Below are 114,213 nucleotides of genomic sequence, written 5' to 3'. Positions count from 1 at the left end.
CACCATCATCAGATTTTCCAGCGCCGTCATGTTGGCGAACTCATGGGCGATCTGAAAGGTGCGCAGCAGGCCCTTGTGGAAGAGCTCATTGGCGGGGCGGTTGGTGATGTCCTCACCGTCGAGTCGTACCTGACCGCTGTCCAGCGGCAGGGCGCCGGCGATGATGTTGAACAGGGTCGACTTGCCGGCCCCGTTGGGGCCGATCAGGCCGGTGACCGAGCCCTGCTCGACCTGGATCGAGCAGTCGTCGATGACCTGCAGGCCACCGAAGGCCTTGTGAACATGCTGTACGTCGATGATGGCAGACATGGTGGTTCCGTCGATGTTGTTCGTTGTTGTCATTCGTTGTTGTCATTCGTTGTTGCCATTCGAGGGTGTCATCCTCGCCTTCAGGGATTCCGGTGCTTCTCCGTCAGGAAGGTACGGCTGGCGGCAAAGGCGCCCACGATCACCACCGCACCGATCAGCGGGAGCAGGTAGCCTTCCACCTGCGGGATGGCCCGCAGAAACACGAAGGCCACCGCCGCCGGCGAGACGAAACGTACCAGGAAGCGCCAGGTGTGGAACCAGCCTTCGCTGGTGCGCAACTCCTTCATGACTTCGCCGTGGGTCAGTGCCCAGCCGGCGAACAGCGAGATCATCAGCCCGCCAAGGGGCATGAGGATATGGGTCAATAGCTCCAGCAGGCCGAAGGCGCTGAGTCCCAGGAAATCGTGGAAAGGGCTGTTCTCGGCCCAGACATTGAAACTGAATACGCTGAGCAGGCCGAGTGCCCAGCTGGCGATGACCATCGCGGCCACCGCCTGGGCGCGGTTGAGGTCGAAGCGCTCCACCAGGAAGGCGGCGACCGGCTCGATCATCGAGATCGCCGAACTGATGGCCGCGCCGAGTACCAGGATGAAGAAAGCGCAACCCACCAAGGCGCCGCCGGGCATCTCGGCGAAGGCCAGCGGCAGGGTGACGAACATCAGCCCCGGCCCCTCGTCCGGCGCGAGATCGGCGCCGAAGACCAGCGCGAAAATCGCCAGCCCGGCGATCAGTGCCACGGCGGTGTCGACCACGACAATGGCCAGGGCGGTACGGGTCAGCGAGGCTTCGCTGGGCATGTAGGCGCCATAGGCCATGATCGCGCCCATGCCGAGGCTCAGGGTGAAGAAGGACTGGCCCATGGCGGCCAGCCAACCCTCGACGCTGAGTTCGCTGAGCTGGAAGGTGAGCAGGAAGTTTCCTGCTGCGTTCATGTCGCCATGCATGGTGCTGTAGGCCAGGATGACCAGCAGAATCACCAGCAGAGCCGGCATCAGCACGCGCAGGCCGTTCTCGATGCCGCGATGAATGCCGAGCCCGACGATCAGGCCCGAGGCCGCGATGAAGAGCGTGTGGTAGAGCGTCAGCAGGGCCGGCGAGGCGAGCAGGGCGTCGAAGCTGCTGGCGATGGTGGCGGCATCGGCGCCGGCCAGCGAGCCGGTGATCATGCGCCAGCTGTAGTGCAGGGCCCAGCCGGCGATCACCGAATAGAAACTGAGAATGATGAGCGCCGAGGCGGCACCCAGCCAGCCGATCGACTCCCAGGCGCGTGAGGTGCCGTGGGTGCGGCTCAGAAAGCGCATACCCATGATCGGGCTGCGTCGGCTGCTGCGGCCGAGCAGGATCTCGGCGATCAGGATGGGGACGCCGACGGCGAAGAGCGTCACGGCATAGATCAGCAGGAAGGCACCACCGCCGTTCTCGCCCGCCAGGTAAGGAAAACGCCAGAGATTGCCGAGCCCTACCGCCGAACCCACTGCAGCCAACAGGAAGGTTCCCTTGTGCGTCCAGATATTGTTCGTACTCATCGAGGTCCCGCGATTGCTCGGGGCAGGAAGCATTCCACCCCGGGGTTGCCGGCCGAATCGTCTTCAACTTTGCGACATCCGGACGGTGCTTGGCTAGTGGGCGAGCGTTTAGGCGTCGTTGGCGGCGGTGGATGGTAACTACGCGCGGAATCAGTCCTGTTCTTCTTCCTCGTCATCCTTCTCGTGGGGGTGGTTTGGTTCCAGAGCGCGATCGGTGTCGGCGAGGCGCACGGTGTCGCCCAGCTCGAGTTCACCGACGCTTTGCTGGCGGCGGCCATTGTCCGGTGCGATCAGCGCTACTACGTCACCGATATTGGTATCCTCGACGCGCGCCTCGACCCGCACACGCACCGAGAAGCCTCGGTACAGGGCCGTGATGATGCTGCCGACTTGCGGCTCCGATGCGTCGTTGGGATGGTCGGCATAGAAACGCAGAACGCTGTTGGCGCCGGGGTCGTCCCAGTCGATGTGCTTGTGCATGGCCTGGTCTCGCGCTGCGGGAGTGTTCTCCTAGCCTAGCCGTTGTTGGGCGGAGGGCAAAAGAGCTTTGTCCTGATGGCAAGGAAGAGTCCTGATGGCAAGGTGGGGAGGCAGCGATGGACGTTTCGGCTTGGCCACCATACGCTGGACGGAAAGCTGGTTATCACGGAAAGGAGCCAAAATGCTGCATCGAACTCTCACCGCCACGGCTGCGGCCATCATGCTCACGAGCCTGCTCGCGGGCTGCGCAGGATCGGCGTCGACATCGAGTGCCCCGCCCCGGGATGAGGCGCCCAAGCCGCCGACCATGAGCCAGACGAATGATGCCTGTGGGGCTCAGCAGGTGCAGGGCCATATCGGCGACTCCTACACGGAGGCTCTGGGCGAGCGTCTGGAACGGGACAGCGGCGCGGCGACCGTTCGGGTGAAGCGGCCGGGGCAGGCCGTCACCATGGAGTTTCGCGCGGATCGCCTCGATGTGAGCCTGGACGACGCTGGCGTGATTCAGGCCATCCGTTGCGGATGAGGCCTGTCATCATTGGCCCGATGAGTGAAACGAGCCGGAGGAGGCATTGCTCCCCCTCCGCTCATGCGGGCTGCACCAGGCGTTGCGCCGTTACTTCTTCTTGGCGCGCTTGCGCTCGTTTTCGCTGAGCAGCTTCTTGCGCAGACGAATGTGGTTGGGAGTGACTTCCACCAGTTCGTCGTCATCGAGGAATTCGATGGCCTGCTCCAGGGTGAAGCGTATCGGCGGTGTCAGGATCAAGGCTTCATCGCTGCCCGAGGAGCGCATGTTGTCGAGCTTCTTGGCCTTGGTGGGGTTGACCACCATGTCTTCGGCGCGGTTGTTGATGCCGACCAACATGCCTTCGTAGACCTCGGTGCCGTGCTCGATGATCAGCTTGCCGCGATCCTGCAGGGCGAACAGCGCATAGGCCAGGGCCTTGCCGCTGACCATGGAAACCAGCACGCCGTTGCGCCGCTCGATGGAGGCGTCGGGCTTGAGCGGACCATAGTGGTCGAAGCGGCTGGTCAGGATGCCGGTACCTGACGTCAGGGTCAGGAACTGGCCACGGAAGCCGATCAGGCCGCGCGCGGGGATGATGAAGTCCAGGCGCACCCGGCCTTTGCCGTCGGGGTTCATGTTCTTGAGCTCGCCCTTGCGGTAGCCGAGCTCTTCCATGATGGCGCCCTGGTGCTCCTCCTCGCAGTCGATGATGACTTCTTCGTAGGGCTCCTGCGAAACGCCGTCGATCTCGCGGATGATGACCTCGGGGCGACCCACTGCCAGCTCGAAGCCTTCGCGGCGCATGCTCTCGATCAGCACCGAAAGGTGCAGCTCGCCACGACCGGAAACCTTGAACTTCTCGGGGCTGTCGCCCTGCTCGACGCGCAGCGCTACGTTGTGGATCAGCTCCTGCTCGAGACGGTCCCGGATGTTGCGGCTGGTGACGAACTTGCCGTCCCTGCCGGCGAAGGGCGAGTCATTGACCTGGAAGGTCATGGACACCGTGGGCTCGTCGACGGTCAGCGCCGGCAGGGCCTCGACGTCGGCCGGGTCGCACAGCGTATCGGAGATGGCCAGGTTCTCGATGCCGGTGATGCAGACGATATCGCCGGCGGTGGCCTCTTCGGTCTGTACGCGTTCCAGGCCGAGGTGGGTCATTACCTGGCCGATCTTGCCGCGCCGGGTGTTGCCCTCCTTGGAGACGATCGTGACCTGCTGGTTCGGCTTGACGCTGCCGCGGGTGATGCGGCCCAGGCCGATGACGCCGACATAGCTGTTGTAGTCCAGCGCCGAGATCTGCATCTGGAAGGGCGCTTCCAGTTCGACCTTGGGCGGCTCGACGATGTCGACGATGGCCTGGAACATCGGCGTCATGTCATCGGTGAGCTGGTCCGGCTCGGGACCGGCCACGCCGTTGAGCGCCGAGCAGTAGATGATCGGGAAGTCGAGCTGCTCGTCGCTGGCGCCGAGGTTGTCGAACAAGTCGAAGATCTGGTCGATGACCCAGTCCGGGCGCGCGCCCGGGCGGTCGATCTTGTTGACCACCACGATCGGCTTGAGGCCTTGGTCGAAGGCCTTCTGGGTCACGAAGCGGGTCTGCGGCATGGGGCCATCGACGGCGTCCACCATCAGCAGGACCGAGTCGACCATCGACATCACGCGCTCGACCTCGCCGCCGAAATCGGCGTGTCCGGGCGTGTCGACGATGTTGATGTGGTAGTCGCGTTCGTCGGGCCCCTGCCAGCGAATCGCCGTGTTCTTGGCCAGGATGGTGATGCCGCGCTCCTTCTCCTGGTCGTTGGAGTCCATGATGCGTTCCTGGCCCTCAGCCTTGCGGTCCAGGGTGCCGGACTGCTGGAGGAGCTTGTCGACCAGGGTGGTCTTGCCGTGGTCGACGTGAGCGATGATGGCAATGTTGCGAAGATTCTCGATCACGACGGGATCCTGCTGGGAAAAGTGGGGCAGCATTATAGGGTCAGGGCCGTGACGCTACCAGCCTTGTGTCCGGAAATCCGCTTCCCGAGTGAAGTTGATGCGGTTGTGAGGCGCTTCTGCCGCCGCGGAAAGGGAATACCAGCATCAATGCACTGAATTGGTGCTTTGTGCTGAATACCGCTCCATTTTGGTTCATCGAAAGGCGTCTATGTCGCATCGATACAGGGCGGTGGGCAGGCCAGCTCGGCTCGGGAGAAGTAGGGAGGAAAATTTTACTTCGCAAGATCAGGGTGCTACGAGAGCCGGGTGAGTGAATGCGCCATTTTGGCACGCTTTCTGCTTCATCATCGCAAATGCCGTGGTCGCCTCGGCGGTCATGGGCAACCGGTTAACGGCATGCTACAACGTTGGCTGCCGACCAGCGATCAAGACGCTTTGAATACGACGTTTCAGAGTTAACGAGCCAAGCTCATTGTGGAGGATCTCATGTCTGACAAGACGCTCGCCCTGATTGAAGAACATGATGTGAAGTGGGTCGATCTGCGCTTCACCGACACCAAAGGCAAGGAACAGCACGTCTCCATTCCGGCTCGCGATGTGGACGAGGAGTTCTTCGAGAACGGCCAGATGTTCGATGGTTCCTCCATCGAAGGCTGGAAGGGCATCAACGAATCGGACATGATCCTGCGTCCGGAAGACGGTACCGGCTTCCTCGACCCCTTCACCGAAGACGCCACCCTGGTGCTGCGCTGCGATATCATCGAACCGGCCACCATGCAGGGCTATGAGCGTGATCCGCGCTCCATCGCCAAGCGCGCCGAGGCATATCTGCAGTCTTCCGGCCTGGGCGATACCGCCTTCTTCGGCCCGGAGCCCGAGTTCTTCATCTTCGACGAGGTGCACTGGAAGGCCGATGCCGAAGGCGCCATGTACAAGATCACCTCCGAAGAAGGTGCCTGGGCCACCGACCGCCAGGTCGAGGGCGGCAACATGGGGCACCGCCCGCGGGTCAAGGGTGGCTACTTCCCGGTACCGCCGGTGGACAGCTTCCACGATATCCGTGGCGTGATGTGCAACACCCTGGAGGCCATCGGCCAGACGGTCGAAGTGCACCACCACGAGGTGTCCAACGCCGGCCAGAACGAGATCGGCGTCAAGTTCAACACCCTGGTGAAGAAGGCCGACGAGCTGCAGGAAATGAAGTACGTGGTGCACAACGTGGCCCACGCCTACGGCAAGACCGCAACCTTCATGCCCAAGCCGGTGGTCGGAGACAACGGTTCCGGCATGCACGTCCACCAGTCCTTCTGGAAGGATGGCCAGAACCAGTTCGCCGGTGACGAGTATGCTGGCCTCTCCGAGATGGCGCTGTACTACATCGGCGGCATCATCAAGCACGCCCGTGCCCTGAACGCCTTCACCAACGCGTCGACCAACTCCTACAAGCGTCTGGTGCCGGGTTTCGAGGCGCCGGTAATGCTGGCCTACAGTGCGCGTAACCGCTCTGCGTCCATCCGCATTCCCTACACCGCGAGCCCGAAGGGCAAGCGCGTCGAGGCCCGTTTCCCGGACCCGACTGCCAACCCCTACCTGTGCTTCGCGGCGATGCTGATGGCCGGTATCGACGGCATCAAGAACAAGATTCACCCCGGCGATGCCATGGACAAGAACCTCTATGACCTGCCGCCGGAAGAGGGCAAGGCCATCCCGACCGTGGCCGAAAGCCTCGACCAGGCGCTGGACGCGCTGGACGCGGATCGCAGCTTCCTCACCGAGGGCGGCGTCTTCACCGACGAGACGATCGATGCCTACATCGAACTCAAGTCCGAAGATATCGAGCGTCTGCGCATGGCGACTCACCCGATTGAGTTCGACATGTACTACAGCTGCTGATCGCCGGCGCTTTAGCGCCGCGTTACAGTGAGAAGAAGCACGCCCACCGGGCGTGCTTTTTTGTGCAAACCCAGTTTTTGTGCAAACCGCTCCGCAGCAAGCCGACTCATGCGACGCGGCATCGTCGGGCGTATCGGGGCTCGCTACCTGCTCGGACAGCGCCTAGTCTTCAGTCCGAGGGCAGGGTGCTCGATGATGGGGAAGGGCTCATGGATAGGCCGACAATCACGATGTTGCTGTGCCTCGTGATGGTGAATCAGGCAATGGGCGGTCAGGCCCTCTACCGCACCATCGATGCGCGGGGTCATGTGTCCTTCTCCGATGACCCCTCGCGTGGCGGCGAGCCGGTCGAGCTCGCGCCGATCAGTGTGGTGCCGGCACTGCCGGCCTCGTCAACGGTGACTCGTGCAGCATCGAGCGACGCCGACGGCGATGCACCCTCCCGGACGTATGACGTCTTCACCATCGCCGCACCCGACGATGACACGACCTTGCCCACGGGATTTGCCGGTAATGTGCGGGTACGGCTCGCACTGCGGCCGGCGCTGCGTGAAGGGCACAAACTTCGTCTGCTGCTCGATGGCGAAATCGTGAGGCCCGCAGCGCGTGAGCCGGTCATCGAACTCGTCAATCTGGTGCGTGGCGAGCACCGGCTGCGGGCAGAATTGCTCGATGCGCGGGGTCAGGTGCTGCGGCGCACGCCCGCGGTGACGCTTCATGTGCAGCGGGCCAGCGTGAACCTGCCGCAAAATCCCCATCGACCCGATTCCCATGGCCAGGCCGACCGCTGAAGGTGCATCGATCGACCAGGATCGTGCATGCACCATAGTAGTGCACTAGGATGGTGCACAGTCTCGGTGTCTGTTGCCCGCCAGTGCCCGTATCTCGGTCGTGCCCGAAGTGGCGCGCTTCTTGCACCAGACTTCTCCAGTTGGAAACTTCTTCGTGTACGGCGGGAACGCTCATGTATCAACGCCTGATGGAACATCTCACCACCGCCGTGCTGCTGCTGGATGGCCAACTGCGGCTGGAGTGGATGAATCCGGCGGCCGAGGCGCTGCTGGCGCTGAGCCGTTCGCGGGTGACGGGCCAGCCTCTGCCGGAACTGGTCGTGAGCGAGGAGGATATCGGTGAGCTACTGACCAAGGCGAGGGACGAGTTTCACCCCTTCACCCAGCGCGAGGCGCGCTTGACGCTGCACACCGGGGATCTGCTGACCGTGGACTACACTGTCACGCCGCTGTCCCGGGATGAGCTGCTGCTGGAAGTGGAGCCCCGCGACCGCCTGCTGCGCATTTCCCGGGAGGAGGCGCTGCAGACGCGCCAGGAAACCATCAAGGTGCTGGCGCGCGGCCTGGCCCATGAAGTCAAGAATCCCCTCGGCGGCATTCGCGGCGCGGCCCAGTTGCTGGAGCGCGACCTGGAAAGTCCGCAGCTCACCGAATTCACTCGGATCATCATCGAAGAGGTCGATCGCCTGCGCGACATGGTGGACGCAATGCTCGGCCCCAATCAGGTCGAACGCCATGAACCGCTGAATATCCACAAGGTGCTGGAACGGGTGCGTTCGCTGCTCACCGTCGAGCATCCGAGCGTGACGATCATCCGCGATTACGACCCCAGCCTGCCGGATCTCTTCGGCGACGAGTCGCAGATGATCCAGGCCATGCTCAACGTGGCGCGCAATGCCGTCGAGGCGATGACGGAGTCTGATGTGCCGGCCCCCAGCCTGATGCTGAAAACGCGTGCCCGGCGACAGTTCACCCTGGGCGCCGAGCGCCATCGGCTGGTCTGCGAGGTGTCGATCATCGACAACGGTCCGGGCATTCCCGAGCGACTGCGCGAAACCCTGTTCTATCCGATGGTCTCGGGGCGTGCCGAGGGCAGTGGGCTGGGCCTGTCCATCGCCCAGTCGATTCTCCATCAGCACCAGGGGCTGATCGAGTGCGACTCCGCGCCCGGCCACACCGAATTCCGCCTGCTGATACCGCTGGAGAAACCCCATGAGTGAAGCCGCTCGCGTCATGATCGTCGATGACGACCGTGCCATCCGCTGGGTGCTGGAGCGTGCCCTGGCCCAGCCCGACCTGGAGGTCGAATGCGTCGAACGTGCCGATCGGGTGCTGCCACGGCTGCTCGAGGAGCCGCCCGACGTGCTGGTCACCGACATTCGCATGCCGGGGATCGACGGTTTGGATCTGATGGCCCGGGTGCGGGAGGCGCATCCCGACCTGCCGGTGATCGTGATGACCGCGCATTCGGATCTCGACAGCGCCGTGGCCTCCTATCAGGGCGGCGCCTTCGAATATCTGCCCAAGCCCTTCGACGTCGACGAGGCGCTGGTCCTGGTACGTCGCGCCGTGGCCCATGCCCGGGAACGCCAGCGGCCGGTCACGCCTCCGGAGGGTCTCGAGACCGAGATCATCGGCGAGGCGCCGGCCATGCAGGAGGTGTTTCGCGCCATCGGTCGGCTCGCTCAGTCACACATCACGGTGCTGATCAACGGCGAGTCGGGTACCGGCAAGGAGCGCGTGGCCCAGGCGCTGCATCAGCACAGCCCCCGGGGCAGCCGGCCCTTCATCGCCCTGAACATGGCGGCGATTCCTCGCGATCTGATCGAATCCGAGCTGTTCGGTCATGAAAAGGGCGCCTTCACCGGCGCCACGGCCCAGCGGCAGGGGCGTTTCGAGCAGGCTGATGGCGGTACCCTATTCCTCGACGAGATCGGCGACATGCCCGCCGAGACCCAGACCCGCTTGCTGCGGGTGCTGGCCGATGGCGAGTTCTATCGGGTCGGCGGCCATACGCCGGTCAAGGTAGATGTCCGCATCATCGCCGCCACCCACCAGCATCTCGAGGAGTTGGTCGACGAGGGGCGCTTTCGCGAGGATCTCTTCCATCGCCTCAACGTGATTCGCATTCACCTGCCGAAACTCGCCGATCGGCGCGAGGACATTCCCCGCCTGGCGCGTCATTTCCTCGCCGAGGCCGCCAAAGAACTGGCCACCGACGTCAAGGTGCTGACCGAGGAAGCCGAGGAGCACCTGACTCGTCTGGCCTGGCCGGGCAACGTGCGTCAGCTCGAGAATACCTGCCGTTGGCTGACGGTGATGGCCTCCGGGCGTGAGGTGCTGGTGGAAGACCTGCCGCCCGAGCTGCGCGATGGGGAAAGTGGCGGCGCCTCCGGCGATTGGCGACTGTCCTTCCGTGATTGGGCGGACCGAGCCCTGGCCGCCGGCCATACCCACCTGCTGGAAGAGGCGGTCCCGGATTTCGAAAAGATCCTCATCGAGACCGCGCTCAAGCATACCGGCGGACGCAAGGGCGAAGCCGCCGAGCTGCTGGGCTGGGGGCGCAACACCCTGACCCGCAAGCTCAAGACGCTGATGCCGGAAATGGCGGAGGACTGAGCTACGAGCTACGAGCCACGAGCTACGAGCTACGAGCTACGAGCTACGAGCTACGAGCTACGAGCTACGAGCTACGAGCGAGGGGCGCCGACCGAGTCGGCGCCCCTCTCTGATATTGGCTTTAGCTTAATGGTAACGCGACACCCCGATCAGCCGCGGGCGAGCGGTTGAGTGCGCTTCTCGAGCCAGGCCAGCGCCTCGCCCTCGAGCTTGGGCGCGAGACGCTCGCGCACGTCGGCGTGGTAGGCGTCGAGCCAGTCGATCTCGCTTTCGTCGAGCAGGGAGGGCTCGATGCAGCGGGTGTCGATGGGGCACAGCGTCAGGGTCTCGAAACGCAGGAAGTCGCCGAACTCGCTCTCGGCAGCGGGACGGTTGGCCACCAGGTTCTCGATGCGGATGCCCCACTTGCCGGGACGGTACACGCCGGGCTCGATAGAGGTGATCATACCGGGCTGCATGGCGGTATGTGGTGCCACCGGGGCGTGCCAGGCGATGACCTGCGGGCCTTCGTGGACATTGAGGAAGTAGCCCACGCCATGGCCGGTGCCGTGGCCGTAGTCGCGGCCGCTGGTCCACAGCGGCGCACGGGCGATGGCATCGAGCTGCGCCGAGGGAATGCCGCGCGGAAAGTGCGCCCGGGACAGCGCGATGGTGCCCTTGAGCACCAGGGTGTAGTCCTCGCGATGCGCGTCATCGATCTCGCCTACCGGGACCACGCGGGTGATGTCGGTGGTGCCGCCCGGGTACTGGCCGCCGGAGTCGATCAGCAGCAGGCCGTTGCCTTCGATGGTGGCATGGGCCTCCGGCGTGGCGTGGTAGTGCGGCAGGGCGCCGTTGTCATTGAAGGCGGCGATGGTGGAGAAGCTGCGGCTGACGAAGCCCGGGCGTGCCGCGCGGGCAGCGGTCAGCTTGTCGTCGACGGTCAGCTCGGTGACGGTCTCACCCTGGGCCAGGGCGTCTTCCAGCCAGGCGAAGAACTCGCAGAGTGCCGCGCCGTCCTCCTCCATGGCCTGGCGAACGTGCTCCAGGTCGCCGTCGCTCTTGCGGCCCTTGGCCAGGGTGCTGGGCTGGAAGGCCTCGACCAGGGTCGCGCCGTCCGGCAGGGCCTGGCGGGTGCCGAGGGTAAGGCGTGCCGGGTCGATCAGCACGCGTGACCCTTCGGGTAACTCGGCCAGCTGCGAGGCCCAGTCGGTATAGGGCGCGATCTGGATGCCATCGGCGGTAAGCGATTCGCGCAGGGTGGCGTCGAGCTTGCCGGGGGCGACGAACAGGGTGGCCGTCTCGCGACCGATCAACAGATGGGCGAGGAAGACCGGATTGAAGTCCACATCGGCACCGCGCAGCTGGGTCAGCCAGGCGATGTCGTCCAGGGTCGAGATCGGGTGCCAGTCGGCCTCGTGCTCGGCCATGGCCTCACGCACCCGGGCCAGACGCTCGGCGCGGCTCTCGTCCAGGTAGGTGCTGTCGTGGGCGTAGAGTGGTGCCTCGGGCAGCGAGGGGCGATCCGGCCAGATGCTGTCGAGCAGGTCCAGATCGCCGCGCAGTTGAATGCCGGCCGGCGACAGGGCCTCTTCCAGGCGCCGGGCGCTGGCCAGGGCGACGACATTGGCGTCGAAGCCCAGGGTAGCGCCGGATTCGAGGTTTTCGGCCAGCCATTGCATGGGCGCATCGCCCTGGCCGGGGTGCAGCTTCATCAGCTCGATGCCGCTGCCGGCCAGTTGCTCCTCGGCCTGCACCCAGTAGCGGCTGTCGACCCAGACGCCGGCGGCGTGCTGGGTAATCACCAGGGTGCCCACCGAGCCGTCGAAGCCGGACAACCAAGCCCGGCCGGCCCAGTGCTCCGGCAGGTATTCGGAATTGTGCGGATCGGAGGAGGGCAGCCACCAGGCGTCAATGTCGTGCTCGCGCATGGCATCGCGCAGGGCGGTCAGGCGCTCTGCCGGGGAAGTAGGGGCTTCACGGGACATGGATCAGGCTCCGGTTGAGTGAGTGGGCTGTGTCGGCTCGGCGTTCGTTCCACCCTTGAGCATACGCTTGATGAGCGGTGTCAGCAGCGCCAGGACGAGAGCGCACAGCACCAGGGCGAGGGCCGAGCGGCCGAACAGGTTGGGCAATTGCTGGAGCTCCTCGGCGTTGACGTGGCCGCCGATCAGGCCGGCCACCAGGTTGCCGAGCGCCAGTGAGGTGAACCACAGGCCCATCAACTGGCCGCGAATGCGCACCGGCGCCAGCTCGCTCATGGTCGAGAGACCCACCGGGCTCAGGCACATCTCGCCGAGTGTCAGCAGCAGGAGGCTGGCGGTGATCCACAATGGCGAGACCTGGGCATCGCCGCTGATCACCTGCTGGGCGGCCAGCATCATCAGGCCGAAGCCGGCGGCGGCGAACAGCAGGCCAAGCGTGAACTTGGTGGCACTGCTCGGCTCCAGGCCACGGCGCCCCAAGGCGGGCCACATCCAGCCGAACAGCGGGCCGAGCAGGACGATGAAGATCGAATTGAACGACTGGAACCAGACGGTGGGGATCTCCCAGCCGAACAGCGCGCGGTCGGTATAGTCGTGGGCGAACAGGTTGTAGGAGGTGGGTTGCTGCTCGAAGGAGGCCCAGAAGAAGGCCGAGGCCACGATCAGCAGGAAGGCTACCACCACACGGGTGCGCTCGCGGTTGTCGAGGCCGGCGAAACACAGCAGGTAGATGAAAAAGGTCAGCGCACAGACGATGATCACGCTGGTCATGCCTGCGGCGATGGCAACAGGATCCAGGACGATCACGCCGGTGGCCACCAGCGCCACGAATAGCGCCGTCAGAGAGGATAATACGGAGACGACCAGGCCCACACCGCGCCGACGTACGGCCGGTGCGTCCCAGCTGGCCTCGCGGCCGCGCAGGCTGTCGGAGCGTCGCATGGCGGGGATCGCCCACAGCCGGAAGATCAGCAGTGCTGCCAGCATGCCGAGTCCGCCCATGCCGAAGCCCCAGTGCCAGCCGTGTTCGCGCATCAGCAGGCCGGTGAACAGTGGCGCGAGCAGCCCGCCGATGTTGATGCCCATGTAGAAGATCGCGAAACCGCCGTCGCGACGCGCATCGCCCGTGTCATAGAGACTACCGACCATCACCGTGATGCAGGTCTTGAACAACCCCGAGCCGATCACGATCAACAGCAGGCCGATGAAGAACAGGGTGGTGCCCCACAGGGCGGAGAGGGCGATGGCCAGGTGCCCCAGGGCGATCAGAATGGAGCCGTACCAGACGGCACGCCGCTGACCGAGCCAGTTGTCGGCCAGCCAGCCACCGGGCAGCGCCGAGAGATAGATCGCCCCGGCGTAGATGCCGACGATGGCGGAGGCATCCGCGCGACTGAAGCCCAGACCGCCGTCGTAGAGGCTGGCCGCCATGAACAGCACCAGCAGCGGGCGGATGCCGTAGTAGGAGAAACGCTCCCACATCTCGGTGAAGAAGAGCGATCCCAGGGCTCTGGGATGGCCGAAGAAGCCGTTGTCGCGTCGGGACGCGCTGTCCGGCGTCGGGGAGGTTGAATGCATGAGACCGTGCCTTGTGATGATGAGCGAACCGTTCCAGGTGCCGGGCGCAGGAAGCCGTGCGGCGATGCGTTGATCGCCGCCGCTAGCGGAGAACGGCGCTCGCTTAGATAAGGAAACGTCGATGGGCGCACGACATTGATGATTTATTCTGTCGATATCGCCTTTGGCAGGGAATTCTATGGCAGATGCTTAGCGAGCGAAATGCTCAGGTGGCGATACGTCAGAAGGTGGCGCGATCCTGTAAGGCAGGCGCCGCTTAAATGTCTGCGCGTGTAAATCGCGGCGTTACTCGGTGCTCGAAAGCTCGCCTAACATTGTGTTATGCCTCGCTTCCTGTGCTCCGGGCGCCTTGCGCTATACGACGCTCGCCGATTTATGCAGCGCTTCCTGCTCCTGAGTCCAGACGGTTCATCAACAAAAGGCGAATGTGAGCCGGCCGATCCGGTGCCTATAGTGGGGGCGTTGAGCCCCGCGGGGCATTCGCCGACAGGAGCCCGCCATGTTTGCCACCGCCAGCACCGAGCGCTTGCCGCGACGGGTGCAGGTCACCGAGGTCGGGCCACGCGATGGGCTGCAGAACGAGCCGGTGATCTTGAGCACCGCCGAGAAGCTCGAGCTGATCCATGCCTTGCTGGATGCCGGCGTGACGGCCTTCGAGCTGACCTCCTTCGTCAGCCCCAGGGCGGTGCCGGCGCTGGCCGATGCCGATGAATTGGCGGCCGCACTGCGCGATCGCCGGGACGTGCATCTCTCGGCGCTGGTGCCCAATCCGCGTGGTGCCGAGCGGGCATTGGCCGCCGGTGTCGATGCCGTGGTGCTTTTCGTCTCGGCCTCGGAGACGCACAACGCCAAGAACGTCAATCGCTCGGTGGCGGCGTCGCTGGAAGGTTTCGAGGCGGTGGCCAGAACGCTGGAAGGCAGCGGCATCGAGCTGCGCGGCGCGATCGCCACCAGCTTCGGTTGTCCCTTCGAGGGCGACGTGACGGTGAGCGATGTCGGGCGCATCACCCAGCGCTTCGCCTCGCTCGGTGTTCGTCATGTCTCGCTCGGCGACACCACCGGCATGGCCACGCCGCCGTTGGTTACCGAGCGCATACGGCATCTGCGCGAGGTGGCGCCGGAGATCGTGCCGACCCTGCATTTTCACAATACCCGGGGCATCGGGCTGGCCAATGTCATGCAAGGGCTGGCGCTGGGCGTGGATCGCTATGAAAGCGCCATCGGCGGGCTGGGCGGCTGCCCCTTCGCGCCCGGCGCCTCGGGCAATATCGCCAGCGAGGACCTGGTCTATCTGCTCGACGAGATGGGCATCGACACCGGCCTCGATCTCGAGGGCATGATCGAGGCCGCCAGGGTTGCCACGCGCCTGATGGGGCGCTCCTTGCCGGCCCAGGTGTCCAGGGCCGGACCACGCCTGGCACTCAGTGACTGTGCCGCCGTTCCCACCGCGAGAGGATGAAGATGCCGGATACGCCGCCCCACGCCGAGGGCGCCCTGCAGGGCATTCGCGTCATCGACCTGACCCGGGTGATCTCCGGGCCGTTCTGCACCCAGATGCTCGGCGACCACGGGGCCGAGGTGATCAAGATCGAGCCGCCCGGGCGCGGCGATATCGTGCGTTCCCAGGGCAACATGGTGAACGGCTTCAGCTGGTATTTCGCCCAGTTCAATCGCAACAAGCGCTCGCTGACGCTGGACCTGCGCCAGGAGGAGGGCAAAGCGATTCTGATACGCCTGCTGGAAGATGCCGACGTGCTGGTGGAAAACTTCCGTCCTGGCGTCATGGGCAAGATGGGCCTCGATGACGCCACGCTGCGCGAACGCTTCCCGCACCTGGTGGTCGGGCGCATCAACGGCTTCGGCTCCACGGGACCCTATCGAGACCGACCCGCCTACGATTTCATCGCCCAGGCGATGAGCGGCTTCATGGGCGTCAACGGTCCGGCCGATGGCGAGCCAATGCGTGCCGCGCCGCCAATCAGCGACATGGTGGCCAGCCAGAACCTGGCCTTCGGCATCAGCGCGGCGCTGGTGCGACGCGAGCGCACCGGGCAGGGCGAGATCGTCGAGACGGCGCTGACCAACGGCCTGATCAGCATGATGGGCTACCTGGCGGCGGAGTACTTCGCCACCGGCGAGGTGCCCCAGCGCACCGGCAATGATCACCCCATGCTCTATCCTTACGGCCTGTTCCAGGCCAGCGACGGCGAGGTGGCCATCGCGCCCAGCAACGACATCATGGTCGAGCGTTTCCTCGGCGCCCTGGACATGCGCTCGCTGCTGGATGACGAACGCTTCGCCGACAATCGACGCCGAATGGCCAACCGCGAGGCGTTGCGCGAGAGCCTGAACCGGGTGATCGAGCGGCACAGCGTGGCGGAATGGATCGCCCACCTCAACGAGGCCGGCGTGCCCTGCGGTCGTGTCCAGAACCTGCGCGAAACCTTCGAGGATCCCCAGGTCCAGGCCCAGCAGATGGCGCTGGAGCTCGACCAGGGCGAGCATGGCAAGGTGCCCACCACCGGTTTTCCGGTGAAGATGAGCGAAGCGCCCGCGGCGCTGCATCATCCCGTGCCAGGGCTTGGCGAGCATAGCGAGGCCATACTCGCTGAGCTGGGGCTGAGCGACGCGGAACTCGCGGAGTTACGGAAAAAGGGCGTCACCTAGCAGTCAAGTCACGATCGATACAACAAGACGGAGCGACGATATGCCGATTTCGACCCACAAGACGTTACGAAGCCTTGGCGCTTCGGCTTTGCTGGGCCTTGGACTGGCGGTCAGCCTGCCGAGCCAGGCGCTGCCCATCGACGAATGCATCGCGCCTGCCGATCCCGGGGGCGGCTGGGACTTCACCTGCCGTTCGGTGGGCAAGCTGATGCGCGAACTGGAGCTGGTGGATGGCAGCGTCCAGGTCACCAACATGCCAGGTGGCGTCGGCGCCGTGGCGTTTTCCAACGTGGCCGGCAAGCGGGCCGACGACAGCAATCTGATGGTGGCTACCAGCACGGTCGGAGTGACCCAGATCGCCCAGGGGCGGTATCCGGGCGGCGCCGATACCATGCGCTGGCTGGCTATGCTGGGCACCGACGTGGGCGTCATCCTGGTCGATGACGAGAGCCCCTACGAGACCCTCGACCAGTTGCTCGAGGCCATCGTCGACGATCCGGCCTCGGTGGCCATGGCCGGCTCCAGCGGTGCCGGTGGCTGGGACCATATTCGCGCCCTGCGGCTGGCCAAGGCGGCCGGGCTGCCCGGAAACCAGATCGGAGCGCTGCGCTGGGTACAGTTCGATGGCGGAGGGCCCGCCGTGACCCAGATGATGGGCGGACACGTAGATGCAGTGTCCACTGACCTCGGCGAGATCGCCGGCTTTATCGAGTCTGGTGATGTCCGCGTCCTGGCCGTGCTTTCCGAGGAGCCGTTGCCCGAGCCGTTCGAGGACCTGCCGACGGCCGTATCCCAGGGCTATGACGTGACCGGCTACAACTGGCGCGGCTTCTATACCGGCGGCGAGGTGTCGGACGAAGATTACGCCACCATGGTCGATACCTTGAAGACTCTCTACGAGAGCGACGAATGGAAGGACGTCGCGGCGCAGAACGGCCTGGTGCCGCTGTGGCGGGGTGGCGAGGAATTCAACGACTTCGTGCGTGAATCGATCGATGACGTCGAGGCCATTTCCCGGGAGATCGGAGTCATTCAGTGAGTGCAGAGGCATTGAGCGACCATGCCGCTCTCGGTGACCGCATCGCCGGGGCGGTACTCGCTGCGCTGGCGCTGGGGGCCTGGTGGCATGCAGGCAGCTTCGTTACCGGCTTCATGCAGCCGGTGGGGCCGGGCGTCTTCCCGCGGCTGGTCAGCGTGCCGCTGGGGCTCCTGGCGCTCTACCTGATCGTTCGCCCCGGCCTCAATCATCGCTGGCCGGGTGCGGCGGCGCTGTGTCGCCAGCTCGGCGTGCTGCTATTGCTGGGGGCCTATGCCGCCTTTCTCGAACCCTGGGGCTTCGTGCCTTCGACCCTGGTGGCAACCGTGGTGCTGATGCGCCTGTTCGGAGCGCGCTGGCGCCAGGCCTTGCCGTACGGTGTGCTGCTGGGGCTGTCGCTCTACGTGCTGTTCGAGTTCGCCCTGGGCATCCCCTTGCCCGACATGCCCGGCCTGAGTGTGTAGCGTTCCGATATGGAAATTCTCGATTTTCTCGCCCATGGCTTCGCGGTGGCGTTGCAGCCCGAGCATCTGCTGCTGGCGCTGATCGGTTGCACTATCGGCACCCTGATTGGCGCCCTGCCGGGACTCGGGCCGGTCAACGGCGTGGCACTGCTGATTCCGCTAGCCTTCAACTTCGGCCTGGCGCCCACCGCGGCGCTGATTCTGCTGGTCAGTGTCTATTACGGCTGCATGTACGGCGGGCGGATCAGTTCCATCGTGCTCAATATCCCCGGTGACGAGCCGGCGATGATGACGACCCTGGATGGCTATCCGATGGCTCGCGCCGGCCGTGGCGGCGAGGCCCTGGGGCTCTCCGCCGTGGCATCTTTCGTCGGTGCGACTGTGGCCACCATCGGTCTGACGCTGTTCGCGCCCCTGCTGGTGCAGGTGGCGATCCGCTTTGGCCCCGCCGAGTACTTTGCGCTGTTCGTGCTGGCCTTCGCCACCATCGGCGGGGTGACCAGCGGCAGCTTCACCAAGAGCTTCATCGCTGCCTGCCTGGGCCTGCTGCTGGGCACTGTGGGGATCGATCCGGTGTCGAGCGTGGCGCGCTATACCTTCGGCTGGTACGAGCTTTACGATGGGATCGATTACATCGTTGCCCTGGTCGGCCTGTTCGCGGTCTCCGAGTGCCTGCTGTTTCTCGAGCGCGACCGTGACAAGGCCACCGCCTCGCTGCGCATCGGCTCGGCGATTCCGGGCATGCGGAGATCGCTCGCGTGCGCCTCGACCATCGGGCGGGGCTCGGTGATCGGCTTCATCTCCGGCGTGCTGCCTGGTGCCGGGGCCTCGCTCGGCAGCTTTCTTTCCTATGTGCTGGAGAAGCGCTGGTGGGGTGCCAAGGGCAAGTTCGGCGAGGGCGACCCGCGTGGCGTGGCGGCGCCGGAAGCGGGCAACAACGCCGCCGCCGGCGGTGCCTTGATTCCCATGCTCTCGCTGGGCATTCCCGGCAGCGGTACCACGGCGATTCTGCTGGCGCTGTTGCTGTCGATGAACATCACGCCGGGCCCGCTGCTCTTCGAGCAACAGCCGGACATGGTCTGGGGGCTGGTGGCGGCGCTGTTCATCGGCAACGTCATGTTGCTGGTGTTGAACATCCCGCTGGTGGGCCTGTTCGCCAAGGTGCTCCAGGCGCCGTCATGGTTTTTGATGCCGGTAGTGACGCTGGTGGCGTTCGTCGGCATCTATTCGCTCAACAACAGTCCCTTCGACCTGTACATGATGCTGGCCTTCGGGGTGCTCGGCTATGTGCTGCGCAAACTCGATATTCCCACGGTGCCGGTGGTGCTCGGCTTGCTGCTGGGTGGTCAGATGGAGTTCAACCTGCGGCGCGCCATGTCTATCTCCAGCGGCGACTGGAGCATTCTGTGGAGCAGCGGCATCTCGATCGGCATCTATCTGTTCGCCGTCACCTTGCTGATCGCCGGGCTGGTTTATGCGCTGCTGATCAGCAAACGGCTGAAATAAGCGAAAAAGCGCGGTGGATGGCTGGGCGAGCCGGGGTCCCGGTGCCAGAATGGAAACCTCAAGGAGGTCGCCCATGACGCAGATGACCTGGGAACGCCTGCTCGATCCGGCCCGCCTGCACGATGAGCGCGGTGTGGCACGGGGCGAGATCGGCCGCAGCCCGTTTCACAAGGACCACGACCGGATCGTCTTCTCCGGTTCCTTTCGCCGCCTGGGCCGCAAGACCCAGGTGCATCCCCTGACTGACAACGACCATATCCACACCCGCCTGACACACTCCCTGGAGGTCGGCTGCGTGGGTCGCTCGCTCGGCATGAGCGTCGGTGAGGAGCTGCGACATCGCCTGCCGGCTGATATCACGCCGGCGGATCTTGGCGTGATCGTCCAGGCCGCCTGCCTGGGCCACGATATCGGCAACCCGCCCTTCGGGCATGCCGGCGAATATGCCATCCGCGACTGGTTCAAGCGCGCCGAGGCCGATGGCAGCGGCCTGCTCGATGGCCTCTCGGATATGGAACGCGAAGACCTGCTGACCTACGAGGGCAACGCCCAAGGGTTTCGTATCGTCACCCAGATCGAGTACAACCAGTTCCGCGGCGGCATGCGGCTGACCGGCGCGACCCTGGGCACGCTGCTCAAGTATCCCTGGACAGTGGCCCACGGCGGTACTGCCGGCAAGTTCGGCTGCTACCAGAGCGAGTTGGCGCTGTTGCAGGAGGTCGCCGAACGCCTGGGGCTGCTGCCCCAGGGCGAGAACCGTTGGTGCCGCCATCCGCTGGCCTGGCTGGTGGAGGCCGCCGACGACATCTGTTACGCCCTGCTCGATCTCGAGGACGGCCTGGAAATGGGTATCCTGCGTTTCGAGGAAGTGGCCGAGGTGCTGACCCAAATCGCCGGCGGCGAGCCCCCGGATTACGCCACCATGCAAAGCGAGGGCGTCTCCCAGCGTCGGCGCATCGCCGCCCTGCGTGGAGCGGCCATGGAACAGGCGGTCAACGAAGTGGCCAAGGTCTTCGTCCAGCACGAGAGCGAGTTGCTGAACGGTACCCTGCGTCATGACCTGCTGGAGCTCTGTCACCCGGATCTGGACTGGGGCGTCAAGTCGGCCAAGGATCTGGCGCGCAAGCGTATCTTCCGCAACGAGCGCAAGGCCAAGCTGGAGATCGGTGCCTACACGACGCTTGGCATCCTGCTCGAGGCCTTCATCGGCGCCGCCCACGAGCTGCACCATACCGGCCATTCCAACTTCAAGCACCAGCGGGTGCTGGCACTGATCGGCGAGAACACGCCTCTGCCGTCATGGACGCTCTACGACAGCTACCGGCGCATGCTCGATTTCATCGGCGGCATGACCGATCACTACGCCGTCGATCTGGCCCAGGAGATGGGCGGGCGCCTGCGGGGGGATTGAGTCGACGCGAGTTTATGCCGTGAGGCGTAACGGCGGTTCGCCATCCGGATCCCGGTCGTCGTCATGGGCGCCCAGCACGCGCATGACGGCGGCGCCGATGCGCTTGCTGCTGTCGGCGATGCCCTGATTGCCGAACAGCCGGTTGAACTCGAGCACATAAGGATGACCGTCGACCATGGCGATATCGAAGCCTGCATGGTCGATACCCAGCTCCCGGGCGAGGCGCCGGGCCAGGTCGATGGCGGCCTCGGGAATGGCCGTGCGCTCGATGCTGCCGCCCTGGCTGACGTTGGCGCGATAGCCGCCGAGGGGCGTCACCCGCCAGTAGGCGGCGATCAGCTCACCGCCGACGAGCACGATGCGCAGGTCGCGGTCGATGGGCAAGCGCTGTTGGGCGTAGAGCACCGTCTCCTCGGCGACATGCGCCATCAGCTCCTGACGGGACGCGATCAGGCGTACGCCCTCGCCCATCGAGCTCTTGATGCGCTTGGCGATGAAGGGATAGCCGAAGCGGGCCTCAACCTTTGCCAGAGAGGTCGGCGAGGTGCCGAGGATCTCGGTGGGCGGCACATGCTCGGGAACCAGCGCCAGGAAGGCGCGGGTCTGCTCGACCTTGTCATGACCGAGATGGTAGCTGGCCGGACTCGGGAAGATGCGCGCGCCGAGGCCATAGAGCAGACTGTTGACCTGCCAGTACTCGGGAAACAATAGCCAGTCGGCCTGGCGGATTTCCTCGATATGGTCGAACATGCGCTCGGGTTTTATATAGCGCACACCGGGAATTCCCAAGGTGCGGAAAACATCGAATGTGATGAGTTTCATGGATGCGAAGTCACTAACTCCTGCGAAGCGAGCGGATTATTGTCCGCCGGGACGGTTCTGGCAAGCGCTTCTGTCGGTACTGCTGTTGGGAATGTGGTTGGGAATGCTACTGTTCGGCGCTTCGCCGGCCAGGGCCGAGGTGCCGTCGATCGAGGCGAAAAGCTTCGACCACTACACCCTGGCGCTGACCTGGCACCCCGGTTTCTGCGCCAGTCGCTCCCGGCCACCCCGGGAATGTCGCGATCCGGGGTTACGGCGTGGCACCGAGGAGGGTTTCGTGCTGCACGGACTCTGGCCCTCGCTGCCACAGCGGTTGCGCGAGCGTGGCGTCGAGCGCCGGCGCTGGTGGCGTCAGGGTTGTTTCATCGAGCGTCCGCGTCCGGATGGTGGTTTCTGTCGTCATCCTTCCCTCGAATTGTCCGATGAGCTGGCGCGGGAGCTGGATGGCGTCATGCCGGGACGCGCTAGTTGCCTGGGGCGCTATCAGTACGCCAAGCATGCGGCCTGTCTGGATGTGACGGCGGAAGACCTGTTCGACACCTCGGTGGCCTTGGTGGAGGCCGTCAATGCCAGTGCCTTCACCGACTTCCTGGTGATCCATCGCGGCGGCGAGGTGAGGCGCAACGCCTTGATCGAGGCCTTCGAGGCGGCGTTCGGGAAGGGGACGGGCCGGGCTCTGCGGCTGGAGTGCGCGGGGCGCGGCAATCGGCTGCTGACCGAGGTGCGGATCGGCATCGCGGCTCGGTCGCTGGAGAGCTTCCCCGCCGCGGACAGCCTGGTGCGTCTGGATCGCGGCGATTGCGCCACGCGCGTCAGGATAGCGGCGTTCGATTGAGCGCGGCCTCGGTGACGCGCTTGCGCAGGGCGCGAATCACGGCATCGTGGGTGGCGGTATCGAGTTCGCCGGGATGTTGCTGCGGCAGCTGATCCGCCAGGCCTTCTCCGCTGACCACCAGCAGATCGCTGGATGCGGCCGCATCCTCGATGCGCCAGCCCGGCAGGACCAGCACGCCCTGTACCGGTACCGCCTGACCCACCTCGCGTTCCAGCCAGCTCGCCAGCCAGCGTACGGCCCGCCGTGTTTCGCGCAGGGGGCGGCGCTCCTTCCAGCCGGGAAAGCGCAGCCGCTCGCTTTCCACGACGACGACATTGCGTTCCTCGCCCGAGGGCAGCACGGCTGGTGTGCGGGCGCGCGTCTCGATGGCGAAGACGCCGTGGGGGGTCACGGCCACGTGATCCAGGGTGTCTGCGCCGCTGGGGACGTCATGGAAGACATAGTAGGGATGTGCTTCTGGACGGATCAGGCGCGCGAGTTCCTGGCCCACGGCCAGTTCGCAGGCCAGGCCCAGCTTGAGGCGGCGAATGCGCTGGAAATCACGGATCAGGCGCAGGCAGAAGACCAGCACCAGCAAAGTGGAAAGGGCGCCGTAAATGCCCCATTCCAGCCAGTTCTGCTGACGGGCGAATATCATGCGCCCCATGCCGTAGACCAACGGCACCAGGGTGATGATGGGACCCAGGGCGCCGTTGAGAAACAGGCTGGCGAAGGCGCGGTCGAGACGATCGCGCAGTGACTGGCCCGGTTCGCGCAGGCGGTGGGCGTCGAAGGGGGAGCTGACCCGGGCATCATGCAGGTTGCGCAGGGCCACCACGATCACCGCGGTCGCCACCAGGGGGAACAGAAAGATCAGTGGAAGTAAATATTCCAGCCAGGCCATCGGGAATCCTTGCCCGTGGGGAAAACTTGATCATTCTAGACAATCTTGCCCCTCCAAGGCCATGCTCGAGGCTTGATGGGCAATCGGGGAGGCGGCATGACGCATGAGGAGATCGAGGCACTGGCGGCGTTCATGACGCGCACGCCGGGATTGGCGGTACTGACCGGTGCCGGCGTCAGCACGGCCAGCGGCATTCCCGACTACCGCGACGATGAGGGCGACTGGAAGCGTTCGCCGCCCATGCAGCATCAGATGTTCATGGACAGCCATGCCGCCCGCCAGCGTTACTGGGCGCGGGCCCTGGTCGGTTTTCGCGCCCTGCACGAGGCGCGTCCCAATCCAGCGCACCGAGCCCTGGCCGAACTCGAGGCGAGGGGACTCGTGACGGGCGTGATCACCCAGAATGTCGACGGCCTGCACCGGCGAGCCGGTTCCCGGCGAGTGATCGATCTGCATGGCCGGGCCGACGTGGTGCGTTGCATGGCGTGTGACGCGCGTCGCATGCGTCACGACCTGCATGACGAGCTGGGTGAACTCAATCCCGATTGGCTCGAACTGGGCGCCAGCGTCGGCCCGGACGGGGACGCCGACCTGGAGCGCGATTTCTCCGACTTTCGCGTTCCCTCATGCCAGCGATGCGGCGACGGGATCTGGAAACCGGACGTAGTGTTCTTCGGCGACAGCGTACCCCGGGACACCGTGACAGAGGCTTTCTCCCTGCTGGACGAATGCCGGGGCTTGCTGGTGGTGGGATCCTCGCTGATGGTCTATTCCGGGTATCGCTTCGCCCGGCGGGCGGCTCGCGACAACAAGCCGATGGCCTGTCTCAACCTGGGCCGCACCCGGGCCGACGACCTGTTCGACCTCAAGGTGACAGCCAGCGCCGAAACCGGGCTGACGGCGCTGGCCGAGGCGCTGGAGGAAATGGCGCCTCGACCAGCCAGCCAGGCCTGATCCGGAAAGTCGACAACCCCGACACGTTTTCGACTCCTGGGAAGCGCTGATTTATGTCGCGAGCAACGAGAGGCTGGCCGCCGCCGGAACGCAGAAACCGGAGTTTACATGTCCGTAAATGAGGATTTTGAGTACCGCCGGCGGCCAGGATATCGAGCGCAGCAATAAATCAGTGTTTCCCACTAGCCGCCAGCCAGCTTGACCTTGTAGCCGCGTTGCTCCAGCTCTCCCTTGAGCACCTCGCGCTGGTCGCCCTGGATCTCGATCACGCCATCCTTGAGCGCGCCGCCGGTGCCGCAGCGTTTCTTCAGCGCCTTGGCCAGCGCCTTGAGTTCCTCGGTCTTGAGCGGTACGCCTTCGACCAGGGTCACGCCCTTGCCCTTGCGGCCCTTAGTCTCGCGGCGCAGACGCACGATGCCGTCCAGCGTCGCCAGGCGTTCTTCCTCGGCCGCCGCGGCGCAGCGGCAATCGTCCAGCGGCTGTCGGCAGTCGGGGCAGGTATCGCCGTGTTCGGTGGAATACACCAGACCGCCTAGCTGGTCCTGAAGGGATGCCATGTCGGGCTCCTGTTGGGAACGAAACTCACGAACCATGATATCTCAAGGGCGGCGGGTCAATCGGGCTCTCCTGACTTCCCGTTCGGGGCGTGGCACTTCACGAGGTGGGACGCGTCGAGCTCGGCGAGCCGTGTCTCGCCCAACAGGCCGAGCGTGCGGTCGATTTCCCGGCGAAGGATGTCCAGGGCATGCTCAACGCCAGGCTGTCCGCCCGCCGCCAGGCCATACAGGGTGGCGCGCCCCAGCCAGACGGCATCGGCGCCCAGCGCCAGTGCCTTGACGACGTCCGTGCCCCGGCGAAAGCCGCTGTCGATGAAGAGCTGGCAGCGCTTGCCCACCCGGCGCCTGGCTTCGGGCAGCACATCCATCGGGGAGAGGGCGTGGTCGAGCTGTCGCCCGCCATGGTTGGAGAGCACGATGCCGTCGATGCCCGAGGCGGCGGCCTGGGCTGTTTCCTCCGGCGACAGGAGGCCCTTGACGATCAGCTTGCCCTGCCAGATGTCGCGCAGCCAGGCGATGTCGTCCCAGTTCAGGGTCGGGTCCAGCTGCTGGCCGATGATGGCCGAGGCGCCCTGCACGGACTGCTGGCCGGGAGGCAGCAGGTCGTCGAGGTTCTTGAAGGTGGGCGGGCCATCCGGGATCAGGACGTCGGCGATCCAGCGCGGACGCGAGCAGAGGTGCAGCAGGTTTCGCCAGTTGGGCTGCATGGGCCGGCGAAAGTTGCGCAGGTCCCATTCGCGATTGCCATAGATCGCGCTGTCCGTGGTGATCACAATGGTCTCGTAGCCCGCAGCATGGCAGCGCTCGACCAGCTTTCTGACATAGTCGCGGTCGCGGTAGAAGTAGATCTGCATCCAGGCCCGGAGCCCCTCGAGGGCGGCGATATCTTCCAGCGATGTCGTCGCGACGTTGCTCAACACGAAGGGGATGTCCTGTCGTGATGCCGCCGCTGCTAGCTTGAGATCCCCATCGCGCGTCAGCATGCCGTTGTAACCGGTAGGCCCGATGACCAGAGGCATGGCATGGCGCTGGCCGAGTAGCGTCGTCGACAGGTGTCGGGCGTCGACCCGAGTCAGGGTCCGGGGATGAAACAGATAGTCGTCGAACACTGCGCGGTTGCGATGCAGCGTCCGCTCGTCATCGGCACCGCCTTGCAGGTACTCGAACACGACGTTGGGCAGCCGCCGCTGTGCGATTCGTTCCAGGTCGGCGATGTTGAGTGCCCGGCGGTAGTCGGTACCGGAGTAGAGACGGCGTTTCACGGGCTCCTCCAGCGATCGATAGTCATACTAAGGTCTAGGTCGGGAGTGCTTTCGATCTTTACACCATACTACCATACTAGTCATCAGATAGGCGTGGAGTCGCATCCGCGCCGATGGAATCAGGGGCAAAACGCATGTACTCGACATTGCAAGCGCTATGGCAGGAAACTCGCGACAGCGATTCGGTTCGCCAACGCCTCCATGAGGTGCTGCGCCAGTCGATCATTCGCATGGAGCTGGCGCCGGGGCAGGCGCTGTCGGAAAAGGAGCTCGCCGAGACCTTTGGGGTGAGCCGCCAACCGGTTCGTGAAGCCTTCATTCGGCTGTCAGAGGCGGGACTCGTCGAGGTGCGTCCGCAGCGTGGCACCTTCGTGGTCAAGATCTCGCAGCAGGCGGTGCTCGAGGCACGCTTCGTTCGCGAGGCAGTGGAAGTGGCCGTGGCTCGCGAGGCCGCCAGCCGCGGGTTGGCGCCGCCGGTACTCGCCGAGTTGCGCGAGTTGATCGAGCGCCAGCATCGCTGCAGCGAACCGGCCGATCACGACCGTTTCTTCCTGCTCGACGAGAGCTTCCATCGCACCCTGTCGCTGGGCATCGGCCAGCAGGCCGCCTGGAAGGTGACCGAAGAGGTCAAGGCGCAGCTCGATCGGGTGCGCTACCTGAGCGTTCCCGAAAGCACGCCCATCGACAAATTGATCGAGCAGCACGCGGCCATCATCGATGCCATCGAATGGCGCGATGCCGACGCTGCGGCGGAGGCCATGCGCATCCACCAGTCCGAGATACTGCAGTCCCTGCCCGAACTGGTGCGTCGCTTTCCCGAGATGTTTCAGGAGGCGACAACCTCATCCCGAGCCGACCGCACGGTACTGGGCTAGCCCCGAGGATTCCGCAAACCGTGACGGCATCTGGCTTTCGCTCACACTCCAACAAGACACGCCAGGAGAAAGCATGAAAACAACACTGACCCTTTCCATTGCGGCGCTGACGTTGGCAAGCAACCTTGCCTATGCCAACTACGAACTGAATCTATCCACTTCCCTGGGTAGCCAGGACCCCATCGTCAAGGCCCTGGAGCATGCCAAGCAAGAGATAGAGGAGCGCTCCGAGGGTGAGCTGCGGATCAATGTGTTTCCCAGCAGTCAGTTGGGTTCCGATGAGGATGTGGTCGAGCAGATCCGCAGTGGGGCCAATATCGGCATTCTCATCGACGCGGGCCGCCTGTCGGAGTACCAGCCCGAGTTGGGCATCCTGACCGCGCCTTACCTGGTCGAGGATTACACCCAGTACGAGGCCATCACCGGTACCGATCTGTATCAAGGCTGGGTGGAGAACCTGGCCGACAACAGTGGTCTGCGGTTGTTGAACTACAACTGGTTCCAGGGAACGCGGCAGATAATGACCCAGGCCCCGGTCGAGACCCCGGAAGACCTGAAGGGGGTGCGCATGCGCACCATCAATACTCCGGTCTGGCTCAAGACGATCGAGGCCATGGGCGCTACACCCACGTCGCTGCCCTGGTCCGAGGTGTATTCGGCACTGCAGCTCGGCTCGATCGATGCGGCCGAGGCTCAGTTGACCGCCGCCGATGGCCAGCGCCTGCAGGAGGTCGTCAAGTACGTTGGCCTGACCCACCATATCCAGCTGATGACGGGGGTTGCCACTTCGGATCAGTGGTACCAGTCGCTGCCCGATGAGCTGCGCACCATTCTCGGCGAAGAGCTCAAGGCCGCCGGTGACGAGGCGAGCCAAGCGACCGCAGAGGCAGAGAAGGCCGTGCGCGAGAAAATGGAACAGGAAGGCGTGACCTTCACTGAACTGGATACCGAGCCATTCCGCGAACGGGTCGATGTCGTCTACAAGGCACTCGGTTATGACGAGTATCGCGACGAACTGGTTTCCGCCATCGACGATGAGTGACGATCGCTGAGTTCACTCTCTTGCAGATCCGGTAATCGCAACGCGAAAGGGGCGGCCTCTTGCCGGCCCCTTCCTATCACCCAGGTACGAGCGAGCCGCTTTCTCGGCTCGAGGAGGTGCCATGTGGCGCTGGTTCGATAGAACCGAAGACTGTCTGGCCATCGTTCTGCTCGGGATGACCTCGCTTGCCATCCTGGCCAGTGCCGCCATGCGGGCGATTGGGCAACCTTTCCCCGGTGGGGCTGAACTGGCGCAGTTCCTGTTTATCTGGACGGCGGTGCTGGGGGCGGATATCACCCTGCGGCGGGGTGGCCAGGTGCGTATTGATGCGCTCACCGTGCGCCTTCCGCTTCCCATGCTGCGCTTGGTGACTGTCATTTGTCTGTTGTTGATGCTGGGCTTTCTGGCCCTGCTGGTGTGGTATGGCTTCCCGCTGGCGCTCTCGAACTGGCAGCGGCCCTTGGGCGTGGCCGGGCTGAGTTACGGCTATGTCACTCTCGCCTTACCGGTAGGCGCTGCGCTGATGTTCGTCTCGCTGATTCGCCGTGTGCTCGACAAGGGCATTCTGAAGAGTCTCGATCCCGACGATGATGTCGTGGAGGAAACCCTATGATAGCTGCCCTGCTGCTCGGCGTCGGTCTGCTGTTGATGGCCATTGGCATGCCTGTCGCCTTTGCGATCGGTATCGCCGGCTTTCTCTATTTCCTGATGCCCGAGACGTTCCTGCCGGTGAGCATCGGCCCTCAGCGCATCGTTTCGGCGACCCAGTCGTTCCCGTTGCTGGCCGTGCCGCTGTTCATCTTCATCGGCCATCTGATGAATGCTAGCGGTATCACGCCACGGCTACTGCGCCTGTCGACCCTGTTGGCGGGCTGGATGAGCGGTGGTCTGGCCCAGGCCAGCCTGGTGTTGAGTACCCTGATGGGCGGCGTCTCGGGCTCGGCGGTGGCCGATGCCGCCATGCAGTCCCGGGTGCTCGGCCAGGGCATGATCAAGGGTGGCTATACACCGGGTTTTGCCGGGGCCGTACTCTCCATTGGTGGTCTGATCACCGCCACCATCCCGCCGAGCATCGGTCTGATCCTCTACGGCTATCTCGGCGAAGTATCGATTGGGCGGCTGTTCATCGCCGGGATTGTGCCCGGTGTGCTGCTGATGGTCGCCCTGATGATCACCACCGGTATCATGGCCAAAAAGCGTGGCTATGCGCCGGTCCAGGCGCGGCCGCCACGTTTCCGCGAGGTACTGAGCGCCGCCCGCGGCAGCATCTGGGCGCTGCTGTTTCCGGTGTGGTTGCTGGTGGGGATTCGCTATGGCCTGTTCACGCCCTCCGAGGCTGGGGCCTTCGCGGTGGTCTACGCCTTGGTGGTGGGGTGCTTGATCCATCGCGAGATGGGCATCAAGGAGATCATCGAGGCGATGCGCGCCAGCGTCCAGGATATCGGCATGATCATGCTGATCATCATGTTCTCGGGCATCATCGGCTATGTGGTGTCCTTCGAACGAGTGCCCCAGACCATCGCCGAGATGACCCTGGGCGTCTTTGCCAGCCCGACGGCGTTATTGTTGACCCTGGCGGTACTGCTGGTCTTGCTCGGCATGCTGCTTGAGGCGACCGTGGTGGTCATGCTGCTGACCCCCATTCTGGTCCCGGTCGTCACGGCGGCCGGTGTCGATCCCGTGCACTTCGGCCTACTGATGATGACGCTGGTGACCTTCGGCGGCATGACGCCACCGGTGGGCATTTCCATGTACACCGTCTGCGGCATCCTTCGCTGCCCCTTCACCGCCTATAGCCGAGAGATAGTGCCTTTCGCCATCGCCGTCTTCGTGGTGGTGCTCGGCATCATCTTGTTCCCCGATATCGTGCTCTTTCTGCCCAACACCCTGATGGGATGACCTCGTGAGTAGCCCCGACAGGCGTCATGCTGAATCGCGGCAGCCACTCGCTTTTCCCGTTACGACCATGTTTTGGAGACGCAACAGCCATGAAAATCCGCGATGCCTATACCATCGTCACCTCCCCGGGGCGCAATTTCGTCACCCTCAAGATCGTCACCGACGAGGGGATCTACGGCATCGGCGATGCCACCCTCAATGGTCGCGAGATGGCGGTGGTGGCCTACCTCGAGGAGCATGTGATTCCGGCCTTGATCGGCCGTGATCCGCAGCGCATCGAGGATATCTGGCACTACCTGTATCGCGGTGCCTACTGGCGTCGTGGCCCGGTGACCATGAGCGCCATCGGCGCGGTGGACCTGGCGCTGTGGGACATCAAGGCCAAGGCCGCTGGCATGCCGCTGTACCAGCTTCTGGGGGGCAAGAGCCGCGAGCGCGTGATGACCTATGCCCACTGTACCGGCAAGGACATCGATGCCTGTCTCGAGGAGGTCGAAGCGCACGTCAAGCAGGGCTACCGCGCGGTGCGTGTGCAGGCCGGCGTGCCCGGCATCCCCACCATTTATGGGGTTGCCAAGAAGGAGGGCGAGCGCTACGAGCCGGCGGATTCCGACCTGCCTGCCGAACATGTATGGAGCACCGAGAAGTATCTGAATCATGTGCCCAAACTGTTCGCTGCGGTACGCGAGCGCTTCGGCGACGACCTGCATGTGCTGCACGATGTTCACCACCGCCTGACGCCCATCGAGGCGGCTCGCCTGGGCAAGGCGGTGGAGCCCTACCACCTGTTCTGGCTGGAGGACTGCGTGCCGGCCGAGAATCAGGAAGGCTTCCGCCTGATTCGCCAGCACACCACCACCCCGCTGGCGGTAGGCGAGGTGTTCAACTCGATCCACGATTACCGGGAGCTGCTCGAAAATCAGTGGATCGATTATATCCGCACGCCGCTTGCTCACGGTGGCGGCATTACCCACATGCGGCGTGTCGCTGATCTGGCAGGCCTGTATCACGTACGTACCGGCTTCCATGGCCCCACCGACCTGTCGCCGGTGTGCCTGGGAGCGGCGATCCACTTCGACACTTGGGTGCCCAATTTTGGCATTCAGGAGTACATGCCCCACGAGACCGTGACCGACGAGGTCTTTCCCCACGACTACCGCTTCGAAGATGGCCACTTCCTGGTCGGCGAGACGCCCGGACACGGCGTCGACATCGACGAAGCGGCCGCCGCCAAGTATCCCTATCGTCGTGCCAGCCTGCCGGTCAACCGGCTGGAGGACGGCACTCTGTGGCACTGGTAACGAGGTAAGCCGATGCAAGCCTTTCAGGTAAACGCTCCCCAGGACTATCGCCTGGTCGAGACAGAGATTCCCGACGCGGCTCCCGGCGAGGTGCTAGTCAGCGTCGCCTTCGCCGGGATCTGCGGCTCGGACATGCACATCATTCATGGCGATAACGCCTTCGTGCGTTTTCCGCGCATCACCGGCCATGAGTTCGCCGGCGTGGTCGAGTCGGTGGGCGAGGGCGTCGAGGACGTCGCCATTGGCGATCGCGTGTGTATCGACCCGGTGATCAACTGTGGCCACTGCTACCCCTGCCGTATCGGACGCCCCAACGTCTGCACCGCCCTGGAGGTGATCGGCGTGCATCGCAATGGGGGCTTCGAGGAGCGGGTCAACGTGCCGGCCGGCAATGTGCATCGGCTGCCCGAGGAGCTGGGGCTGGATGCCGCGGCGCTGGTGGAGCCCTACACCATTGCCGCCAATGTCCTCGATCGCATGCAGCCGCATCCGGGCGATCGCCTGCTGATCCTCGGCGCCGGGGTGATCGGCCTGACCATCCTGCAGGTGGCCCGAGCCCTGGGCATCGAGGATGTCACCGTCAGCGATGTGATCGATGCTCGCCTGGATACTGCCAGGCAACTGGGTGCCACCCGGACCCTCAATGGGGCGGAGCAGGATGTCGAAGCCGAGATCCAGGCGCTGACCGACGGCGAGGGCATGCCGTTGATCGCCGATGCCGCCTGCGTGCCGGCCCTGCTGCCTCAGATGCTGCGCATGGCCTCGCCGGCGGGGCGTATCGGCCTGCTCGGGTTCACACCCACGCCCAGCGACCTGTCGCAACTGGAAGTTATCAAGAAGGAGCTGACGTTGGTCGGCTCACGGCTCAATAACCGCAAGTTTCCGGAGGTGATCGAACTGATGGCATCCGGGCGACTCGATCCGCTGGCGCTGATCAGTCATCGCTTGCCCTTCGATGACATGCCCGGTGCCATCGAAATGCTCGACCACCATCCCGAAAAGGCCCGCAAGGTGCTGATCCAGATCGGTGCCTGACGGCCATTCATGCTCGCAATCCGCACACTGACCAACAAAACACAACTGCAAGTGCCAGGAGATAACGCCATGATCAAACGACTTTTGACCAGCGCCGTTCTGGGGGCCGCCATCCTCGGCAGCCAGGCCAGCCTCGCCGCTGACTACACGCTGAAGTTCGGCCACCTGGCCAACGATGAGCACATCTGGCATCAGGCTGCCGTCAAGTTCAAGGAGGAGGTCGAGGCCAATTCCGACGGGCAGATCGAGGTCCAGTTGTTTCCCAATGAGCAGCTCGGCGCCGAGATGGATGTCATCAACAGCATCCAGCTGGGTACCGCCGACATGACCATCACCGGCGAGAGCCTGCAGAACTGGGCGCCCAAGGCGGCGATGATGGCCGTGCCCTATGCCTTCCGCGATTCCGCTCACCTGAAGAAGGCCGTGGAAGGCGAGATCGGCGACCAGATCGAGGCCCAGATCACCGAGCGTGCCAATCTGGTGCCGCTGGCCTGGTTCGAACGAGGACCGCGCCAGCTGACCAGCAACCGGCCGATCACCTCGCCCGACGAGTTGGATGGCCTTCGCCTGCGCGTGCCCAATGTGCCGCTGTTCGTCGATACCTGGGAGGCGCTGGGCGCGCGGCCGACTCCGATGGCCTTCAGTGAGGTCTTCACCTCCCTGCAGCAGAACACCATCGAGGGTCAGGAGAACCCGTTGAGCCTGATCGAGAGTGCCAGCTTCGATGAAGTGCAGGATTACGTGAACCTCACCGGTCACGTACGCAGCTGGATCTATGTGGTGATCGGCAAGGACAAGCTGGAAAGCCTGCCGGAGGACCTGCAGCAGGTGGTCCGGGATGCCGCCCAACAGATGCAGTCCTACGAGGCCGGGTTGTTCGAGACGGACCAGAAGCGTCTGCGCGAAAGTCTGGAAGAGCGTGGCATGGAGTTCGTCGAGGTCGACACCGAGGCGTTCGCCGAGAAGGCCCGCCCGGCCGTGCTGGAGGCGCTCAGCGACGAGCAGCGTGAGCTGTACGAAGCCATCCAGGATCTGTGATGCCGATTCCGGGCGAGCCCGCTTGGGTTCGCCCGCTCGCCCATGGGTGCCGCCCAGGCATCATGAGGAGGACGTATGGACCCCAACCACAAGGTGGCCGAGCAGGAGGCGCTCGAGCAGCTGGACCCACTTGCCTCGGTTCCCACCTTTCAGGGCGCCCTGGGGCGGTTGATCAGGTGGGTCGACACTCTGTTCACTGTGCTGGCCGTCCTAGCGCTGGTGGCTATCGCCGGCACGGTGCTGTTGCAGATCGCAGCGCGTCTCTTCCTGCCGTTCAGCATCTCCTGGACCGAGGAGCTGTCGCGCTACCTTTTCATCTACATGGTGGCCCTGTCGGTGGGCGTGGTGCTGCGTCAGCACCGCAACGTCAGCGTGGAGCTCTTCCACCATACGCTGGGGCTCCGCGCCAGGGCGGTCTTTCAGGTGCTGATCTGCCTGCTGATTGCCGGCTTCGCCTGGATGGTGCTGCCCCATGCCTGGCAATACGCCATGAACGGCGCCTGGCAGACGTCCCCGACCTTGAAGGTGCCCATGCTCTACATCTTCTTCTCCACGGTGGTGATGTTCGCGTTGTTGCTGGTCTACGGCGCCATCGGCTTCCTGGAGGGCCTCGTTGCCATCTTTCGCTCACCTGAGCGCCCCGATGCGGAGACGCCGTGATGGAAGTCATCATCCTGTTCAGCACCTTCCTGGTCCTGCTGCTGATCGGCATGCCCATCGCTTTCTCGCTGGGCATCGCCTCGCTGGCCTATCTGCTGTTGGAAGGCATCTCGCTGACCGTCGTGCCGCAGCGCCTGTATGCAGGCATCGATACTTTCGTGCTGCTGTGCATCCCCGGCTTCGTGCTGGCCGGCAACCTGATGAACGTCGGCAACATCACCGAGAACATCGTGCGCTTCTCCAACGCGCTGCTCGGCCATATCCGCGGTGGACTGGGCCTGGCCAATGTCGGTGGCTCGATGATCTTCGGCGGCATCTCCGGAACTGCCGTGGCGGACTCGGCCAGCATCGGCTCGGTCATGATCCCCGGCATGGCCCGGTCCGGCTACGACAAGCCGTTCGCCGCGGCGGTCACCGCCGCCTCTTCCACTGTCGGGCCGATCATTCCGCCCAGCGTGCCGATGATCATCGCCGGCTCGCTCTCCGGGGTCTCGGTGGGTCGCATGTTCCTGGCCGGCGCCATTCCCGGCCTGTTGCTGGGGCTGGCGATGATGGTCACGGTGTATATCCTCGCCGTGCGGCGAGGCTATCCCAAGGAGGCCCGCGTACCCTTCCTGCAGCTGTTGCGCGAGGCCAGGACGGCCTTCTGGGCACTGCTGATGACGGCCATCATCCTCTACGGCATCATCGGCGGTTTCTTCACGCCCACCGAGGCTTCCATCGTCGCCAGCCTCTATGCGCTGGTGGTCGGCATGTATGTCTACAAGGGCCTCACCTGGCGCAAGCTGCCGGCGATTCTCACCGATACCGTCTTCACTTCCGCGGCACTGCTGCTGATGGTGGGACTGGCCAATCTCTTCGGCTGGATCCTGACCAGCGAGCAGATTCCCCAGATGATCGCCGGCCTGATCCTGACGATCAGCGAGAATCCTCTGGTGGTGATCCTGATTCTCAACCTGATCCTGCTGTTCGTCGGCACCTTCATGGAGACCATCGCGGCGCTGATCATCCTCTTCCCGGCGCTGCTCGGCGTGGCCACCGGAGTGGGCATGGACCCGGTGCACTTCGCCGTCATGGCGGTGCTCAACCTGATGATCGGCCTGACCACCCCGCCGGTGGGCGTGTGCCTGTTCGTGGTCTCGGGGATCGGCAAGCTGCCCATGCTGACCGTGGCCCGGGCCATCCTGCCGTTCCTGCTCTGCAACCTGATGGTGCTGCTGCTGGTGGCCTATGTACCGTCCATCTCGCTGTGGCTGCCTGATCTGATTCTCGGCCAGTGAGGCGGGGACACCGACCGACAAGGAGATCCTGATGCAAGACGTCACACGGCTGCCGGCGAGTGTCGGCAGCGGCCGGATCGGCATCGTCCACCTGGGGCTGGGCGCCTTTCACCGCGCCCACCAGGCGGTCTACCTGGAGCGCTATCGCCAGCGCAGCGGTGACGATGCCTGGGGCGTGAGCAGCGCCAACCTGCGGGCCAACGTGGCGCTGGTGGATGCCCTGCGCGAGGCGGGCCATCGCTATCACGTGGCCGAGTACGCCGACAGCGAGCGCGTCACCATCCGCGAAATCGGCGTGATCGAGGAGACGCACTTCACGGGGCGGGACAAGAGCGCCGGTCGTGACGGTGACGGGCACTGGGGGCGCGACCGCGAGGCCCTGCTCGCGCGGCTGGCCTCGCCCGAGACGCGCCTGGTCACCCTGACGGTGACCGAGAAGGGCTATTTCCTGAGTCCGGCCAGCGGCGAGCTGCTCGTCGACGACCCGATGATCGCCGCCGACATCGCCAGCCCCGAGTCGCCGTGCACTGCGCCGGGCCTGCTGGTCGAGGCCCTGTATCGGCGCCGTGATGCCACCTTGCCGCCTTTCACGGTGCTGAGTTGCGATAACATGCCCGACAACGGCAAGCGCACCCGCGACGCCGTGATCCAGCTGGCCGCGCGTCGCGACGCCGAACTGGCGGCCTGGATCGAGCGCGAGGTGGCCTTTCCGTGCAGCATGGTCGATCGCATCGTGCCAGCCATGACCGAGGAAGACTTCGCTCGCCTGGCCGAACTGGGCATCGAGGACTCCAACGCCGTAGTCGGCGAGGCCTTCAGCCAGTGGGTGGTCGAGGACGATTTTCCCCAGGGACGGCCGGCCTGGGAGGCGGACGGTGTGGAGATGGTCGCCGACGTGGCACCCTTCGAGACCATGAAGCTGCGCATGCTCAACGGCAGCCACTCGCTGCTCGCCTACCTGGGCGCCCTGGACGGCATCGAGACGGTAGCCGAGGCGGTGGGCCGAGACGACCTGGTGGCCTTGCTGCGCCGCTACATGCTCGACGAGGCCGCCCCGACCCTGGCCATGCCCGAAGGCACCGACCTTACCGCCTATGCCGAGCAACTGCTCAGGCGTTTCGCCAACGACAGTCTGCGCCATCGCCTGCAGCAGATCGCCATGGACGGCTCCCAGAAGCTGCCCCAGCGCTGGCTGCATGGCGCCCCGGCGCGGCTGGCGGTCGGCGGCGACATATCCTGTACCGCCCTCGGCGTGGCCGCCTGGATCCGTTACACGGCCGGCACCGATCTTGCCGGCCGCTCTCACGCCGTGGACGATCCCCTGGCAGAACGACTGGCGGACCTGCATGCGCGTCATGGCGACGATGTTGCGGCTCTGGTGCCGGCCTTCCTGACCGTGGAGGATGTCTTCCCGCCTCAGTTGGCGGCCGAGCCGCGTTTCGCCGAGGCTGTCATGGCCGCCTACACCACCCTGACGCAACAGGGGCTCGCCGGGGCGCTGGCCGCCCTCGCGCGGGCCTGACCGAGAGGACCTTGCATGGAACACACCTGGCGCTGGTTCGGCCCCGCCGACCCCATCACGCTCGACGAGATTCGCCAGACCGGGGCGACCGGCATCGTCACCGCTCTGCACGAGATCCCCAATGGCGAGACCTGGCCGGTCGAGGCCATCGCTGAACGCCAGCGGATGATCGAAGCGGCCGGCCTCACCTGGTCGGTGGTGGAGAGCGTGCCGGTGCACGAGGCGATCAAGAAGGGCCTGCCGGAGCGCGAGCGGTATATCGCCGCCTACCAGCAAACGCTGCGCAATCTGGCGGCCTGTGGCATCGACGTGGTCTGCTACAACTTCATGCCGGTGCTCGACTGGACGCGCACCGACCTAGCCTGGCGCCTGCCGGATGGCGGACTGGCGCTGCGCTTCGATCAGCTTGCCTTCGCTGCTTTCGACCTCTATCTGCTGGCGCGCCCGGGTGCCGAGGATGAATACAGCGACACCGAACGGGCCGAGGCCCGGGCCTATCTCGACGGCCTCGATGAGGCCGCCTGCGAGCGGTTGGTGAAGACCGTCATCGCTGGGCTGCCCGGCGCCGAGGAACACTACACCCTGGCACGTTTCCGCGAGGTGATCGCCGGCTACGCCGCGATCGATGCCGACGCCCTCCGCGAGCACCTCGGCCACTTTCTCGAGGCGATCGTTCCGGTCGCCGAAGAGGCGGGCGTGCGCATGGCCATTCATCCCGACGATCCGCCGCGGCCGCTGCTCGGCTTGCCGCGGGTGGTGTCCGGCCCGGCGGACATCCAGTGGCTGCTCGAGCGCGTGCCGAGCCCGGCCAACGGCCTGACCCTGTGCACCGGCTCCTATGGCGTTCGCGCCGATCTCGATCTGGTGGAAATGGCCCGTCGCTTCGGGCCGGCGATCCATTTTGCCCATCTGCGCGCCACGCAACGCGACGCGGCGGAGCCCAGGACCTTCCACGAAGCGCATCACCTGGGCGGGGACCTGGACATGGTCGGAGTCGTCCAGGCACTGGTCGACGAAGAGCGGCGACGCGAGCGGGATGGCGGTTCGCGCCTGCCGCTGCGCCCCGATCATGGCCACCACATCCTCGATGACCAGCAGCGCGACACGGCACCGGGTTATCCGCTCTACGGGCGTCTCAAGGGGTTGGCGGAGCTGCGTGGCGTAGAGGCCGCGATTCGTCGCTTATCTCTGTCGCGTTGATCATGGCGTGGCGAAACGGCTTTCCTCATAAAACCTGCGGCTAGCCAAGCTAGCGCCTGGTCGCGACTCAATGGAGTCATCGAGATGAAAGTAAAAAAAGAACGACAACAACGCTCGGGCTCGATGGAGTCACCCGCCAATGAGCGGTATCTGTATGTCGGGACTTACTCGTCACCCAACACGGCGCCCGGCGGCATCAGACCGAGCCAGGCCGAAGGCATCTATGTTTACAAGATGAGTCTTGAAACTGGCAACCTGAGCCGTGTCCAGGCGATAGAGGCCGATAATCCGTCTTACCTGGCAATGGCGCCATCGAAACGCTATGTCTACTGTGTCAACGAACTTGGCGAGGATGAAGAAGGCGCGCCGCTAGGGCGTGTCAGTGCGTATAAAATTGATGAGCGAAGTGGACAGTTGTCGCTGATCAATACACGTTCGACCCAAGGTACCTGGCCCTGCCATTGTGCTGTTCACCCCTCAGGGGACCATCTATTTGCGGCCAATTACGGCACGGGTACCTTTACTGTATTCCCGCTTGGTGATGATGGTGCAATTGGGCCCATGAGCGATCAGTTTCAGGCGTCAGGCAATGGAAGCGGCCCCGACACTGTTCGTCAGGAAGGTCCACACGCACATATGATGCTGCCCAACCCCGGTGCTCAGCATGTTTTCGGTGTGGATCTAGGCGGTGATGCGATTCTTGCGTGGGAGCTCGAGTCAGCTACTGGCAAGTTAGTGCCAGGGGCTATTTCCCAGGCCAAAGTGCCATCCGGGAGTGGATGTCGACACTTGGTATTCCATCCCGATGATCATCGGGCATACGTAATCAACGAGCTTTCTTCCACTATCGATGTATTCGACGTCGACCCATGGCGGGGGGCCTTCCTCTGGCTCCAGTCGATATCGACTTTACCGCAAGATACCACCTTCACCCGTTCTGCATTCCATCCTGGTCATCCTGGCCAAGTGACGACGGGAACGAATACGGCAGCGGCCCTCAGGATTCACCCGAATGGACGTTGGATCTATGCGACCAATCGTGGGATGGATAGCATCGCCATGTTTGAGGTTGATCCCGAATCCGGGAAGTTGACCTCCGCAGGGTGGGTCCAGACCCAAGGTCGGATTCCGCGAGGAATGGATGTCGAGCCTTTGGGCACGTTCCTTTATGTAGGCAATCAGAACTCGGACACTATCGTGGTGTTTCGTATCAAGCCGGATGACGGACAACTCGAGGGTCCCGTTCACGTTATCGATAGCCCGGTTCCGGTTGATTTCGCGTTCGGCCCCTTCGCAGCCTAGGGGAAAAGGTAAAGACCTGGCGCGAGGCACCAGGCCTGCTCCACTCCGTGGTCCAGCGGGCACGCTTAATCCCGCCCGTCATGCTCTTCGCCGTTTCATCCACAGCCTCATGGCCCTGCGCCGGACTGTGGATGGATCAGGCTTCCTCGGCGTTGGTCACGGTGCTGGCCAGCCGCGCGATGACCACGCAGCGCTCGGGTGGGAAGCCCATGGCCTCGGCCAGTAGAATCTCGCTGTCGACCAGGGTACCGCCGGAGCCGAACAGCAGGCAAAAGACAGCCGAGTGGCAGGCGCTCGTGGGTGATGAAACGGCCTTGCCTGTCATTGCCAGGATGCTGGCTTCTGCCCCGCAGACAATGCAAGGCGAGGCTGTCATTGTCGTGCCCGATGAGGGTGATATTCAGTGTCTGGCGAATCCCGAGGGGGTGACGTTGCGCTGGGCGCTACGGTCGAATGGGGAGAGCCCTCTCGAAGCACTTGCTGCTCTCGAGCTTCCCCTGCGCGAGCGTCATGTCTTCTTCGCAGCGGAAAAAACAGAAGCACAGCCCGCCCGTGCGGCCCTCATCGAGCGAGGTCTCGCCAAGCATGAGTTCCTCGCTGCAACGTATTGGATGCGAGACTGACCTTCGGCGCTTGCCGGGTGGCTTTGTTTGCTTCTCGCCCATGCATTGGCACTATTTTGCCATATAGGCCTGCCATTGGCGGATACCAAAGGTCCAGGGCGGTAGCCGGTCCGAGCGATCGACGTCGTTGACCAGGGCGCCCAGCGAGGGCGTGGCGATGGTGACGCTGTCCCCGATGTGGTGAGTGAACCCCTGGCCTGCGCCGTCGCGGTCCTGAATCGGCGAAAACATGGTGCCGAGGAACAGCATGAAGCCGTCCGGATACTGGTGGTGAGCACCGATGGTCTGCTGGACCAGTTCCAGCGGGTCGCGACTGATCTGGCGCATGTCGCTGCTGTCGTGGAGTTCGAAATCATCATCCTGGCCCTCGATGTGCAGCGAGACACGGGCCTGTCGCACGGTATCGAGCGTAAAGGCGTCATCGAACAGGCGAATGAACGGGCCGATGGCGCAGGAGGCATTGTTGTCCTTGGCCTTGCCCAGCAGCAGGGCGCTGCGTCCCTCGATGTCACGCAAGTTGACGTCGTTGCCGAGGGTGGCGCCCTTCGCGGTGCCCCGGGCGTCGACCGCCAGCACGATCTCCGGTTCGGGATTGTTCCACCGGGATGCCGGGTGCAGGCCGACCCGGTGGCCGAAGCCGACCGCTGAAAAGGGCTGGGACTTGGTAAATACCTCGGCGTCGTGACCGATGCCCACCTCCATGTACTGCGACCAGGCGCCGCGGGCTTGTAACTCCGTCTTGAGTGCCATGGCCTCCTCCGAGCCGGGCACGATCCGGGAGAGATCGCCGCCGATCAGCGCCTGCAACTCGCTACGCAGCTCGCTGGCCCGGACGGGATCGCCGCTGGCCTGTTCTTCGATCACTCGCTCCAGCAGGCTGACGGCGAAGGTCACGCCACAGGCCTTGATAGCCTGGACGTCGCAAGGGGCGAGCAGGTAGGGCGTGTGTGGCGATGCGTGCCGGGAGTTGTCGAACAACTCCTCGGCCGAGCCGAGGAACTCTCCCTCAACCCCGGACACGAACGCCGCCGCATCGTCGCGATCGAGCAGGTCGGCCATGCAGGTACAGCGCTCGGAGATATCGAAGACCTGGCCGTGGCGGACGACCACCAGGACGGGGCCTCGTGCGTCGTCACGCCAGGCCCGGCCGACGAGCAGGGCCTGGTGGTCATCATCGGGGAGATAGGAAGAGACGCTCACGGAGTTACCTCGCTGGCCATGATAGGATGCTTGTTAGTTTATTCTCTTTACGATGTTGAATGGCGGGGCGGGAAAGTTCAAGCCGTTTACTGGCTCGACGAGTGAGACTTTCGTGGATGGCAGTTCCTCAGATGAGATCGCTGGGACCATGGATGACGTGGGCGAGCACCTGGGCGGCAGCACCGCGGGCGGCGATGAAGGTGGAGTCGTCGATGACGCGGAGGGGGACTTGCTGGGAGGAGCCCAGGAGCCGGTTCTGGTGGGCCTTGAAATATGACAGGGCCGGATCGAGGAAGGATGCGCCCAACTGGACCAGCGATCCTCCCAGCACAAGCTCGGAAGGGTTCTGGGTATGGTGGAGGTTGAGCAACAGGGTTCCCAGTGCCTCGCCTGCACGCCGCAGCGTGAGCTGGACGGCTTCTTCGTGCAGCCGTGGCCGCAGGGCCTCGAGAAGGTCCTCGTCCTCGGCGACACCCAGGGCGGCACGGATCGACCAGCCGCTGACCAGCGTCTCTGCGCAGCCGCGATTGCCGCAGTGACAGTAGAGGCCGCCGGGCTGCAGGACGGTATGACCGATTTCTCCGGCCAGCCCCTGGAAGCCTCGGGAGAGCAGCGGCTGGTTGCCCTCGATCATGCCGCTGCCGATGCCGGTGCCGGCGCTGACGTAAATCAGGGAATCGGGTACCTGGCCAGTCCGGAAATAGAACTCCCCGAAGGCCGCCGACTTGGCCTCATTGTCCATCAACCAGGCGCCTTCCAGCTGAGGTAGGTGAGAGCGCAGCAGATCGAGAAAGCGGATGTCTTTCCATCCCAGGTTCGGTGCCACGCGTAGCAAGGGGGCGTTGGGCGCGACGGGGCCGGGCAGGGCGACGCCGAGCCCGAGGAGGTGGTAGCCAGCGAGTGCCGGAGATTGCTGCAGTGTTTTCAGCAGGCCGGCGAGCAACTCAGCCGTCACCTCGGGCGACGAAGGCGACAACCGCTCGTGGTGACTGGCCAGTATCCGTCCCGAGAGCGTGCAGGCCACCAGGCGCAGGCCGTGTACGCCGACTTCGGCGCCGAGAATCGCAAAGCGTTGCTCATCGAGATGCAGGGCGCGGCCGGGGCGTCCCCCGCTGCTCTTCTGCAGTTCCCCTTCACGTAGCCACCCCTGCTTGAGCAGTGACTGCACGCCGCTACCCACCGTCGCCTTCGTCAATTGGGCCTGGCTCGCGATGTCGGCGCGCGTCAGGCCGGGAGAGCGGCGAACCAGCTCCAGAATGGCGCTGCGATTGAGCCGTTTGAGGAAGTGGAGATCGCCTGACCGGTGAGGCTGAAAACTGGTGGGCATGGGCGCTTTCCATGGTTTGCCGGCGTTGCGTGAGTCGCCCTGGTTCCTCTGTGGCCAGTGCCATGGGGCTTCAAGCTCGAACTCGACGAATGGCCTTGGTAATCAAGGTGAACGAATGTCCCCGTCAGTCGATACAGCAACGCCGTTGCCGAATGATGTGTCGGCTATCGATTGTATCGGGTTTGACCGGGTCTTGCTGCACGTCTACCAAAGTCTCATTGAGTCTCGAGTGGCAGGTGACCATTCTGCCTAGTTAGTAAATAGATAAAACTAAGTGGAGCGAAGATGAGTGAGGACGCGGGGCGTTACCCCAGCCTGGAGCAGCGAGTGGTGTTCATCACCGGTGGCGGCAGTGGCATTGGTGCGGGACTGACCCGAGCCTTTCATGGCCAAGGTGCTGTGGTTGCCTTTGTCGATATCGATGATGCCGCCAGCCAGGCGCTGGTCGAGGAGTTGAAGGCGGAAACCGGGAGGGCGCCGCACTATTACCACTGTGATATCCGCGACGTTGCGGCCTTGCAGGCGGTCATCGCCGAAGTGGGCCAGACGCTGGGAGCGATCCGGACATTGGTGAACAATGCCGCCAACGATGACCGGCATTCCTGGGACGACATCGATGTCGATTACTGGGACGAGCGAATGTCGCTCAACTTGCGGCCGATGTTTTTCGCTGCTCAAGCGGCGGCCCATCAGATGATCGAGGCGGGTGGCGGCTCGGTCATCAATTTCGGCTCGATCAGCGTGCGCATGGCGCTGGGGGATCTCTCCTGCTACATGACCGCCAAGGCGGCGGTACACGGCCTGACTCGCAGCCTGGCTCGCGATCTGGGCCCTCACAATATTCGCGTCAATACCCTGGTACCCGGCTCAATCATCACCGAACGGCAACTGGAGAAGTGGATCGGTCCCGAAGAAGAGGCCTCGATCCAGGAGCGCCAATCCTTGAAATTCCGGCTGGAAGCCCATCATGTCGCACCGGCCGTGCTGTTTCTGGCCAGTACCGATAGCCAAGCGATTTCCGGCCAGGAGCTCGCCGTCGATGGAGGCTGGGGCTGATCTCCCATGTACCAAGACTCCGATAACACAACAAAGGAGAACGTCATGAATGCATTGCGTCAGTTCACAGGAGGACATTCCCGTCGCCGTTGTCTGGTGGCGGCGATCGCCGCTGTTTCGGCACTGGGCTCCATCGCGGCCGCCGCCGATACCACGGTCAAGGTACTGCGGGTCGAGGTGAGTGATGCCGAGAAGCAGTACTACGACGAGGTCGTGGCCGAGTACGAAGCACAGCACCCGGAGGTCAACGTCGAGTTCGACTACATCGCCAACGAGGCCTACAAGACGCGCCTGCCGACGTTATTACAGTCCGAACAGCGCCCCGATATCTTCTATAGCTGGGGCGGCGAGGGGCTGCGTGACAAGGTGGAAGCCGGCTTCGTGCGTGATCTGACCGAACCCATGAAGGACGGCTGGAAGGAGCTCTATCCGGAATCGGCGGTAAGCACCTTTACCCTGAATGGGCGGATTTACGGCGCGCCTCTCTACGCCACGGTGGTGGGTTTCTGGGCCAACACGGCCCTGACCGAGCAGGCGGGTGTCGACATTGATGAGATCGAGACCTGGCAGGACCTCGAGTCGGCCGTGGTGGCACTGCGTGAGCAGGGCATCACGCCAGCGGTGGTCGGTGCCAAGGACGGTTGGCCGATGCATTTCTACTGGGGTTACCTGGCGACCCGTCTGGTGGGTGGTGACGGCATCGAGGCGGCCAAGGCCGGTGACGATGGTGGCTTTACCAATGAGAGTTTCGTCCGTGCCGGCGAAATGCTCCAGGAGTTCGCAGAACTCGAACCCTTCCAATCGGGCTTCATGTCGACTACCTACGAGCGCGCCAGTGCCATGTTCGGAGACGGGGAAGCGGCCCTGCACCTGATGGGGGACTGGGACTATATCCCCTCGAAGGAACGCTCGATGAGCGGCGAGGGCGTGCCGGATGAGGATCTGGAGTTCATCCGTTTTCCGGATGTCGAGGGAGGCGCCGGTAATGACCATAGCTTCGGTGGCATGAATGGCTTTGCCGTTACCGAGGGAGCCTCTGACGAAGCGGTCGACTTCCTGCGTTTTCTGCTCAATGAGGAAAATCAGCGCAAGGCGGCGAAGCGCGGCATTTTCGTGCCGGTGGCCAAAGGTTCCGAAGAAGCGCTCGCAACACCTTATGCCCGCAAGGTGGCTGAAATTCTCGCAGACTCGACGTTTCACCAGGTATTTCTCGACCAGGCGCTGGGGACCTCCGTTGGCGCGACCGTCAACAATATCAGTACCGATCTGGCCCAGGGAGTGATCACGCCGGAGGAGGCGGTCGATCGGGTCGCCGAGGCCTGGCAATTCCGGTAATCGGAGCCTGTTCGCGTGACCGGTGACAAGTCACCGGCACGCTATCCTCCTTCGCTACCCCCGCTTCGGGATGGATGTTCAGCATGACAACGATAAATCCCCCCGCCGTGCGTAAACGGGGCACGGCGGATCGCATCAAGAAGAATGTGGTCAGCGGCAAGCTATCGGCCGTGCTTATCCTGCTGCCACCGGCATTGATTCTCTTCTCTTTGTTCGTCATTTTGCCGCTGATCGATGCGGCCTTTTACAGCGGCTTCTCGTGGAACGGCTATGGATCGCCTTCCGACTTCGTCGGTACCCAGAACTACCAGCGGCTGCTCGATCATTCCGTGTTCCATACGGCGTTGTGGAATACCGCCAAGCTGATAATCGTCTCTCTGGTCATCCAGATGCCGCTCGCCCTGGGCCTGGCGCTGCTGGTATACCGCAAGACACCGACCAATACCTTGTTCCGGCTGGTGTTCTTTCTGCCCTATATCCTGGCCGAAGTGGCGGCCGGCCTGATCTGGAGCTTCGTCTTCGACGGCGACTATGGCATTACCGCGTCGATTCTCCAGTCGCTGGATCAGGAATCCATCTATGTGCTGGCCGACCGGCAATGGGCCTTTCCGGCGATCATGACGGTCATCGTCTGGAAGTATTTCGGCTTTCACATGATGATCTACATCGCCGCGCTACAGAGCGTCCCCGAGGATCTGATCGAGGCGGCCAAGCTGGAAGGGGCCAAGCCGCGCCAGATAGCTCGCCACGTGCAGATTCCGATGATCAAGCACGCCCTGGTGGTGAGCGGCTTCTTCGCCATCATCGGTTCGCTGCAGATCTTCGACATCATCATTCCGCTGACCAACGGCGGGCCTTCGAATACAACCCACACTATCGTGACCTATCTCTATACCTTCGGTTTGTCGCGGCTGAATATCGGCTTCGGTAGCGCCGCCGCCGTGGTGTTGTTCGTGCTGGCCATCGGTATCGCCTTCTTCTATCAGCGTACTACCGGCAACAAGGAGGGGAAGGCATGAATCGGGCGACGACGACGCGCAATACCCTGCGCGTAATTCTGCTGATCCTGGTGGCCGGCCTTGTTATCGGCCCATTGCTGGCTTCCTTCTTCGGTGGTTTCAAGGCCAACGCCGAGCTGCGAACCAATCCACTCTGGTTGCCGGATAGCTGGAATCCGGAGCATTACTTCAGCATCTTGCTTGATGGAAGTTTCTGGCGCTATCTGGGCAACTCTTTCTTCATTTCCTCGATGACGGTGCTGCTGACGCTGGTCGTGGGGGCGGCGGCCGCCTATGTGTTTGCGCAGATTCGCTTCCTCGGCTCGAAAATGATCCTTTCCTACCTGCTGCTGGGGCTGATGTTTCCCTTCGCGGCGGCGATCCTGCCATTGTTCATCAAGGTGCGTGACCTGGGACTGCTCGACAGCTACTGGGCAGTCATCCTGCCGCAGACAGCTTTCGGGTTGTCGTTGGCGATCCTGCTGTTCAAGGCGTTCTTCGATCAGCTACCCCGTGAACTGTTCGAGGCGGCCTACGTGGATGGTTGCAGCTACCTGCGTTTTTTCTGGTCATTCACCCTGCCATTGTCGACGCCGATTCTGGCCACCGTGGGAGTGTTTGTCTTCGTTCAGAGCTGGAACAACTTTCTGCTGCCGCTGGTAGTACTCAATGATCGTTCTCTCTATACCTGGTCGCTCGGCATGATGCAGTTCCAGGGCGAGTACCTGACCCAGTGGAACATGATTCTGGCCTTCGTGAGCCTGACGATCATGCCGGCCGTGATCTTTTTCCTCGCGGCTCAGAAATACATCGTCGCTGGCCTCACCGGTGGTTCCGTCAAGGGATAAGGGATACCAAGAATGAAAGACAAGGTTCGCAATCCGATTCTGCCCGGCTTCAACCCGGATCCCTCCATCTGTCGGGTTGGCGGGGATTACTACATCGCTACTTCCACCTTCGAGTGGTATCCGGGTGTACAGATTCATCACTCGCGTGACCTGGCCAACTGGGAATTGGCCAGTCGGCCACTCGCACGGGCCAGCCAGCTCGACATGCGTGGCAACCCCGACTCCTGCGGAATCTGGGCGCCGTGCCTGAGCTACGCCGATGGCCTGTTCTGGCTGATCTACACCGACATGAAACGCTACGAGGGCAACTTCAAGGATGGCCACAACTATCTGGTCACCGCACCCTCCATCGAAGGGCCCTGGAGCGATCCGGTCTATCTGAATTCCAGCGGCTTCGACCCCTCGCTGTTCCACGACGAGGACGGCCGCAAGTGGCTGCTCAACCTGCAGTGGGATTATCGCCAGCGTGAGGGGGGCGACCGCTTCGGCGGCATCCTGCTCCAGGAGTATGACGTCGAGCAGCAACGACTCGTTGGTCCCATCCGCAATATCTTCGCCGGCACCGAGATGAAACTCACCGAGGGGCCGCACCTCTATCGCCGCGATGGCTGGTACCACCTGCTGGTGGCCGAGGGCGGCACCGGCTACGAGCATGCCGTGACCATGGCTCGCGCGAGGGAGATTGCCGGCCCCTATGAAGTGCACCCCGACAACCCGGTGCTGAGCTCGCGCCAGGACCCGGACAATTCGCTGCAGCGGGCCGGCCACGCGGATCTGGTCGACACGCCAAGCGGCGAGACCTGGATGGTGCACCTGTGTGGACGGCCACTGCCCGGCACGCGTCGTTCGCCGCGGGGGCGCGAGACGGCACTCCAGAAGGCCGAGTGGGGCGCCGATGGCTGGCTGCGCCTGGCTCACGGCGGCAATACACCGGCTCTGGAGGTGTCGATGCCCGGGGGCGAGCAGCTGGCACCGGCCGCCGAGGAGGTCCATGACTTTACGTCCGGCGCCCTGCCCCAGGCCTTCCAGTGGTTGCGCACGCCTCAGCCCGAGCGGCTGTTTTCGTTGAGCGAACGTCCCGGTTACCTGCGCTTGTTCGGGCGCGAGTCGGTGGGCTCCTGGTTCGAGCAGGCCCTGGTGGCGCGCCGCCAGGACAGCATTCACTGCAGCGCCGAAACCACGCTGGAGTTCGAGCCGGAGGACCTGCAACAGTTCGCTGGCCTGATCGCCTACTACAACCGTTTCAAGTTCCATTACCTGGCAGTGACCCGGGGGGATGACGGCGACAAGGTGCTCAGCGTGATGAACTGCCGTGATGCATGGCCGAGCGGCAACCTGGAGATCGCCGATACCGGTGGTGTGGTGCTCGACCCTGCTTTGCCGGTGCGCCTGGGTCTCGACATTCGCGAGGGTGAGCTGCAGTTCCGCTACGCTCAGGGCGACGCCGCCTGGCAGCCGGTCGGCCCGGTGCTCGATGCCAGCCTGCTCTCCGACGAGGGAAGCGGCCGTGCCCATGGCTATTTTACCGGCAACTTCCTGGGCATGGCGGCCCATGATACCAGCGGTCGCGGTATTCCGGCGGATTTCTCTGGATTTCGCTATTGCCGTGAAAACCGCTGAATGGCACGCACCGGATAATCACAAATAGACGCAAAGACGAGACGTTCCCATGGCTGAAGTAACACTGGTCGAAATCGAAAAGACCTTTCGTGGCAAGACCACGGTAATTTCCAACCTCGACCTGGAGATCGAGGATGGCTCTTTCACCGTGCTGGTGGGGCCATCCGGCTGTGGCAAGTCGACCTTGTTGCGCATGATCGCCGGGCTGGAAACCGTGACGCGTGGTGCGATCAGCATCGGTGGGCATGACGTGACCACTGCCGAACCCAGTGATCGTGACATCGCCATGGTCTTCCAGTCCTATGCGCTATATCCACACATGACGGTGGCCCGCAATATTGATTTCGGCATGCGCCTGGCCAAGATCCCCGCTCAGGAACGCCAGGCAAAAGTCGACGAAGCGGCCAAGCTTCTCAACCTGGAAGACCTGCTCGAACGCAAGCCAGCAGAGCTGTCGGGTGGACAGCGGCAGCGTGTGGCCATTGGCCGTGCCATCGTACGCAATCCCGGCGTGTTCCTGTTCGATGAACCGCTCTCCAACCTTGATGCGGCGCTGCGTAACCGTATGCGCGTCGAGCTTGCCGAGCTGCATCAACGCCTCGATACCACCATGGTGTATGTCACCCATGATCAGATCGAAGCCATGACCCTGGCCGACCGCATCGTCGTTCTCAATGCGGGGAAAGTCGAGCAGGTCGGGGCACCAATGGAACTCTACCAGCGTCCCGAGACCTTATTCGTGGCCGGCTTCATCGGCTCGCCGAAGATGAACCTGATCACGGGTGCCGTTGCCGAGGCTTATGGAGCAGAGACGCTGGGCATTCGTCCGGAGCATATCGAGGTCGGCCATGATCGCGGTGAGTGGCGGGGCCGTGTCCGAGTGGTCGAGAAGCTTGGTTCCGACGCCTTTGCCTATGTCGATAGCGAAGAGGTCGGCGCCTTGACGGTGCGCTTGCCTGGCGATGTCGATATACGCAGTGGCGACATCCTCGAGCTGACGCCTCGCCACGAGTTGCTGCATCCCTTTGATCAGCAGGGGCTGCGACTGCCTGACGATGCCGTCGCGAACGCCAGGGCTATTGCCTGACCCCTGAATATGGGTGCGAGCCGTGATGATGCTCGAATCCATTCACCATGCGATAGAAGGAGCTCGTCTATAAGCGAACAATAACTCGAATACTTAGTTTAGAAAAATTACTAATTCTTCAAACAAGTACAAATGACGATTTTTTCAGGAGGAAGTGATGGGTAGTTATCATCACGCTAGCCGCTATTTCATGCGCGCTTTATTGTTCGGTGCGGGATGTACCGTTTCGACACTGACGATGGCGGAAGGCCTGGCATCCCATGTGGACTTCACCGGCTATGCTCGGTCAGGTGTCGGAAACACGGTTGGTGGTGGCGATCAGGCCTGCTTCAAGGCCAATGGGGCCTCGGCCAAGTATCGTCTCGGGAACGAGTGTGATACCTACGCTGAATTAGGGCTGGGAGCCACGCTTTACGAGAAAGAAGACAAGAAATTCTACTTCCAGAGCATGGTCGGTTATTCAACTGACCAGTTGAATGACTATGAAGGAAGTGAAAGCGACGAGACCAAGGTGTCGGTGCGTCAGATGAACGTTCAGGCCGACAACATCATTGAAGCCTTGCCAGGCGCCACGCTATGGGCTGGCAAGCGGTTCTATCGGCGCCATGACATCCATATCAATGACTTCTTCTACTGGGATGTGTCCGGTCCCGGTGCTGGTATTGAAAATATCGATGTCGGTACCGGCAAGTTGAGCCTGGCATGGCTACGTGCCACGAACGAGGCCGAAACGGCGTATCCCGATGCGAACAACCGTATCTCCAACGATACCCTGGATATCCGTTGGTCGGATATCCCGACCAATCCCGATGGGTCACTGGTCCTAGGTTACGACTATGGCCGCGCTCAGCTGACTGAAGAACAGGAAGATTATTACGACGGAAGCCAAGCCGACAAAGGGCATATGTTCACCGTTCAACATACCCAGAAGAACTGGTTTGGCGGAACCAATAAGCTGGCACTTCAATACGCCACTGACGGCATCATCAATGCCGGTGATACCAAGGGACGCATGGCGGGAAGCACGACGCATCGAGATGCGCCGGGTGGCGATATGTGGCGCGTCATCAACCATGGCAATGTGTGGCTCTCGCCGGACAAGCTGGACCTGATGTATGCCGCCGTCTATGAAGATCAGAGCTTTGATGATGACTCGGGACGTACTTGGATTTCCGCCGGTATTCGCCCTACCTACTACTGGACGGAGAATATGAGTACCGCCCTGGAGCTCGGTCATGACTACATCGACCCCGAGGTCGATGACGGGATCGGTAGCCGGAGCCTCACCAAGTTCACATTGGCCCAGCAATGGGCGGCGGGGGTCGGCGGTTATGCGCGACCGGTCATTCGGCTCTTTGCTACCTATGCCAACTGGGATGGCGATCCCCTTCAGGAAGATGGAGGCAGCGCTGCAATCTCGGCCGGCGATGCCGGTGGCGCGATTGACATCGATGACAACGATGGCCTGACCGTCGGCGTGCAGATGGATGTCTGGTGGTAATGGCCCCGTGACCTGCTTGCTGTTGCTTCGATATTGGTGCCTGGGCTCGGGCGCCCTTTTTTCTGGAGATTGAACATGACGGATCGCAAACCGCTCAGTCGTTCTGCCTATATACTCATCATATGCTGTATTGCCGCCATCGGTGGCTTTCTCTTCGGCTTCGATAGTGGCGTCATCAACGGCACGGTCGATGGTCTCCAATCCTCTTTCAATTCCGACAGTGTCGGTACCGGCTTCAACGTGGCATCCATGCTGCTGGGCTGTGCCGTCGGTGCCTTCTTTGCCGGTCGCCTGGCGGACCGCTTTGGCCGTCGTACGGTATTGATCGTTTCGGCGATTTTCTTCCTGGTGAGTGCCTGGGGGTCGGGAATCGCCGGTGGTTCGATGGAATTCGTGGTTTATCGCGTCCTCGGTGGCATGGCAGTGGGGGCCGCCAGTGTGATGACGCCGGCCTATATCAGTGAAGTGGCGCCCTCGAGGTATCGCGGTCGCCTGGCTACCATCCAGCAGGTGGCCATCATCGGCGGCTTGTTCATGGCTTTTCTGAGCAACTACGTGCTGGCCTATGTCTCGAGTTCGGCGGTCGCCGAGCTGTGGTTCGGCTTTGCCACCTGGCGCTGGATGTTCTGGATCGAACTGCTGCCAGCGGCGGTATTCCTGGTGGCGCTACTGTTCATCCCCGAGAGCCCGCGATACTTGATCAGCAGTGGTCGACAGTCGGAAGCTCGCCGGGTGCTGGGCCTGGTGATGCCGGAGCAAGAGGTCGGCGACAAGCTCGATGAGATCCACACTACCCTGGATCGTGATCACAAGCCGCGGTTGAGCGATGTGGTCAACCGCGCGACCGGCAAGGTGCATGGCATTGTCTGGGTCGGTATCGGCCTGGCGGTGTTCCAGCAGCTGGTAGGCATCAATGTGGTGTTCTATTACGGCGCAGTGCTGTGGCAATCGGTAGGCTTCTCGGAGGGCGATGCTCTGCTGATCAACGTGATCACAGGGGCCGTGAGCATCGGCGCTTGCCTGCTGGCAATCGCGTTGATCGACAAGATCGGCCGCAAGCCCCTGCTGTGGGTCGGCTCGGTGGGAATGGCCATTACCCTGGCCTGTCTGGTCTTCGCCTTTTCCACGGCAACCATGGTCGACGGGAATCTGCAGCTCAGCGACGACATGGGCGTGTTGGCCCTGCTGGCCGCCAATATCTACGTGTTCAGCTTCAACGTCTCCTGGGGACCGGTGATGTGGGTAATGCTGGGCGAGATGTTTCCCAATCAGATGCGTGGTTCGGGACTCGCCATCGCCGGGCTGTTCCAGTGGCTGGCCAACTTCGGCATTACCATGACCTTCCCGATCATGCTGGCATCCATCGGCCTGGCGGGCGCCTATGGCTTCTATGCCTTGTGTGCCGTGCTGTCGGCCTGCTTTGTGCTGCGCTGGGTCCAGGAAACGCGAGGCAAGGAACTCGAGGAAATGGCGTATGAGTGAAGCGGTCAACAGGAAGCTGGCCGACCGCTCTGGCGTCGTCGTTGTCGGTGACGTGGCGCGTCAGGGCACGCCGCAGGTTTAACGACCGAGGAAGGGGCAGGTAATCGCATGGTGACGGAGACACGAGTGCAGGTGGCGGTCGAGCTCGACATGAGTCTGGGCGAGAGCCCGTTATGGTCGGTGGCGCGGCAGACGCTCCACTGGGTGGATATCAATCATGGCGTGATCCATGCCTGGCAGCCGGATCGGCACGCAGCGCCCTCGCGCATCGAGCTGGATGAAAAGGTCGGCTGCATTGCGTTGTGCGAGGAAGGACTGCTCGCCGCCACGGCCTCGGGCATCATCAGGCTGCGATTACCGTTCGATGGCCGGACCGAGCGCCTGGCGGACAACCCCGAGTGGCACGACGAGAAGGGCAATCGCTTCAACGATGGCCGCTGCGATGCGGCCGGGCGTTTCTGGGCGGGTACGATTGCCGCCGACGAGGATACGCCTTCCGCGGCTCTCTACTGCTTCGAGGGGAGAGAACTGGTGCAGCGGTGGTCTGGTCTCGGCATTGCCAATGGACTGGCCTTCAGCCCCGACCGACGCTGGCTTTATCACACGGACTCGTTGACCCGGCGGATCCTGCGTTATCCCTTTGATATGGAGACTGGCTGCACCGGCGAGCCGAGGGTCTGGGCGGATCTGGATGCCCTGGGCTTGCCGGGGGTGCCGGATGGTGCCGCCGTGGATAGCGAGGGCTGCTATTGGAGCGCTCTTTATGGGGGAGGGCGTATCGTGCGTTTCTCTCCCGAGGGAAGGCTGGAGGCGAGCTTCGAGCTACCTTGCCCGCACCCCACCATGGTGGCCTTCGGAGGCCCCGATCTGCGGACGCTCTACATCACCACCGCCACTCAACACCTGAACGACGAGGAGCGAAAGCGTTGGCCTGATGCCGGTAGCCTGCTTCGTATGCCGGCACCGGTAGCGGGACTGGCGGAGCCGGTCGCGACGTCCTGATGCCGGCTCAGAATGCCTGCCGAGTACTCGCCAGCCCGGCGAGCCGAGGGTCTGGGCGGATCTGGATGCCCTGGGCTTGCCGGGGGTGCCGGATGGTGCCGCCGTGGATAGCGAGGGCTGCTATTGGAGCGCTCTTTATGGGGGAGGGCGTATCGTGCGTTTCTCTCCCGAGGGAAGGCTGGAGGCGAGCTTCGAGCTACCTTGCCCGCACCCCACCATGGTGGCCTTCGGAGGCCCCGATCTGCGGACGCTCTACATCACCACCGCCACTCAACACCTGAACGACGAGGAGCGAAAGCGTTGGCCTGATGCCGGTAGCCTGCTTCGTATGCCGGCACCGGTAGCGGGACTGGCGGAGCCGGTCGCGACGTCCTGATGCCGGCTCAGAATGCCTGCCGAGTACTCGCCAGCCGCGCGATGACCTCGGGCAATTCGCTGGCGTGGAGGAGAGCGATGGCGCCCTCGGGCGTGGTTTCCTCATCGGGGAAGTGGTTGAGGTGAATCACCTGCATGCCGGCGGCCAGTCCGGCTTCCACGCCCACCGCTGCATCGTCGATCACCACGCAGCGCTCGGGTGGGAAGCCCATGGCCTCGGCCGCCTTGAGGTAGAGGCCGGGGTCGGGCTTCCAGACGCCCAGGGTGTAGGCGCTGAACAGGTGGTCGCCGAAGTGGTGTGCCAGGCCGGCACTGGCCATGGCGCAGCGGATCTTGCTGTCGGGGCCGTTGGAGACGACGGCCTTGGGGTAGGCGGCCAGGGCGTCCAGCGCGTCGGGCATGCCGTCGATGGCGACGAGCTCCTCGGTCATGCGTGCTTGCATGCGAGTGCGCATTGCGGCTTCCAGGCGCGCCAGGTTGTCTTCGGTGAGCTGGCCGTGACGGCGCTGCTGGGTGGCGACGATATCGTGAAAGCGAACGCCCCGGAAGGCTTCCATGTACTGGCGGGCGGTAAAGGGGAGCCCGTACTCGGGCAGGACCTCGCCCATGACCTCGGCCAGCAGAATCTCGCTGTCGACCAGGGTACCGTCGGAGTCGAACAGCAGGCAGAGGGGAGCCGAAGAGGAGGGAGCCGAAGCCGGCAGGGCGGAAGGCGAGGACGCGGACATGAAAGCCTCGTGGGTTGGTCGTGGATGGGTCGCCGCCGGCCAGTGTACCCGGCCAGGCGGCACGATGCAGGCTCACACGAAATCGGGAGCGATCAGTCGGGGCAGCATCAGGATCAGATCCGGATAGAGGATCAGCAACAGAATCACGCCCAGCATGACGGCCAGATACAGCAGCGTGGTGCCGAGCGCCTGGAGCAGCGGAATGCCGCCGATCTTCGCCGAGATCATCAGGCAGAGACCATAGGGCGGCGTGATCAGCCCCAGGCCCAGCGCCATGACGCCGATGACGCCGAACTGCACCGGATGGACGCCGGCCTGCATGGCCAGGGGCTGGAAGATCGGCGCCATGATGGCCATGGCCGGCAGGGAGTCCATGAAGGTGCCGATGACCAGCATGACGGCGGTCATCAACAGCAGAAGCATCACGGGATCGCTGATGTTGACGCCGGCCATCAGCTTGGGGGGAATCTGGTAGAAGCTGATCAGATAGCCGAAGATCGCCGCCCCGACCAGGCTGAACAGCGACAGTGAGCACAGGCGCACGGTGTCGGTGGAGGCATCAAGCACCTTGGCGAGGTTGAGTTCCCGATAGACGAGGGTGCCCAGCGCCAGGGCGTAGAGCACGGCGATCACCGCTGCCTCGGTGGGAGTGACCAGCCCCAGGGTGATGCCACCGATGATGACCACGGGAATGCCGGCGGCCAGCAGGCCGTCCTTGCTCGAGCGCGCCAGTTCGATCAGCGAGGCGCGACGGCGAACCGGCACCTGGTAGCGACGCACATAGCCGACGTTGAGCGCGAGTTGGGCCACGCCGATCATCACGCCGGGCAGGATGCCGCCGAGGAACAGGCCGGCGATGGAGGTGTTGGTCAGGGCACCCCAGACGATCATGTTGATGGAAGGGGGAATGATGATGCCCATGACCGACGAGGCGGCGGTCACGGCCACCGAGAAGTGGCTCGGATAGCCCTCGCGCTGCATGGCCGGGATCAGCACGGTACCCACGCCGGCGCTGTCGGCCGTCGAAGAACCGGAGACGCCGGCGAACAGCATGCTGACCATCACGTTGACATGTGCCAGGGCGCCCTTGAAGTGGCCCACCAGGCGCATGCACAGGGTGATCAGCCGGTCGGTGATGCGCGCGGCGTTCATCAGGTTGCCGGCCAGCAGGAACAACGGCACGGCGAGCAGCACGAACGAGTCCATGCCGTTGTACATGCGCTGGAACATGACCCAATAGGTCAGGCGCGGGTCGAGCAGGATCATGCCGGCGGCGGTCAGGACCAGGGCCATGGCGATCGGCACTCCGGCGACGATCAGCACACCGAGCAGGCCGAACAGCAGCCAGGGCAGGATGAAGACGGCATCCATGGGAATCATGGCGTTCTCCCGTCGGTGGAAGAGAGCGAAGGATCCAGTTCATCGCCGTGCCCGGCGTGCGCCTCGAGCGCCTCCTCGACGGCGTCGGGCGTGTCGAGGCTGGCTTCCATGCGGGGCACGCCATCGAGCAGGGCGTGCAGCAGCCGCTGGGCGCTGAACAGGACGATCAGCAGGCCGCTGACGCTGAAGGCCGAATAGACGTAGATCATCGACAGTCCCGAGGCGGTGGCCTCGCGCCGCAGGCCGGACAGGGCGAAATCCTTGCCGTGGATGACGAAGATCAGGCCGACGGCCAGGCAGGCCAGATCGCGTATCCAGCGCGTCACAAGGCTGGCCCGCGAGCCACGCGGGAAGGCCTCGAGGACGAAGTGGTCGGCATGCAGCACGCCGATGGCGGTGCCCAGCATGATCATCCACTGAAAGGCGAAGCGGCTGAATTCCTCGGTCCAGTACAGGCGAGGCATCAGCGGCAGATTACGGCTGACGATCTGATAGACGATCAAGGCGATGAAACCGAACAGCAGGGCCAGCAGGAGCCAGTGAAGGCAGCGCTCCAGCCCGCGATTCAGGTGAGTCAGGCCGTGCAACAGGCGTCTCATGGCGGCGTTCTCCGGAGGGCGAGATCCTGAGCCGGGGCGCCAGGCACCCCGGCAAGGGCTCACTCGACGTTGGCGATCTTCTGGCGCAGCTCGGTCAGCCCCATTTCCTCGACGACTTCGGCGAGCGGTTCACTGACGATCTCCTGCATGCGCTCCCGGTCCAGTTCATGCAGGGTGGCGCCTTCCTCGACGAGCAGATCCAGGGCCTCGGCATCCTGCTCGAGCTGGACCTGACGCGCATAGCTCGCGGCCTCGCGGGCGGCTTCCATCACGGCCTGCTGCTGGCTCTCGTCGAGGCGGTCCCAGGACATTTGTGACATGGTCAGCAGGCGTACCGTGATGTCGTGCTCGGAAAGGCCGATATGCGGGGCGACTTCATGAAACCGCATGCGGTGGATCCATTCGGCCTCGTTGAGCAAGCCATCGATGGCGCCGAGCTGCAGGCCCGTGTAGATCTCCTTCCAGGCCATGACCGTGGGTTCGGTACCCAGCGCCGACCAAGCGGCGATCAAGGGCTTGGTCGGGTTGGTGCGCAGCTTCATGCCCTTCAGGTCGTCGAGGCTCTCGAGCGGGCGGCTGCTGACGATCTGGCGCTTGCCGCCGCCGAAGAAGGCCAGCACCTTGACGCCGGTTTCCTCCGTGATGCGATCGGCGATCTCGCGGCCCACGTCACCATCGAGCACGGCCTGCCAGTGCGCCTGGTCGCGATACAGGAAGGGAATGGAGAAGACATTGGCGGTGGATGAGAAGTCGGTGATCAGGCCGGGATTGATGATCGACAGGTCCAGTGCGCCGGCCATCTGCTGCTCGAACATCTCGGTTTCATGGCCGAGTACCGAATTGCCCATGATCTGGACGCCGATATCACCGTCGCTCTTGTCCTCGACCAGCTCCTGGAAGCGGGTCGCGCCGAGGTGGTAGGCGGTGTCCTCGGTGCCGCCGTGACCGAAGCGCAGCTCCACGGCCTGGGCGATGCCCGTCGCGCCGAGTGTGGCGGCCAGGGTGGCAGCGATGATGAGCGGCTTGAGGAAGCGTCCTGATTGTGTGCGTGTCGTGAGCATGTCGTTACCTCTTGATTGTTATGTGGTTGCTGATTGTCATGAGCTCTTCAGTTCGAGCTCGTTGACCGGGCTGGGTGGTCGCTCGCCGTTCAGGGCGGCGAGAATGTTGGCGACCGCGCGGTCGGCCATGGCGGTGCGCGTTTCATGGGTTGCCGAGCCGATATGCGGCAGTGCCACGACATTGGGCATGTGTGGCAGGGGCGACGTCTCGGGCAGGGGCTCGCGCTCGAAGACATCAAGGCCGGCGGCGTGCGGTTTACCTGCGCGGAGCGCCTCGATCAGCGCGGTCTCGTCGACCACCTTGCCGCGGGCGACGTTGACGAAGATCGCCGAGGGCTTCATCAGCGCGAACTCGCGAGCACCGATCAGGTGGTGCGTGTCGGCATTGAGGGGCACGGTGACGCAGACGATGTCGGCCTCGGTGAGCAGCTCATCGAGCTCGCGGTGCCGGGCGCCAAGCTCGGCCTCGAGCTCGGGCTTGGGCGAGGCGTTCGAATACAGCACCCGCATGCCGAAGCCCAGTGCGCCACGTCGCGCGATGGCGGCACCGATGCGGCCGAAGCCGACCATGCCGAGCGTCTTGCCATGCACATCGGTACCGAACAGCTCCTTGCCGATGCTCTCGCGCCACTCGCCGCGCTGGACCATCCCGGCCAGCTCGATGGCGCGGCGGGCTGCGCACATGATCAGCAGAAAGCCAGTGTCGGCGGTGGTCTCGGTCAGCACGTCGGGGGTATTGCACAGCAGAATGCCGCGCCGGGTCAGCTCATCCACCGGGTAGTTGTCGTAGCCCACCGAGATGCTGGCGATGGCCTCGAGATGCGGTGCCCGGTCGAGCAGCGCCGGGGTGATCGGCAGGCTGGCGCCGACCAGGCCGTGGGCGTTGGCCAGGGCGTCGAGGAAGGCGGGATCCTCGGCACTGGCGACCTCCGGCAGGTAGTCGACATGAAAGTCGCGTTCCAGCCGTGCGAGCTGGTCTTCGTTGATCGAGCGGTATACCAGAATACGCTTGGTCATGTGGCACTCCTCCGGGAGGTGTCGTCGAGGGCGGCCTCGAGGCGTTCGAGACGGTCGCGGTGGGGCAGGCCTTCCATGTCGCCGGGAACCTGCACGGCCTCGGCGCCGATCAGGCAGCCGCGCTGCAAGGCCTGGCGTGGCGAAACGCCATCCAGCAGGGCGCTGATCACGCCGACCGCAAAGCCGTCTCCGGCGCCGACGGTATCGACCACCTCGGCCACCGCAATGCCGGGCACGCTGAAGGCCTGCTCCTCGCCACCGAGGCGGCCGCGATAGTAGCCGCCTTCCGGGCCGAGCTTGAGAAAGACCGCCTCGGCGCCTTGGTCGAGGTAGAAGCCGGCGATGTCATGGGGCGTTTCCTGGCCTGTCAGCAACTGGCCCTCGGCGAGCCCCGGCATTACCCAGTCGGTGTGGGCGGCCAGGTCGTTCAGGGTCTCGCGCATCTCGCGTTCGCTGGACCAGAGGCTGGGACGCAGGTTGGGATCGAAGGACAGGCTGGCGCCGCGGCGACGTGCCTCGCCGAGCAGGTGATAGGAAAGCTCGCGGCAGCTCGGCGAGAGCGCCGGCGGAATGCCGGTGGCGTGCAGGTGCCGCAAGGCCGAGAAATCGACGGCGTCGGCATCGGCGGGAGAAAGCTGGCTGGCGGCGCTGCCCCGTCGACGATATTCGACGCGGGGATCGGCGCCGTCCAGGGCGCGTTCCTTGAACACCAGTCCGGTGGCGTGATCGGTATCGGTGATCAGATGACGGCAGTCCAGGCCTTCGTGTTCCAGGGTGGCGCGCAGGTAGCGGCCGAAGCTGTCGTCGCCGACCCGGCTCAACCAGCCGACATGGAAGCCCAGGCGTGCCAGGCCGATGGCGACGTTGGTGTCGGCACCGGCGATGCGTCGCTGAAAGCGCTCCACCTCGGCTAGGTCGCCGGTCGTTTCGGCCACGAACAGGGTCATGGCCTCGCCAAAGGAGAGAATCTCGGGAGATGAAGGTCGTGTCATGGGCGCGTCTCGTCGCAATGGGGAGCATCGATGCCGGGGCGGCGTGTCGAGTCCCGGATGATCAGGGTCGGGGTGAAACGTTCGTGTCGGGGCTCGGGCGTGGTTCGTTCGGCCTGACGGGCGCGCAGACGGTCGACGGCGGCCTGGCCGATGGCGTCGGTCGGCTGGGCCAGGGTGGTGATGCCGGGCGTGACCAGCTGGCACCAATCGAGCTCATCGATGCCCATCAGGCCGATTTCGCCGAGCGGTACTCGACGGGCCTGGAGGGCGCGGATCACCGCGAGCGTGACCTGGCCGTTGCCGCACAGTATGGCGGTGGGTTGCTGTGTCGCGGCGTCGAGGAATGCGCTCAGCCCCCGGTCGAGACCGGCTGTGTCGTTGAGCTCGAGACTCAACACTTCGCCTTCGAGCTGTCGTGACATGCTGCTCGATTCGAAGCGCGCCATCCGCGCCTGACGCGAGCTGGCCCGGGCCGGCAGTTCAGTGACGAATAGCACTCGGCGGTAGCCGCGCTCGATCAGGTGGTCGAGCGCCATGTCGATGGCTCGGTCGTTGTCGAGCCCGACCTCATCGGCGTCGATGCCTTCCAGGGAACGGTCGAGCAGTACCAGCGGCAGGCCATTGCCGGCCAGCTCGGCCAAGGCCTCGCCGTGGCGACCGGCGGCGTTCACGATCAGCCCCTCGATCCGGTATGAGGTCAGCAGCGCCAGGTTCTGACGCTCCAGCGTCGGGTCGTTGTCGGTATTGCAGACCATCAACGACAAGCCTTGTCGGCGACAGGCCTGTTCGACGCCATGCATCACCGCCACCGAAAAGGGATTGCGGATATCGGCGACCAGCATGCCGACCAGCCCCGAAGGCCCACCCTTGAGGCCCCGGGCCATGGGATTGGGCTGGTAGCCGAGGCGCTCTGCGGCATGGGCGATACGCTGCTGCATGCCGGTGGAGAGACGCTCGCGTTCGCCGCTGTAATAGCGGGATACGCTGGTCTTCGAGACACCGGCGTCGCGGGCGACTTCCAGGATGGTGGCGGAGCGTGACGTCGCGGGCATGGCGCTACCGTATTGAATGGGAACGTTCCCATCGTAGGCAGCACACTCTACGAGCCGCAAGCAGTGAGGCGCTAGACAAAGGTCGAAAGGCGGGCTAACACGCTGATCGATGGGGGAATATGGCCATTCCCCCGGGAGCGCGCGACCCGGGAGGCATCAGGATGGGGAGGGCGAGCCGCTATCGATCAGTTCGCCATGGCCTGGGCCTGGGTCAGGCGCGAGATGACGGTGGGCAGCTGGAACATGCTGGTGATGGCGATGGCGCCCTCGGGTGTTTCCTCGACATCCGGGAAACGATTGAGGTGGATCACCGTCATGCCGGCGGCCAGCGCCGCCTGGACGCCGACGAGGGAGTCATCGATGGCCACGCAATCCGCCGCGGCAAAGCCCATCTGACGGGCGGCATGGAGGTAGAGGCCGGGGTCGGGCTTCCAGCACTGGGCATCATAGGCACTGAACAGATGCTCTCCGAAGAGTTCGTCCAGGCCGGTGGCCCGCAGGGAGGTGCGAATCTTGTTCGTCGGTCCATTGGATACCACGCCCATGGGAATCGACGCCAGCACTGCCAAGGCTTCGGTGGCACCCTCGATCGGTGTCAGGTCGGTGGCCAGTCGGTGGTTGAGGTTGGCGCGCATCTCACGCTCGAGCGGCTCGAGGCGTTGCGCGTCCACGCTGCCGTGGCGGCGCTCGAGTTCGGCGACGATGTGCCGGAAGCGCGCGCCGCGAAACTCGCCGATGTAGTCGCTGGCTTGAAAGGGCAGGCCGACGGCGTTGAGGCTGGTCGCCATCTCGTCGGCCAGCAGGGGTTCGCTGTCGACCAGGGTGCCATCGCAATCGAAGAGAAGGCAGAGAGGGCGCATTGTCACCGAGCCTCTGTGGGAATGTTGGAAAGCGAACACATTGCCCCGATAGGGAAGATTGTGTTCATGGTTAATTAAAGACCATATAGCGCACTTTGTGAACAGTGTTCTTCAACTGTTCATCATCCTTGCACCGGGTGTCGCCGATTCGCGAAACATTACTACCCTTGCATGATCGGTGGTGCCCTCAGCCAATCCTCGAAGGCCCCGGCCCCGGGAGGCGACTCGCAGGCCGCGTAATAGACCAGGCGCAGATGGCGATCCTCATCCAGGGTGAGGGTCATGTGTTCGAAATCGAGCGTGCCGATGTCCGGGATGCACAGTGAGCGTCGGCCGAGGCAGGGGCCGTGGATATCCTGCTGTCGCCACCATGTCTTGAACTCGGGTGCGACGTCTTCCAGCTCCTGGACCAGTTGCTCGATGTCGCTGTCCTCGGGAGCGCTGGCATAGTCCTGACGGAAGCTGGATACCAGGCGTGGGGCCTGCTGCTCCCAGGCATCGAAGAGCCTGCGAGTGGCGTCGTCGACGAACAGCATCCATAGCAGGTTGCGTCGTTCCAGGGGCTGGGCCGAGAAGCCGAAGACGCGATCGGCGGCGGTGTTCCAGGCCAGCACGTCCCAGCGCAAGTTGAGAACATAAGCGGGCCGATGGGGAAGGTCGTCGAGCAGCCGCTGCGCCAGGCTGGGCATGGTGCACCAGGTCCGCTTGCTCTCCGTTGGAGGACGTTGGTGTACGAGCAGGTAGAGGTGGCGGCGTTCGGCGGCGTCCAACCGCAAGACTCGGGCGAGGCTGTCCAGAAAGCCCGTGGAAACGCCGATGTCGCGTCCCTGTTCCAGCCAGGTGTACCAGGTCACCCCGACACCGGCCAGCGCCGCGACTTCTTCCCGTCTCAAGCCCGGGGTGCGGCGGCGATTGCCACGCGGCAGTCCGAGCATTTCCGGCGATAGTCGTTCCCTGCGGCTCCGTAGGAAGTCCGCAAGCTCGGGACGAGTGCGTACCAAACTCCGTGATGCACACATACGGATACTCGTAGTAATAGAATAATCGGTTAAATTGTAACCCTATAAATAAGCTCGGACCATAGCTCCTCCAATGAGGCGTTCGGCCTCGGAACCAAGGAGGAGATTGAGATGCTGAACCGAGAACTATCGACGGCCATGATGGTAGCTGTCGGCGCCTTTGCCCTGGGGATGGCGTCCTACGCCACGGCGGGATTGATTCCCATGATCGAGACCGAGTTATCGGTTTCCGTGTCGTTGGCGGCCCAATTGGTAACGGCTTTCACCCTGGCCTATGGGCTGGGATCGCCGCTGCTGGTGGCAGTCCTGCCTGCCCATCGTCAGCGCATCGGGTTGCTTGGCTCGTTGGCGATATTCGTGATCGCCAATGTCGTCAGTGCGCTGGCAAACGACATCGTGACCCTGGTCGTATTGCGGGCCGTGGCGGGAATCGGCGCCGGTGTCTATCTGGCCCTGGGCATTGCGGCGGCGGCGAGCCTGGCCGGAGAGCGCCGACGAGGCAAGGCCATCGCCATTGTCATGGGCGGCATGGCCAGCGGGACCGTACTGGGAGTGCCGGTCAGCCTGCTGTTGGCGGAACGGCTGGGCTGGCAGGCCGCTTTCTGGTTGATTGCCATGCTCGGTGGACTGACCTTGCTGGGCATGCTGTGGCGCCTGCCGACGCTGCCCGACACACCTTCGGTATCCATGCGGAGCAAGCTGGCCGTCATGGCGGACCGTCGTGTCGTCGCCATTCTGGGCGTTTCGCTACTTGCCGCCATCGCGAGCCTGGGGATGTATACCTTCATCGCCCCCTTCGTTGCGGCTTACGCCGAGGGTGAAACGATCTCGGTCACTCCCTACCTCTGGGTCTGGGGCATCGGTGGCGTGGTCGGCAGCTTCCTGGTCGGTACCGTGGTGGATCGCGTACGGGGCCCCAAGGTCACGCTGGGCATCATGTTGCTGCTGGCGACGGCGCTGATCCTGTTGCCGGTGCTGGCGCCGTATCGGCTGGCGCTGACGATGCTGCCCCTCGTCGTCTGGGGAGCCGTCGGTTGGGCGCTGCAGGTGCCGCAGAACGATGAGCTGTTCAAGGCGCGCAGCATGGCTGGTGATGGCCATCTGGCGATCGCGCTGAACGAATCGGCGCTGTATCTGGGGAGCGCCATTGGTTCCGCCGTCGGCGGGGTGATACTGGCCATGCAATGGCCTGTCTGGGGACTGGCCGTGGGGGCTGCCGCCATCGCGATGCTTGGTGCGGTGCTGCAGTGCGCCCTGGTGGTTCAGGAGGGGCGGCGTGTCAGGGAGGTTGATGCCCCCGTCGCCTGATTCCAGCCTGCGCGGCTTGCCGGTGTGGCGAGGGCTTGGCATTGTCGGATTTTCCTGGTCGAACGGAGTTCGAGATGCCGACATTCTCCCGTGTTGCACCGCAGGAACTGCCCATGTCGTTGCTGCTGTTGGCGGATCCGTCCGAGCATCATATCGCCACCTATCTTGAAGGCGCCTTGTGCTATCTGGCCAGCGAGCAGGGGCAGCCGGTCGGAGCCTGTGTGCTCAACATCAACCGCGACGGTGTGCTGGAGTTGTTCAACATCGCCGTGGCGATCGAGGCCCAGGCGCAAGGCATCGGCTCGGCGCTGCTCGAGCATGCCATTGCCGATGCCCGAGCGCAGGGGCATGCGCGCATCGAGCTCGGTACCGGCACCTTCGGCCATCAACTGGCCTTCTACCAGCGTGCCGGTTTCCGGGTCGAGTCCGTGATCCGGGATCACTTTCTCGATCACTACGACGAACCGGTCCATGAGCTGGGGATCCAGCACAAGGACATGCTGCGCCTGGGATTGACGCTGTAGCATCGAAACAAAGAGGGGCGGCGCCAAGGCCGTCCCTCTTTGTGTGCCGGTCATATCGGCTGGCTTACTTCACCCGCGGATCCAGTTCGCCGCGCTCGTAGCGCAGGAACATCTCTTCGAGGTTGATCGGCTTGATCTTCGAGGCGTTGCCGGCGGTGCCGAAGGCTTCGTAGCGGGCCTTGCAGACGTCCTTCATGGCCGCGGTGCTGACCTTGAGGAACTTGCGCGGGTCGAACTCGGCGGGGTTCTCGGCCAGGAAGCGGCGCACCGCCCCGGTGGACGCCAGGCGCAGGTCGGTGTCGATGTTGACCTTGCGCACGCCGTGCTTGATGCCCTCGACGATTTCCTCGACGGGCACGCCGTAGGTCTCGGGGATCTCACCGCCGAACTCGTTGATCACCTCGAGCCATTCCTGGGGTACCGAGGAGGAGCCGTGCATCACCAGGTGCGTCTCCGGGATGCGGGCATGAATCTCCTTGATGCGCTGGATGGAGAGGGTGTCGCCGGTGGGCGGACGGGTGAACTTGTAGGCGCCGTGGCTGGTGCCGATGGCGATGGCCAGGGCGTCGACATGGGTCGCCTTGACGAAGTCGGCGGCCTCTTCGGGATCGGTGAGCAACTGATCGTGATCGAGCTTGCCCTCGGCACCGATGCCATCCTCTTCGCCGGCCATGCCGGTTTCCAGGCTGCCCAGGCAGCCCAGCTCGCCCTCGACGGAAACGCCGCAGGCGTGGGCCATCTCGACGGTGCGACGGGTGACGTCGACGTTGTAGTCGTAACTGGTCGGCGTCTTGCCGTCCTCGCCCAGCGAGCCGTCCATCATCACCGAGGAGAAGCCGAGCTGGATGGAGCGCTGGCACACGGCGGGGCTGGTGCCGTGGTCCTGATGCATGGCCACCGGGATATGCGGAAACTCCTCGACGGCGGCCAGGATGAGGTGGCGCAGGAAGGGGGCGCCGGCGTACTTGCGGGCGCCGGCGGAGGCCTGGACGATCACCGGAGAATCGGTCTCGTCGGCGGCCTCCATGATGGCGCGCATCTGCTCGAGGTTGTTGACGTTGAAGGCCGGGACGCCGTAGCCGTGTTCGGCGGCGTGGTCCAGCATCTGGCGCATGCTGATCAGTGCCATGTTTCGTACCTGTCTAGCGTGACGGCGGCGCCGTCCTGGGACGGCGCCGCACCGAGAGTCGATCGTTTGGAATCCGCGTAGTGTATCAGGCCTTGTCGGCCGCGGCTTCCAGGGCGGCTACGGCGGGCAGCGTCTTGCCTTCCACGTATTCGAGGAAGGCGCCACCGCCAGTGGAGATGTAGGAAACCCGGTCGGCGATGCCGTACTTGTCGATGGCCGCCAGGGTGTCACCGCCGCCGGCGATGGAGAAGGCCGGGCTTTCGGCGATGGCCTGGGACAGTGCCTCGGTGCCGCGACCGAACTGATCGATCTCGAACACGCCCACCGGGCCGTTCCACAGGATGGTGCCGGCGGCCTTGAGTTGCTCGCCGAGGCGTGCGGCGGTGTCGGGGCCGATGTCGAGGATCATCTCGTCATCCTGCACCTGGTCCACCGGCTTGGTCACGGCCGTGGCGCTTTCGGAGAACTCGGTGGCCACCACCACGTCGCTGGGCAGCGGAATCTCGACCCGGGCCATCAGGGCCTTGGCCTGTTCGACCAGGTCGCTTTCATGCAGCGACTTGCCGACGTTGTAGCCGGCCGCCGCGATGAAGGTGTTGGCGATGCCGCCGCCGACGATGATTCGGTCGCACTTCTCGGCCAGGGCGGTGAGCACCTCGAGCTTGGTGGAGACCTTGGAGCCGCCGACGATAGCCGTCATCGGGCGGGCCGGGGTGGCCAGGGCCTTTTCCAGGGCGCTGAGCTCGTCGGCCAGCAAGGGACCGGCGCAGGCCTCGGGGGCGAAGCGTGCCACGCCATGAGTGGAAGCCTGGGCGCGGTGAGCGGTGCCGAAGGCGTCCATCACGTAGACGTCGCACAGTGCCGCGTACCGCTTGGCCAGGGCCTCGTCGTCCTTCTTCTCGCCGCTGTTGAAGCGCACGTTCTCGAGCAGCGCGACCTCGCCGTCGACGAGCTCGACGTCGCCGTCGAGGTAGTCCTTGACCAGGCGTACGCGGCGCTCGAGCAGCTCGCCGAGATGATCCGCCACCGGGGCCAGCGAGAATTCCTCGGCGGGCTCACCCTCGGTGGGGCGTCCCAGGTGGCTCATCAGCATCACCCGGGCGCCGGCTTCCAGGGCTGCCCGAATGGTCGGCAGGCAGGCCCGCAGGCGGGCATCGCTGGTCACCTTGCCGTGCTTGACGGGCACGTTCAGGTCCTCGCGGATCAGTACACGCTTGCCGCGTAGGTCGAGGTCGGTCATCTTGCGCACGTTCATGGAAGCAGATTCCTCGTCTGGGAAGCCGAAGGGAGTCAGGCGTTGGGAGGGTGGCGCCGGGCCCAGCCTGGCGATCCGGCCGGCGACATCGAGCATGCGATTGGCGAACCCCCACTCGTTGTCGAACCAGCACAGCATCTTGATCAGGCGGCCGCCGGCCACCCGGGTCTGGGTGGCATCCACGATACCGGAGCGTGGGTCGTGGTTGAAGTCGATCGAGGCCATGGGCTCTTCGGTGTAGCCGAGCAGCCCGGAAAGCCGGGTGTGGCTTGCCTCGCGCAGCAGGTCATTGACCGTTTCGGCCGTGGTGTCGGTGCGCACGCACAGCGCCAAGTCCATGGCCGAGACGTTGATGGTCGGCACACGCACGTGCAGGCACTCGAAGCGCTCGGCCAGGTGAGGCATCAGGCGGTTGATGCCTCGGGCCAGCCCGGTGTCGACGGGCACGATGGACTGCATGGCCGAACGCGTCAGGCGAAGATCGGTCTGATGGTAGGCGTCGATCACCGGCTGGTCGTTCATCGCCGAATGTATGGTGGTGGTCACGCCGTGCTCCAGGCCCAGCGCCTCGTCGAGCACGGTCAGTACCGGTACCAGGCAATTGGTGGTGCAGGAGGCGGCAGAGATGATTCGGCACGACGCCGTCAGGTCGGCATCGTTGATGCCGGTGACGATGGTGGCGTCGACGTCGCTCTCGGCAGGCTGGGAGAACAGCAGCCGGCCGGCGCCGGCGCTCAGGTGGCGCTCGGCAGTGGCGCGATCCTTGAAGCTGCCCGAGCATTCCAGCACCAGGTCGATGCCGAGCTCGTCCCAGGGCAGCCGACTCGGCTCGGACTCGGACAGCACCTGTATCGGTCGACCGTCGATCACCAGATGATCGCCGTCGACCTCGACGTGGCCGGGAAAACGGCCATGGGTGGTGTCGTAACGCGTCAGGTAGGCGATGGTGTCGAGCCCCGACAGCTCATTGATGGCCACCACTTCCAGATCGGGCTCGCGGCGCTCGATGAGCGCGCGAAGCACGCACTGGCCGATGCGGCCGTAACCGTTGATGGCGATGCGATGAGCCATGAGATGCCTCGAACTATGCTGGCGCCGGAAAACTCGAGCCCGCGATTCTAGCGCAAATCCGGGCGGACGTCCCGGGGGCGGGGACTGGACGCGCTCGACTGGCTTCGGCAGTCTGTGGCTGGCCACCCGCATGCGATGGCCGGGCCTGAGTTAGGACACTAGGCTAGATGGTGCATCCCCGTTACCCGTCGAACTATCAAGGCGAACGACCAAGGAGAGGAAACGTACAATGACCGATATCCCACAGCTACTCGGCGATGAGGCGGACAGCCTGCTGAACCATGAGTGTCGGGGCGTGCCGGCCGAGTCGCTCTATAAGCCGGGCCCGGACTTCATCGACCGCGTGATGGCGGATAGTGATCGCAGTCCCCAGGTGCTGCGTAACCTGCAGGCCATCTATAACCACGGCCGCCTGGGCGGCACCGGCTATGTCAGCATCCTGCCGGTCGACCAGGGCATCGAGCACTCGGCCGGTGCCTCGTTCGCGCCCAACCCGCTGTATTTCGATCCCGCCAACATCGTCGAGCTGGCCATCGAGGGTGGCTGCAACTGCGTGGCTTCGACACTCGGTGGCCTCGCCTCGGTAGCGCGTCGCTATGCCCACAAGATTCCGATGATGGTGAAGCTCAACCACAACGAGACGCTGACCTATCCGGCGGTCTACGACCAGACGCTGTTCGGTCAGGTCGAGCAGGCGCATGCCATGGGCTGTGCGGCGGTGGGCGCGACCATCTACTTCGGCTCGCCCGAGAGCCGTCGCCAGATCACCGAGATCAGCGAGGCCTTCGAACGGGCCCACCAGCTGGGCATGGTCACGGTGTTGTGGGCCTACCTGCGTAACCCCGAGTTCAAAAAGGATGGCAGCGACTATCATGTCGCCTCCGACCTCACCGGCCAGGCCATTCACATGGCGGCGACCATCAAGGCCGACATCGTCAAGCAGAAGCTGGCGGAGAACAACGGCGGCTATCGGGCCGTCGGCTTCGGCCACACCCACGACAAGGTCTATGACGAACTGACCTCGGACCATCCTATCGACCTGGCGCGCTATCAGGTGGCCAACTGCTACATGGGGCGCATCGGCCTGATCAACTCGGGGGGAGGTTCCAAGGGCCACACCGACCTCGGCGAGGCGGTGCGCACCGCGGTGATCAACAAGCGTGCCGGCGGCATGGGACTGATCTCCGGCCGCAAGGCCTTCCAGAAGCCCATGGCCGAAGGCGTCGAACTGCTCAACGCCATTCAGGATGTGTATCTGGACGACAGGATCAGCATCGCCTGAGAAAAGATCGGATCTTCTGAGGCGCAAGTCTCGGTGACGCAAAAGGGCGCGGCCAATTGGCCGCGCCCTTTCATTTTTCCTGAGCGGCCAGTTTCCTGAGCGGCCAGGCGTGCTCAGTCCTCGGCGTCGTCGAGCATTTGTTCGGCCTCGTCGACGATGTTGTCGACGGTGAAGCCGAAGTGCTTGAACAGGTCGCCGGCCGGGGCGGATTCGCCGAAGGTGGTCATGCCGATGACCCGACCCTCGAGGCCGACGTACTTGTACCAGAGATCCGGGTGGCCGGCCTCGATGACGAGGCGGTTGCCGACTTCGGCGGGCAACACCCGCTGGCGGTATTCGGCGTCCTGGGCATCGAAGACGTCGGTGGCGGGCATGGAGACCACGCGCACCCGGCGGCCCTTGTCGGCCAGCGCCGCGGCGGCGTCCATGGCCAGGCCGACCTCGGAGCCGGTGGCGATCAGGATCAGCTCCGGCGTCACCACGCTGCCCTTGAGGATACTCTCTTTCAGTACGTACCCACCCCGCTGGATATCGGCGAGCTGCTGCTTGTCGCGGGCCTGATGCGGCAGGTTCTGACGCGACAGCACCAGGGCGGTGGGGCCGGACTGGCGCTTGAGGGCGGCGTTCCAGGCCGCGGCGGTCTCCACGGCATCGCAGGGGCGCCAGGTCGACATGTTGGGCGTGCTGCGCAGGGTGGTCAGCTGCTCGACCGGCTGGTGGGTGGGGCCATCCTCGCCGAGGCCGATGGAGTCGTGGGTGAACACGTAGATACTGCGCAGCCCCATCAGCGCGGCCATGCGCACGGCGTTGCGCATGTACTCCATGAAGATCAGGAAGGTCGCGGTGTAGGGCACGAAGCCGCCGTGCAGGGCGATGCCGTTGGCGATGGCGGCCATGCCGAACTCGCGCACGCCATAGTGCAGGTAGTTGCCGTCGGGAGCGCCCTCACGCGAGCCCTCGGGGCCGATCACCCGGGCACCGTTCCAGACCGTCAGGTTGGAGGGCGCCAGGTCGGCGCTGCCGCCGAGCAGCTCGGGGAGCTGCGGGCCGAGTTCGTTGAGGCAGGCCAGCGAGGCCTTGCGCGAGGCGGTGGTCTCGGCCTTGTCCTGGGCCTGCTCGATCAGCGCTTCGCTGCTCAGTTCGGCGGGCAGCTCGCCCTTCTGGCGGCGCAGGAACTCGCGGGCCAGCTCGGGATGGGCCGCGGCGTAGCGCTCGAACCGCGCCTGCCAGTCGGCCTGGCGGGTGCGGCCGGCCTCGCTGGCGTCCCAGCCCTGGTAGATCGCCTCCGGCACATGGAAGGGCGCATGCGGCCAGTCGAGCTGCTCGCGGGCGGCGGCGACCTCGTCCTCGCCCAGCGCCGCGCCGTGGCAGGACTCCTTGCCCTGCTTGTTGGGCGCGCCGAAGCCGATCACCGTCTTGCAGATGATCAGGCTGGGCGTGTCGCTGTGCTGGCGGGCCAGTTCGATGGCCGCCTTGACCTGCTCGGGCTGGTGACCGTCGACATTGGGCACCACGTGCCAGCCGTAGGCCTCGAAGCGCTTGGCGGTGTCGTCGGTGAACCAGCCTTCGACCTCGCCGTCGATGGAGATGCCGTTGTCGTCGTAGAAGGCGATCAGCTTGCCGAGCTGCTGGGTGCCGGCCAGGGAGGCGACCTCATGGGAAATGCCTTCCATCAGGCAGCCGTCGCCGACGAAGCAGTAGGTGTGATGGTCGACGATGGTGTGGCCGGGGCGGTTGAACTGGGCGGCCAGGGTGCGCTCGGCGATGGCCATGCCGACGGCGTTGGCCAGGCCCTGGCCCAGCGGGCCGGTGGTGGTCTCGATGCCCGGTGCATAGCCGTACTCAGGATGGCCGGCGGTCTTGGCGTGCAGCTGGCGGAAGTTCTGCAGTTGCTCGAGGCCGAGCTCGTAGCCGGAGAGATGCAGCAGGGAATAGAGAAGCATGGAGCCGTGGCCGTTGGAGAGCACGAAGCGGTCACGGTCGGGCCAGTGCGGATCGGCGGGATTGTGGACGAGGAAATCGTTCCACAGGACCTCGGCGATGTCGGCCATGCCCATGGGGGCGCCGGGGTGACCGGAGTTGGCCTTCTGGACGGCATCCATGGAAAGGGCGCGAATGGCGTTGGCCAGTTCGAAACGGGTCGGCATGGGGACTCCTGGATCAAAGGCGGTCGGCGATGCGTTGCTCGAGGCGTGACTGGTCGTCGTCGAAACGACGGATGCCTTCGGCCAGCTTGTCGTTGGCCATGGCATCCTGATTGTGCTCCCAGCGGAAGCCGGACTCGCTGAGCGATGTCGGTCGCGGGCCGCCGTTACGTGTCATGAGCACCTTGGGTTTGACGGTCCCCGGTGTGGTGGCCAGCTCTTCGAGCAACGCCGGCGAGATGGTCAGCCGCGGGCAGCCAGCGAGTGCCAGGACCTGGTCGGCGGTGCGGAAACTGGCCCCCATGACCACGGTGTCATAGCCGCCCTGGCTGACGCGTTCACAGACACCGCGCACGAACTGTACGCCGGGATCGTTTTCGGGGGGGAAATCCCGGCCGGTTTCTTTCTTGTACCAGTCGGTGACCCGACCGACGAAGGGCGAGACCAGAAAGACGCCGGCATCGAAGCAGGCCTGGGCCTGGGCATCGCTGAACAGCAGCGTCAGGTTGCAGTTGATGCCTTCCTTCTCCAGTACCTCGGCGGCACGGATGCCCTCCCAGGTCGAGGCCAGCTTGATCAATACCCGGTCGCGGCCGATGCCGCGCTGTGCGTAGAGCTCGATCAGCTCATGGGCCTTGCGGATGCTGGCCTGGGTATCGAAGGACAGTCGGGCGGCCACTTCGGTGGAGACGCGCCCGGGGACCACGCCGGCGATCTCGCTGCCCATGGCCACGGCCAGGTGATCGACGGCCCGGGCGGCGCGCTCCTGTTTGTCACCCTGGGCGGGGAGCGTGGCCAGCTCCCGTTCGATCAGCGGCTGATAGCCGGGCATGTCGAAGGCCTTGAGGATCAAGGACGGGTTGGTGGTGGCGTCCTGGGGCTGGTAGCGCCGGATGGCGTCCAGGTCGCCGGTGTCGGCGACCACCAGGGAGTGCTGCTTGAGGTCGTCGAGTCGTGAAACCATGAGTGTCTCCACTGGAACAATGGGCGAGGGGCGCCCGGACAGTGCCGAGCACCATCCGGGCGAAGAATCTGGCAGGCCGCTAGCGTCGCGTCAGGCGGCGGCTTTCTCCAGGTGACGCTCGGTGCTGTCGGCGAGCGTCACCAGCAGCAGCCGGCAGGAGACGGCGCCGGCGTCGAGGTGGCCCCTGGAGCGTTCGCCCAGCCTGGCGGCGCGACCGATACGGGCTTCCAGCTCTCGGGTGGACTCGCAGCCGCGTTCGGCACCCTGGCGAAGGGCGTCCAGAGCGGCGGGGAAATCCTCTCCGTTGTCCGCCGCGCGACGATAGTCGTCGACTGCCGGCACTAGGGTGTCGAGCAGGCACTTGTCGCCGACCTGCGCGTCGCTGATGCCCTGAAGGGCGTTCAGGCCGCCGGTCAGCATGTCACCGAAGGCCCTGGCATCGAGGGTCTCGCATTCCTTGATGGCGTTGCTCATGCCGAGAAACAGGCTGCCGTAGAGTGGGCCCATGGAGCCGCCGATGGAGCCCATCAAGGTTGTGGCGAGAGTGCCCAGCGCCTTGGAGAGGCCCAGTGACTGGCCCTGGATCGACTCGCCGCACAAGCGAAACCCCTTGGCCATGTTGATGCCGTGGTCGCCGTCGCCGATGGCGCCGTCGACTTCGCTCAGGTAGTTGCGGTTTTCGACGATGACATCGACCAGCGCCTCGAGAATGTCGGTACCGTGAGTGGTGTTCAGATATTGCATGAGGGCTCCCGAATGTGAAGGCAGTCAGCGGGTGATGGCCAGCGAGCGGGCCGGCGCGTCGATGAGAGGCTTGAGCTCATCGTCGAGCTTCATCACCGTCAGGGTCGCCCCCATCATCTCCAGTGACGTGAAGTAGTTGCCGATATCGGCGCGGTGCACGGTGATGCTCTCGGCCTCGAAGCGGTCGGCGATGTGGGCGTACAGCAGGTTGAGTTCCATGTTCGGCGTGGCGCCGAGCCCCGAGACCAGTACCGCTACCTCGCCGCCGGTGAAATCCTGGTCGGCGAGAACCGGATCGCACATCGATTTGGCCATCGAGGTGGCATCGGTCAGGGGAGCCACCTCGATCCCTGGTTCGCCATGGTGGCCGATGCCGAGCTCCATGTGGCCGGGCTCGATCGAGAAGTTGGGCTTGCCATTGGCGGGTATGGTGCAGCTGCTCAAGCCGATGCCGATGCTCGAGCAGGCGTCGACGGCCTTCTGGGCCAGACGGATCACCTCGGCCAGGTCATCGCCGCGTGCCGCGGCGGCACCGCCCACTTTCCACATCATGATCTCGCCGGCGACGCCTCGTCGCTGGTCACGCTGGTCGGCCGGGGCGGAGGCGACATCGTCCCGGGCGATCACTGTCTTGACGTCGATGCCTTCCATCTCCGCCATCTGGCGCGCCATTTTCACGTTCATGTTGTCGCCGGCGTAGTTGCCGTACAGGCAGGCCACGCCACGACCCCGGTCAGCGGCCCGGAAGGCATCAAGGAAGGCATCCGCGGTGGGTGACGAGAAGATCTCGCCGATCGCCACGGCATCGCACAGCCCTTCGCCAACATAGCCCAGGAAGGCGGGCTCGTGCCCGGAACCGCCGCCGGTGACCACGCCGACCTTGTCGGGTGTCTCGCCGGCGTACTTGAGCACCCGGGGATGGTCGGTGGCGGCGTAGAGCGAGGGGGACGCTCGCAGATAGCCGCGGACCGCGTCATCCACCACGTTATCGGGGTCATTGATGATGCGCTGCATGGCGTGTTCCTCAAGTTGTGGGTTGTTGTCGTCGTATTGGCCTGGCCGGAAGCCGAGTGACAGCTGGTCAATGCCATAAATGTTCGATATGTGATCAAATGTTTAGGCTTGTCGTCGAGACATGTCAAGGCTGTCCTGGCGAGAGGGGGTGAGACTTTGGTCGCTTCCTTTCCTTCCTGTTACCCAGAATTCTCTATATTTGTTTGATTTTTAGTGTGATTCTCGATTTTTGCGGGAGCCTTGAAAGCACATCCTTTGTTCGCCGGGGGCGTGTTCATGTGAAATTTTGGGTTTACAAATGATCGTCTGGTGATACTTTGAACGCGGAGGCCGTTGGCGCTGGGTCGATGGCCGGTAACCAGGAGTGCTATCCATGTCTGATTCAACCATGGCCGCGCGAGCGGCAGTTCGCATCGCCCTGGGAGGAGATGAGGCGGCCTTCGAACTCAAGGAAGCATTGATCGAGCATGTGCGATCCCTGGGCTTCGAGGCGGTGGATTTCGGTACCTACAATGCCGAGCCGGTGCTCTATCCCGATATTGCGGTGCGCGTGGCGCGGGCCGTCGCGGCGGGGGAGGTCGAGCGCGGGGTGCTGGTGTGCGGTACCGGCATCGGGGTCGCGATCTCGGCCAACAAGGTGCCGGGCATTCGTGCGGCCCAGGCGCATGACACCTACTCGGCGATCAAGGCGCGCTCGAGCAATGATGCCCAGATAGTGGCCCTGGGGGCGCGCGTCGTCGGAGTGGAGTTGGCCAAGAGCATCGTTACCGCCTTTCTCGGTGCCGATTTCGGTGGTGGAGCCTCCAGCGAGAAGGTGGCGCGTATCGCCGATTACGAGCGGGAGTTTTCGCGCGGCTCGCCGAGCGCTTGATCACTGAGGGTTCGGCTGATCGCTGTGGTATCTTGTGCCGGTCTCCAGTCACGGATCGCATGAGGCCACCGCCATGAACGAGCGCGTCGAGAACGCCGATATCGCCTTGATGACCGAGATCGCCACCCTCTATTACGTGGAGGGCGAGACGCAGGAAGTCATCGCCAATCGCCTGGGCATCTCGCGGGTCAAGGCGGGGCGCCTGCTCAAACGGGCGCATGCGGAAGGCATCGTCGATGTACGGGTGCGTCAGCACCCTTCGGTGAGTGCCGAGATCGAGCAGGAGTTGATACGTCGCTTTGGCATCAAGCGTGCCCTGGTGGCGCTTGATCATGCGGATCAAGACGTGCAGCGCTCTGGTGTGGCCAGCCTGGTTGCCGATCATCTGTCGCGCACCCTGCACGATGGTTCTATCGTCGCCGTGGGAATGGGGCGCAATGTCGGCGCCGTGGCGGACAACGTTTTCGAGCAGGGCGAGCGCAAGTGCTCGTTCGTGTGTGCCATTGGCGGCTCGCTGCGTGCCGGCGAGTACATGAACCCCGATCATATCTGTCGACGTCTGGCGATGAAGTTCGGTGGCGACAGCGAGACGCTCTATGCTCCGGCCCTGGTGCAGAACCCCGAGTTGCGCGATGCCATGTACGAGAATTCCACCGTACGACAGACGCTGGATCGTGCGCGGCGGGCCGACACCGCTCTGATCGGGGTGGGGGATCTCAGCGAGGACAGCAACATGGTGCGCATGGGGTGGTTCTCGCCCCAGGAAATCGCCGAGGCCCGGCTGTCGGGCACGGTGGGTGACATGATGGGCTATGACTTCATCGACCTGCACGGCCAGCCTGCGCGGACGCCGATGCAGGGGCGGGTGATCGGCCTGACCATCGGGGACCTGGCGCGAATTCCCGATGTCGTTGCCATTGCCAGCGAGAACACCAAGGCCGCCGGCATCCTGGGGGCGCTGCGGACCGGCGTGATCGATACCCTGGCCACCAGTGTCACCAACGCGCATACCATTCTGCGCCTCGATGAGGCGACGCCTGCCGCCGAGACGGGTTGATATCGTTTGATCATATGTTCACTCCTCGTTTCTAGTGAGCAGCCTTGTCTGCTGTCAAACCTCCAGGTTCGATTCTATTGTTTTCGGACACTCTTCATAAATTATATAAAAAAACAGCAAGTTATTTGTTGCTCCTAAAGTATTAGGCAAAAAATCCAACGAGTTCATTGACCCGGCTATACTGAAAAGCGTTAATTCATTTGAGCAATACAAGATCAAATGATAAGCCAGCGCTAGCTCAGTGGAGGCCCCAATGAACGAGACCCTCACCCAATCCGCGACCGCGGACGTCACCATCCCCGACACCATGGATGCCATCGTGGCCTATGCCCCGGGAGACTATCGCCTGGAGCAGGTGGCAGTGCCGGAAATCGGCGAGAAGGAAATCCTGATCAAGGTGGAAGCCTGCGGGATCTGCGCCAGCGACCTCAAGGCTTTTGAAGGCGCGCCCAGCTTCTGGGGTGACGCGGATCAGCCGGCCTATATCAAGGCGCCCATGATTCCCGGCCATGAATTCATCGGTCATGTGATCAAGATGGGGCCTGGTGTCCAGGGATTCGAGATCGGCGATCGCATCATCTCCGAGCAGATCGTGCCTTGCTGGGACTGTCGTTTTTGCAACCGCGGCCAGTACTGGATGTGCGAACGGCATGATGTCTATGGCTTCCAGCACAACGTCAATGGCGGCATGGCCGAGTACATGAAATTCCCGGCCGAAGCCGTCAATCACAAGCTGCCGGACTCCCTGCCCATGGAGCAGGCTGTGCTGGTCGAGCCGTATGCCTGCTCCATGCACGCCGTCAAGCGTGCCCAGATCGAACTGGGTGATGTGGTCGTGCTGGCTGGCTCCGGAACCCTGGGACTTGGCATGATCGGCCCGATCAAGAAGTCCGGGCCCGCCAAGCTGGTGGTGCTGGACCTGAATCCCGAGCGGCTGGAACTGGCGAAACGGTTCGGGGCCGATGTAGCGCTCAACCCGCTCGAGGACGATGTGGTGTCGATCGTCAAGGAGATGACCGGCGGATACGGCTGCGACATCTACATCGAGGCCACGGGCGCGTCCAAGTCGGTGGAGCAAGGCCTGTCGATGCTGCGCAAGCTCGGCCGGTTCGTGGAATTCAGCGTCTTCAAGGAGCCGGTGACAGTGGACTGGAGCATCATCAGCGATCGCAAGGAGCTCGATGTACTGGGGGCTCACCTGGGGCCCTACTGCTATCCGTTGGTCATCGAAGGCATCGAGAACGGCGATTGCCCGACCCAGGATGTGGTGACCCACACACTGCCACTGAAGCGCTTCCACGACGGCATCGAGCTGATGAAGCACGACAAGCAGGCGCTCAAGGTCGTGCTGATCCCTGGTGAATGAAGTGCTCTGCCGGCCCCTTGCGGGGCTGGGGCACGAGTAAACAACAAGAGGTCGTTTCATCATGAGTTCACGAGTCGATGCCGGGCCGCTGCCCCGTGCTGGCAAAGGACGCGGCCGTGTCGCGATCCTTGCCGTCGCGGTCGTCGTGCTGGCGGCCATGGCCCTGGATACCACCGTGGTGCCGATCGGTGCGCAGCAGGAGAAAGGATTTTCCGCCGAGCGCTATGGCGCGGAACAGTTTCCCATCGTGCGCGACAGCGTCGAGAAGCGTGCCGTGGAGGCCAGTGAACTGGCGGCCGCCGTCGCCGAGGACAAGGCCGCGGCCGGGGAGCGCTATGGCGTAGCGGCTGGCATCGGCCCGGTGGTCCCCGTGACCTTCTCCGGTGTGGTCGGTGAGGGCAAGGCCGGCATCTATGCGGTCGATGTCGAGGGCGTTCCAGAGGGTCTGACGATTCGCGTGCAGACTGGCCCGGCCATCAACGGCACCGACCTGCGGGACGCCACCGGCGACATCGAGTTCGGTCAGTTCACCAACCAGATCGAATACCAGAACGCCGGCGCGGCGATCAACGACGAGATGAAGGAACAGGTGCTGTCGGGGATCGATACCGACGACCTGAGCGGCGAGAGCGTCGCCGTCACCGGCGTCTTCAAGTTGATCAATCCGAACAACTGGCTCGTGACGCCCGTCAGCCTGAGCGTGCAGTGAGCGAGCCCATCCATGACGGACGAATCTGCCATGAGTCACAACGATAAGCTGTCCCCGGAGGAGGCTTCCGGCGAGGCCATTCTCTCGGCGCGTCATGTCGCCAAGTCCTTCGGCAACGTCCACGCCCTGAAAGCGGTGAACTTCGATGTGCATCGCGGACAGGTCACGACGCTGTTCGGCGAGAACGGCGCCGGCAAGTCGACGCTGATGAAGATCCTGTCGGGCGTGATCCGCCCCACCTCCGGCGAGATTCTGCTCGAGGGGCGGGCGGTGAGTTTTGCGTCGACCAGCGAGGCACAGCGGCTGGGTATCTCGATCATTCACCAGGAGTTGAGCCTGGCGCCGAACCTGAGCGTGCGCGACAACATCTTCATGGGACGCGAGTTGGGCGGAGCGACCGGTGTCGACTATGCCGAGGAGGAGCGTCAGACTCGCTTGCTGATGGAGGAGCTCGACGAGCCCATCGATCCGCTGACACCGGTGGAGGAACTGCGGCTGGGACAGCAGCAGATCGTCGAGATCGCCCGGGCGCTGTCGGCGAATTCACGCATCCTGATCATGGACGAGCCGACCTCGGCGCTCTCCGCCACGGAGGTTGAGGTGCTGTTCCGGGTCATCCGCGACCTCAAGCAGCGTGGCGTCTCCATCGTCTACATCTCCCATCATCTCGAGGAAGCGCTCACGATCACCGATCATGCGGTGGTACTGCGTGATGGCGTCATGACGGCCTATGCCCCGCGTCGGGACATCGATCTGGAGTGGATCGTGCGCAACATGGTCGGCGAGGGCTTCGACCTTGGCTCGCCTCCCACGGGTTACGAGATGGGTGAGATCGCCCTTTCGCTGCGTGAGGTGTCGGTGCCGGATGCCACGGTACCGGGACGCTCGGCGGTCGATCGCCTGTCCCTCGATGTGCGCGCGGGCGAGATCGTCTGCATTTACGGCTTGATGGGGGCGGGGCGAACCGAACTGCTCGAGAGCGTCGCCGGTCGCATCTCATCGGCGCAAGGCGAGGTCGTGCTCGAAGGCCATGATGTCTCGCACCTGAGCATCGCCGAGCGTATCGAGCATGGCCTGGTGCTGGTGCCCGAGGATCGGCAGCGCGACGGTCTGGTACAGACGATGTCGGTGGGCGAGAACCTGTCGCTGGCCAGCATCGGTGCCTTTACGCGCGGTCTCTTCACCTCGCGACGGCGGGAGCAGGATGTCGTGACGTCGTCCATCCGCAATGTGCATATCAAGACCGATGGCGGTGAGGCCGGCATCGGATCGCTGTCGGGCGGGAATCAGCAGAAGGTCGTCATCGGCAAGATGCTGGCCACGCATCCCAGGGTCGTGCTGCTCGACGAACCCAGCAGAGGCATCGATATCGGCGCCAAGGCCGAGGTTTTCGGGCTGCTCAGTGAAGGTGCCCGGCAGGGGCTCGCCGTTGTCTTTTCGACTTCCGAGGTCGGCGAGTGCTTGAGCATCGCGCATCGGGTCGTGGTGATGAGCCGCGGAAGGATCGTGGCGGAGTTCGGTGCCGGCGTCAGCAAAGAAGAGATCATGGCTGCCTCGGGCGAAGCCGTGGCTGCCTGAATCATACGAATAGCGGAGTGCACAACAATGACCGATACCAGCCAAGCCGCCGGTTCCCGCAATGGCGGATTCGACCTGGGGCGCCTGCTGCTCGAGGGCCGCGCCTTCTTCGCCCTGATCGCGATCATCATCATCTTCTCGATCCTGTCGCCGGTCTACTTCTCGGTGGACAATTTCCTGACCATGTCGTCCCACGTGGCGATCTTCGGACTGCTGTCCATCGGCATGCTGCTGGTTATTCTGACGGGTGGCATCGATCTCTCCGTAGGCTCGACGCTGGGTTTCGCGGGCGTCTTTGCCGGCTTTCTGATGCAGGGAGTGTCGTTCGAGATCTTCGGCGTGGTGGTCTATCCGCCAGTGTGGGCGGTGGTCGTCCTGACCTGTGCCATGGGGGCCTTGGTCGGGGCGATCAATGGCGTGCTCATCGCCTACTTCAAGGTGCCGGCCTTCGTCGCGACCCTGGGCATGCTCTATGTGGCCCGCGGCGTTGCCCTGTTGATGACCGATGGCCTCACCTACAACAACCTCGGTGGCAGTCCGGAGCTCGGTAATACCGGCTTCGACTGGCTGGGCTTCAACCGCTTGTTCGGCATTCCTGTCGGCGTACTGGTTCTGGCGGCCGTGGCGATCGTTGCCCTGCTGGCCCTGACCCGGACACCGTTCGGGCGTTGGGTCTACTCGACCGGCGGCAATGCCCGGGCGGCAGAACTGTCGGGGGTTCCGGTCAAGCGCGTGCAGGTATCCGTCTATGTGCTGTCGGGCATCTGCGCTGCCATCGCCGGCCTGGTGCTGTCGTCGCAGTTGACTTCCGCCGGGCCGACGGCGGGGACCACCTATGAGCTGACCGCCATCGCCGGGGTGGTCATCGGCGGCGCGGCGCTGACCGGTGGGCGCGGCAATGTGCGGGGCACCCTGCTCGGGGCCTTCGTGATCGGCTTTCTGTCCGATGGCCTGGTGATCATCGGCGTCTCGTCCTACTGGCAGACAGTGTTCACCGGCGCCGTCATTGTTCTCGCCGTGCTGCTCAACAGCATTCAGTACAGCGGTCGGAAGAAGCAGCGCTCGACGTCTTCCGGCGGCGAAGTCTCCTCTCCGCAACGAGAGGCCAAATCCCGCGGGGCGGAACCCGCCGCGGAAAGTACTGCCGTGAACCCGGCATCACAATCATAAGACCCAAGGGTGACCATTATGCTCATGAAAGGAAAACGCCTGCTGATTGCAGCCCTCGCCGTGACGGTCCCGCTCGTGGCGGGTGCCGCTGCGGCCCAGGATAAGGGGCTCATCTCGATCATCGTCAATGATACGTCGAACCCCTACTGGTTCACCGAGGGCAAGATCGCCGAGGCCACCGCCGAGGAGCTCGGTTACGAAGCCAACGTCAGCTCCCACAAGGGGGATACCAATACCGAAAGCAATCAGGTCGACACGGCAATCACCAATCAGGCCGAAGCGATCATTCTCGATCCCGCCAATGCGGATGGTTCGATCGGTGCGGTGCGCAAGGCGGTCGATGCCGGCATTCCGGTGTTCATCGTCAACGCCGAGATCAACCAGCAGGGCCTGGCCAAGGCACAGCTGGTGTCCAACAATGCTCAGGGGGCGGCACTGGGTGCCCAGCAATGGGTGCAGAGCGTTGGTGACGAGGCGAAGTATGTCGAGCTTGAGGGTGCCCCTTCCGACAACAATGCCGCGACCCGTTCCAACGGCTATGAAACCGTGCTCAGCCAGTATCCGAGCCTTGAGCGTGTCGGTTCGGACGTCGCCAACTGGGATCGTACTCAGGGCTACAACAAGATGCAGAGCATGTTGCAGGCCAATCCCGATGTCGATGGCGTGATCAGCGGCAACGATGAAATGGCGCTGGGTGCTATCGCGGCACTCAAGGAGGCCGGCAAGCTGGAGGATGTGGTGGTCGGCGGCTTCGACGGTTCTCCAGATGCCGTGGAAGCGGTCAAAGCAGGCGAAATGGCCTATACGGTACTTCAGCCGGTGGCGATCTTTGCGGAAGAATCTGTGCGTATGGCGGACACGTTCATCCGCACCGGCGAGACTGGCATTGAGGGTGAGAAGCAGCTCTTCGACTGCATGCTGGTTACGGCCGAGAACGTGGATCAGTACACCGATCCCTTCGTGCTCGAGCAGTAAATCAAGCGATTGCCATGGCGGAGCATTCGCTTCCGGCATGAGAGTCTCAAGCGCCGCCAGGGTTTCCTGGCGGCGTTTTTGACGATGTGCCTTGTCAGGCCTCGATCAGCTTGCGTGCCTGACTCAGGTTCTCCAGGGTCATGGCGCAGGCCTCGGCGGCCTCGCGGCCCTTGGTCAGGAAGTGCTCGTGGTAGAACGCCGTGTGGGTGGCGTGCTCGTGGAAGTGATGGGGGGTCAGCACTACCGAGAGAACGGGGATTTCGGTGTCCAACTGCACTCGCATCATGCCGTCGATGACCGCCTGGGCGACGAAGTCGTGACGATAGATACCGCCATCGACCACGAAGCCGGCGCCGATGATGGCGGCGTAGCGGCCGCTTCTGGCCAGCAGTTTGGCTTGCAAGGGGATCTCGTAGGCGCCTGCAACGCTGAAGACCTCGACGCGCTCGCGCTCGATGCCGTGTTGCTCGGCGAGAGTGGTGGTGAATGCCTCTCGGGCCTGGCCGACGATGTCGCTGTGCCAGCTGGCCTGGATGAAGGCGATGCGGGGGGCGTGATCGGTATTCGACTGATTCATGGTCTTCCTCGATAAAGTTACCAGAATCAGGGCATGCGGGACCCGTCGTCGGGCAAGCCGGGGCAGGCGGTATGAACCGCGAGCGCGCGTCCGGCCCGTCTAAGGTGCCGTTCTCTTCCATCCGGACTATCACCGTCGGCTTCGGCATCTCACCGAATCTGCTGTCCCCGGCTCGTCGTAGTACCGATGCCGGGCGCTCGCGGGCTTGTGCACGCCTTCTCTTTCACTGAATGGAAGGGCGCCATCACCGCCGGTGGGGACTTTCACCCCGCCCTGAGAACAGTGGCCATGTATGGCCGCGCTCTATTCTACGTATGCCATCGGACGGGCGCCAGATGCCGATAGCGTCTCGCGACATGAGAAGGCGGAACGAAAAAGGGCGCGGCCAATTGGTCGCGCCCTTTCATTTTTCCTGAGCGGCCAGGCGTGCTCAGTCCTCGGCGTCGTCGAGCATTTGCTCGGCCTCGTCGACGATGTTGTCGACGGTGAAGCCGAAGTGCTTGAACAGGTCGCCGGCCGGGGCGGATTCGCCGAAGGTGGTCATGCCGATGACCCGACCCTCGAGGCCGACGTACTTGTACCAGAGATCCGGGTGGCCGGCCTCGATGACGAGGCGGTTGCCGACTTCGGCGGGCAACACCCGCTGGCGGTATTCGGCGTCCTGGGCATCGAAGACGTCGGTGGCGGGCATGGAGACCACGCGCACCCGGCGGCCCTTGTCGGCCAGCGCCGCGGCGGCGTCCATGGCCAGGCCGACCTCGGAGCCGGTGGCGATCAGGATCAGCTCCGGCGTCACCACGCTGCCCTTGAGGATACTCTCTTTCAGTACGTACCCACCCCGCTGGATATCGGCGAGCTGCTGCTTGTCGCGGGCCTGATGCGGCAGGTTCTGACGCGACAGCACCAGGGCGGTGGGGCCGGACTGGCGCTTGAGGGCGGCGTTCCAGGCCGCGGCGGTCTCCACGGCATCGCAGGGGCGCCAGGTCGACATGTTGGGCGTGCTGCGCAGGGTGGTCAGCTGCTCGACCGGCTGGTGGGTGGGGCCATCCTCGCCGAGGCCGATGGAGTCGTGGGTGAACACGTAGATACTGCGCAGCCCCATCAGCGCGGCCATGCGCACGGCGTTGCGCATGTACTCCATGAAGATCAGGAAGGTCGCGGTGTAGGGCACGAAGCCGCCGTGCAGGGCGATGCCGTTGGCGATGGCGGCCATGCCGAACTCGCGCACGCCATAGTGCAGGTAGTTGCCGTCGGGAGCGCCCTCACGCGAGCCCTCGGGGCCGATCACCCGGGCACCGTTCCAGACCGTCAGGTTGGAGGGCGCCAGGTCGGCGCTGCCGCCGAGCAGCTCGGGGAGCTGCGGGCCGAGTTCGTTGAGGCAGGCCAGCGAGGCCTTGCGCGAGGCGGTGGTCTCGGCCTTGTCCTGGGCCTGCTCGATCAGCGCTTCGCTGCTCAGTTCGGCGGGCAGCTCGCCCTTCTGGCGGCGCAGGAACTCGCGGGCCAGCTCGGGATGGGCCGCGGCGTAGCGCTCGAACCGCGCCTGCCAGTCGGCCTGGCGGGTGCGGCCGGCCTCGCTGGCGTCCCAGCCCTGGTAGATCGCCTCCGGCACATGGAAGGGCGCATGCGGCCAGTCGAGCTGCTCGCGGGCGGCGGCGACCTCGTCCTCGCCCAGCGCCGCGCCGTGGCAGGACTCCTTGCCCTGCTTGTTGGGCGCGCCGAAGCCGATCACCGTCTTGCAGATGATCAGGCTGGGCGTGTCGCTGTGCTGGCGGGCCAGTTCGATGGCCGCCTTGACCTGCTCGGGCTGGTGACCGTCGACATTGGGCACCACGTGCCAGCCGTAGGCCTCGAAGCGCTTGGCGGTGTCGTCGGTGAACCAGCCTTCGACCTCGCCGTCGATGGAGATGCCGTTGTCGTCGTAGAAGGCGATCAGCTTGCCGAGCTGCTGGGTGCCGGCCAGGGAGGCGACCTCATGGGAAATGCCTTCCATCAGGCAGCCGTCGCCGACGAAGCAGTAGGTGTGATGGTCGACGATGGTGTGGCCGGGGCGGTTGAACTGGGCGGCCAGGGTGCGCTCGGCGATGGCCATGCCGACGGCGTTGGCCAGGCCCTGGCCCAGCGGGCCGGTGGTGGTCTCGATGCCCGGTGCATAGCCGTACTCAGGATGGCCGGCGGTCTTGGCGTGCAGCTGGCGGAAGTTCTGCAGTTGCTCGAGGCCGAGCTCGTAGCCGGAGAGATGCAGCAGGGAATAGAGAAGCATGGAGCCGTGGCCGTTGGAGAGCACGAAGCGGTCACGGTCGGGCCAGTGCGGATCGGCGGGATTGTGGACGAGGAAATCGTTCCACAGGACCTCGGCGATGTCGGCCATGCCCATGGGGGCGCCGGGGTGACCGGAGTTGGCCTTCTGGACGGCATCCATGGAAAGGGCGCGAATGGCGTTGGCCAGTTCGAAACGGGTCGGCATGGGGTTGCTCCTCGCCTGCGGCGGTAGTCTGCGAACACCTTCCGGCCGGGGAGGGGCCGGGCGTGTATCTGGCTGGATGCGCCGCAAGACGCGGGCGGCGCGGCCGAATTCGGTCGCTTATTGTCGCCGAGATGCGACCTGCCTTCAAATGCTGGGCGACACTGCTCAGATGACTGGCCCGGAGTCGCTAGGAAGGTTCTCGGTGAGCGTGTAGAATTCGCAGCCTATCGGTCTGCCCGGGCCATGGCGAGCATCGCCGCCTGCGGCCTGCGTCACCGTCTGTCCCGGCGGCTTGCCCTGCCGCCGTCATCTCACTAGCAGAGGGTCGAGGACGCCATGAGCGAATACTCCCTGTTCACCTCCGAATCCGTGTCCGAAGGGCACCCGGACAAGATCGCCGACCAGATTTCCGATGCGGTGCTCGATGCCATCATCGCTCGCGACAAGAACGCGCGGGTGGCGTGCGAGACCATGGTCAAGACCGGCGTGGCCATCGTGGCCGGTGAAATCACCACCTCCGCCTGGGTCGATCTGGAAGACCTGGTGCGCCGGGTGATCCTGGATATCGGCTATACCTCCTCGGACGTGGGCTTCGACGGCGAGACCTGCGGTGTCCTCAACCTGATCGGCAAGCAGAGCGTGGATATTGCCCAGGGCGTCGACCGGGCCAAGCCCGAGGACCAGGGCGCGGGCGACCAGGGGTTGATGTTCGGTTACGCCACCGACGAGACCGACTCCTACATGCCGGCGCCGATCCACTATTCGCATCGTCTGGTGGAGCGCCAGTCGGAGCTGCGTCGCCAGGGCCTGCTGCCGTGGTTGCGCCCCGATGCCAAGAGCCAGGTGACCTTCCGCTACGACGAGCACGGCAAGCCCTGCGCCGTGGATGCCGTGGTGCTGTCCACCCAGCACGATCCGGACATCGAGCCGGATGAGCTGCGCGAGATGGTGCGTCGCGAGATCATCGAGCAGGTGATTCCGGCCGAATGGCTGACCGAGACCACCAAATATCACATCAACCCCACCGGCAAGTTCGTCATCGGCGGCCCGGTGGGTGATTGCGGGCTGACCGGCCGCAAGATCATCGTCGATACCTACGGCGGCATGGCACGCCATGGCGGCGGGGCCTTCTCCGGCAAGGATCCCTCCAAGGTCGACCGCAGCGCTGCCTACGCCGGTCGTTATGTGGCCAAGAACCTGGTCGCCGCCGGCCTGGCCGAGCGCTGCGAGATCCAGATCTCCTATGCCATCGGCGTGGCCGAGCCGACCTCAGTGTCGATCAACACCTTCGGCACCGGACGGATCAGCGATGAGCGCATCGTCGAGCTGGTGCGCGAGCACTTCGACCTGCGCCCCAACGCCATCACTCGCATGCTCGACCTGCAGCATCCGATGTACCAGCTGACGGCGGCCTATGGCCATTTCGGCCGCGAGCCCTTCGAGCATCGTTATACCTGGACCGACACCCAGGGCGAGGAACATGTCGAGACCTTCACCGCCTTCCCCTGGGAGAAGCTCGACCGGGTGGATGACCTAAGGACTGCCGCTGGCCTGTAATCTGGCAAGCGGTACACGATGAGCGTCGTTGTCCATAACGGGTATCGCTGATCTCGCACAACGTGCCGCCACATTTTCAGTGGCGGCCGTCGTGACCACTTGCTAGGGTCGGAGCAGGATCGCAGCGCCTAGGAGGGCATGCCATGCTTCGACTCGTCGTTCTGGCATTGTGGGTATTTTGGCCGACGACGCTTCTCGCCAACTGTCCGGATTGGTCGGAGAGCCACGCGGAGCGGGAACTCGCCGCACTACACGACCGGCTTGCCGCCTGGGACCGAGCCTATCGGCGTGATGGCAGTTCGCCGGTCAGTGACGATATCTACGATCAAGCTCAGACCCGTTTCGATGCTTGGCAGGACTGCTTTCCCGATATTTCCGTCGACCCGGCACCGGCTCCCGTCCCTCCCTCCGGAGAGCTTTCTCATCCTGTTCCCCAGTCGGGTCTCGTCAAGCTAGAGGATGTCGTCGAGACGGGTGCCTGGCTGGCAAGACGAGATGACGTCTGGTTGCAGCCCAAGGTCGATGGAGTGGCGGTCACCCTGGTGTACGAGCAGGGACGGCTGCGCCAAGCCATCAGTCGTGGAGATGGGCTCTCGGGGCAGAACTGGACGGCCAAGGCGCGTTTCATTCCCGATGTGCCGGATCGCCTGCCGACCCAACAGCGGATCGTGCTGCGCGGCGAGCTCTACTTGAAGCTCGATGAGCATGTGCAGGCCGAGCGCGGGGCGGCCGGTGCGCGCAGTGTCGTGGCCGGCTGGATGGCTCGCGCTTCGCTCAGTGACGACAAGGCACGGCAGATCGGGTTGTTCGTCTGGGATTGGCCCGACGGGCCGGAGGCCCTGCCGGAGCGCCTGGAGCGACTGGCCGAGCTGGGCTTCCCCGACACCATGGACTGGACGGTGCCGGCCGAGTCGTTGGAGACGGCGCTGACCCAGCGCGACACCTGGTATCGAGCACCGCTGCCCTTCGCCACCGATGGCATAGTGCTCAAGCAGGGGCAGCGCCCCGGCGGGGATGCACGGACCGAGGCCCCGCCGGATTGGGCGGCGGCCTGGAAATATCCGCCACGCTCGGTACTGGCCAGGGTGCGTGGCGTGGAGTTCCGGGTCGGTCGTACAGGGCGCATCACGCCATTGCTGCACCTGGTGCCGGAGAGTCTGGCGGGGCGTACCGTCCGCCGCGTGACCGTAGGATCGCTCGGTCGCTGGCAGACCCTGGACATTCGCCCCGGCGATGTCGTGACCATTAGCCTGGCCGGGCAGACCATTCCGCGCCTGGACAGTGTGGCATGGCGCGCCACCGAGCGTCCGGAGGTGGAGCCTCCGCCAACATCCGACTATCACGCCCTGAGTTGCTGGCACCCCTCGCCAGGCTGCGAGGATCAGTTCCTCGAGCGTCTGGCGTGGCTGGGCGGCCCGGAAGCGCTGGATCTGGCCGGTGTGGGTGCTGGTACCTGGCGCTCCCTGGTCGAGGCCGGCCTGGTGAAAGGCCTGCTGGACTGGATGTCGCTATCCGCCGAGGCGCTGCAGGCCGCGTCGGGAATCGGCGAGATACGAGGACAACAATTGGTAGAGGCGTTCGCGACGGCTCGACAGCGCCCCTTCGATGCCTGGCTGGAAGCCCTGGGCGCGCCTTCCGGCGCATTGGCCGACGAGGAGACCGAGTGGACGACGCTGGCCACTCGGGATCTGGAGCAATGGCGCGCGCTGCCCGAGGTGGGTGAAACGCGGGCGGAAGCCCTGCGCGACTTCTTCACCAATCCCGAGGTTCGCGAGCTGGCCGAGCGTTTGGGTGAGGAGGGGGTCGCCGGATTCCAGGCATCGCTATAAGAGATATCGGCTTGTCCGCTTTTCATCCCGCTGCCTATAGTGAAGGTCACGTTTTTCCCTGGGAAAGAGGTGATGCATGAACCAGCCTGCCGTATCCGCCCCCACGCATGTGGACTATAAGGTCGCCGACATTACCCTGGCCGATTGGGGGCGTCGCGAGATCCGCATCGCCGAGACCGAGATGCCCGCCCTGATGGCGATTCGTGCGCGTTATCGCGATAGCCAGCCATTGGCCGGCGCGCGCATCGCCGGCTGTATCCACATGACCATCCAGACCGCCGTGCTGATCGAGACGCTGATCGACCTCGGTGCCTCGGTGCGCTGGTCATCATGCAATATCTTCTCGACCCAGGATCATGCGGCCGCCGCCATCGCCGCCGCCGGCATTCCGGTATTTGCCTGGAAGGGAGAGAGCGAGGAAGAATTCTGGTGGTGCATCGAGCAGACGGTGGAGGGGCCCGACGACTGGGTGCCCAATCTGGTACTGGACGACGGGGGCGACCTGACCGCTCTGCTGCATGACCAGCGTCCCGAGCTGCTCGATGCCATTCATGGCATCAGCGAGGAAACCACCACCGGGGTGCATCGTCTGCTCGACATGTGGCGGGAGGGCTCGCTCAGGGTGCCGGCCATCAACGTCAACGACGCGGTGACCAAGTCCAAGAACGATAACAAGTACGGTTGTCGTCATTCGCTCAACGATGCCATCAAGCGAGGCGTGGATCACCTGCTGGCTGGCAAGCAGGCCCTGGTGATGGGCTATGGCGATGTCGGCAAGGGATCGGCGGCCTCGTTGCGACAGGAGTGCATGATCGTCAAGGTCGCCGAGATCGATCCGCTGTGCGCCATGCAGGCCTGCATGGATGGTTTCGAGGTGGTTTCGCCCTATCGGGACGGTATCAACCGGGGAATGGAAAGCATCGATCGCGACCTGTTGCAGAAGATCGACTTGGTGGTGACCGCCACCGGCAATGTCGATGCCTGTGACGCGTCGATGCTGCGTTCGCTCAAGGCCGGGGCGGTGGTCTGCAACATCGGTCACTTCGACAGCGAGATCGACACGGCCTACATGCGCCGCCAGTGGCACTGGGAAGAGGTCAAACCCCAGGTGCACAAGGTGTACCGCGACAGCGATCCCGGCGAGTACGATCCGGAAAGCCGCGATTACCTGATCCTGCTTTCCGAAGGTCGCCTGGTGAACCTGGGCAATGCCACCGGACACCCTTCCCGCGTGATGGATGGTTCCTTCGCCAACCAGGTGCTGGCCCAGATCCATCTCTTCGAGGCTGGCTATGCCGAACTGCCCGATGACGATAAGCATGAGGCGCTGGGTGTACGCGTGCTGCCGCGTCATCTGGACGAGGAAGTGGCGCGTTACATGGTCGAAGGCTTCGGCGGCGTGATCACGCGCATGACCGAGGCCCAGGCCGAGTACACCGGCGTACCCGCCGAAGGGCCCTACAAGCCTGAGAGTTATCGGTACTGAAAGCCGGAAGAACGCGGCTGGTGCCGCTGGAAGAGGGAAGCACGGCGCTTAGCACCTTCAAGAGAGCAGAAAGCTCTTGATGATGCTCCAACCTTTGGAGCTAGGCTCTTCCCTCTTCCCTCTTCCCTCTTCCCTCTTCCCTCTTCCCTCTTCCCTCTTCCCTCTTCTGGACACAATATCGTCATCTGGCCGCCATGGTGCGGTCATGGCGCTGGGGCATGCTGAGCGGGCATCGCTAGGAGATCGCCCCATGCCCAGTCCCATGCCCGTGCGAACCCTGTTCGTCTCCGATGTCCACCTGGGAACCCGTGACTGTCAGGCGGAGCTCTTGGCACGTCTGTTGCGTCGCGTGCGTCCCGAGCGTCTCTATCTGGTCGGCGATATTGTCGATCTCATCGCCATGCGCAAGCGAGCGGTACTCCCGCCGGCGCAGCAGCGCCTGGTGGCGCGCTTGTTGCGTCTGGCACGCAGTGGCTGCGAGATCATCTATATCCCCGGCAACCATGATGCCGCCTTCAGAAGGTTGTGTGGCCTGAAGGTCCATCGCGTGCGTATCGAACATCGCATGGTGCATGCCACCGCCGATGGTCGGCGCCTGCTGATCAGCCATGGCGATGAGTTCGATACCCATGTCCGCATGGCCCCCTGGATGATGGCCCTAGGGGATGGCATGCATCAGTTCGTACTGGCCCTGAATCGTTGGTGCAACCGAGGGCGTCGGTTGCTGGGGATGCCTTACTGGTCGCTTGCCGCCGCGCTGAAGCGGCGTAGCGGTGCCGCCCAGCGTTATGTCGCCCAGTTCGAGCAGGCCGCTCTGCATCAGGCAGCCCGGGAAGGGTTGGACGGTTACGTCGGCGGGCATATCCACAAGGCCGGCTTCCGCGCCCGGGACGGCGTGCTCTATTGCAACGACGGCGACTGGGTGGAGCACTGCACGGCGCTGATGGAAGCGCCCAATGGTCACTTGCAGTTGATCGACTGGCGCGGTGAGGTGATCGCCCGAGAACCCGCCATGGCCAACGGGCTCAAGTCCGGCGAGGCCGTGCCGGATGCGGTCGGGGCAGCGACCCGCGGCGCCTGAGCTTCAGGGCATGCCCTCTAACTCTAGGCGTTCTCGATGCCTGCCAGTGCGCGGCAAGCGTCGAGCACTTCCTCGGCCAGGGCGTCGTCATTGAGGGTGCGGGCGATCGCCATCCCGCCGATCATGGTGACGGCCTGCTGCAAGGCGCGCCGACGATTCTCCCGCGCTTCCTCTCCGGCGGTTTGGCAGTGGGCCACGAATCCGCCGAACAGGCGCGTATAGGCTTCGCGCACCTGGTCGTCCTGCTGGGCGACGTCACTGACCAGGCAGGCCAGCGGACAGTTCACGTCCTCTCCGCGCCGGTGGGCCTCGCTCAGATAACCGAGCACGCGTTCCCGTGGATCGGCGTTCTGCAGGCGCGTCGCGTTGTTTCGGGCGGCGTGTCGCAGTGCTGCGGCATAGAGTTCGCCCTTGGAGGCGAAGTGGGCGTAGAAGGCTCCACGAGTCAGGCCGGCCTGACGCATTACGTCATCGATGGTCGTGCCCTTGAATCCGTGGCGTGTGAACAGGGTGGCAGCGGCGCCCAGGATCTGGTGGCGGGTGCGGGGCTTGTGATCGTCTCTCCAGGGCATGGGAGCTCCTTGGCATCGTGGCGAGTATGCCATGATAATGACCATATGTTCTTGAACATATGGTGCGGCGGTCTAGCCTGTTAGTCGTTTCCCGCGATAGGAGTCCTGACATGATCCAACCCGTGCATATCGTCGGCCCCCAGTTCAGCAACTTCGTGCGCAGCGTCCAGCTGTGCTGCGAGGAGAAGTCGATCCCTTACACGCTGGGCACCGAGGCTGGAGGGCGGCCCCTGGCGATACATTCGCCGGAGCACTATGCGCTGCATCCCTTCGGCAAGGTGCCGATCCTGCTGCATGGCGAACGGCGCCTGATCGAGACACCCAGCATCTGCCGCTATCTGGATGCCGCCTTCGATGGGCCGGCCCTGCAGCCGGCGGAAACCTGGGCTCGGGCGCAGACCGATCAGTGGACCGGTATCCTGGCCGGTTATGTGGATCAGGCCCTGGTGCGGCGCTATTTGCTGGAGTTCGTGTTTCCCAAGGGCGAAGGCGGAACCGTGCGTGAGGACGCGGTAGCCGACGCCCGGCCCGGGGTCATCAAGGTACTGACGTTGCTGGAGGAGCAGTTGGCCGAAGGAGAGTATCTGGTGGGAGGCGACTTCACCATCGCCGACGCGATCGCCGCTCCCATGCTCGACTATCTCGCCGGTTTGTCCCGCGCCGAGGACTTGTTCGCCGAGACCCCGCGCCTGGTGGCCTATATCGAGCGGGTACGGGGTCGGCCTGCGGCGAGCCGGGTACTGGTGGCGCCAGGCCTGGGACGGGACTAGGCCTTGTCTGAAAAGTCGACGAGCGAAGGTTAGACAAGGCGAAAATTTGCGAAAACGCGGAGTTTACAAGGAGCAAATGAGCATTTGAGCGGATTTTCAACGTCGTATAACTGAGCGTAGGCACTTTTCGGACAGTGCCTAGCCGCCGACCAGTGGCGCCATCCATCCCAGGTACAGTGGGATCAGCAACGGCGCGGCCAGGGTGGTGATCAACACGGCCAGTGCGCCTTTCTCGGTGGCGATACCGAGCTCCATGGCGACCACCACCACATTGGCGGCCATCGGGACCACGCCGATCAACAGCAGCGCCATGGCAAGTTCTGTCGATAACCCGACCGTGGCCTGCAGGCTGAGCACGACCCCGAGCGCCAGAAGTGGCCACAGCAGGTAGCGAACTGCCACGCAGGCGCCAATGAAGCGCCAGTCGAACTGGCGCAGCGTCACCCGGCCGAGCGTCATGCCGATGATCATCATGCCGAGCAGGGTATAGGTCGGCGGAAAGACCTCGAGCCCTTCCATGACTGCGTCGGGCACGCCGATGCCGAGTGCTTCGACTGCCAGTGCCGCGAGGAAGGCATAGATCAGCGGCAGGCGGAGGATCTTGAGCAGGCTCTGGCGAGCCGAGAAGCGCCCGCGAGCGCTCAGATAGAAGCCCAGGGTGAATTCATAGAGGGTCACGCCCAACACCCCGAACAGGTACAGCGTCACACCTGTCGGCGGCAGCAGCACCAGGGCCACCGGCAGGCCGAAGTAGCCGGTATTGCCGGTGCCGGCCGAGAAGGCCAGGACCGCGCTTTCCTCGTCGGGCAGGGCATGGCGCGCCAGGCGATTGACCATCAGGGCGACCAGGCTGGCACAGAGGAAGAGCGCGCCGGTCACCAGCAGGTAGGCGGGAGTGGGGCCGCCCAGCACCAGGCCACGGAAGAAGGTCAGGGGCGCGATCAGGTAGATCAGCAAGGTGGCGATGGGGCGTGGATCGACGGACAGGCGGCGCGCGGCGAGCCAGCCGAGTCCGACGAAGGCCAGAAGCGTCCATAGCGGGCCCATCAGGGTGCCGGGCTCCAGGGTCATGATATCTCCATCCTTGAGTCGAAGCGGAGGATTATCATGCCTGGGTGGAAGGAAGCTGTCAGTGGCAGAGAGGCTCATCGACTCGCTTAGATCTTCAGGTTATCGTTGCGCCGATTGTTATATGAATTATATTGATGGCGCCCGGCGAAACTTTCATTGGTCCCGATGTCCACGAGTCGTCACAATGGCTGCGTCACCGATACAGACGAGGAATCACCGATGAGCGCGCAACAGTCCCCGCTGGATATCAGCTTCGAATTCTTTCCGCCCAACACCGATGCCGGGCGCGACAAGCTGATGCGTGCCCGGGATGCGCTGGCCACACGGGATCCGCGCTTCTTTTCCGTGACCTATGGTGCCGGTGGTTCCACTCAGCATCGCACCCTGAGCGCCGTCAAGGCAGTGCGCGAGTGTGGCATCGATACCGCGCCCCACCTGTCGTGCGTCGGCAGCGAGAAGGCGCAACTGCGCGATCTGCTCAAGCGCTTCCAGGAGGATGGCGTCAAGCGGCTGGTGGCGCTGCGCGGCGACCTGCCGTCCGGCATGGGCGGAGTCGGCGAATTGCGCTATGCCAACGAACTGGTCGAGTTCATTCGCGAGGAGACCGGGGATCATTTCGAGATCGCCGTGGCGGCCTATCCCGAGTCCCACCCCCAGGCGCCCAGCTTCGATCGTGACCTCGAGAACTTCGCCCGCAAGGTGCATGCCGGGGCCGACATCGCCATCACCCAGTACTTTTTTACTGCCGAGGCGTATTTCCACTTCGTCGATCGTGCTCGTGCCCTGGGCGTGGAAGCGCCCATCGTGCCGGGGATCATGCCGATCACCAACTACGCCAAGCTGGCACGCTTTTCCGACGCCTGTGGCGCCGAGATTCCGCGCTGGATCCGCAAGCAGCTCGAGGCCTACGGCGACGACAGCGAGGCCATCGCCGCCTTCGGCGAGGAAGTGATCTCGGGCCTTTGCCAACGCCTGCTCGACGGCGGCGCCCCGGGGCTGCACTTCTATACGCTCAACCAGGCCGAGCCGACACTGAAGGTATTGGACAACCTGCGTACTTGAGTCGCTCTGTACACAGGCATTCACGGCCTGAACGAGAGCCGGGGACAAGTGCTATCGGCCCGTCTAGATCGAAAAATGGAAGGGCCCCGCCGAATGATTCGGCGGGGCCCTTTGCGTCGCTGAGCGGGGAAGTGTCAGTCGGAGGCCACCGACCGGGTGCCGCCATCGTTGCGACCGCGCTGCAGCAGAAAGAGCACGATACCGATGGCCAGGCCGGCCACGTCGGTCATCAGTCCGCCATAGATCATGCACAACGCGCCGATCAACATGACGATGCGCTGCCAGGCCTTCACCGGGCCGAAGAACCAGGCTTGCACGGTGGCCGACAGCAGTACGATGCCCAGGGTGGCGGTCACGCCGACCCGCAGGATCTGCATCCAGGAGCCTTCCAGCAGCATCGCCGGGCTGTAGAAGAACATGAACGGCACGATGAAGGCAGCCAGACCGATCTTGAATGACGCCACCGAGGTGCTCATGGCCCTGTCGCCGGAGATGCCCGCCGCCGCGTAGGAGGCCAGTGCCACCGGCGGGGTGATCGCCGAGACCACCGCGAAGTAGAACACGAAGAAGTGCGCCACCAGCGGTTGGATGCCGATCTCGATCAGGCCCGGAGCCACCACCGAGGCGGCCACCGCATAGGCCGCCGTGGTCGGCATGCCCATGCCCAGCAGGATCGAGATGCACATGGCGAAGAACAGTGCCAGCAGTTGGCTGACCCCGGCCAGGCCGAGCAGCAGCGAAGAGAAGCGTGCACCGACGCCGGTCAGGGCGATCACGCCGACGATCAGGCCGGCGCAGGCGCACACGGCGATGATCTGGATCGACATGCCGCCGGCCAGTTGCAGTGCCTTGAGGATGGCCCGTAGGCCCATCTTGTTCGGCGAGATCCAGCTCACCACGGCCGCCGAGGCCGTCGCCAGGGTACCGGCGCGGATCACTGAATAACCCATGAACAGGGCGGCGATCAGGATGATGATCGGTGCGAACAGGTAGACCTGCTTGACCAGGCGACGGAATTTCGGGATCTCGTCGCTGCGCATGCCACGCATGCCCTTGCGAGCCGCCTCGAAGTCCACCATGCAGTAGATCGACAGGAAGTAGAGAATGGCCGGGATAATGGCCGCCACGGCGATCTCGGTGTAAGGGATGCCGGTGACCTCGGCCATGATGAAGGCCCCGGCACCCATGATCGGCGGCATGATCTGCCCGCCGGTAGAGGCGGCGGCCTCGATGGCGCCGGCGCTGCGGGCCGGATAGCCGACCTTTTTCATCAGCGGAATGGTCAACGAACCGGTGGAGACCACGTTGCCGGCCGAGGTACCGTTGATCATGCCCATCAGTCCCGAGGCGAAGATCGATACCTTGGCTGGACCGCCGCGGGCACGGCCGGCCGCGGCGAAGGCGAAGTTGATGAAGTAGTCGCCGACCTTGGAGGCCTGCAGGAAGGCAGCAAAGATGATGAACAGGATGATGTAGGTCGAGGACACCGCCGTCGTCGGCCCGAGGATGCCGGCGTCGGTGTAGACCTGGCTGAAGAAGCGGCCGACCGAGAGCCCCGGATAGCCGAGAAAGCCCGGCAGATAAGGGCCGGCGAATACATAGGCCAGGAAGATGGCCGAGATGATCACCAGCGCCAGGCCGGCAACGCGGCGGGTCAGCTCGAGAATCAGCAGCGAACCGGCGATGGCCGCGTAGGAAATGCCCATGGGCGCGAAGGAGGTGCCGGTGGAGGCGCGCAGCGGGCTGTTGAACATCACCAGCAGATAGCCGGCCACGGCCAAGGCACAGACCATCAGCACCAAGTCCGCCGGCGAGAGGCGGTCCCGGACCTGGCGATAGCTCCAGGACAGCAGAATGCCGGCCACGGTGGCCAGGATCAGCGGGTAGCCGAAGTGCCAGGCCTCGATCTCCGGGGCAATGCGCATGGCGCCGGCGCTCATTTCCTGCTGCATCATGATCACTCGCACCAGGGCGTAGAGCGCGGGAACCAACAGGGCGTAGCTCAGCCAGCGCATCCAGGCAGCAGAGCGACGACTGTCGTCGTCGGCAAACTGGGTGCCGGCGTAGAGGCCATAGCCGAGGATCAGGGCACCGGCGATATGCAGAATGCGAAACGACCAGGTCTCCAGCGGATAGATATTGAGCGAGACCAGGTGAAAGAGCGAGTAGGCAATGGCGAGGATGCCGAACAACAGCCACTGCCAGCCGTAATAGAGGCGGCGGTTGGCCTCGACGGCGACCTCATCGGCACCTTCGGCGTTGACAGGCTGGGCCTCGTCGCGAGCAGCCTCGTCACGGGATTGGGGAGTATGCGACATGAAAACACCCTTGGGTGTGGGACGGAGGAGCAGTCAGGCAACCCCGCGCCGGCGTGGCCGGCACGGGGCAATGGAGCGGTCGGTGGCTTACAGCTTCAGATCCTCGGGGATCTCGTAGCCGTTCTCCTCGTACCAGCGCACTGCACCGGGGTGGAAAGGCAGCACGGTGTTGTACTTGAGGTTCTCCGGCACGCTGAATTCAGCACTGCGGTGGATGTCGCGCATCCTGTCGTTATTTTCCATGCTCAGCTTGGTGACCTCGTAGACGAGGTCTTCCGGCAGGTCGCAACCGGCAATGGTGAAGTTCCACATGGAGACCGCGCGGGCATCCTTCTCGAGTGTCTCGTAGGTGCTGGCCGGGATCTCGAAGGCGGAGACCGGGAACTCCTCCATCACCTTGGCCTGCTCTTCCTCGGTGAACTCGATGATGTTCACGTCGGTCTGGACCTCGAGCTGGCTGACGGCGGGAATCGGGATGCCGGCGGCGAAGGCGATGACATCGATCAGGCCATCCTGCAGTTGGCCGCCCAGGTCGTTCCAGCCGCCGTTGCGGCGATCGAACTCGACGCCCAGCGTCTCGAGCATGGCCGGGAAGTAGGTGTCGGAGGTGGAAGCCGCTGGGCCGAAGCCGATGCTGGCGCCATCCGGGATATCGGAGATCGACTCGATGCCACTGTTGGCCAGGGTGGTGATGGAGAACGGCGTCTCGTACATGGGAAAGAGCGCGCAGACATTGTCCATCGGCACGCCGGGGGCCAGGGAACTTTCGCCGGCCACAGCATCGGCGGCCGGGCCCATGGTCGTCAGGCCGAAGGCCACATCACCACCATGAACCAGCGCAAGGTTCTGGTTGGGGCCACCGGTGACTTCGCCGCCGCCGGACAGGCCAAGTTCATCGGCGACCAGGTTAGCCCAGCCGGAACCGTAGACAAAGTAAGTGCCCCCCTGGCTGGCCGTGCCCACGGTGAAGTTTTCAGGCCAGTCGGCACGGTCGGCCTGGGCGCTGCCGGCGACCAGCATGGCGCCGGTCAGCGTGCCGGTGATCAGGCAAGTCTTGATGGTCATGGCGTGTCTCCCTTGCATTCTGGTTGTGGAGCGTCGATCCAGTACCGAACCGACTTGGGTGTACGCCCCTAACATATAGCAAGGAACGCCCCAGAAGCGGGACAAGGCTTGTTATTCAGTAGGTTACATTTTTTGTTTGCGACCAAGGTCGAAGTTGGGGAGGGGCGATCGGGCCGGAATTTCACACAGCCTGGCCGCCATGGTGTGCGAAATGTCGCACACGCGATCTTCGTTCCGGGTCCTGCCTGAGACACAAGTGGTTCCTGCCACCTATGATGTTCGCAGGATGATGACAACTGAAAGTGCCTAGGCACTGTCCGAAAAGTGCCTACGCTCGGTTATACGACGTTGAAAATCCGCTCAAATGCTCATTTACTCCTTGTAAACTCCGCGTTTTCGCAAATTTTCGCCTTGTCTAACCTTCGCTTGTCGACTTTTCAGACAAGGCCTAATACGCCAAGGTTTCATAGGGCAAGGTTTCATAGGGCAAGGTTTCATAGGGCAAGGTTTCATAGATAAAGCTTTCATAGATAAAAGTTTCATAGACAAAGGGCCTATAGACCAAAGTTTTATTCGGCTTGGTGCTTATCATGCCTCTGCCTTTAATCGGCATGGTTGTGGGGTTCCGGCAATATTCAGGTGTTCAGGTGATACCTGTTACGGCGGCAGTTACCGATACGCATCTTGCGAAGCTGGAGGAAGTTTTCTATAGATATGTAACCGGTTACATAGAAGATGTCATCATCCGCTGGTGAAGTGAGTCGTGGTCGACCCTTGATCCGCAAGGCATGGTGTCTTCCGACGACAAGAATCAAGAAGAGGAGCCCCGACGACATGGCAATAGGAAGCCCCAACATCACATTAATGGTGAAGAAAATTTCCATCATGGCGTCCATGCTCATGATGGGATCATTCGTTACCGCACCAGCCATTGCAATGGAAGAGAGCCTGGATCTGCCCATCGCCGTACAGATGTATACGATGAGAGATCATGGCTCCACGGAAGAACAGTTTGCCGCCGTCAATCGGGCTGGCGTCAAGGCGATAGAAACCGTCGGAGATCATGGTGTATCCGCGGAACGCATGAATGAGCTTCTGGAAACGTACGATCTCGATATTATCGCCACGCATGTCGGCCTTGATGAACTGCGTAGCGAGAGCAGTGAGGTCGTCGATTTCAACAAGGCCGTTGGAAACGACACCATCGTTATTCCCTACCTCGAAGAGGACGCTCGCCCCGATAGCGCCAGCGGTTGGAAAGAGCTGGGGAAAGAACTCGGTAGCATGGCAGAAAAACTCGATAAAGCAGATATGACGCTTGCCTACCACAATCATGATTTCGAAATGCAGGAGTATGGTGACAAGACAGCGCTGGAGTTGCTCTTCGACGCTTCAGGCCCTGCCCTGAAAAGCGAGATCGATCTTGCCTGGGTCGAGCGGGCTGGTCTTGATCCTGCTGAGTATGTCACTCGCTTCGATGACCGCCTGTTCGCTGTACATGCCAAGGATAATGCGCCTCAGGGCGAGGCAACGAAAGAAGGTGGCTTCACCTCACTGGGTAATGGGGTTCTGGATTGGGAAACGATATTGCCGGCCGTCGAAGAAGCTGGTGCCAAGTGGTACATCATTGAGCACGACCATCCGCTCGATCCTGAAGACGTCATAACGGTTGGAAACCGTTTTCTCAAGGATAACCTTTGACCAGGAATTGATGGTCTCACTTTACCATGGACCGGCGATGTGACCTGCCTGAAGGCCAGGAAGTCCGGGAAGACTTACTTGGCTTGATCAGCCGATCATCTATATTGCCGGTCATCCATCTCATGATCCGACAATAGAGAACTCACATGGTGAGACATCCTCTCAGCAGACGTCGCTTTCTGTGCAATACCGCGACCGGCACTCTTGGCATGCTGGCGCTGGGTCGCTTTGGTCCCGAGGCACTTGCCGGCAAGACGCCGAAAGACTCCGCGCTGAAGGGCAATATCCACCATTCCGTCGCACGTTGGACATTTGACTTTCTCTCTCTCGAGGAGCTTTGCCAGCTTGTTCGGCAGGTCGGGTTTGCCGCTATTGATCTGGTAGGGCCGAACCAATGGCACATTCTCAAGCGCCATGGTATCGACTCATCCATGTGTAATGGAGCGGAGCCTAACCTGGAAGATGGCTGGAGTGACAAGAGCTTTCACTCCGCCCTGGTGGATAGTTACCGCCGGCATATCGATCTGGTGAGTGAGGCTGGCTACAAGAACCTCATCTGTTTTAGTGGCAATGCTCGAGGCATGAGTCCGGAGGATGGGCTCTCCAATGCTGAGGAAGGACTAAAGAAAATACTGAGACAAGCAGAAAGACAAGGCGTCACGCTGCAGATGGAACTCTTGAACAGCAAGATCGATCACCCGGACTATCTATGTGACAACACTGACTGGGGGGTAGAATTGTGCAAAAGGTTGGATTCCCCGAACTTCAAGCTCTTGTACGATATTTATCATATGCAGATCAGTGAGGGTGACGTCATTCGCACCATTCGTGAGAACCATCAGTACTTCGGTCACTATCATACGGCCGGTGTTCCGGGGCGGCATGAACTCGATGGTAACCAGGAGCTTTACTATCCGGCGATCATGCGTGCCATAACGGAAACGGGATTTGAAGGTTATGTGGCGCAGGAGTTCATGCCAAGCGGGGAAAGCCATGAAGAGAGGAAGAGGTCGCTGGCGTCGGCAATAAAGACGTGTGACGTGTGACGCAGGCATCAAGTTCAATAACAAAGGAGCGAAGCCGTGGCGGAAAATCATTATGATGCAATCGTGGTCGGTTCAGGCATCAGTGGCGGTTGGGCAGCGAAGGAGCTAACCGAGAAAGGGCTGAAAGTTCTTCTTCTCGAGCGTGGCCGTAACATTGAACATATAAAAGACTATAAGAACGCAGCCAAGGAGGTATGGGATTATCCTCATAGGGACCAGCCAACGCAGGAGATGAAAGAGAAATTTCCGGTTCTCAAGCGCGACTACCCATTGAATGAATCAACCATGGGGATGTGGGCTGATGAGCAGGATAACCCTTACATTGAGGAAAAGCGCTTCGACTGGTTTCGTGGATATCATGTGGGCGGTCGGTCGCTGTTGTGGGGGAGGCAAAGCTATCGCTGGTCCTCCGTGGATTTTGAGGCCAATTTGCGTGAAGGTGTCGCTATCGACTGGCCTATCCGGTACGAGGATATGGCGCCCTGGTACGACTATGTCGAGCGCTTTGCCGGCATAGCGGGTAGTCGACAGGGGCTGGATATTCTGCCCGATGGACAGTTTCTCCCGCCTATCGAGCTCAATTGCGTGGAAGAAGATGTCGCCAAGCGTATCGAGAAAGCCTTCGGTGGAACCCGGCACTTGATTCACAGCCGGGTGGCCAATATCACGCAGCCAAAACCCGAACAGAACCGAGTGAATTGCCAGTACCGCAACAAGTGCTGGCTGGGGTGCCCCTATGGTGCGTATTTCAGCACGCAGTCATCCACGCTGCCGGTCGCCATGAATACTGGCAACCTGACCTTGCGGCCCTTTTCCATCGTTACCCAGGTGCTTTACGACAAGGACAAGAAGCGCGCGCGGGGCGTGGAGGTCATTGATGCCGAGAACAACCAGACCTACGAATACACCGCCGATGTGATCTTCCTCAACGCCTCCACGTTCAACTCCACCTGGATCCTGATGAATTCCGCCACGGATGTCTGGCCCGGCGGCCTGGGCAGCAGCAGCGGTGAGCTGGGGCACAACGTGATGGATCACCACTTCCGCTGTGGTGCCAGCGGCGATGTGGAAGGTTACGAGGACAAGTACTACTTCGGACGCCGCCCGGCAGGCTTTTATATCCCGCGTTTCCGCAATGTCGGGGAGGACAGTCGCCAGTATCTGCGTGGTTTTGGCTATCAGGGGTCGGCCAGTCGGCAGCGCTGGGATCGAGAGATCGCAGAACTCAACATCGGGGCGGACCTGAAGCAGACACTCAGCCAACCCGGTGGCTGGACGATCGGCATGACCGGTTTCGGTGAAATGCTGCCCTACCACGAGAACCGGATTTCTCTTGATCGCAGTATTACCGATAAATGGGGCCTGCCGGTCCTCGCCATGAACGTCGAGATCAAGCAGAACGAGCGGGACATGCGCAAGGATATGGTCCAGGACGCGGTTGACCTGCTGGAAGCCGCCGGTGTGAAGAATGTCCAGGGAGAGGAAGACGACTACGCGCCGGGCATGGGCATTCACGAGATGGGCACGGCGCGCATGGGCCGCGACCCGGCGACATCGGTTCTCAACCGGCACAACCAGGTGTGGGATGCACCGAACGTCTTCGTGACGGACGGCGCCTGCATGACCTCGGCATCCTGCGTCAATCCATCCTTGACCTACATGGCCCTGACCGCTCGCGCGGTCGACCACGCGGTCAGTGAGTTGAAGAAGAGGAACCTGTGATGAACCGCCGTGAACTGCTGAAAATGATCACCGTCGCGACTGGAACGGCCATGATCGGTGGCAATGCCCTGTTCGCCTATAGTGCCGACGCCAAAGGGAAGGGGAGGTTCGAGGCCCGGGATACCCGGCTCCTGGACGAGATCGCGGAAACCATCCTGCCACGGACCGATACGCCGGGCGCCAAGGACGCCAGGGTTGGCGAGTTCATGACCGTGTTCGTCACCGACTGCTATACCCCACAGGAACAGGAGATCTTCCATAATGGCCTGGCGAAGCTCGATGCCCTCAGCCGTGCGGAGTATGACCGAGATTTTCTGAGCCTGGATGGCAGCCAGCGCGAGACACTGGTCAGCCGGCTCGACGAGGAAGCCAAGGCCCAGGTAGCAGCCGATGACACTCCTCACTATTTCACCATGATCAAGCAATTGACCCTGTTCGGCTTTTTCACGTCGGAAGTCGGGGCCAAGGAAGTGCTGCGTTTTGTCGCCGTTCCGGGGCGTTATGACGGTTGCGCGCCTTACGAGCCGGGGCAGCCCGCCTGGGCAACGACCTGATCGTCCGGGCGTCAGGTGCAGGCTTCAAGGCAATGGCTCCAATTTCCAGGAGGAACGATAGCATGATGGAATATCTACGCCCCTTTGCGCCGCGCGGCTTGATGCTGATCGCCTGCGGCAGCCTGGTCTCCGCGGCCTGTGTCGCGGCCGATGATGTCGACCAGGAACTCGAGCCCTGGCAGCAAGCCGAGAAGACGGAAGTCTGGGAGCCGGTACCCGAACCGGTGCAGGCTCCAGCCAACGGAGTGCCCTCGGATGCGACCGTGCTGTTCGATGGTACGAATCTCGATGCCTGGGAAGCCGAGGATGGCGGGGCGGCGCCGTGGCGGGTCGAGAACCGTGCCATGACGGTGAAGCCGGAATCAGGGGGAATTCGTACCCGGGAGGACTTCTGCGACGTGCAGTTGCATCTCGAGTGGCGAACTCCCGAGGACATCGCCGGCATGGACGGCCAGGACAGAGGCAATAGCGGCGTCTTCCTGCAGGAACGCTACGAGATACAAGTGCTCGATTCGTACGATAACGCGACGTACCCGAATGGCCAGGCGGCGTCGATCTACAAGCAGCACATTCCCCTGGTGAATGCCTCGCGGTCTCCCGGCGAGTGGCAGAGTTACGACATCATCTACACTGCGCCACGTTTCGATGACGCGGGAGAGCTCGAGTCTCCCGCCTTCGCGACGGTGCTGCACAACGGCGTGCTGGTCCAGAACCACGTGGAAATCCAGGGTACCGTACCACCGAGTGGATCGGGGCGCCCTCATACGACGAGGCGCACGGCTGTGCTCCGCTCTATTTGCAGGATCACGATGCCGCCGTCAGCTTTCGCAATATCTGGATCAGGGAGCTATAAGCGGCGAACCTAGTGCCGTTGACCGGGATCGAGGATTCGTACGGTCTGCAGGTCATCGGACTGGGATGTCTGCTCTTCCTGGGACTGACTGATCCGGGTCTCGAGCTCGGGAGGGGCTTCCTCCTCGATGGGCAGTTGTTCGAAGAAGTCGCAACTGACGCACTCGCGATAGCGTATGCCGTTCTGTTCCCAGCTGCGGATGCGGTCCATCTCGGCGCAGCGGGGGCAGATGGCGCCGGCGATGAAGCGTTTCTGAGTGGCCATGAGGCCTCCTGGTGACGCGGCGCCGGGACGTCCCGGCGCGATGATACGGTGGGGCGAAACTCAGGCGGCGCGGATGCCGCTGTGGCGCAACAGAGGTTCGACGCTCGGCTCGCGGCCCCGGAAGGCGCGAAACAGCTCGGCGGCGTCCCGGGAGCCCCCACGCTCGAGAATCTCGCTGCGGAAACGCCGCCCGGTCTCCGGGTCGAAGATGCCGGCTTCCTCGAAGGCGCTCCAGGCGTCGGCGGACAGGACTTCGGCCCACTTGTAACTGTAGTAGCCCGCCGCGTAACCACCGGCGAAGATGTGACCGAAGCCGTTCTGGAAGCGGTTGAAGTCGACGCGTGGCACCACCGAGACGCTGTCCCGAACCTCGTCGAGCAGTGCCTGAATGTCGGCGGCGCTGGGCGTGCTGGCCTCGAGGTGCAGGCGGAAGTCGAACAGGGAGAATTCCAGCTGGCGCACCATGCCCATGGCGGACTGGAAGTTCTTGGCCGCCAGCAGCTTGTCGAACAGCTCGTCGGGCAGCGGCTCCCCGGTTTCCACGTGGCCGGCGATCAGGTCCAGGCCTTCGCGCTCCCAGCAGTAGTTCTCCATGAACTGGCTGGGCAGTTCGACGGCATCCCAGGCCACGCCGTTGATGCCGGAGATATCGGCGATGGTCTGGCGGGTCAGCATGTGATGCAGGCCATGGCCGAATTCATGGAACAGGGTGGTGACCTCGTCATGGGTCAGCAGGGCCGGCGCATCGCCCACGGGGCGGGTGAAGTTGCAGGTCAGGTAGGCCACCGGCAGTTGCAGCGAGCCATTCTCTTCCCGGCGGACGCGGCACTCGTCCATCCAGGCCCCGCCCCGCTTGCCTTCACGGGCATAGAGATCCAGATAGAAGCCCGCGATTGGCGTGCCTTGTTCCATGATGTGGAAGAAGCGCACGTCGGGATGGTAACGCGGTGCTTCGGTGTCCTCCTCGAAGGTCACGCCGTAAAGCTTTTCGACGACCTTGAACAACCCGTTGACCACCTGGGGGGCGGGGAAGTAGGGGCGTAGTTGCTCGTCGGAAATGGCGTAACGCGCCTCACGCAGCTTCTCGCTAACGTACCCCACGTCCCAGGACGCCAACTCGGGCAGGCCCAGTTGTTCGCGGGCGAAGGCCGCCAGCTCGGCGTATTCTTCCCGTGCCTGGGGCACGGCGCGCTCGGCAAGATCGTTCAGGAAATCGATCACGCCTTGCGGGGAATCGGCCATCTTGGTGGCCAGCGAATAGTCGGCATAGGTCGCGAAGCCCAGCAGCTCTGCGAGTTCGCGGCGCAAGGCGAGGATTTCCTCCATGACGGGGGCGTTGTCGAACTCACCGGCGTTGGGGCCAGTCTCGGAGGCGCGGGTGACGAAGGCGGTGTACACCTCGCGGCGCAGCTCGCGGTCGTCGGCGTGCGTCATCACCGGGAAGAAGCTGGGGAAATCCAGGGTGATGCGGTAGCCCTGCTGTCCCTTGGCCTCGGCGTTGGCCGCCAGGGTCGCCAGGGCGCTTTCCGGCAGGCCGGCCAGGCGGCTGTCGTCATCCAGCACCAGATGCCAGGCCTGGGTGGCGTCGAGCAGCTGGTTGGAGAAGGTGTTGGCCAGGCTCGACAGGCGGGCCTGGATCTCGCCGTAGCGCTGCTTCTTGTCGGCCGGCAGGTCGACACCGGCCAGACGGAAGTCACGCAGGGCATTCTCCACGGTGCGGCGTTGCCCCTCGTCGAGCTCTGCCCAGGCCGGGCCATCCTTGAGCGCTTGCCAGGCACGGAACAGGCCCTCGTGCTGGCCGAGCCAGGTGGTGTAGTCGGAGAGCATGCCCAGGCTCTGCTCGTAAGCCTCGCGCAGGGCCGGGTTGTTCATGGTGCCGTTGAGGTGCGACACCGGCGACCAGGCGCGGGAAAGCCGGTCATTGAAGGCTTCCAGGGGCGCGGCCAGAGTGTCCCAGCGGGGCGTTTCGCGCTCGGCCCGGGCGACCAGCGCCTCGATGGCCTCGCGGTTTTCCGCCAGCAGGGTCTCGATGGCCGGCACCACGTGCTCGGGCTTGATCTCGGCGAAGGGGGGAAGCGAGTGGGCGTCGAGCAGTGGGTTCGTGGACATGCGCACCTCGGTTGATGATGGGAATGCCCTGTTAGATGCGGGCGGTCGTGGCGGGTTTCAATGTGTCAGACATTGTCCAGAAGCGTCTGCGCTCGGTCATGCGGCGTTGAAAATCCACTCAAAATGCGCCGTTACTCTTGGTAAACTCCGCGTTCTTGTAGCTTTTCGCCTTGTCTAACCTTCGCTCACCGGCTTTTCGGACAGCGCTGAGTCTTGGCGACTTTTCCACCCTGGCCGGAGATTGGCAATGAACGAGACCCTGGAGCGCTGGAGCAGCCGCCGCGCTTTCATATTGGCGGTGACCGGGGCCGCCGTCGGGCTGGGGAATATCTGGCGATTTCCCTACATTACCGGCGAGAACGGCGGGGCCGTCTTCCTGTTGCTCTATGTGGCCTTCGTGATCCTGCTGGGGGTTCCGGTCATGATGGCCGAAATCCTGATCGGCCGGGCCGGGCGCCGCAGTCCGATGCAGTCGCTCGGCCATCTGGCCTCCGAGGCGGGGGCCAGCGGTCATTGGCGCTGGCTGGGACTGTTCGGTGCCTTCACGGTGTTCTGCATCCTGTCGTTTTACTCGGTGGTCTCGGGCTGGTCCATCGAGTTTCTCGTCGAGGCGGTCAATGGCGAGTTCGTCGGACGCAGTGCCGCCGAAATCGGCGCCGGTTTCGATGCTTTCCTCGCTGACCCGGCACTCATGGCCTTCAACCACACCCTGTTTCTGGTGATGACCATGCTGGTGGTCGCCGCGGGGGTGACCAAGGGTCTGGAGCGGCTCAATAACTTCCTGATGCCGTTGCTGTATCTGCTGCTGCTGGTGCTGGCGGGCCATGCGGCTACCACCAGTGGTTTCGGGGAGGCAGTGTCCTGGTTGTTCAAGCCGGACCTGTCGGCGGTGACGCCGATGGTGATGGTGCATGCAATGGGCCACGCCTTCTTCACTCTGGCGGTGGGTGCCTGTGCGCTGATGGCCTACGGTGCCTACATGCCGGATCATCAGAGCCTTTCCCGAGCAGCGGCATCGGTGGCGGTCCTGGACGTGGCGGTAGCGCTGCTGGCCGGCATCGCCATCTTTTCGGTGGTGTTCTCCCAGGGCATGGATCCCGGCGAAGGACCGGGGTTGATGTTCGTCACTCTGCCGGTGGCCTTCGCCGACCTGCCCTTCGGCGCCTTTTGGCTGTCGCTGTTTTTCCTGTTGCTGCTGCTGGCGACCTGGACATCGTCGATCAATCTCGCCGAGCCCATGGTCGCGACCCTTCAAGGCTGGGGGCTGGGCCGAGGCAAGGCGGCGGCGGTGGTCGGTCTGACGGTCTGGTCGCTGGGTCTGCTGTCGGTGCTCTCCTTTTCGACCATGGCCGATGTCGAGATTCTGTTCGGCATGAATGCCTTCGCCCTGGTCAGCACCATTCCGCCGGAGATCTTCCTGCCGATGGGCGGCTTGCTGATCGCGATTTTCGCTGTCTGGGTGCTGCCCGCGCCCGTCGCTTCGCGTGCCCTGGACGCCGGCCCGCTCGGGTTCAGCGTCTGGCGGAATCTCGTGCGCTGGGTGTCGATTCCGCTGACGCTGGTAGTATTGGTGTCCGGATTGATCTGACGACGGGAGGTACCCGATGAGCGAGACGATGACCCTGCGAGCCTGGCGTGGTGTCACGCCGCAACTGGGAGAGCGGGTCTACATCGATCCCCAGTGCATGGTGCTGGGCGATGTGGAGCTGGGCGATGATTGCTCGGTATGGCCCATGGCGGTGATCCGTGGTGACATGCACCGTATCCGCATCGGGGCGCGGACCAGCGTGCAGGACGGCAGCGTGCTGCATATCACCCACGCCAGCGAGTTCAATCCCGATGGCTTTCCGTTGACCATCGGCAATGAGGTGACCATCGGCCATAAGGCGATCCTGCATGGCTGCACCCTGGGTGATCGCATCCTGGTGGGTATGGGCGCCATCGTCATGGACGGCGCCATGGTCGAGGATGAGGTGATCATCGCCGCCGGCGCCGTGGTGCCGCCGGGCAAGCACCTGGCCGGCGGCCACGTCTATGCCGGCAATCCCGCCAAGGCGTTGCGGCCACTCAAGGACAAGGAGAGTGCCTTCTTCCCGTATACCGCCGGCAACTACGTCAAGCTCAAGGATGAATACCTGGAAGCCGCCGGCTGACCGTGGGGCGACGCCGTATGCGGCGATCGCTTCCGGGGCGTGTTAACCGATTGTTCTGCATGAGGGTTCTGGGCGATAATGGATGTTTATCCAGTTATCGAGGCGCCCCGGCATGGCCGATTTTCGAACCCACCTCAGTGTCGCCGCGGGCGGTGGTGGCCTGCTGGCCCTGGCTGGCTGGCAGGCGGACCTTTGGTCGTCGCTGCAGACGTTGCCGGTGATGGTGCTGACCGCCTTCGGCGGCATCCTGCCGGATATCGACTCCGATCATTCTCATTCGGTGCGCCTGATCTTCGGTGTGGCGGCCGTGTTGGCCGTGGCCGCCGGCGCCGTGCTGTTGCGTCCCTGGCTGACGCCGGGCGCCCTGTTGATGACCTGCGGGGGGCTCTATATCGGTGTGCGCTATGTGCTGGCGCCGGTCTTCAAGCGCTTCTCCGTCCACCGTGGCATCTGGCACTCACTGCTGGCGGCCGGTCTTTGCGGGCTGGCGACCAGCGCGGCGAGCTATCGGTTGCTCGAACAGCCGGCCTGGCTGGCCTGGGTTGAGGGGCTGGCGCTGGTGCTGGGGTGCTTGATTCACCTGTTGCTCGATGAGCTGTACAGCGTCGATCTGGCCGGGACGCGTATCAAGCGTTCCTTCGGCAGTGCCTTCAAGCTGTTCGACTATCGCGAGCCGATCAATTCCGTCCTGATGCTGCTGCTTGCCTGTAGCACGATTCCCTGGCTGCCGCCGTGGTCGGCCCTGGGGGAGTTATGGGCTCAGGGTTCGGCGCTGTGGCGATAGTGCTCGGCCTTTAGATTATGGCGTCTCAGCTTGTCGTAGAGCGTCTTGCGGGGCAGCCCCAGGTGCTCGCAGACGTCAGTGACATGGCCGTGGTGACGGGCCAGGGCCTGGCTGATCAGTTGTTTCTCGAACAGTTCGACCTGTTCGGGCAGGGATAGCTCGGCGCCGTTGTTGCCTACGCCTTCCATCAGCATGTCGAGACGATAATCGCACGTTACGCCGAGCAGCACGTAACGCTCGGCGAGGTTGCGTAGTTCTCGGGCATTGCCGGGCCAGTCGTGGGCGAGCAGTGCCGAGATGCCCGCCGCGTCGAGGGGCGGGGCCTCCATGCTGCTGCGGCTGGCGGCCACGGCGGCGAAGTGCTGGAACAGCAGCGGGATGTCCTCGCGGCGTTCGCGCAGCGGCGGGATCGGCAGGGTCACCACATTGAGCCGGTAGTAGAGGTCCTCGCGAAATTCGCCGGCCTCGGCGGCGGCCTTGAGGTCGATCTTGGCGGCGGCAATGACCCGGATATCCAGCGGCACGGGTTGGTTGGAGCCCAGGCGCTCGACGCTGCGCTCCTGCAGGACACGCAGCAGCTTGACCTGCAAGGCCAGCGGCATCGATTCGATCTCGTCGAGGAAGACGGTGCCGCCGGCGGCGTGTTCGAACTTGCCGATACGCCGCTCCAGGGCGCCGGTAAAGGCGCCTTTCTCGTGGCCGAACAGCTCCGACTCGATGGTGCTCTCCGGCACCGCGCCGCAGTTAATGGCGACGAAGGGGCGGCCGCCGCGAGGGCTGCGCTCGTGGATCGCCCGGGCCACCAGGTCCTTGCCGGTGCCGGTTTCGCCGAACAGCAGCACGTCGGCTTCGACGCGGCTGATACGCTGGACCATGGCGGCCAGGCGCTGGATCACCGGTGTGCGGCCGACGAGCCGGGGCCCGGGGGCCGATTGTTGCGCTTCCAGCTCGGCCTTGAGGGCGCGGTTTTCCAGGCTCAGGCGGCGCTTGTCGCTGCCGCGCCGTACCATTTCGACCAGGCGCTCGCCGGCGAAGGGTTTTTCCAGGAAGTCCCAGGCACCTTCGCGCATGGCCTCGACGGCGGTAGAAATGTCGCCGTGGCCGGTGATCAGGATCACCGGCAGGTCCGGGTCGCGACGCCGCACCTCGCGCAGCAGGGCCATGCCATCCATGCCCGGCATGCGAATGTCGCTGACCACGACGCCGGTGAAATCGGTCTCGAGCTCCGCGAGGGCGGCCTCGGCGCTTTCGAACGGGCGGGGCGTGTAGCCGGCGAGCTCGAGTGTCTGGCCCGCGGTGATGCGCAGGTGGGCCTCATCGTCGATGATCATCACCGGGACATCCGCGTTGTCATGCATGGGTCGATGACTCCTCGGTCGTTCGGCGGGCCTCTGGCCCGGGGTTGGGTGGCAGGGTAATGGTGAACAGAGCGCCGCCGCCAGGGGCGTTGTCGGCCTCGATGCGGCCACCCAGGTCGTCGATGATGCGCCCCGAGATGGAAAGGCCCAGCCCCAGGCCGCTGCCCGTGGACTTGGTGGTGAAGAAAGGCTCGAAGACGCGTGATAGCTGTGCCTCGGCGATGCCGGGGCCGCTGTCGGCCACGCGAATCTTCACCTGTTCCGGCGTCGAGTCGATGGTCAGCACCAGATGCGGAGTGGCGGTATCCGCCATGGCCTGGAGGGCATTGCCGATCAGGTTGACCAGGACCTGTTCGAGGCGCACCGGATCGGCGCGTACCCAGATGTCTTCCGCTTGCCAGTGGCGTTCCACCGTGACACCGAGTTCGTTGAGGCGCGCCTGGAATAGCCGCAACGCATAGTCGAAGCAGGAAGGTACGGAGACGGCGGTGAGGGTGTCGCCACTCTTGCGCGAGAACTGCCGCAACTGGGCGCTGATCTCGGACATGCGCTCGGTGAGCTGGATGATCTGGTCGAGATTGGCGTCGGCGGTCTCGATACGATCACGCTCGATGAAGGCGCGGGCGTTCTCTGCATAGGCGCGGATCGCCGACAGGGGCTGGTTGAGCTCATGGTTGATGCCAGCGGCCAACTGGCCGAGCACGGCGAGCTTGGCGGCCTGTACCAGTTCGTCGCGGGTCTCGCGGAGGCTGTCTTCGGCACGGCGGCGTTCCTCGATTTCGTCGGATAGTCGCTGGTTGGTGGTCACCAGGTCGTGGGTACGCTTGGCCACGTTGCGCTCGAGCTCATCGCGGACCCGGGCCAGGGTGTGGCGTTCGCGTTCAGCGAAGCGCTCGCGTTCCCGGCGCAGGCGCAGGCGCTGCCAACCGATGCCGCCGCCCAGAGCGACCAGGCCATAGAGGCCCCCGGCCAGCAGGGCCGAGACCCATTGAGCACTGACGACCGGTGTCAGCGGCTTAAGAATGTGCATGTCCCACTCGAAGTCAGGCATGGCACGGGTCAGGCTGAGATAGCGCTGGCCCTGAAGGGGGCCGGAGGAAAAGTCGACCAGGCGGGTGCGGGGGTCGCGCCGTTCGATCTCTTGAATGCCGGCGTGCGGGAGCGGTTCGTCGGCATAACGCCGTGAGTCGTGGAGTGCCTCGCGCTCGGCGTCGCTGAGCGGGGTCATGGCAGTCAGGCGCAGCTCCGGCTGGCTGGCCATGAAGACGATACCGTCGCGGTCGGTGACCAGCAGCTCGGCATCTTGTTCGGCCCAGCTCTGCTCCACGGCATCGAGGGTGACCTTGAGCACCATGACGCCGTCCGGGGTGGCGTTCGGTGCGGTTTCGTCCAGCCAGACCGGTGCCGAGAAGTAGTAGCCCCGGGTCATCGATTGGACACCCAGGCCATAGAAGTGGCCACGGCGCCCCTGGATGGCTTCCTGGTAGTAGCTCCGATAGTGGTAGTTCTCGCCGATGAAGGTGTTGGGGCGGTGCCAGTTGCTGGCGGCCAGGGTGTTGGCTTGATGATCGAGCAGATAAATATCGGATACCCCGGCGGTGGCGCGGAAGCGATCCAGCATCAGGTTGAGCGGCATGGAATTCTGGCTGTCCGGCGAGAAGAGGAAGCGCTTGACCATTTCCCGCGAGGCCAGCAGTTCCGGCAGGTAGTCATGGCGCGACAGGTGACCGACCAGACCGGCTGCCGAGAGCCGCAGTTCGTTTTCGGCATCGCGACGCAGGTCCTGCAAGGCCTGCTCCCGAGCGACCTGGGCGGTCTGCCACATGCACAGGGCGAGGCCGGCCAGCCCCAGGCCCGCGAGCAGGACACGAAGGGCACGTTGGCGACGTGTCAGACGATGACTGCCGACCATGGCTCAGGACGACGCCGTCGGCATGGCTTGAGCCCGGCGCAGCGAACGCTGGGCCCGGGTCTCGGCGCGGGCCACTTCCAGCAAGCCCTCCTCCACGTATACCAGATGCTCGTGGGAACGGGTGCGGGCGTCCTCGGCGCGTCCCTCGAGAATGGCATCCAGCAAGGCGCGGTGCTGCGCCATCAACTGCTGCCGGGCATCGGGCTTGTCGAGCAGATGGCCCAGGTTGTCGACGATGCTGCGCTCGAGCTGGTGGAAGATGCCACGGATGGTGTGCAACAGCATGACGTTATGAGCGGCCTCGGCGATGGCCAGGTGGAAGGCGGCATCTGCCTTGGCCTCGCTCGCCGGGTCGCGGTTGGCGAAGCAGGCCTCGAGTTCCTCGAAGCGCTCTAGCAGCATTGCCCTGTCCGTGGGCGTGGAACGCAAGGCGGCGTAGTACGCCGAGAGGCTCTCCATGGCATCGCGGAACTCCAGCAGATCCAGATGGAATTCATTGTGACGGGACAGCATGTCGAGCAGCGGATCGCCGTAGCCATTATGGAGGGCTTCGGTAATGAAGGTGCCGCCGCCCTGGCGGCTGGCCAGCAGCCCGCGAGCGGCGAGTTTCTGTATCGCCTCGCGTACCGAGGGGCGTGACACGCCGAAGCGTTCGGCGAGTTCGCGCTCCGGAGGCAGTCGCTGGCCGGGTTTCAGGCTACCTTCGAGGATGAGGCTTTCGAGTCGCTCGGTGATGACGTCGGCGAGGCGGGGCTGGCGGACGGGTTGATAGGACATCTCGGGGACCTTCGCTACGGAGTCGAGCATCAGGGCAGCATGATAGCGTTGTAAAATTGGTATTACCAATAGCGAGCTAGGGGCTTTTGGGTGAGAAAACTCCTATCGCAAGGCAGTTCGGGCGGAAGAGGCGTGCAGGGGCGAGTTTGACAGCCATGCTGCCGCGCCATAACGTGCAGTGGTAAAAAGATTAAAATTGGTTTTACCAATTATCCATTTTGTCGCCGTCGCGACCATGATGCCCCTCAAGCCGTCGATGGCCCATCCATTGCCCAGAGCTCGCCATGATCATTTCAGCTGCCACGGACTATCGCCAAGCCGCCAAGCGCCGCATTCCACCCTTCCTCTTCCATTACGCCGACGGGGGCGCCTATGCCGAGCATACGCTGCGGCGCAATGTCGAGGATCTCGCCGATATTGCCTTGCGTCAGCGTGTGTTGAAGGATATGTCCACGCTGTCGCTGGAAACCGAGCTGTTCGGCGAATCCCTGGCGATGCCCGTCGCCCTGGCCCCTGTGGGGCTGGCAGGCATGTATGCCAGACGAGGTGAGGTGCAGGCAGCCAGGGCCGCCGCCAGCAAGGGCATACCGTTCACCTTGTCCACGGTATCGGTATGCCCCATCGACGAGGTGGCCTCTGCAGTGGATCGTCCTCTCTGGTTTCAACTCTATGTGTTGAAAGACAGAGGGTTCATGCGCCACGTTCTGGAGCGAGCCAAGGCCGCCGGCATCAAGACGCTCGTCTTCACGGTCGACATGCCCGTACCGGGGGCGCGCTATCGTGATGCCCATTCAGGAATGAGCGGCCGGCATGCAGCGATTCGGCGCATGCTCCAGGCCGTGATCCATCCGTCCTGGGCCTGGGATGTGGGCGTTCATGGTCGCCCACATGATCTTGGCAATGTATCGGATTACCGCGGTCAACCGACGGAGCTCGAGGATTACATCGCCTGGCTCGGCGATAATTTCGATCCTTCCATCTCCTGGAAGGACCTGGAGTGGATTCGCGAGTACTGGGACGGCTCGATGATCATCAAGGGGATACTCGACCCCGAGGATGCCCGTGACGCTGTCCGTTTCGGGGCGGATGGCATCGTCGTTTCCAACCATGGTGGTCGCCAGCTCGACGGAGTGCCCTCCACCGCGCGAGCCCTGCCTGCCATCGCCGATGCAGTGAAGGGCGACCTTGCCATCCTGGCCGACTCCGGTGTGCGCAGTGGGCTGGATGTCGTGCGAATGATCGCCATGGGCGCCGATACCGTGTTGCTGGGGCGGGCCTTCGTCTATGCGCTCGCTACTGCCGGGGAGTCGGGCGTGGCCCATCTGCTCGAGCTGTTCGAAAAGGAGGTGCGAGTCGCGATGACGCTCACCGGAGCGCGTAGCATCTCCGATCTTGGCGTAGATTCGCTGGTTGCGGGCTCGAGGCGCGGCGAGAGTTGAACGTACTTTATTACGCCGATTGGCGAGCAGGTCCCTGGATCTGCCGGGATACCTGCTGGTTGCGTCGGGGCAGGGGCGCGTCTTGGTGTGCGTTCGAGATGACTCGGCAAAAAGTCCTTGCGTGCTGCCGTTCGAATCCGTAAAGTACGCATCCGCTGCCGGCGACGGGCAACGTTGCAGGCGGTGAAGGGTGGCAGAAGCACCTGTTTTGC

General features: G+C 63.7%; 100 protein-coding genes, 1 pseudogene and 1 riboswitch (1 of these 102 only partly in view). Of the genes and pseudogenes, 61 read left to right on the top strand and 40 right to left on the bottom strand.

The features are described 5' to 3' along the window. The 3 genes from FZZ93_RS06825 to FZZ93_RS06815 all read right to left on the bottom strand — a co-directional run. Window positions 1-309: the beginning of an ABC transporter ATP-binding protein gene (locus FZZ93_RS06825; protein ID WP_149321668.1), read on the bottom strand. Its footprint begins 462 nt before the window's first position; the window shows 309 of its 771 coding nt (coding positions 1-309); its start codon is at window positions 307-309; its stop codon lies off the left edge, out of view. A gap of 80 nt (window positions 310-389) precedes the next feature. Continuing rightward, window positions 390-1,835 carry a sodium-dependent transporter gene (locus tag FZZ93_RS06820; protein WP_149321578.1) on the bottom strand — a complete coding sequence of 482 codons (1,446 nt, stop codon included), beginning with the start codon at window positions 1,833-1,835 and terminating at the stop codon, window positions 390-392. A 150-nt stretch (window positions 1,836-1,985) separates the two neighbouring features. After that, window positions 1,986-2,315 (bottom strand): hypothetical protein, encoded by a 330-nt coding sequence (locus tag FZZ93_RS06815; protein WP_149321577.1) that lies wholly within the window; start codon window positions 2,313-2,315, stop codon window positions 1,986-1,988. A 181-nt stretch (window positions 2,316-2,496) separates the two neighbouring features. Between FZZ93_RS06815 and FZZ93_RS06810 the strand changes: the two genes are divergently transcribed. Continuing rightward, window positions 2,497-2,841, top strand: coding sequence for an I78 family peptidase inhibitor (locus tag FZZ93_RS06810; RefSeq protein ID WP_149321576.1), 345 nt, complete (start codon window positions 2,497-2,499; stop codon window positions 2,839-2,841). A gap of 90 nt (window positions 2,842-2,931) precedes the next feature. On the opposite strand, the gene typA is transcribed toward FZZ93_RS06810, so the two are convergent. Continuing rightward, window positions 2,932-4,758: a translational GTPase TypA gene (gene typA / locus FZZ93_RS06805; RefSeq protein WP_149321575.1), complete on the bottom strand. Its 1,827-nt coding sequence runs from the start codon at window positions 4,756-4,758 to the stop codon at window positions 2,932-2,934. 486 nt (window positions 4,759-5,244) lie between these two features. Here typA and glnA point away from each other — a divergent pair, with 486 nt between their 5' ends. The 4 genes from glnA (at window position 5,245) to ntrC (ending at window position 10,061) form a co-directional block, all read left to right on the top strand. Next, a complete protein-coding gene (gene glnA, locus FZZ93_RS06800) occupies window positions 5,245-6,651 on the top strand; it encodes a glutamate--ammonia ligase (protein WP_149321574.1) in 1,407 nt (468 codons plus the stop codon). Window positions 6,652-6,860: 209 nt separating this feature from the next. Continuing rightward, the gene (locus FZZ93_RS06795; RefSeq protein WP_149321573.1) at window positions 6,861-7,442 is read left to right on the top strand and encodes a DUF4124 domain-containing protein; all 582 of its coding nucleotides are present in this window, start codon (window positions 6,861-6,863) and stop codon (window positions 7,440-7,442) included. Window positions 7,443-7,615: 173 nt separating this feature from the next. Next, window positions 7,616-8,662, top strand: a complete 1,047-nt coding sequence (glnL, locus tag FZZ93_RS06790) for a nitrogen regulation protein NR(II) (protein WP_149321572.1) — start codon at window positions 7,616-7,618, stop codon at window positions 8,660-8,662. Then, entirely contained in the window at window positions 8,655-10,061 is a 1,407-nt protein-coding gene (ntrC, locus tag FZZ93_RS06785; RefSeq protein WP_149321571.1) for a nitrogen regulation protein NR(I), read from the top strand. The genes glnL and ntrC overlap by 8 nt, the downstream gene beginning before the upstream one ends. Window positions 10,062-10,210: 149 nt before the next feature. On the opposite strand, the gene FZZ93_RS06780 is transcribed toward ntrC, so the two are convergent. Continuing rightward, window positions 10,211-12,028, bottom strand: a complete 1,818-nt coding sequence (locus FZZ93_RS06780; protein ID WP_149321570.1) for an aminopeptidase P family protein — start codon at window positions 12,026-12,028, stop codon at window positions 10,211-10,213. Window positions 12,029-12,031: 3 nt separating this feature from the next. Next, window positions 12,032-13,603 carry a peptide MFS transporter gene (locus FZZ93_RS06775; RefSeq protein ID WP_149321569.1) on the bottom strand — a complete coding sequence of 524 codons (1,572 nt, stop codon included), beginning with the start codon at window positions 13,601-13,603 and terminating at the stop codon, window positions 12,032-12,034. 499 nt (window positions 13,604-14,102) lie between these two features. On the opposite strand from FZZ93_RS06775, the gene FZZ93_RS06770 reads away from it, so the two are divergent. The 6 genes from FZZ93_RS06770 to FZZ93_RS06745 all read left to right on the top strand — a co-directional run bounded on the left by FZZ93_RS06770 (window position 14,103) and on the right by FZZ93_RS06745 (window position 20,687). Next, entirely contained in the window at window positions 14,103-15,062 is a 960-nt protein-coding gene (locus FZZ93_RS06770) for a hydroxymethylglutaryl-CoA lyase (protein ID WP_149321568.1), read from the top strand. Between the two features lie 2 nt (window positions 15,063-15,064). Continuing rightward, complete coding sequence (locus tag FZZ93_RS06765) at window positions 15,065-16,270, top strand: CaiB/BaiF CoA transferase family protein (RefSeq protein ID WP_149321567.1); 1,206 nt, start codon at window positions 15,065-15,067, stop codon at window positions 16,268-16,270. Window positions 16,271-16,310: 40 nt separating this feature from the next. After that, complete coding sequence (locus FZZ93_RS06760) at window positions 16,311-17,309, top strand: Bug family tripartite tricarboxylate transporter substrate binding protein (protein WP_149321566.1); 999 nt, start codon at window positions 16,311-16,313, stop codon at window positions 17,307-17,309. After that, complete coding sequence (locus FZZ93_RS06755; RefSeq protein WP_149321565.1) at window positions 17,306-17,770, top strand: tripartite tricarboxylate transporter TctB family protein; 465 nt, start codon at window positions 17,306-17,308, stop codon at window positions 17,768-17,770. The genes FZZ93_RS06760 and FZZ93_RS06755 overlap by 4 nt, the downstream gene beginning before the upstream one ends. 9 nt (window positions 17,771-17,779) lie before the next feature. Continuing rightward, window positions 17,780-19,276: a tripartite tricarboxylate transporter permease gene (locus FZZ93_RS06750; RefSeq protein WP_149321564.1), complete on the top strand. Its 1,497-nt coding sequence runs from the start codon at window positions 17,780-17,782 to the stop codon at window positions 19,274-19,276. A 73-nt stretch (window positions 19,277-19,349) separates the two neighbouring features. Further along, window positions 19,350-20,687 (top strand): deoxyguanosinetriphosphate triphosphohydrolase, encoded by a 1,338-nt coding sequence (locus tag FZZ93_RS06745; RefSeq protein ID WP_149321563.1) that lies wholly within the window; start codon window positions 19,350-19,352, stop codon window positions 20,685-20,687. A gap of 12 nt (window positions 20,688-20,699) precedes the next feature. On the opposite strand, the gene FZZ93_RS06740 is transcribed toward FZZ93_RS06745, so the two are convergent. Beyond that, complete coding sequence (locus FZZ93_RS06740) at window positions 20,700-21,509, bottom strand: ATP-grasp domain-containing protein (protein WP_149321562.1); 810 nt, start codon at window positions 21,507-21,509, stop codon at window positions 20,700-20,702. 103 nt (window positions 21,510-21,612) lie between these two features. Between FZZ93_RS06740 and FZZ93_RS06735 the strand changes: the two genes are divergently transcribed. After that, window positions 21,613-22,344 (top strand): ribonuclease T2 family protein, encoded by a 732-nt coding sequence (locus FZZ93_RS06735; protein WP_246146134.1) that lies wholly within the window; start codon window positions 21,613-21,615, stop codon window positions 22,342-22,344. Here the strand turns inward: FZZ93_RS06735 and FZZ93_RS06730 are convergent. Next, on the bottom strand, window positions 22,322-23,227 hold the full coding sequence (locus FZZ93_RS06730; protein ID WP_149321560.1) for a nuclease-related domain-containing protein: 906 nt from the start codon (window positions 23,225-23,227) through the stop codon (window positions 22,322-22,324). The two genes, FZZ93_RS06735 and FZZ93_RS06730, sit on opposite strands and share 23 nt — an antisense overlap. 96 nt (window positions 23,228-23,323) lie before the next feature. Between FZZ93_RS06730 and FZZ93_RS06725 the strand changes: the two genes are divergently transcribed. After that, on the top strand, window positions 23,324-24,181 hold the full coding sequence (locus tag FZZ93_RS06725; RefSeq protein ID WP_246146133.1) for an NAD-dependent protein deacetylase: 858 nt from the start codon (window positions 23,324-23,326) through the stop codon (window positions 24,179-24,181). Between the two features lie 182 nt (window positions 24,182-24,363). Here FZZ93_RS06725 and FZZ93_RS06720 read toward each other — a convergent pair whose 3' ends face one another. Continuing rightward, complete coding sequence (locus FZZ93_RS06720; RefSeq protein ID WP_149321558.1) at window positions 24,364-24,738, bottom strand: translation initiation factor Sui1; 375 nt, start codon at window positions 24,736-24,738, stop codon at window positions 24,364-24,366. 56 nt (window positions 24,739-24,794) lie between these two features. Then, window positions 24,795-26,000 carry an alpha-hydroxy acid oxidase gene (locus FZZ93_RS06715; RefSeq protein ID WP_149321557.1) on the bottom strand — a complete coding sequence of 402 codons (1,206 nt, stop codon included), beginning with the start codon at window positions 25,998-26,000 and terminating at the stop codon, window positions 24,795-24,797. Window positions 26,001-26,134: 134 nt separating this feature from the next. Between FZZ93_RS06715 and FZZ93_RS06710 the strand changes: the two genes are divergently transcribed. The 12 genes from FZZ93_RS06710 (at window position 26,135) to FZZ93_RS06655 (ending at window position 39,154) form a co-directional block, all read left to right on the top strand. Continuing rightward, window positions 26,135-26,875 (top strand): GntR family transcriptional regulator, encoded by a 741-nt coding sequence (locus FZZ93_RS06710; protein WP_149321556.1) that lies wholly within the window; start codon window positions 26,135-26,137, stop codon window positions 26,873-26,875. Between the two features lie 73 nt (window positions 26,876-26,948). Then, window positions 26,949-27,917, top strand: coding sequence for a C4-dicarboxylate TRAP transporter substrate-binding protein (locus FZZ93_RS06705; protein ID WP_149321555.1), 969 nt, complete (start codon window positions 26,949-26,951; stop codon window positions 27,915-27,917). A gap of 121 nt (window positions 27,918-28,038) precedes the next feature. Then, on the top strand, window positions 28,039-28,530 hold the full coding sequence (locus FZZ93_RS06700; protein WP_149321554.1) for a TRAP transporter small permease: 492 nt from the start codon (window positions 28,039-28,041) through the stop codon (window positions 28,528-28,530). Then, window positions 28,527-29,816 (top strand): TRAP transporter large permease, encoded by a 1,290-nt coding sequence (locus tag FZZ93_RS06695; protein ID WP_149321553.1) that lies wholly within the window; start codon window positions 28,527-28,529, stop codon window positions 29,814-29,816. The genes FZZ93_RS06700 and FZZ93_RS06695 overlap by 4 nt, the downstream gene beginning before the upstream one ends. Before the next feature lie 89 nt (window positions 29,817-29,905). After that, a complete protein-coding gene (gene manD, locus FZZ93_RS06690; protein ID WP_149321552.1) occupies window positions 29,906-31,117 on the top strand; it encodes a D-mannonate dehydratase ManD in 1,212 nt (403 codons plus the stop codon). Between the two features lie 12 nt (window positions 31,118-31,129). Next, window positions 31,130-32,152, top strand: a complete 1,023-nt coding sequence (locus FZZ93_RS06685; RefSeq protein ID WP_149321551.1) for a Zn-dependent oxidoreductase — start codon at window positions 31,130-31,132, stop codon at window positions 32,150-32,152. A 69-nt stretch (window positions 32,153-32,221) separates the two neighbouring features. Beyond that, the gene (locus FZZ93_RS06680) at window positions 32,222-33,190 is read left to right on the top strand and encodes a TRAP transporter substrate-binding protein (protein ID WP_149321550.1); all 969 of its coding nucleotides are present in this window, start codon (window positions 32,222-32,224) and stop codon (window positions 33,188-33,190) included. 75 nt (window positions 33,191-33,265) lie between these two features. After that, complete coding sequence (locus tag FZZ93_RS06675; protein WP_149321549.1) at window positions 33,266-33,850, top strand: TRAP transporter small permease; 585 nt, start codon at window positions 33,266-33,268, stop codon at window positions 33,848-33,850. Continuing rightward, the gene (locus tag FZZ93_RS06670; RefSeq protein ID WP_149321548.1) at window positions 33,850-35,130 is read left to right on the top strand and encodes a TRAP transporter large permease; all 1,281 of its coding nucleotides are present in this window, start codon (window positions 33,850-33,852) and stop codon (window positions 35,128-35,130) included. Before FZZ93_RS06675 ends, FZZ93_RS06670 begins: the two co-directional genes overlap by 1 nt. A gap of 31 nt (window positions 35,131-35,161) precedes the next feature. Further along, window positions 35,162-36,652, top strand: a complete 1,491-nt coding sequence (locus tag FZZ93_RS06665) for a mannitol dehydrogenase family protein (protein ID WP_149321547.1) — start codon at window positions 35,162-35,164, stop codon at window positions 36,650-36,652. A 15-nt stretch (window positions 36,653-36,667) separates the two neighbouring features. Further along, window positions 36,668-37,852 (top strand): mannonate dehydratase, encoded by a 1,185-nt coding sequence (uxuA, locus tag FZZ93_RS06660; protein WP_149321546.1) that lies wholly within the window; start codon window positions 36,668-36,670, stop codon window positions 37,850-37,852. Window positions 37,853-37,936: 84 nt separating this feature from the next. Then, window positions 37,937-39,154 carry a lactonase family protein gene (locus FZZ93_RS06655; RefSeq protein WP_149321545.1) on the top strand — a complete coding sequence of 406 codons (1,218 nt, stop codon included), beginning with the start codon at window positions 37,937-37,939 and terminating at the stop codon, window positions 39,152-39,154. Window positions 39,155-39,290: 136 nt separating this feature from the next. Here FZZ93_RS06655 and FZZ93_RS18305 read toward each other — a convergent pair whose 3' ends face one another. Then, a complete protein-coding gene (locus FZZ93_RS18305) occupies window positions 39,291-39,479 on the bottom strand; it encodes a hypothetical protein (protein WP_187774484.1) in 189 nt (62 codons plus the stop codon). Here FZZ93_RS18305 and FZZ93_RS06650 point away from each other — a divergent pair. Continuing rightward, window positions 39,469-39,777 (top strand): siderophore-interacting protein, encoded by a 309-nt coding sequence (locus FZZ93_RS06650; RefSeq protein WP_246146132.1) that lies wholly within the window; start codon window positions 39,469-39,471, stop codon window positions 39,775-39,777. The two genes, FZZ93_RS18305 and FZZ93_RS06650, sit on opposite strands and share 11 nt — an antisense overlap. 51 nt (window positions 39,778-39,828) lie before the next feature. Here FZZ93_RS06650 and FZZ93_RS06645 read toward each other — a convergent pair whose 3' ends face one another. Beyond that, on the bottom strand, window positions 39,829-40,977 hold the full coding sequence (locus FZZ93_RS06645; RefSeq protein ID WP_149321544.1) for a fumarylacetoacetate hydrolase family protein: 1,149 nt from the start codon (window positions 40,975-40,977) through the stop codon (window positions 39,829-39,831). A 127-nt stretch (window positions 40,978-41,104) separates the two neighbouring features. Further along, window positions 41,105-42,304: an ROK family transcriptional regulator gene (locus tag FZZ93_RS06640; protein WP_149321543.1), complete on the bottom strand. Its 1,200-nt coding sequence runs from the start codon at window positions 42,302-42,304 to the stop codon at window positions 41,105-41,107. Window positions 42,305-42,589: 285 nt separating this feature from the next. Between FZZ93_RS06640 and FZZ93_RS06635 the strand changes: the two genes are divergently transcribed. The 10 genes from FZZ93_RS06635 to FZZ93_RS06590 all read left to right on the top strand — a co-directional run bounded on the left by FZZ93_RS06635 (window position 42,590) and on the right by FZZ93_RS06590 (window position 53,609). Then, window positions 42,590-43,360 carry an SDR family NAD(P)-dependent oxidoreductase gene (locus tag FZZ93_RS06635; protein WP_149321542.1) on the top strand — a complete coding sequence of 257 codons (771 nt, stop codon included), beginning with the start codon at window positions 42,590-42,592 and terminating at the stop codon, window positions 43,358-43,360. Between the two features lie 45 nt (window positions 43,361-43,405). After that, window positions 43,406-44,695, top strand: coding sequence for an ABC transporter substrate-binding protein (locus tag FZZ93_RS06630; protein WP_149321541.1), 1,290 nt, complete (start codon window positions 43,406-43,408; stop codon window positions 44,693-44,695). 83 nt (window positions 44,696-44,778) lie between these two features. Continuing rightward, complete coding sequence (locus FZZ93_RS06625) at window positions 44,779-45,714, top strand: carbohydrate ABC transporter permease (RefSeq protein WP_149321540.1); 936 nt, start codon at window positions 44,779-44,781, stop codon at window positions 45,712-45,714. Continuing rightward, window positions 45,711-46,541, top strand: a complete 831-nt coding sequence (locus FZZ93_RS06620; protein WP_069384679.1) for a carbohydrate ABC transporter permease — start codon at window positions 45,711-45,713, stop codon at window positions 46,539-46,541. Before FZZ93_RS06625 ends, FZZ93_RS06620 begins: the two co-directional genes overlap by 4 nt. A gap of 12 nt (window positions 46,542-46,553) precedes the next feature. Next, window positions 46,554-48,161, top strand: coding sequence for a glycoside hydrolase family 43 protein (locus tag FZZ93_RS06615; RefSeq protein WP_149321539.1), 1,608 nt, complete (start codon window positions 46,554-46,556; stop codon window positions 48,159-48,161). A 49-nt stretch (window positions 48,162-48,210) separates the two neighbouring features. Next, complete coding sequence (locus tag FZZ93_RS06610; protein ID WP_149321538.1) at window positions 48,211-49,248, top strand: ABC transporter ATP-binding protein; 1,038 nt, start codon at window positions 48,211-48,213, stop codon at window positions 49,246-49,248. 157 nt (window positions 49,249-49,405) lie between these two features. Continuing rightward, window positions 49,406-50,749 carry a maltoporin gene (lamB, locus tag FZZ93_RS06605; RefSeq protein ID WP_149321537.1) on the top strand — a complete coding sequence of 448 codons (1,344 nt, stop codon included), beginning with the start codon at window positions 49,406-49,408 and terminating at the stop codon, window positions 50,747-50,749. A gap of 75 nt (window positions 50,750-50,824) precedes the next feature. Next, the gene (locus tag FZZ93_RS06600) at window positions 50,825-52,231 is read left to right on the top strand and encodes a sugar porter family MFS transporter (protein WP_149321536.1); all 1,407 of its coding nucleotides are present in this window, start codon (window positions 50,825-50,827) and stop codon (window positions 52,229-52,231) included. A gap of 108 nt (window positions 52,232-52,339) precedes the next feature. Then, window positions 52,340-53,233: an SMP-30/gluconolactonase/LRE family protein gene (locus FZZ93_RS06595; RefSeq protein WP_149321535.1), complete on the top strand. Its 894-nt coding sequence runs from the start codon at window positions 52,340-52,342 to the stop codon at window positions 53,231-53,233. A gap of 16 nt (window positions 53,234-53,249) precedes the next feature. Then, entirely contained in the window at window positions 53,250-53,609 is a 360-nt protein-coding gene (locus FZZ93_RS06590) for an SMP-30/gluconolactonase/LRE family protein (protein ID WP_281290366.1), read from the top strand. A 7-nt stretch (window positions 53,610-53,616) separates the two neighbouring features. On the opposite strand, the gene FZZ93_RS06585 is transcribed toward FZZ93_RS06590, so the two are convergent. The 9 genes from FZZ93_RS06585 to FZZ93_RS06545 all read right to left on the bottom strand — a co-directional run bounded on the left by FZZ93_RS06585 (window position 53,617) and on the right by FZZ93_RS06545 (window position 62,316). Continuing rightward, window positions 53,617-54,336: an HAD family hydrolase gene (locus tag FZZ93_RS06585; RefSeq protein ID WP_149321534.1), complete on the bottom strand. Its 720-nt coding sequence runs from the start codon at window positions 54,334-54,336 to the stop codon at window positions 53,617-53,619. Between the two features lie 72 nt (window positions 54,337-54,408). Then, window positions 54,409-55,716, bottom strand: coding sequence for a TRAP transporter large permease (locus FZZ93_RS06580; RefSeq protein ID WP_149321533.1), 1,308 nt, complete (start codon window positions 55,714-55,716; stop codon window positions 54,409-54,411). Next, complete coding sequence (locus FZZ93_RS06575) at window positions 55,713-56,315, bottom strand: TRAP transporter small permease (protein WP_149321532.1); 603 nt, start codon at window positions 56,313-56,315, stop codon at window positions 55,713-55,715. The genes FZZ93_RS06580 and FZZ93_RS06575 overlap by 4 nt, the downstream gene beginning before the upstream one ends. A 59-nt stretch (window positions 56,316-56,374) precedes the next feature. After that, on the bottom strand, window positions 56,375-57,376 hold the full coding sequence (locus tag FZZ93_RS06570) for a TRAP transporter substrate-binding protein (protein ID WP_149321531.1): 1,002 nt from the start codon (window positions 57,374-57,376) through the stop codon (window positions 56,375-56,377). Window positions 57,377-57,412: 36 nt separating this feature from the next. Continuing rightward, entirely contained in the window at window positions 57,413-58,393 is a 981-nt protein-coding gene (locus FZZ93_RS06565; RefSeq protein WP_149321530.1) for a 2-hydroxyacid dehydrogenase, read from the bottom strand. Next, on the bottom strand, window positions 58,390-59,385 hold the full coding sequence (locus FZZ93_RS06560; RefSeq protein WP_149321529.1) for a sugar kinase: 996 nt from the start codon (window positions 59,383-59,385) through the stop codon (window positions 58,390-58,392). Before FZZ93_RS06560 ends, FZZ93_RS06565 begins: the two co-directional genes overlap by 4 nt. Then, on the bottom strand, window positions 59,382-60,437 hold the full coding sequence (locus FZZ93_RS06555) for a LacI family DNA-binding transcriptional regulator (RefSeq protein ID WP_149321528.1): 1,056 nt from the start codon (window positions 60,435-60,437) through the stop codon (window positions 59,382-59,384). Before FZZ93_RS06555 ends, FZZ93_RS06560 begins: the two co-directional genes overlap by 4 nt. Before the next feature lie 185 nt (window positions 60,438-60,622). Then, complete coding sequence (locus tag FZZ93_RS06550; protein WP_149321667.1) at window positions 60,623-61,297, bottom strand: HAD family hydrolase; 675 nt, start codon at window positions 61,295-61,297, stop codon at window positions 60,623-60,625. Between the two features lie 161 nt (window positions 61,298-61,458). Then, window positions 61,459-62,316: a helix-turn-helix transcriptional regulator gene (locus FZZ93_RS06545; RefSeq protein WP_149321527.1), complete on the bottom strand. Its 858-nt coding sequence runs from the start codon at window positions 62,314-62,316 to the stop codon at window positions 61,459-61,461. A gap of 111 nt (window positions 62,317-62,427) precedes the next feature. Between FZZ93_RS06545 and FZZ93_RS06540 the strand changes: the two genes are divergently transcribed. Further along, entirely contained in the window at window positions 62,428-63,624 is a 1,197-nt protein-coding gene (locus tag FZZ93_RS06540) for an MFS transporter (protein ID WP_149321526.1), read from the top strand. Between the two features lie 74 nt (window positions 63,625-63,698). Then, window positions 63,699-64,148 (top strand): GNAT family N-acetyltransferase, encoded by a 450-nt coding sequence (locus FZZ93_RS06535; protein WP_149321525.1) that lies wholly within the window; start codon window positions 63,699-63,701, stop codon window positions 64,146-64,148. 64 nt (window positions 64,149-64,212) lie between these two features. Here FZZ93_RS06535 and fba read toward each other — a convergent pair whose 3' ends face one another. The 3 genes and pseudogenes from fba to FZZ93_RS06520 all read right to left on the bottom strand — a co-directional run. Then, entirely contained in the window at window positions 64,213-65,277 is a 1,065-nt protein-coding gene (fba, locus tag FZZ93_RS06530) for a class II fructose-bisphosphate aldolase (RefSeq protein ID WP_149321524.1), read from the bottom strand. 85 nt (window positions 65,278-65,362) lie between these two features. Then, a complete protein-coding gene (locus FZZ93_RS06525) occupies window positions 65,363-66,532 on the bottom strand; it encodes a phosphoglycerate kinase (protein ID WP_149321666.1) in 1,170 nt (389 codons plus the stop codon). Between the two features lie 63 nt (window positions 66,533-66,595). Next, window positions 66,596-67,603 (bottom strand): annotated as a pseudogene (locus FZZ93_RS06520) (type I glyceraldehyde-3-phosphate dehydrogenase); the annotation flags it as partial. Window positions 67,604-67,832: 229 nt separating this feature from the next. Here FZZ93_RS06520 and FZZ93_RS06515 point away from each other — a divergent pair. Continuing rightward, a complete protein-coding gene (locus FZZ93_RS06515; RefSeq protein WP_149321523.1) occupies window positions 67,833-68,885 on the top strand; it encodes a class I fructose-bisphosphate aldolase in 1,053 nt (350 codons plus the stop codon). Window positions 68,886-68,998: 113 nt separating this feature from the next. On the opposite strand, the gene tkt (FZZ93_RS06510) is transcribed toward FZZ93_RS06515, so the two are convergent. The 4 genes from tkt (FZZ93_RS06510) to FZZ93_RS06495 form a co-directional block, all read right to left on the bottom strand. After that, window positions 68,999-71,032: a transketolase gene (gene tkt / locus FZZ93_RS06510; RefSeq protein ID WP_149321512.1), complete on the bottom strand. Its 2,034-nt coding sequence runs from the start codon at window positions 71,030-71,032 to the stop codon at window positions 68,999-69,001. A gap of 13 nt (window positions 71,033-71,045) precedes the next feature. Next, window positions 71,046-71,993: a transaldolase gene (tal, locus tag FZZ93_RS06505; RefSeq protein ID WP_149321522.1), complete on the bottom strand. Its 948-nt coding sequence runs from the start codon at window positions 71,991-71,993 to the stop codon at window positions 71,046-71,048. 90 nt (window positions 71,994-72,083) lie between these two features. Then, window positions 72,084-72,737 carry a dihydroxyacetone kinase subunit DhaL gene (gene dhaL / locus FZZ93_RS06500; RefSeq protein WP_149321521.1) on the bottom strand — a complete coding sequence of 218 codons (654 nt, stop codon included), beginning with the start codon at window positions 72,735-72,737 and terminating at the stop codon, window positions 72,084-72,086. Window positions 72,738-72,761: 24 nt separating this feature from the next. Then, complete coding sequence (locus FZZ93_RS06495; RefSeq protein WP_149321520.1) at window positions 72,762-73,751, bottom strand: dihydroxyacetone kinase subunit DhaK; 990 nt, start codon at window positions 73,749-73,751, stop codon at window positions 72,762-72,764. A 373-nt stretch (window positions 73,752-74,124) separates the two neighbouring features. Between FZZ93_RS06495 and rpiB the strand changes: the two genes are divergently transcribed. The 7 genes from rpiB (at window position 74,125) to FZZ93_RS06460 (ending at window position 81,477) form a co-directional block, all read left to right on the top strand. Further along, entirely contained in the window at window positions 74,125-74,622 is a 498-nt protein-coding gene (gene rpiB / locus FZZ93_RS06490; RefSeq protein WP_013330946.1) for a ribose 5-phosphate isomerase B, read from the top strand. 73 nt (window positions 74,623-74,695) lie between these two features. Next, on the top strand, window positions 74,696-75,679 hold the full coding sequence (locus FZZ93_RS06485; RefSeq protein ID WP_149321519.1) for a sugar-binding transcriptional regulator: 984 nt from the start codon (window positions 74,696-74,698) through the stop codon (window positions 75,677-75,679). A gap of 253 nt (window positions 75,680-75,932) precedes the next feature. Next, complete coding sequence (locus tag FZZ93_RS06480) at window positions 75,933-77,045, top strand: MDR/zinc-dependent alcohol dehydrogenase-like family protein (protein ID WP_149321518.1); 1,113 nt, start codon at window positions 75,933-75,935, stop codon at window positions 77,043-77,045. 61 nt (window positions 77,046-77,106) lie between these two features. Beyond that, on the top strand, window positions 77,107-77,754 hold the full coding sequence (locus tag FZZ93_RS06475; RefSeq protein WP_149321517.1) for a DUF2291 domain-containing protein: 648 nt from the start codon (window positions 77,107-77,109) through the stop codon (window positions 77,752-77,754). A 30-nt stretch (window positions 77,755-77,784) separates the two neighbouring features. Then, window positions 77,785-79,332 carry a sugar ABC transporter ATP-binding protein gene (locus tag FZZ93_RS06470; protein WP_149321516.1) on the top strand — a complete coding sequence of 516 codons (1,548 nt, stop codon included), beginning with the start codon at window positions 77,785-77,787 and terminating at the stop codon, window positions 79,330-79,332. Window positions 79,333-79,359: 27 nt separating this feature from the next. Next, window positions 79,360-80,502: an ABC transporter permease gene (locus FZZ93_RS06465; protein ID WP_149321515.1), complete on the top strand. Its 1,143-nt coding sequence runs from the start codon at window positions 79,360-79,362 to the stop codon at window positions 80,500-80,502. A 24-nt stretch (window positions 80,503-80,526) separates the two neighbouring features. Beyond that, window positions 80,527-81,477, top strand: coding sequence for a D-ribose ABC transporter substrate-binding protein (locus FZZ93_RS06460; RefSeq protein WP_246146130.1), 951 nt, complete (start codon window positions 80,527-80,529; stop codon window positions 81,475-81,477). Window positions 81,478-81,571: 94 nt separating this feature from the next. Here the strand turns inward: FZZ93_RS06460 and FZZ93_RS06455 are convergent, their stop codons facing one another. Continuing rightward, window positions 81,572-82,054, bottom strand: a complete 483-nt coding sequence (locus FZZ93_RS06455) for a 6,7-dimethyl-8-ribityllumazine synthase (protein ID WP_149321513.1) — start codon at window positions 82,052-82,054, stop codon at window positions 81,572-81,574. 105 nt (window positions 82,055-82,159) lie between these two features. Then, window positions 82,160-82,339, bottom strand: a riboswitch (FMN riboswitch). 145 nt (window positions 82,340-82,484) lie between these two features. Further along, window positions 82,485-84,518, bottom strand: a complete 2,034-nt coding sequence (gene tkt, locus FZZ93_RS06450; protein WP_149321512.1) for a transketolase — start codon at window positions 84,516-84,518, stop codon at window positions 82,485-82,487. Between the two features lie 336 nt (window positions 84,519-84,854). Here tkt (FZZ93_RS06450) and metK point away from each other — a divergent pair, with 336 nt between their 5' ends. The 4 genes from metK to FZZ93_RS06430 all read left to right on the top strand — a co-directional run bounded on the left by metK (window position 84,855) and on the right by FZZ93_RS06430 (window position 90,471). Continuing rightward, window positions 84,855-86,075, top strand: coding sequence for a methionine adenosyltransferase (gene metK, locus FZZ93_RS06445; protein ID WP_149321511.1), 1,221 nt, complete (start codon window positions 84,855-84,857; stop codon window positions 86,073-86,075). Window positions 86,076-86,218: 143 nt separating this feature from the next. Then, entirely contained in the window at window positions 86,219-87,904 is a 1,686-nt protein-coding gene (gene ligB / locus FZZ93_RS06440; protein ID WP_149321510.1) for an NAD-dependent DNA ligase LigB, read from the top strand. A gap of 76 nt (window positions 87,905-87,980) precedes the next feature. Continuing rightward, window positions 87,981-89,390 (top strand): adenosylhomocysteinase, encoded by a 1,410-nt coding sequence (gene ahcY, locus FZZ93_RS06435; protein ID WP_149321509.1) that lies wholly within the window; start codon window positions 87,981-87,983, stop codon window positions 89,388-89,390. 250 nt (window positions 89,391-89,640) lie between these two features. Next, window positions 89,641-90,471: a UDP-2,3-diacylglucosamine diphosphatase gene (locus tag FZZ93_RS06430; protein WP_149321508.1), complete on the top strand. Its 831-nt coding sequence runs from the start codon at window positions 89,641-89,643 to the stop codon at window positions 90,469-90,471. A 23-nt stretch (window positions 90,472-90,494) separates the two neighbouring features. Here the strand turns inward: FZZ93_RS06430 and FZZ93_RS06425 are convergent, their stop codons facing one another. After that, complete coding sequence (locus tag FZZ93_RS06425; RefSeq protein WP_246146128.1) at window positions 90,495-91,043, bottom strand: TetR/AcrR family transcriptional regulator; 549 nt, start codon at window positions 91,041-91,043, stop codon at window positions 90,495-90,497. A 110-nt stretch (window positions 91,044-91,153) separates the two neighbouring features. Between FZZ93_RS06425 and FZZ93_RS06420 the strand changes: the two genes are divergently transcribed. Beyond that, on the top strand, window positions 91,154-91,813 hold the full coding sequence (locus FZZ93_RS06420) for a glutathione S-transferase family protein (RefSeq protein WP_149321506.1): 660 nt from the start codon (window positions 91,154-91,156) through the stop codon (window positions 91,811-91,813). Window positions 91,814-91,951: 138 nt separating this feature from the next. Here FZZ93_RS06420 and FZZ93_RS06415 read toward each other — a convergent pair whose 3' ends face one another. Next, a complete protein-coding gene (locus FZZ93_RS06415; RefSeq protein ID WP_149321505.1) occupies window positions 91,952-92,884 on the bottom strand; it encodes an AEC family transporter in 933 nt (310 codons plus the stop codon). A 219-nt stretch (window positions 92,885-93,103) separates the two neighbouring features. On the opposite strand from FZZ93_RS06415, the gene metF reads away from it, so the two are divergent. Then, on the top strand, window positions 93,104-93,946 hold the full coding sequence (gene metF, locus FZZ93_RS06410) for a methylenetetrahydrofolate reductase [NAD(P)H] (protein ID WP_149321504.1): 843 nt from the start codon (window positions 93,104-93,106) through the stop codon (window positions 93,944-93,946). 134 nt (window positions 93,947-94,080) lie between these two features. Here metF and FZZ93_RS06405 read toward each other — a convergent pair whose 3' ends face one another. Next, a complete protein-coding gene (locus tag FZZ93_RS06405; protein WP_149321503.1) occupies window positions 94,081-96,264 on the bottom strand; it encodes a TRAP transporter permease in 2,184 nt (727 codons plus the stop codon). Between the two features lie 87 nt (window positions 96,265-96,351). Further along, entirely contained in the window at window positions 96,352-97,329 is a 978-nt protein-coding gene (locus FZZ93_RS06400) for a TAXI family TRAP transporter solute-binding subunit (RefSeq protein WP_149321502.1), read from the bottom strand. Window positions 97,330-98,163: 834 nt separating this feature from the next. Between FZZ93_RS06400 and FZZ93_RS06395 the strand changes: the two genes are divergently transcribed. The 5 genes from FZZ93_RS06395 to FZZ93_RS06375 all read left to right on the top strand — a co-directional run bounded on the left by FZZ93_RS06395 (window position 98,164) and on the right by FZZ93_RS06375 (window position 103,218). Continuing rightward, window positions 98,164-99,030 carry a sugar phosphate isomerase/epimerase family protein gene (locus FZZ93_RS06395; RefSeq protein ID WP_149321501.1) on the top strand — a complete coding sequence of 289 codons (867 nt, stop codon included), beginning with the start codon at window positions 98,164-98,166 and terminating at the stop codon, window positions 99,028-99,030. Between the two features lie 146 nt (window positions 99,031-99,176). Next, the gene (locus FZZ93_RS06390; protein WP_149321500.1) at window positions 99,177-100,076 is read left to right on the top strand and encodes a hydroxypyruvate isomerase family protein; all 900 of its coding nucleotides are present in this window, start codon (window positions 99,177-99,179) and stop codon (window positions 100,074-100,076) included. Between the two features lie 36 nt (window positions 100,077-100,112). Further along, window positions 100,113-101,798: a GMC oxidoreductase gene (locus FZZ93_RS06385; RefSeq protein WP_149321499.1), complete on the top strand. Its 1,686-nt coding sequence runs from the start codon at window positions 100,113-100,115 to the stop codon at window positions 101,796-101,798. Beyond that, entirely contained in the window at window positions 101,798-102,352 is a 555-nt protein-coding gene (locus FZZ93_RS06380; protein ID WP_149321498.1) for a gluconate 2-dehydrogenase subunit 3 family protein, read from the top strand. The genes FZZ93_RS06385 and FZZ93_RS06380 overlap by 1 nt, the downstream gene beginning before the upstream one ends. 62 nt (window positions 102,353-102,414) lie before the next feature. Further along, window positions 102,415-103,218 carry a 3-keto-disaccharide hydrolase gene (locus FZZ93_RS06375; RefSeq protein WP_246146127.1) on the top strand — a complete coding sequence of 268 codons (804 nt, stop codon included), beginning with the start codon at window positions 102,415-102,417 and terminating at the stop codon, window positions 103,216-103,218. Here the strand turns inward: FZZ93_RS06375 and FZZ93_RS06370 are convergent. Continuing rightward, window positions 103,215-103,469, bottom strand: a complete 255-nt coding sequence (locus tag FZZ93_RS06370) for a YheV family putative zinc ribbon protein (RefSeq protein WP_149321497.1) — start codon at window positions 103,467-103,469, stop codon at window positions 103,215-103,217. The two genes, FZZ93_RS06375 and FZZ93_RS06370, sit on opposite strands and share 4 nt — an antisense overlap. Before the next feature lie 60 nt (window positions 103,470-103,529). Further along, window positions 103,530-105,578: an oligopeptidase A gene (prlC, locus tag FZZ93_RS06365; protein ID WP_149321496.1), complete on the bottom strand. Its 2,049-nt coding sequence runs from the start codon at window positions 105,576-105,578 to the stop codon at window positions 103,530-103,532. Between the two features lie 247 nt (window positions 105,579-105,825). Here prlC and FZZ93_RS06360 point away from each other — a divergent pair, with 247 nt between their 5' ends. From FZZ93_RS06360 to FZZ93_RS06350, 3 genes are all read left to right on the top strand, one after another. Next, complete coding sequence (locus FZZ93_RS06360; RefSeq protein ID WP_149321495.1) at window positions 105,826-107,166, top strand: sodium-dependent transporter; 1,341 nt, start codon at window positions 105,826-105,828, stop codon at window positions 107,164-107,166. Between the two features lie 16 nt (window positions 107,167-107,182). Next, on the top strand, window positions 107,183-107,731 hold the full coding sequence (locus tag FZZ93_RS06355) for a gamma carbonic anhydrase family protein (RefSeq protein ID WP_149321494.1): 549 nt from the start codon (window positions 107,183-107,185) through the stop codon (window positions 107,729-107,731). A gap of 112 nt (window positions 107,732-107,843) precedes the next feature. Continuing rightward, a complete protein-coding gene (locus tag FZZ93_RS06350) occupies window positions 107,844-108,515 on the top strand; it encodes a metal-dependent hydrolase (protein ID WP_149321493.1) in 672 nt (223 codons plus the stop codon). Here the strand turns inward: FZZ93_RS06350 and FZZ93_RS06345 are convergent. The 3 genes from FZZ93_RS06345 to FZZ93_RS06335 are packed head-to-tail and all read right to left on the bottom strand — an operon-like array spanning window position 108,491 to window position 112,562. Then, entirely contained in the window at window positions 108,491-109,873 is a 1,383-nt protein-coding gene (locus FZZ93_RS06345) for a sigma-54-dependent transcriptional regulator (protein WP_149321492.1), read from the bottom strand. The genes FZZ93_RS06350 and FZZ93_RS06345 overlap by 25 nt on opposite strands. Next, window positions 109,866-111,785, bottom strand: a complete 1,920-nt coding sequence (locus FZZ93_RS06340) for a sensor histidine kinase (protein ID WP_149321491.1) — start codon at window positions 111,783-111,785, stop codon at window positions 109,866-109,868. The genes FZZ93_RS06345 and FZZ93_RS06340 overlap by 8 nt, the downstream gene beginning before the upstream one ends. Window positions 111,786-111,788: 3 nt before the next feature. Further along, window positions 111,789-112,562, bottom strand: a complete 774-nt coding sequence (locus tag FZZ93_RS06335; RefSeq protein ID WP_149321490.1) for a GntR family transcriptional regulator — start codon at window positions 112,560-112,562, stop codon at window positions 111,789-111,791. Window positions 112,563-112,846: 284 nt separating this feature from the next. Between FZZ93_RS06335 and lldD the strand changes: the two genes are divergently transcribed. After that, window positions 112,847-114,001 (top strand): FMN-dependent L-lactate dehydrogenase LldD, encoded by a 1,155-nt coding sequence (lldD, locus tag FZZ93_RS06330; protein WP_149321489.1) that lies wholly within the window; start codon window positions 112,847-112,849, stop codon window positions 113,999-114,001. Window positions 114,002-114,213: the final 212 nt, after the last annotated feature.

Origin of the sequence: Halomonas eurihalina, from assembly GCF_008274785.1 — a bacterium.
Taxonomy (GTDB): Bacteria; Pseudomonadota; Gammaproteobacteria; order Pseudomonadales; family Halomonadaceae; genus Halomonas; species Halomonas eurihalina.
Note: the sequence above shows the minus strand (reverse complement) of the source record. Positions and strands in the feature narration are given on the sequence as shown.

Coding starts and splice junctions, on each gene's coding strand:
- tkt (WP_149321512.1), bottom strand. CDS start 71,032: ATGCCGACCCGTTTCGAACTGGCCAACGCCATTCGCGCCCTTTCCATG.
- FZZ93_RS06760 (WP_149321566.1), top strand. CDS start 16,311: ATGCCGATTTCGACCCACAAGACGTTACGAAGCCTTGGCGCTTCGGCT.
- FZZ93_RS06750 (WP_149321564.1), top strand. CDS start 17,780: ATGGAAATTCTCGATTTTCTCGCCCATGGCTTCGCGGTGGCGTTGCAG.
- FZZ93_RS06725 (WP_246146133.1), top strand. CDS start 23,324: ATGACGCATGAGGAGATCGAGGCACTGGCGGCGTTCATGACGCGCACG.
- FZZ93_RS06550 (WP_149321667.1), bottom strand. CDS start 61,297: ATGCGCCCTCTCTGCCTTCTCTTCGATTGCGATGGCACCCTGGTCGAC.
- uxuA (WP_149321546.1), top strand. CDS start 36,668: ATGGAACACACCTGGCGCTGGTTCGGCCCCGCCGACCCCATCACGCTC.
- FZZ93_RS06775 (WP_149321569.1), bottom strand. CDS start 13,603: ATGCATTCAACCTCCCCGACGCCGGACAGCGCGTCCCGACGCGACAAC.
- prlC (WP_149321496.1), bottom strand. CDS start 105,578: ATGTCCACGAACCCACTGCTCGACGCCCACTCGCTTCCCCCCTTCGCC.
- FZZ93_RS06585 (WP_149321534.1), bottom strand. CDS start 54,336: ATGTCCGCGTCCTCGCCTTCCGCCCTGCCGGCTTCGGCTCCCTCCTCT.
- FZZ93_RS06630 (WP_149321541.1), top strand. CDS start 43,406: ATGAATGCATTGCGTCAGTTCACAGGAGGACATTCCCGTCGCCGTTGT.
- FZZ93_RS06560 (WP_149321529.1), bottom strand. CDS start 59,385: ATGACACGACCTTCATCTCCCGAGATTCTCTCCTTTGGCGAGGCCATG.
- FZZ93_RS06795 (WP_149321573.1), top strand. CDS start 6,861: ATGGATAGGCCGACAATCACGATGTTGCTGTGCCTCGTGATGGTGAAT.
- FZZ93_RS06810 (WP_149321576.1), top strand. CDS start 2,497: ATGCTGCATCGAACTCTCACCGCCACGGCTGCGGCCATCATGCTCACG.
- FZZ93_RS06600 (WP_149321536.1), top strand. CDS start 50,825: ATGACGGATCGCAAACCGCTCAGTCGTTCTGCCTATATACTCATCATA.
- FZZ93_RS06400 (WP_149321502.1), bottom strand. CDS start 97,329: ATGACCATCAAGACTTGCCTGATCACCGGCACGCTGACCGGCGCCATG.
- FZZ93_RS06545 (WP_149321527.1), bottom strand. CDS start 62,316: ATGTGTGCATCACGGAGTTTGGTACGCACTCGTCCCGAGCTTGCGGAC.
- FZZ93_RS06815 (WP_149321577.1), bottom strand. CDS start 2,315: ATGCACAAGCACATCGACTGGGACGACCCCGGCGCCAACAGCGTTCTG.
- FZZ93_RS06565 (WP_149321530.1), bottom strand. CDS start 58,393: ATGACCAAGCGTATTCTGGTATACCGCTCGATCAACGAAGACCAGCTC.
- FZZ93_RS06615 (WP_149321539.1), top strand. CDS start 46,554: ATGAAAGACAAGGTTCGCAATCCGATTCTGCCCGGCTTCAACCCGGAT.
- FZZ93_RS06475 (WP_149321517.1), top strand. CDS start 77,107: ATGAGTTCACGAGTCGATGCCGGGCCGCTGCCCCGTGCTGGCAAAGGA.
- FZZ93_RS06765 (WP_149321567.1), top strand. CDS start 15,065: ATGCCGGATACGCCGCCCCACGCCGAGGGCGCCCTGCAGGGCATTCGC.
- FZZ93_RS06570 (WP_149321531.1), bottom strand. CDS start 57,376: ATGCTCACGACACGCACACAATCAGGACGCTTCCTCAAGCCGCTCATC.
- lldD (WP_149321489.1), top strand. CDS start 112,847: ATGATCATTTCAGCTGCCACGGACTATCGCCAAGCCGCCAAGCGCCGC.
- FZZ93_RS06395 (WP_149321501.1), top strand. CDS start 98,164: ATGGCAATAGGAAGCCCCAACATCACATTAATGGTGAAGAAAATTTCC.
- FZZ93_RS06720 (WP_149321558.1), bottom strand. CDS start 24,738: ATGGCATCCCTTCAGGACCAGCTAGGCGGTCTGGTGTATTCCACCGAA.
- FZZ93_RS06580 (WP_149321533.1), bottom strand. CDS start 55,716: ATGATTCCCATGGATGCCGTCTTCATCCTGCCCTGGCTGCTGTTCGGC.
- FZZ93_RS06455 (WP_149321513.1), bottom strand. CDS start 82,054: ATGAATCAGTCGAATACCGATCACGCCCCCCGCATCGCCTTCATCCAG.
- FZZ93_RS06350 (WP_149321493.1), top strand. CDS start 107,844: ATGGCCGATTTTCGAACCCACCTCAGTGTCGCCGCGGGCGGTGGTGGC.
- FZZ93_RS06535 (WP_149321525.1), top strand. CDS start 63,699: ATGCCGACATTCTCCCGTGTTGCACCGCAGGAACTGCCCATGTCGTTG.
- FZZ93_RS06780 (WP_149321570.1), bottom strand. CDS start 12,028: ATGTCCCGTGAAGCCCCTACTTCCCCGGCAGAGCGCCTGACCGCCCTG.
- FZZ93_RS06745 (WP_149321563.1), top strand. CDS start 19,350: ATGACGCAGATGACCTGGGAACGCCTGCTCGATCCGGCCCGCCTGCAC.
- manD (WP_149321552.1), top strand. CDS start 29,906: ATGAAAATCCGCGATGCCTATACCATCGTCACCTCCCCGGGGCGCAAT.
- FZZ93_RS06430 (WP_149321508.1), top strand. CDS start 89,641: ATGCCCAGTCCCATGCCCGTGCGAACCCTGTTCGTCTCCGATGTCCAC.
- FZZ93_RS06485 (WP_149321519.1), top strand. CDS start 74,696: ATGAACGAGCGCGTCGAGAACGCCGATATCGCCTTGATGACCGAGATC.
- FZZ93_RS06820 (WP_149321578.1), bottom strand. CDS start 1,835: ATGAGTACGAACAATATCTGGACGCACAAGGGAACCTTCCTGTTGGCT.
- ntrC (WP_149321571.1), top strand. CDS start 8,655: ATGAGTGAAGCCGCTCGCGTCATGATCGTCGATGACGACCGTGCCATC.
- FZZ93_RS06480 (WP_149321518.1), top strand. CDS start 75,933: ATGAACGAGACCCTCACCCAATCCGCGACCGCGGACGTCACCATCCCC.
- FZZ93_RS06425 (WP_246146128.1), bottom strand. CDS start 91,043: ATGCCCTGGAGAGACGATCACAAGCCCCGCACCCGCCACCAGATCCTG.
- FZZ93_RS18305 (WP_187774484.1), bottom strand. CDS start 39,479: ATGACAGGCAAGGCCGTTTCATCACCCACGAGCGCCTGCCACTCGGCT.
- FZZ93_RS06465 (WP_149321515.1), top strand. CDS start 79,360: ATGACCGATACCAGCCAAGCCGCCGGTTCCCGCAATGGCGGATTCGAC.
- FZZ93_RS06635 (WP_149321542.1), top strand. CDS start 42,590: ATGAGTGAGGACGCGGGGCGTTACCCCAGCCTGGAGCAGCGAGTGGTG.
- FZZ93_RS06460 (WP_246146130.1), top strand. CDS start 80,527: ATGAAAGGAAAACGCCTGCTGATTGCAGCCCTCGCCGTGACGGTCCCG.
- rpiB (WP_013330946.1), top strand. CDS start 74,125: ATGTCTGATTCAACCATGGCCGCGCGAGCGGCAGTTCGCATCGCCCTG.
- FZZ93_RS06625 (WP_149321540.1), top strand. CDS start 44,779: ATGACAACGATAAATCCCCCCGCCGTGCGTAAACGGGGCACGGCGGAT.
- FZZ93_RS06360 (WP_149321495.1), top strand. CDS start 105,826: ATGAACGAGACCCTGGAGCGCTGGAGCAGCCGCCGCGCTTTCATATTG.
- FZZ93_RS06695 (WP_149321553.1), top strand. CDS start 28,527: ATGATAGCTGCCCTGCTGCTCGGCGTCGGTCTGCTGTTGATGGCCATT.
- FZZ93_RS06740 (WP_149321562.1), bottom strand. CDS start 21,509: ATGAAACTCATCACATTCGATGTTTTCCGCACCTTGGGAATTCCCGGT.
- FZZ93_RS06340 (WP_149321491.1), bottom strand. CDS start 111,785: ATGGTCGGCAGTCATCGTCTGACACGTCGCCAACGTGCCCTTCGTGTC.
- FZZ93_RS06680 (WP_149321550.1), top strand. CDS start 32,222: ATGATCAAACGACTTTTGACCAGCGCCGTTCTGGGGGCCGCCATCCTC.
- FZZ93_RS06375 (WP_246146127.1), top strand. CDS start 102,415: ATGATGGAATATCTACGCCCCTTTGCGCCGCGCGGCTTGATGCTGATC.
- FZZ93_RS06595 (WP_149321535.1), top strand. CDS start 52,340: ATGGTGACGGAGACACGAGTGCAGGTGGCGGTCGAGCTCGACATGAGT.
- FZZ93_RS06355 (WP_149321494.1), top strand. CDS start 107,183: ATGAGCGAGACGATGACCCTGCGAGCCTGGCGTGGTGTCACGCCGCAA.
- glnL (WP_149321572.1), top strand. CDS start 7,616: ATGTATCAACGCCTGATGGAACATCTCACCACCGCCGTGCTGCTGCTG.
- metK (WP_149321511.1), top strand. CDS start 84,855: ATGAGCGAATACTCCCTGTTCACCTCCGAATCCGTGTCCGAAGGGCAC.
- FZZ93_RS06540 (WP_149321526.1), top strand. CDS start 62,428: ATGCTGAACCGAGAACTATCGACGGCCATGATGGTAGCTGTCGGCGCC.
- FZZ93_RS06675 (WP_149321549.1), top strand. CDS start 33,266: ATGGACCCCAACCACAAGGTGGCCGAGCAGGAGGCGCTCGAGCAGCTG.
- FZZ93_RS06405 (WP_149321503.1), bottom strand. CDS start 96,264: ATGTCGCATACTCCCCAATCCCGTGACGAGGCTGCTCGCGACGAGGCC.
- FZZ93_RS06685 (WP_149321551.1), top strand. CDS start 31,130: ATGCAAGCCTTTCAGGTAAACGCTCCCCAGGACTATCGCCTGGTCGAG.
- lamB (WP_149321537.1), top strand. CDS start 49,406: ATGGGTAGTTATCATCACGCTAGCCGCTATTTCATGCGCGCTTTATTG.
- FZZ93_RS06345 (WP_149321492.1), bottom strand. CDS start 109,873: ATGCATGACAACGCGGATGTCCCGGTGATGATCATCGACGATGAGGCC.
- FZZ93_RS06370 (WP_149321497.1), bottom strand. CDS start 103,469: ATGGCCACTCAGAAACGCTTCATCGCCGGCGCCATCTGCCCCCGCTGC.
- FZZ93_RS06495 (WP_149321520.1), bottom strand. CDS start 73,751: ATGCAGCGCATCATCAATGACCCCGATAACGTGGTGGATGACGCGGTC.
- FZZ93_RS06710 (WP_149321556.1), top strand. CDS start 26,135: ATGTACTCGACATTGCAAGCGCTATGGCAGGAAACTCGCGACAGCGAT.
- FZZ93_RS06415 (WP_149321505.1), bottom strand. CDS start 92,884: ATGACCCTGGAGCCCGGCACCCTGATGGGCCCGCTATGGACGCTTCTG.
- tkt (WP_149321512.1), bottom strand. CDS start 84,518: ATGCCGACCCGTTTCGAACTGGCCAACGCCATTCGCGCCCTTTCCATG.
- FZZ93_RS06655 (WP_149321545.1), top strand. CDS start 37,937: ATGAAAGTAAAAAAAGAACGACAACAACGCTCGGGCTCGATGGAGTCA.
- FZZ93_RS06705 (WP_149321555.1), top strand. CDS start 26,949: ATGAAAACAACACTGACCCTTTCCATTGCGGCGCTGACGTTGGCAAGC.
- ahcY (WP_149321509.1), top strand. CDS start 87,981: ATGAACCAGCCTGCCGTATCCGCCCCCACGCATGTGGACTATAAGGTC.
- fba (WP_149321524.1), bottom strand. CDS start 65,277: ATGGCACTGATCAGCATGCGCCAGATGCTGGACCACGCCGCCGAACAC.
- FZZ93_RS06735 (WP_246146134.1), top strand. CDS start 21,613: ATGCTACTGTTCGGCGCTTCGCCGGCCAGGGCCGAGGTGCCGTCGATC.
- dhaL (WP_149321521.1), bottom strand. CDS start 72,737: ATGCAATATCTGAACACCACTCACGGTACCGACATTCTCGAGGCGCTG.
- FZZ93_RS06700 (WP_149321554.1), top strand. CDS start 28,039: ATGTGGCGCTGGTTCGATAGAACCGAAGACTGTCTGGCCATCGTTCTG.
- FZZ93_RS06555 (WP_149321528.1), bottom strand. CDS start 60,437: ATGCCCGCGACGTCACGCTCCGCCACCATCCTGGAAGTCGCCCGCGAC.
- FZZ93_RS06390 (WP_149321500.1), top strand. CDS start 99,177: ATGGTGAGACATCCTCTCAGCAGACGTCGCTTTCTGTGCAATACCGCG.
- FZZ93_RS06665 (WP_149321547.1), top strand. CDS start 35,162: ATGCAAGACGTCACACGGCTGCCGGCGAGTGTCGGCAGCGGCCGGATC.
- FZZ93_RS06620 (WP_069384679.1), top strand. CDS start 45,711: ATGAATCGGGCGACGACGACGCGCAATACCCTGCGCGTAATTCTGCTG.
- FZZ93_RS06335 (WP_149321490.1), bottom strand. CDS start 112,562: ATGTCCTATCAACCCGTCCGCCAGCCCCGCCTCGCCGACGTCATCACC.
- tal (WP_149321522.1), bottom strand. CDS start 71,993: ATGGTTTCACGACTCGACGACCTCAAGCAGCACTCCCTGGTGGTCGCC.
- FZZ93_RS06420 (WP_149321506.1), top strand. CDS start 91,154: ATGATCCAACCCGTGCATATCGTCGGCCCCCAGTTCAGCAACTTCGTG.
- FZZ93_RS06515 (WP_149321523.1), top strand. CDS start 67,833: ATGACCGATATCCCACAGCTACTCGGCGATGAGGCGGACAGCCTGCTG.
- FZZ93_RS06730 (WP_149321560.1), bottom strand. CDS start 23,227: ATGGCCTGGCTGGAATATTTACTTCCACTGATCTTTCTGTTCCCCCTG.
- FZZ93_RS06575 (WP_149321532.1), bottom strand. CDS start 56,315: ATGAGACGCCTGTTGCACGGCCTGACTCACCTGAATCGCGGGCTGGAG.
- ligB (WP_149321510.1), top strand. CDS start 86,219: ATGCTTCGACTCGTCGTTCTGGCATTGTGGGTATTTTGGCCGACGACG.
- FZZ93_RS06380 (WP_149321498.1), top strand. CDS start 101,798: ATGAACCGCCGTGAACTGCTGAAAATGATCACCGTCGCGACTGGAACG.
- FZZ93_RS06640 (WP_149321543.1), bottom strand. CDS start 42,304: ATGCCCACCAGTTTTCAGCCTCACCGGTCAGGCGATCTCCACTTCCTC.
- metF (WP_149321504.1), top strand. CDS start 93,104: ATGAGCGCGCAACAGTCCCCGCTGGATATCAGCTTCGAATTCTTTCCG.
- FZZ93_RS06525 (WP_149321666.1), bottom strand. CDS start 66,532: ATGAACGTGCGCAAGATGACCGACCTCGACCTACGCGGCAAGCGTGTA.
- FZZ93_RS06670 (WP_149321548.1), top strand. CDS start 33,850: ATGGAAGTCATCATCCTGTTCAGCACCTTCCTGGTCCTGCTGCTGATC.
- FZZ93_RS06770 (WP_149321568.1), top strand. CDS start 14,103: ATGTTTGCCACCGCCAGCACCGAGCGCTTGCCGCGACGGGTGCAGGTC.
- glnA (WP_149321574.1), top strand. CDS start 5,245: ATGTCTGACAAGACGCTCGCCCTGATTGAAGAACATGATGTGAAGTGG.
- FZZ93_RS06470 (WP_149321516.1), top strand. CDS start 77,785: ATGAGTCACAACGATAAGCTGTCCCCGGAGGAGGCTTCCGGCGAGGCC.
- FZZ93_RS06610 (WP_149321538.1), top strand. CDS start 48,211: ATGGCTGAAGTAACACTGGTCGAAATCGAAAAGACCTTTCGTGGCAAG.